69 protein-coding genes, 2 tRNA genes and 1 pseudogene (1 of these 72 only partly in view) are annotated in these 85297 nt (G+C 74.0%); 41 read left to right on the top strand and 31 right to left on the bottom strand.

Annotation, left to right across the window (positions count from 1 at the left end; genetic code table 11):
- The first annotated feature begins 81 nt into the window (after positions 1-81).
- Complete coding sequence (locus ABD160_RS07290) at positions 82-1353, top strand: transglycosylase family protein (protein WP_344019708.1); 1272 nt, start codon at positions 82-84, stop codon at positions 1351-1353.
- A gap of 138 nt (positions 1354-1491) precedes the next feature.
- Complete coding sequence (locus ABD160_RS07285) at positions 1492-3009, top strand: serine/threonine-protein kinase (protein ID WP_344019706.1); 1518 nt, start codon at positions 1492-1494, stop codon at positions 3007-3009.
- Here ABD160_RS07285 and ABD160_RS07280 read toward each other — a convergent pair.
- The 5 genes from ABD160_RS07280 to ABD160_RS07260 all read right to left on the bottom strand — a co-directional run bounded on the left by ABD160_RS07280 (position 2996) and on the right by ABD160_RS07260 (position 10646).
- Positions 2996-4873 carry a prolyl oligopeptidase family serine peptidase gene (locus ABD160_RS07280; protein WP_344019704.1) on the bottom strand — a complete coding sequence of 626 codons (1878 nt, stop codon included), beginning with the start codon at positions 4871-4873 and terminating at the stop codon, positions 2996-2998. The genes ABD160_RS07285 and ABD160_RS07280 overlap by 14 nt on opposite strands.
- Positions 4874-5205: 332 nt before the next feature.
- On the bottom strand, positions 5206-7497 hold the full coding sequence (locus ABD160_RS07275; RefSeq protein ID WP_344019702.1) for a beta-xylosidase/alpha-l-arabinosidase: 2292 nt from the start codon (positions 7495-7497) through the stop codon (positions 5206-5208).
- Between the two features lie 31 nt (positions 7498-7528).
- Entirely contained in the window at positions 7529-8440 is a 912-nt protein-coding gene (locus ABD160_RS07270) for a carbohydrate ABC transporter permease (protein ID WP_344019700.1), read from the bottom strand.
- Positions 8437-9333 carry a carbohydrate ABC transporter permease gene (locus ABD160_RS07265; RefSeq protein WP_344019698.1) on the bottom strand — a complete coding sequence of 299 codons (897 nt, stop codon included), beginning with the start codon at positions 9331-9333 and terminating at the stop codon, positions 8437-8439. Before ABD160_RS07265 ends, ABD160_RS07270 begins: the two co-directional genes overlap by 4 nt.
- The gene (locus ABD160_RS07260; RefSeq protein WP_344019696.1) at positions 9330-10646 is read right to left on the bottom strand and encodes an extracellular solute-binding protein; all 1317 of its coding nucleotides are present in this window, start codon (positions 10644-10646) and stop codon (positions 9330-9332) included. The genes ABD160_RS07265 and ABD160_RS07260 overlap by 4 nt, the downstream gene beginning before the upstream one ends.
- 149 nt (positions 10647-10795) lie before the next feature.
- Here ABD160_RS07260 and ABD160_RS07255 point away from each other — a divergent pair, with 149 nt between their 5' ends.
- Positions 10796-11821 (top strand): LacI family DNA-binding transcriptional regulator, encoded by a 1026-nt coding sequence (locus ABD160_RS07255; RefSeq protein WP_344019694.1) that lies wholly within the window; start codon positions 10796-10798, stop codon positions 11819-11821.
- A gap of 122 nt (positions 11822-11943) precedes the next feature.
- On the opposite strand, the gene ABD160_RS07250 is transcribed toward ABD160_RS07255, so the two are convergent.
- Positions 11944-13176, bottom strand: coding sequence for an ROK family transcriptional regulator (locus tag ABD160_RS07250; protein ID WP_344019692.1), 1233 nt, complete (start codon positions 13174-13176; stop codon positions 11944-11946).
- A gap of 176 nt (positions 13177-13352) precedes the next feature.
- Between ABD160_RS07250 and ABD160_RS07245 the strand changes: the two genes are divergently transcribed.
- Genes ABD160_RS07245 through ABD160_RS07230 form a run of 4 tightly spaced genes read left to right on the top strand, consistent with a single transcriptional unit; the run spans position 13353 to position 18235 of the window.
- A complete protein-coding gene (locus ABD160_RS07245; protein ID WP_344019690.1) occupies positions 13353-14462 on the top strand; it encodes an ABC transporter ATP-binding protein in 1110 nt (369 codons plus the stop codon).
- A complete protein-coding gene (locus tag ABD160_RS07240; protein WP_344019688.1) occupies positions 14459-15907 on the top strand; it encodes a GH1 family beta-glucosidase in 1449 nt (482 codons plus the stop codon). Before ABD160_RS07245 ends, ABD160_RS07240 begins: the two co-directional genes overlap by 4 nt.
- Positions 15904-17076 carry a xylose isomerase gene (gene xylA, locus ABD160_RS07235; RefSeq protein ID WP_344019686.1) on the top strand — a complete coding sequence of 391 codons (1173 nt, stop codon included), beginning with the start codon at positions 15904-15906 and terminating at the stop codon, positions 17074-17076. Before ABD160_RS07240 ends, xylA begins: the two co-directional genes overlap by 4 nt.
- 4 nt (positions 17077-17080) lie before the next feature.
- Complete coding sequence (locus ABD160_RS07230) at positions 17081-18235, top strand: ROK family protein (protein WP_344019684.1); 1155 nt, start codon at positions 17081-17083, stop codon at positions 18233-18235.
- Here ABD160_RS07230 and ABD160_RS07225 read toward each other — a convergent pair.
- Entirely contained in the window at positions 18225-20795 is a 2571-nt protein-coding gene (locus ABD160_RS07225; protein ID WP_344019682.1) for a glutamate--cysteine ligase, read from the bottom strand. The two genes, ABD160_RS07230 and ABD160_RS07225, sit on opposite strands and share 11 nt — an antisense overlap.
- 165 nt (positions 20796-20960) lie before the next feature.
- On the opposite strand from ABD160_RS07225, the gene ABD160_RS07220 reads away from it, so the two are divergent.
- Positions 20961-22214, top strand: coding sequence for an HNH endonuclease (locus ABD160_RS07220; RefSeq protein ID WP_344019680.1), 1254 nt, complete (start codon positions 20961-20963; stop codon positions 22212-22214).
- Here the strand turns inward: ABD160_RS07220 and ABD160_RS07215 are convergent.
- Both ABD160_RS07215 and ABD160_RS07210 read right to left on the bottom strand, forming a co-directional pair.
- Complete coding sequence (locus tag ABD160_RS07215) at positions 22206-22925, bottom strand: MBL fold metallo-hydrolase (protein ID WP_344019678.1); 720 nt, start codon at positions 22923-22925, stop codon at positions 22206-22208. The two genes, ABD160_RS07220 and ABD160_RS07215, sit on opposite strands and share 9 nt — an antisense overlap.
- Before the next feature lie 27 nt (positions 22926-22952).
- Entirely contained in the window at positions 22953-23612 is a 660-nt protein-coding gene (locus tag ABD160_RS07210; RefSeq protein WP_344019676.1) for a DUF429 domain-containing protein, read from the bottom strand.
- 18 nt (positions 23613-23630) lie between these two features.
- On the opposite strand from ABD160_RS07210, the gene ABD160_RS07205 reads away from it, so the two are divergent.
- The 4 genes from ABD160_RS07205 to ABD160_RS07190 are packed head-to-tail and all read left to right on the top strand — an operon-like array spanning position 23631 to position 25903.
- Complete coding sequence (locus ABD160_RS07205; protein ID WP_344019674.1) at positions 23631-24098, top strand: ribose-5-phosphate isomerase; 468 nt, start codon at positions 23631-23633, stop codon at positions 24096-24098.
- A complete protein-coding gene (locus tag ABD160_RS07200; RefSeq protein ID WP_344019672.1) occupies positions 24098-24913 on the top strand; it encodes an Fpg/Nei family DNA glycosylase in 816 nt (271 codons plus the stop codon). Before ABD160_RS07205 ends, ABD160_RS07200 begins: the two co-directional genes overlap by 1 nt.
- Before the next feature lie 49 nt (positions 24914-24962).
- Complete coding sequence (locus ABD160_RS07195) at positions 24963-25703, top strand: HAD-IIA family hydrolase (RefSeq protein ID WP_344019842.1); 741 nt, start codon at positions 24963-24965, stop codon at positions 25701-25703.
- Positions 25704-25753: 50 nt separating this feature from the next.
- Entirely contained in the window at positions 25754-25903 is a 150-nt protein-coding gene (locus ABD160_RS07190; RefSeq protein ID WP_344019670.1) for a hypothetical protein, read from the top strand.
- A gap of 10 nt (positions 25904-25913) precedes the next feature.
- Here ABD160_RS07190 and ABD160_RS07185 read toward each other — a convergent pair whose 3' ends face one another.
- Complete coding sequence (locus ABD160_RS07185) at positions 25914-28022, bottom strand: AMP-binding protein (protein WP_344019668.1); 2109 nt, start codon at positions 28020-28022, stop codon at positions 25914-25916.
- A 268-nt stretch (positions 28023-28290) separates the two neighbouring features.
- Between ABD160_RS07185 and ABD160_RS07180 the strand changes: the two genes are divergently transcribed.
- Genes ABD160_RS07180 through ABD160_RS07170 form a run of 3 tightly spaced genes read left to right on the top strand, consistent with a single transcriptional unit; the run spans position 28291 to position 34827 of the window.
- A complete protein-coding gene (locus tag ABD160_RS07180) occupies positions 28291-30423 on the top strand; it encodes a TerB N-terminal domain-containing protein (protein ID WP_344019666.1) in 2133 nt (710 codons plus the stop codon).
- Positions 30420-31718, top strand: a complete 1299-nt coding sequence (locus tag ABD160_RS07175; RefSeq protein ID WP_344019664.1) for an ATP-binding protein — start codon at positions 30420-30422, stop codon at positions 31716-31718. Before ABD160_RS07180 ends, ABD160_RS07175 begins: the two co-directional genes overlap by 4 nt.
- Positions 31699-34827, top strand: coding sequence for a DEAD/DEAH box helicase (locus ABD160_RS07170; RefSeq protein WP_344019662.1), 3129 nt, complete (start codon positions 31699-31701; stop codon positions 34825-34827). The genes ABD160_RS07175 and ABD160_RS07170 overlap by 20 nt, the downstream gene beginning before the upstream one ends.
- A gap of 27 nt (positions 34828-34854) precedes the next feature.
- On the opposite strand, the gene ABD160_RS07165 is transcribed toward ABD160_RS07170, so the two are convergent.
- Complete coding sequence (locus ABD160_RS07165) at positions 34855-35193, bottom strand: TipAS antibiotic-recognition domain-containing protein (RefSeq protein WP_344019660.1); 339 nt, start codon at positions 35191-35193, stop codon at positions 34855-34857.
- Positions 35194-35281: 88 nt separating this feature from the next.
- A pseudogene (locus ABD160_RS07160) lies at positions 35282-35389 on the bottom strand (MerR family DNA-binding transcriptional regulator); the annotation flags it as partial.
- Between the two features lie 420 nt (positions 35390-35809).
- Here ABD160_RS07160 and ABD160_RS07155 point away from each other — a divergent pair.
- On the top strand, positions 35810-36097 hold the full coding sequence (locus ABD160_RS07155) for a hypothetical protein (protein WP_344019658.1): 288 nt from the start codon (positions 35810-35812) through the stop codon (positions 36095-36097).
- A 155-nt stretch (positions 36098-36252) separates the two neighbouring features.
- Here the strand turns inward: ABD160_RS07155 and ABD160_RS07150 are convergent, their stop codons facing one another.
- Entirely contained in the window at positions 36253-37719 is a 1467-nt protein-coding gene (locus ABD160_RS07150; protein WP_344019656.1) for a flavin-containing monooxygenase, read from the bottom strand.
- 273 nt (positions 37720-37992) lie between these two features.
- Between ABD160_RS07150 and ABD160_RS07145 the strand changes: the two genes are divergently transcribed.
- Positions 37993-38856, top strand: coding sequence for a universal stress protein (locus tag ABD160_RS07145; protein WP_344019654.1), 864 nt, complete (start codon positions 37993-37995; stop codon positions 38854-38856).
- On the opposite strand, the gene ABD160_RS07140 is transcribed toward ABD160_RS07145, so the two are convergent.
- Positions 38846-39403: a DsbA family protein gene (locus ABD160_RS07140; protein WP_344019652.1), complete on the bottom strand. Its 558-nt coding sequence runs from the start codon at positions 39401-39403 to the stop codon at positions 38846-38848. The genes ABD160_RS07145 and ABD160_RS07140 overlap by 11 nt on opposite strands.
- A gap of 22 nt (positions 39404-39425) precedes the next feature.
- Here ABD160_RS07140 and nhaA point away from each other — a divergent pair, with 22 nt between their 5' ends.
- Entirely contained in the window at positions 39426-40766 is a 1341-nt protein-coding gene (gene nhaA, locus ABD160_RS07135) for a Na+/H+ antiporter NhaA (protein WP_344019650.1), read from the top strand.
- Positions 40767-40775: 9 nt separating this feature from the next.
- Here the strand turns inward: nhaA and ABD160_RS07130 are convergent, their stop codons facing one another.
- Positions 40776-41837 carry a winged helix DNA-binding domain-containing protein gene (locus ABD160_RS07130; protein ID WP_344019648.1) on the bottom strand — a complete coding sequence of 354 codons (1062 nt, stop codon included), beginning with the start codon at positions 41835-41837 and terminating at the stop codon, positions 40776-40778.
- The gene (locus ABD160_RS07125; protein WP_344019646.1) at positions 41834-42142 is read right to left on the bottom strand and encodes a DUF4180 domain-containing protein; all 309 of its coding nucleotides are present in this window, start codon (positions 42140-42142) and stop codon (positions 41834-41836) included. The genes ABD160_RS07130 and ABD160_RS07125 overlap by 4 nt, the downstream gene beginning before the upstream one ends.
- A 244-nt stretch (positions 42143-42386) precedes the next feature.
- Between ABD160_RS07125 and ABD160_RS07120 the strand changes: the two genes are divergently transcribed.
- The 6 genes from ABD160_RS07120 to ABD160_RS07095 all read left to right on the top strand — a co-directional run bounded on the left by ABD160_RS07120 (position 42387) and on the right by ABD160_RS07095 (position 46636).
- Positions 42387-42938 (top strand): RNA polymerase sigma factor, encoded by a 552-nt coding sequence (locus tag ABD160_RS07120; protein WP_344019644.1) that lies wholly within the window; start codon positions 42387-42389, stop codon positions 42936-42938.
- Positions 42935-43525 (top strand): Asp23/Gls24 family envelope stress response protein, encoded by a 591-nt coding sequence (locus ABD160_RS07115; protein ID WP_344019642.1) that lies wholly within the window; start codon positions 42935-42937, stop codon positions 43523-43525. The genes ABD160_RS07120 and ABD160_RS07115 overlap by 4 nt, the downstream gene beginning before the upstream one ends.
- Positions 43522-43905, top strand: coding sequence for an STAS domain-containing protein (locus ABD160_RS07110; protein WP_344019640.1), 384 nt, complete (start codon positions 43522-43524; stop codon positions 43903-43905). The genes ABD160_RS07115 and ABD160_RS07110 overlap by 4 nt, the downstream gene beginning before the upstream one ends.
- Positions 43906-43974: 69 nt before the next feature.
- Positions 43975-44577: a phosphatase PAP2 family protein gene (locus tag ABD160_RS07105; protein WP_344019638.1), complete on the top strand. Its 603-nt coding sequence runs from the start codon at positions 43975-43977 to the stop codon at positions 44575-44577.
- A complete protein-coding gene (locus tag ABD160_RS07100; protein WP_344019636.1) occupies positions 44574-45995 on the top strand; it encodes a sensor histidine kinase in 1422 nt (473 codons plus the stop codon). The genes ABD160_RS07105 and ABD160_RS07100 overlap by 4 nt, the downstream gene beginning before the upstream one ends.
- Positions 45992-46636: a response regulator gene (locus tag ABD160_RS07095; RefSeq protein ID WP_344019634.1), complete on the top strand. Its 645-nt coding sequence runs from the start codon at positions 45992-45994 to the stop codon at positions 46634-46636. The genes ABD160_RS07100 and ABD160_RS07095 overlap by 4 nt, the downstream gene beginning before the upstream one ends.
- On the opposite strand, the gene ABD160_RS07090 is transcribed toward ABD160_RS07095, so the two are convergent.
- From ABD160_RS07090 to ABD160_RS07080, 3 genes are read right to left on the bottom strand one after another with little or no spacing between them, the layout of a single operon-like run.
- Entirely contained in the window at positions 46623-48371 is a 1749-nt protein-coding gene (locus tag ABD160_RS07090) for an ABC transporter ATP-binding protein (RefSeq protein WP_344019632.1), read from the bottom strand. The genes ABD160_RS07095 and ABD160_RS07090 overlap by 14 nt on opposite strands.
- The gene (locus ABD160_RS07085; RefSeq protein WP_344019630.1) at positions 48368-50983 is read right to left on the bottom strand and encodes an ABC transporter ATP-binding protein/permease; all 2616 of its coding nucleotides are present in this window, start codon (positions 50981-50983) and stop codon (positions 48368-48370) included. Before ABD160_RS07085 ends, ABD160_RS07090 begins: the two co-directional genes overlap by 4 nt.
- On the bottom strand, positions 50983-51669 hold the full coding sequence (locus tag ABD160_RS07080; protein ID WP_344019628.1) for a TetR/AcrR family transcriptional regulator: 687 nt from the start codon (positions 51667-51669) through the stop codon (positions 50983-50985). The genes ABD160_RS07085 and ABD160_RS07080 overlap by 1 nt, the downstream gene beginning before the upstream one ends.
- Before the next feature lie 108 nt (positions 51670-51777).
- Here ABD160_RS07080 and ABD160_RS07075 point away from each other — a divergent pair, with 108 nt between their 5' ends.
- Positions 51778-52068: an ArsR/SmtB family transcription factor gene (locus ABD160_RS07075; protein ID WP_344019626.1), complete on the top strand. Its 291-nt coding sequence runs from the start codon at positions 51778-51780 to the stop codon at positions 52066-52068.
- On the top strand, positions 52065-52457 hold the full coding sequence (locus ABD160_RS07070; RefSeq protein ID WP_344019624.1) for a VOC family protein: 393 nt from the start codon (positions 52065-52067) through the stop codon (positions 52455-52457). Before ABD160_RS07075 ends, ABD160_RS07070 begins: the two co-directional genes overlap by 4 nt.
- Here ABD160_RS07070 and ABD160_RS07065 read toward each other — a convergent pair.
- The 6 genes from ABD160_RS07065 to ABD160_RS07040 form a co-directional block, all read right to left on the bottom strand.
- Positions 52454-53365, bottom strand: coding sequence for a phosphotransferase (locus ABD160_RS07065; RefSeq protein ID WP_344019622.1), 912 nt, complete (start codon positions 53363-53365; stop codon positions 52454-52456). The genes ABD160_RS07070 and ABD160_RS07065 overlap by 4 nt on opposite strands.
- A 29-nt stretch (positions 53366-53394) precedes the next feature.
- On the bottom strand, positions 53395-55308 hold the full coding sequence (locus tag ABD160_RS07060; RefSeq protein WP_344019620.1) for a S9 family peptidase: 1914 nt from the start codon (positions 55306-55308) through the stop codon (positions 53395-53397).
- Positions 55309-55380: 72 nt separating this feature from the next.
- Positions 55381-55815, bottom strand: a complete 435-nt coding sequence (locus tag ABD160_RS07055; RefSeq protein ID WP_344019618.1) for an SAM-dependent methyltransferase — start codon at positions 55813-55815, stop codon at positions 55381-55383.
- A gap of 68 nt (positions 55816-55883) precedes the next feature.
- Positions 55884-56207, bottom strand: a complete 324-nt coding sequence (locus tag ABD160_RS07050; RefSeq protein WP_344019616.1) for a DMT family transporter — start codon at positions 56205-56207, stop codon at positions 55884-55886.
- A gap of 2 nt (positions 56208-56209) precedes the next feature.
- Entirely contained in the window at positions 56210-58165 is a 1956-nt protein-coding gene (locus ABD160_RS07045) for a S9 family peptidase (protein WP_344019614.1), read from the bottom strand.
- Positions 58166-58233: 68 nt separating this feature from the next.
- Positions 58234-58950: a MerR family transcriptional regulator gene (locus tag ABD160_RS07040; RefSeq protein ID WP_344019612.1), complete on the bottom strand. Its 717-nt coding sequence runs from the start codon at positions 58948-58950 to the stop codon at positions 58234-58236.
- Positions 58951-59089: 139 nt separating this feature from the next.
- Between ABD160_RS07040 and ABD160_RS07035 the strand changes: the two genes are divergently transcribed.
- Both ABD160_RS07035 and ABD160_RS07030 read left to right on the top strand, forming a co-directional pair.
- The gene (locus ABD160_RS07035) at positions 59090-59761 is read left to right on the top strand and encodes an Ltp family lipoprotein (protein WP_344019610.1); all 672 of its coding nucleotides are present in this window, start codon (positions 59090-59092) and stop codon (positions 59759-59761) included.
- 131 nt (positions 59762-59892) lie between these two features.
- Positions 59893-60606 (top strand): VOC family protein, encoded by a 714-nt coding sequence (locus ABD160_RS07030; RefSeq protein ID WP_344019608.1) that lies wholly within the window; start codon positions 59893-59895, stop codon positions 60604-60606.
- A gap of 322 nt (positions 60607-60928) precedes the next feature.
- Here the strand turns inward: ABD160_RS07030 and ABD160_RS07025 are convergent, their stop codons facing one another.
- A complete protein-coding gene (locus ABD160_RS07025) occupies positions 60929-61147 on the bottom strand; it encodes a cold-shock protein (protein WP_344019606.1) in 219 nt (72 codons plus the stop codon).
- Positions 61148-61229: 82 nt separating this feature from the next.
- Positions 61230-61306, bottom strand: a tRNA-Pro gene (locus ABD160_RS07020).
- 146 nt (positions 61307-61452) lie between these two features.
- On the opposite strand from ABD160_RS07020, the gene ABD160_RS07015 reads away from it, so the two are divergent.
- The 6 genes from ABD160_RS07015 (at position 61453) to ABD160_RS06990 (ending at position 72016) form a co-directional block, all read left to right on the top strand.
- Positions 61453-66735 (top strand): glutamate synthase-related protein, encoded by a 5283-nt coding sequence (locus ABD160_RS07015; RefSeq protein WP_344019604.1) that lies wholly within the window; start codon positions 61453-61455, stop codon positions 66733-66735.
- Complete coding sequence (locus ABD160_RS07010) at positions 66732-68471, top strand: sulfite reductase subunit alpha (RefSeq protein WP_344019602.1); 1740 nt, start codon at positions 66732-66734, stop codon at positions 68469-68471. The genes ABD160_RS07015 and ABD160_RS07010 overlap by 4 nt, the downstream gene beginning before the upstream one ends.
- A 23-nt stretch (positions 68472-68494) precedes the next feature.
- Positions 68495-69379, top strand: coding sequence for a ChuX/HutX family heme-like substrate-binding protein (locus tag ABD160_RS07005; RefSeq protein ID WP_344019600.1), 885 nt, complete (start codon positions 68495-68497; stop codon positions 69377-69379).
- Positions 69380-69465: 86 nt separating this feature from the next.
- A complete protein-coding gene (locus ABD160_RS07000; protein ID WP_344019598.1) occupies positions 69466-70164 on the top strand; it encodes a CHRD domain-containing protein in 699 nt (232 codons plus the stop codon).
- Positions 70165-70192: 28 nt separating this feature from the next.
- A complete protein-coding gene (locus ABD160_RS06995) occupies positions 70193-70771 on the top strand; it encodes a class F sortase (protein WP_344019596.1) in 579 nt (192 codons plus the stop codon).
- Positions 70772-70840: 69 nt separating this feature from the next.
- A complete protein-coding gene (locus ABD160_RS06990; protein ID WP_344019594.1) occupies positions 70841-72016 on the top strand; it encodes a peptidoglycan glycosyltransferase FtsW in 1176 nt (391 codons plus the stop codon).
- A gap of 10 nt (positions 72017-72026) precedes the next feature.
- On the opposite strand, the gene ABD160_RS06985 is transcribed toward ABD160_RS06990, so the two are convergent.
- Positions 72027-72689 (bottom strand): anti-sigma factor family protein, encoded by a 663-nt coding sequence (locus ABD160_RS06985; RefSeq protein ID WP_344019592.1) that lies wholly within the window; start codon positions 72687-72689, stop codon positions 72027-72029.
- Positions 72686-73237 (bottom strand): sigma-70 family RNA polymerase sigma factor, encoded by a 552-nt coding sequence (locus ABD160_RS06980; RefSeq protein ID WP_344019590.1) that lies wholly within the window; start codon positions 73235-73237, stop codon positions 72686-72688. The genes ABD160_RS06985 and ABD160_RS06980 overlap by 4 nt, the downstream gene beginning before the upstream one ends.
- 152 nt (positions 73238-73389) lie before the next feature.
- On the opposite strand from ABD160_RS06980, the gene ABD160_RS06975 reads away from it, so the two are divergent.
- The 4 genes from ABD160_RS06975 (at position 73390) to ABD160_RS06960 (ending at position 75395) form a co-directional block, all read left to right on the top strand.
- Positions 73390-73463: transfer RNA gene (locus ABD160_RS06975), tRNA-Gly, on the top strand.
- 91 nt (positions 73464-73554) lie between these two features.
- On the top strand, positions 73555-74199 hold the full coding sequence (locus tag ABD160_RS06970) for a hypothetical protein (RefSeq protein WP_344019588.1): 645 nt from the start codon (positions 73555-73557) through the stop codon (positions 74197-74199).
- Between the two features lie 142 nt (positions 74200-74341).
- Positions 74342-75139 (top strand): transposase family protein, encoded by a 798-nt coding sequence (locus ABD160_RS33300; protein WP_425563590.1) that lies wholly within the window; start codon positions 74342-74344, stop codon positions 75137-75139.
- Complete coding sequence (locus tag ABD160_RS06960; RefSeq protein ID WP_344019584.1) at positions 75105-75395, top strand: hypothetical protein; 291 nt, start codon at positions 75105-75107, stop codon at positions 75393-75395. The genes ABD160_RS33300 and ABD160_RS06960 overlap by 35 nt, the downstream gene beginning before the upstream one ends.
- Here the strand turns inward: ABD160_RS06960 and ABD160_RS06955 are convergent.
- Positions 75376-77493 (bottom strand): 3'-5' exonuclease, encoded by a 2118-nt coding sequence (locus ABD160_RS06955; RefSeq protein ID WP_344019582.1) that lies wholly within the window; start codon positions 77491-77493, stop codon positions 75376-75378. The genes ABD160_RS06960 and ABD160_RS06955 overlap by 20 nt on opposite strands.
- Positions 77493-83651 carry a DEAD/DEAH box helicase gene (locus tag ABD160_RS06950; protein ID WP_344019580.1) on the bottom strand — a complete coding sequence of 2053 codons (6159 nt, stop codon included), beginning with the start codon at positions 83649-83651 and terminating at the stop codon, positions 77493-77495. The genes ABD160_RS06955 and ABD160_RS06950 overlap by 1 nt, the downstream gene beginning before the upstream one ends.
- A gap of 43 nt (positions 83652-83694) precedes the next feature.
- On the opposite strand from ABD160_RS06950, the gene ABD160_RS06945 reads away from it, so the two are divergent.
- The 3 genes from ABD160_RS06945 to ABD160_RS06935 form a co-directional block, all read left to right on the top strand.
- Complete coding sequence (locus tag ABD160_RS06945; RefSeq protein ID WP_344019579.1) at positions 83695-84651, top strand: hypothetical protein; 957 nt, start codon at positions 83695-83697, stop codon at positions 84649-84651.
- On the top strand, positions 84648-85064 hold the full coding sequence (locus ABD160_RS06940; protein ID WP_344019577.1) for a PIN domain-containing protein: 417 nt from the start codon (positions 84648-84650) through the stop codon (positions 85062-85064). The genes ABD160_RS06945 and ABD160_RS06940 overlap by 4 nt, the downstream gene beginning before the upstream one ends.
- A gap of 132 nt (positions 85065-85196) precedes the next feature.
- Positions 85197-85297, top strand: the 5' end (the start) of a protein-coding gene (locus ABD160_RS06935; RefSeq protein WP_344019575.1) for a PASTA domain-containing protein. 760 nt of this gene lie beyond the right edge of the window; the window shows 101 of its 861 coding nt (coding positions 1-101); its start codon is at positions 85197-85199; its stop codon lies beyond the right edge, outside the window.

Here is an 85297-nt window from a genome sequence, read left to right as displayed (position 1 = left end):
CGACGATCATGCGGGTGCGATCGCGAACCGTATGCCCGGATCGGCCGTGGCCGGGGGCGCGGATCGGCAGGGTGCCCGGCCGTGGACACCTGGTGGGAGCAGCACCGGCCGGCGTCGGTGCTCGGGACCGTGTTGCTGGTGGTGGGCGCGCTGGCCGGCGCGCAGGTCGCGGTGGGGGCGGTGCTCGATCCCGTCCCGGCGGACGAGCGGATCCGGGCGGCGCTGAGCCCGTACCGGGACGGGGCGTTCACCGTCCGGGCGGCGTCGGTCGATCACCGTGTCGACATCGCGACCGCGGAGGACGGCTCCTACGTGCTCGGGCACACCCCGGCGGGGAGCGACGTCGTGCTCGACCTGGACCTGCTCGAGGGTGACGCCGCCCGCGCATGGTGGGTCGAGCCGGACACCGGCCGGACGATGGAGCTCGACACCCTGGAGAGCGCGGGGGTGGCCCGGTTCCCGGTTCCGGAGGGCGGCGGCGTCGCCTGGGTGCTGGTCGTCGACGACGCCGCCGCGGGCTACCCGGTGCCCGACGTGGACGCGATCGCCGAGTTCGTCGGGCAGGCCGTCCGCGCCGGGACGGCGCGGGGGGCCGGTCCGGGGTCCGGCGGGGGCGGCGACGGAGCAGCGGCGGCGGACGCGCCGCCGGGGAGCCGGTCCGATCACGACGGCACCCGCCGCGACGCGGAGGCCGGAGCAGGCGAGGCGGACCGGAGCACCGGGGACGGCCCGGCGGACGGGAGCGCGGGCCCCGGGTCTGCGCAGGGCCGGAACGCCGAGGGGCACGCGCACCGCGCCGGGGACGCCCCCGCCTCCGGCAGCGACCCGGACGCCCGGGAGTTCCGCACCGGGGGACCCGCGCCCGGGGAGCAGCGTGACGAGCAGCCCGCGCCCGGGGAGCAGCGTGACGAGCAGCCCGCGCCCGGGGAGCAGCGCGACGAGCAGCCCGCGCCCGGGGAACAGCGTGACGAGCAGCCCGACCGGCCGGCCCCCGGGAGTGGCAGCGCCGACCAGGAGCGCCCCGGCAGCCCGGAGCCACAGGAACCACAGAAGCCACAGGAGCCGCAGGAGCAGCAGCAGCCACAGGAGCAGGAAGCCTCCGACCCGACCTGGGACCGGCTCGCCCAGTGCGAGTCCTCCGGCGACTGGTCGATCTCGACCGGCAACGGCTACTACGGCGGCCTCCAGTTCGACCGGCCGACCTGGACCGAGTTCGGCGGCGCCGCCCACGCCCCGACCGCCGACGGCGCCACCCGGGAGCAGCAGATCGAGATCGCGACGAAGGTCCGGGACGCCCGCGGCGGTTACGGATCGTGGCCGGCCTGCGCCCGGAAGCTCGGACTTCCACGCTGACCGGGGCACGGTGGTGTCGCCCTCGATCCATGGAACCGCGACCGGTCAACGCGTAGGGTCGAGGGTCCTCCGACCGGATGCCCGGGGCGGGTGCCCTGGTGGTCGCCGTCCCGGTCCGATTCCCTACCCTTGGACCCCATGAGCTCGCCCACCCCCGAGGCCCACCGGATCGGGAACCGCTACCGGCTCGACGAGCGGATCGGTGCCGGTGCGATGGGTGCCGTGTGGCGTGGGACCGACGAGCTCCTGAACCGGACGGTGGCGGTCAAGGAGCTCCTCGCCGCCGCGCTGCCCTCGGCCGACCAGCTCGAGGAGTCCCGCCAGCGGATCCTGCGCGAGGGCCGGATCGGTGCCCGGCTGCAGCACGCGCACGTGATCAGCATGTTCGACGTCGTGGTGCACGACGACCGGCCGTGGCTGGTCATGGAGTACCTGCCGTCCCGCTCGCTGGCCGCGGTGCTCGCCGAGAAGGGCCCGATGAGCCCGCGCGAGGCCGCCGCGATCGGCCGCCAGGTCGCCGACGGGCTGGCCGCCGCGCACACCGCGGGCGTCGTGCACCGCGACATCAAGCCGGGCAACGTCCTGATCGCCGAGGACGGCCGGGCGAAGATCACCGACTTCGGCGTCTCCCGGGCCGTCGACGACGTGCAGCTGACCCGCACCGGGGTGATCGCCGGCACCCCGGCGTTCCTCGCGCCGGAGGTCGCCCGCGGCCAGGAGCCGACCGCCGCGTCGGACGTGTTCGCGCTCGGCGCCACGCTCTACGCCTCGGTCGAGGGGGAGCCGCCGTTCGGGCTGGACGACAACGCCTACGCGCTGCTGCACAAGGTCGCGACCGGCGCGATCTCGCCGCCCACCCAGGCCGGGCCGCTGACCGCGCTGCTGATGCGGCTGCTGTCCAACGACCCGGCGGAGCGGCCCAGCGCACCGCAGGCCCGGGACGCGCTGGCCCGGATCGCGGCCGGGCAGTCGATCGCCGGGCTGGCCACGCCCGCGAGCGCGGCCGCGATGATGGACTCCGGCGACGACGTCGCGGCCGAGCAGGCCGGCGGCACCGTGGTCGACGCCCCCGCCGTCCCGGCGCCGCAGGTGATCCCCGGCAGCGGCGCCCGCCGCGGAGCCGCCGCGGGAGGCGCCCGGCGCAAGCGGCTGCCGATCGTCCTCGGCGTGGTGGCGGCGCTGCTCGTCGTCGGCGGCGGGGTGGCGTTCGGGGTGCTCAGCACCCAGCAGCAGGAGCAGCCGCCGCCGGCCGCCGCGCCGACGTCGCAGGCGCCGCCGCCGACCAGCGCACCGCCGACCTCGTCGCCGCCGCCCACCACCAGCGCCTCGCCGACGCCGACCCCCGGCCAGGCGACCGATCCGGTGACCTTCGTGCAGGAGTACTACCGGATGCTGCCCGACGACATCGACGGCGCGTTCGCCCGGCTCAGCCCGGAGGCGCAGTCCCAGTCGCAGGGGATCGAGAGCTACCGGGAGTTCTACAGCGGCATGCGCACCGTCTACGCGGAGAACCTGCGCAACGCCGGGCCGAACACGGTCACCGCGACCGTGGTGTTCCTGCGCACCAACGGCACCGAGTCCCGGGAGAACTACCGCTTCGTGGTGGGCACCGACGAGCAGGGCAACCAGGTCCTGCAGTCGTTCAGCCAGGCCTGACCCCGGTCACCTGCGTCACCCACCGGACGATCCGGCCGTTCGCCGCGGCCCGGGTGTCCCGGTCGAACACGTCGTGCCCCTCGTCGGCCATCCGCAGCAGCTCCACCGGCGCGCCGCGGGCGGACAGCGCGGCGTGGATCGCGAGCGCCTGCCCGACCGGCACGTTCGTGTCGTTGTCGCCGTGCACCACGAGCAGCGGCGCGCGGATCCGGTCCGCCCGGTACAGCGGGGACAGCTCGTCGAGCAGCGCGCCGTCGGTGCGCGGGTCGCCGTACTCGGTGCGGGCCGGCCCGGCGATCCACGGCTCGGTGCGGGCGTAGAACTCGGCCAGGTCGGCGATCCCGCAGACGTCGACCCCGCCCGCGTACAGCTCGGGGAAGCGGACCAGCGCGGCGAGCGTCAGGAACCCGCCGTAGGACCGCCCGGCGACGACGATGCGGGCCGGGTCGACGTCCGGTATCCCGGCGAGCAGCCGGGTCGCCGCCCGCACGTCGGTGATCGACGACGGCCGCAGCGCGCCGTCGTCGAGCCGGGCGAACGTCCGGCCCCGCCCGGACGAGCCGCGCACGTTCGGGGTCAGCACGGTGACCCCGGCGGCGACCAGCTCGTGCAGCAGCGGCGCCCAGCCGGGCCGTTCCTCGGACTCCGGGCCGCCGTGCAGCCACAGCAGGCCCGCCCCGTTCGGCGACGACGGCCGGTGCAGCCAGCCGCCCAGCCGCAGCCCGTCCTCGGCGGGGAACACGACCCGTTCGGGCTGCGGCGTGACCGGCGCGACCGGCGTGCCGCCGAGCAGCGGGGTGGCCGCACCGCCCCGGACCGGGACCCGGACGACGTGCGGCGGGATCCCCGGCGCGTGCCCGGCGACGAGCAGCGAGGTGTCGTCGCGGGCGAAGCTCACGTTCGTCACGACGTCGCAGGGCACCAGCACCCGCTGCGGCCGGCCGCCGCGCAGGTCGGCGATCTCGATCTCGCTGCGGCCGCCGGTGTTCCACACCAGCGCCGCCCGCGCGCCGCCCGGGTCGAGCGCGACCACGTCCAGATCGGCGCCGGGCCGGACGGCGACCGGCCGGGCCGGGGCGATCAGCTCGTCGCCCGCGTGGCCGAGCGCGACGGCGAGCAGCGCCGAGTGCTCCCGGTCGGCGTCGGTGTGCACCCACAGCGTGCCGGGCGCGGCGCCGAACCGGGCGGTCGCGTTCAGCGCCCCGCCGGGGCCGCCGACGATCTGGGTCCGGCAACCGGTGCGCAGGTCCACCAGCTCCAGGCCGCGCTCGCCGCGCCGGCCGGTGCGCAGCACCACCCGCCTGCCGTCGGCGGAGACGGCCTGCACGACGGCCGCCTGCCCGGTCCCGAGCACCACCGACGAGCCGTCGCGCACGTCGACCAGGCAGGCGGTGCCGTCGCCGTAGCGGTCGGAGTCCGGATCGCCCGCGTCGGTGAGCACGGTGACGCCGAGCCGCCGGCCGGTCGGCTCCCAGGCGCCGAGCACCACGGCGGTCGCGGCCGGGGCGATCTCGGTCGGCGGGCCGCCGTCCGGGTCGAGCAGCGCGACCCGGGTGCGGTCACCACCGGACGGTGCGATCTGGACGGCGATCCGGCCGCCGTCCGGCGACCAGGCGAACGACGTGACGTCCGGATGCGGGCCGCCGACGCCGGTGGCGTCGAGCACGGTCGCGGCGTCCGGGTCGATCGGGCCGTGCGCCGGCATCGCCGCGACGTGCAGCCGCGGCCGCCCGGTCCGGTCGGAGATCCAGGCCAGCCGGGTGCCGTCCGGGGAGACGACCGGCGAGTGGTGGCCGACCGCCGCGGAGGCGGTGGGCACAGCCGGGGCGGCAGGCACCGCGGGTGCCGTCCGTGCGACCTCCACCGATCCGACCTCCGTTCTGCCCCTGATCCGGTACGTCCTTCCCGCGGCGGCCCGCCGGGCGCGACCGGGCCCCCGCGGGAGATCACGCAGAGATCATCGCGCTCCGGGTCCGGTCCGGGAAGCCACCGGGCCCGGACGGCCGGCAACGGAAAGTACCTCCCGGCCGTTCCCGGCACGGACGCCGGGACGCACAGCACGGACGCCGCCGGCGCAGCTGCGCCGACGGCGTCGGTGTCGGTGTCGGTGTCGGAGGGGGTACATCGGTCAACCTCACGTCCGTCCTGCGACGGCCGCAAGACCCCGGACGTTTCCGGGGTGTGAACGTCGCCGGGCTACCGGGGGAGCACCTCGACCTCGACGAGCCGCCGATCGGCCGGCCCGATCTCGTGCACCGGCCCGGTGAGCTCCACCGCGGACCGCAGCACCGGATCGGCGCAGGAGGTGCCGACGAACAGCTCGACGGTGCCCGGTTCGACGACGTGCCGCAGGTCCCGGTCGTACAGCCCGATCCGGTGGGTGGGGACGTCGAAGCGCACCTCGGCGCTCGCGCCGGGCGCCAGCTCGACCCGGGCGTAGCCGAGCAGCACGACGACCGGGCGGGTGACCGAGGCGACCACGTCGGTGCCGTAGAGCTGCACGACGTCGGCGCCGGCCCGGTCCCCGTCGTTGCGGACCCGGCAGCTGACGGTGAAGGCGCCGCCGGTGGGCACGCCGTCGTCGGGGACCCGCAGGTCGGAGTGGGTGAACGTGGTGTAGCTCAGGCCGAAGCCGAACGGCCGGACCGGGGCGGTGTCCACCGCGGTCACCGAACTGGCCGCGCCGAGCCGCGGATGCAGGTAGCTGTAGGGCTGGGCGCCGGCCGAGCGGGGCAGGCTCACCGGCAGCCGGCCGGACGGGTTGACCCGGCCGGACAGCACCCCGGCGAGTGCGCCGGCGCCCTCCTGGCCGGGGAAGAACGCCTGCACCACCGCGGCGCAGCGGTCCAGCTCGCGGTCCAGCACGTAGGGCCGTCCGACGAGCAGCACCAGCACCACCGGGGTGCCGGTGCCGAGCACCTCCTCGACGAACCGGCGCTGCACGCCGGGCAGCTCCAGGGTGTCGGTGTCGCAGCCCTCGCCGGAGGTGCCGCGGCCGAACAGTCCGGCCCGGTCGCCGACCACGACGACGGCGACGTCGGCGTCCCGCGCCGCCGCCACCGCGCCGGCGAACCCGGAGACGTCGTCGGTGTCGACGTCGCAGCCGCGGGCGTGGGTGATCCGCGCACCCGGCAGCTCGGCGCGCAGCGCGTCCAGCACGGTCGGCACCTCGATGCCCAGCTCGACGCCCGGATGGTGCGGCAGCACGTGGTTGGCGAAGCTGTAGCAGCCCATCAGCGCGGCCGGGTCGTCGGCGTTCGGGCCGAGCACCGCGATCCGGGCGGTGTCCGGGGCGAGCGGGAGCACGCCGTCGTTGCCGAGCAGGATCACCGACTCCTCGGCGAGCCGGGCGGCCAGCGCCCGGTGCGCGGGCGGGTCGAGATCGACCTCGCCGGTGGGCAGGGTGTCGGCGAACCCGGGCTCGAGCAGGCCGAGCCGCTGCTTCTGCTCCAGCACCCGGCGCACCGCGCGGTCCACGACCTCCTCCGGCACCTCGCCGGACCGGACGCGCTCGGCGAGCGGCTCCAGGTAGCCGGTGCCGGTGGGCAGCTCGACGTCGATGCCGGCGGTGAGCGCCTGCCCGGCGGCCGACCCGAGGCCGTCCGCGACGCCGTGCAGGGTGTGCAGGAACGCCACCGAGAAGTAGTCGGCGACCACCGTCCCGGTGAACCCCCACCGCTCGCGCAGCACGCCGGTCAGCAGCCGCTCGTCGGCGGCGACCGGCAGGCCGTCGATCTCGGCGTAGGAGTTCATCACCGATCCGGCGCCCGCGTCGAGCAGCGCCGTCTCGAACGGCGGCAGCAGCACCTCGGCCAGCTCCCGCGGCCCGGCGTGCACCGGGGCCAGGTTGCGGCCGGCCCGGGAGTTCGAGTACCCGGCGAAGTGCTTGAGCGTGGCGACGACGCCCGCCGACTGCAGCCCCCGCACGTAGGCGCCGCCCACCGTGCCGACCAGGTACGGGTCCTCGCCGATGCACTCCTCCACCCGGCCCCAGCGGACGTCGCGGACCACGTCGAGCACCGGCGCGAGCCCCTGGTGGACGCCCAGCCGGGCCATCGTCGCGCCGATCGCGGCGGCCGTCTCGCGGACCAGCTCCGGATCGAACGACGCACCCCACGACGGCGGCGCCGGGAACGTCGTCGCGCCCCACGCCGCCAGCCCGGTCAGGCACTCCTCGTGCACCAGCGCCGGGATGCCGAGCCGGGTCGACGACGCCAGCCACCGCTGCCGTTCCGCCAGGTGCGCCAGCCCGTCGGCGGACTTCACCGGGGCCGTGCCGAACACCCGGGTGAGCTGGCCGAGCCCGTGCCGGGCGTACTCGCCGAACGCGGCGTGCTCGCCCTGCATGCTGTCCTGCATCGGGGCGACGGCCGTGTCCTCCTCGCTCTCACCGGGGGAGTGGTCCCTCCCCTCCCACAGCCCGACGAGCTGGGCCAGCTTCTCCTCGAGCGTCATCCGCGCGATCAGGGCGGTCACCTCGGTGCTCATGGAGTCCTCTCGTGGTTCGGGGCGGGCCGGATCAGCGGCCGGCGCCCGCGGTCAGCCCGGCCAGCAGCTGGCGGCGGCCGAGCAGGTAGACGACCAGCAGCGGGAGCAGCGACAGCAGCACCGCCGCGGTGATCAGCGGGACGTTGGTGCCGTACTGGCCCTGGTAGTCCCACAGGCCCAGGGTGAGCACCCGGACCGACACGTCCTGGGTCAGGACGAGCGGGAACAGGAAGCCGTTCCACGCCTGCAGGGCGGTGAAGATGCCGATCGTGGCGAGCCCGGGCCGGGCCAGCGGCAGCACCAGCGAGACCAGGGTGCGGGCCGGTCCGGCGCCGTCCAGGACGGCGGCCTCGAACAGCTCGTTCGGTATGTCGCGCAGGCTGGAGGTCAGCACCACCACCGCCAGCGGCAGCGCGAACGCCGCGGTCGGCAGGATGATCGCCAGCAGGGTGTCGTAGAGCCGCAGCTGGGTGACCATCAGGTAGAGCGGGACGATCACCGCCTGCGCCGGCACGGCCAGCCCGAGCAGCATCACCGAGAACGCCCGGGCGACCGACCGGTTGCGGCTGCGCACGATCGCGTACGCCGCGGGCAGCGCCAGCACGAGCACGATCGCGACGCAGGCCGTCGCCACGATCACGTTGTTCAGGAAGTACAGCGGGAAGTTCGAGGTCAGGACGTCGACGTAGTTCTCGAACGTCAGGCCGGACGGCACCGCGAGCGGACCGTCGGACAGGTACTCCGACGACGACCGCAGGCTGGTGACGAACAGGAAGTACAGCGGCACGGCGACCAGCACGAACCAGACGCCCGCGCCGAGCCCGCCCAGCCAGTTGAACCCGCGGCGCAGCCGTCCGCGGCGGGGCGGCGGATCGGGCGTGCCGGTGGTGCGGCCCGGCCCGGCGGGCGCGGTCGGGGTGGTGGCGGTGGACACGGTGGTCACATCCCCTCCCGCTGGCTCGCCATCGTGCGGTAGCCGGTGACCCGCGCGATGAACAGCGACAGCGCCGTCCCGAGCACCAGGAGCACCACCGCCAGCGCGCTCGCGTAGCCCATGTCGAAGCTCCGGAACCCCTCGAGGTACATGTGCAGCGGCAGGATCCGGGTGGACGTGCCGGGCCCGCCGCCGGTGAGGATCAGGACCACCTCGAAGGTGGTCATCGACCCGACGACGATCAGCACCCCGGAGGTGATGATCGTGTCCCGCAGCTGCGGGACGGTGATCGAGCGGAAGGTGCGCCAGCGGCCGGCACCGTCGATCCGGGCCGCCTCGTAGAGCTGCACCGGGATCGCCCGGGCGGCGGCCTGGTAGAGCAGCGTGTGGAACGGCATGTACTGCCAGCCGATCACCAGGATCACCGCGGCGAAGGCGTACCGGCTGTCGCCGATGATGTTGCCGTCGTCGATCCCGACGAGCGGGCCGAGCACCGAGGCGAGCCCGAAGTTCGGGTCGAGCAGGGTGCTCCACAGCACGGCGATGGCGGCGCTGGACATCAGCAGCGGGATGAAGAAGATCGCGGCGAGCAGCGCGCGGGAGCGGCCGCGCCGGGCCAGCCAGACGCCCAGCGGCAGCGCCACCGCGGTCTGCAGCACCCAGGACGCGGCCGTCAGCACGAACGACAGCCGCAGCGTCTCGACGAACAGCGGATCGGTCCCGATCCGGGTCCAGTTCTGCAGGCCGACCCACTGCGGTGGGTTCAGGCCGTCGTAGGCGGTGAAGCTGAGGTACACCACCACGACCATGGGCAGCAGCGCGAACAGCCCGAAGAAGGTCAGAGCGGGGGCGACCCAGACGAATCCGGGCCGCCCCGCCCGTACCGCGGTGGAACTGCTCACCGGCTCGCCGTGTCCATCGCGTCGGCGAACTGCTCCGGGGTGAACTCCTTGGTGAACACCTTCGACAGGTTGGTCAGCATGGTCTGCGCCTCGGCGGCGGGCAGTGCCTGGTCCCAGGACTGCACGAAGGTCGGCGCCGCCTTGGTCTGCTCGTAGGTGTAGGTGTTGAAGTCGGCGAACGGCCCGGTGGCGGCCACCTGGTCCTCGATCCCGGTGAGGCCGGGGACCTGGCCCTTCTCCAGCATGCCCTGGACGTACTCGGGGCTGGTCATCTCGTTCATCAGGAACTCGGTGGCGGCCTCGACGTTCGCCGAGCCGGCGCTGACCGAGTAGTAGTTCGACGGGTTGCCGATCACGTTGCGCGGGTCGCCCGCGCCGCCCTCGATCTCCGGGAACGGCGCCCAGCCCAGCTTGTCCTGCTCCAGGAAGTCCGGGAAGTTGTCGTTCAGGCTGGTGACCTGCCAGGAGCCCATCAGCTCCATGCCGGCCCGGCCGCTGGTGAGCAGCGCCTGGGACGCCTGGTTGTCGTAGTCGACGGCGGTGAAGTTGGTGCCGAACGCCTCCCGGTCGACCAGGTCCTGCACCATCCGCATGGACTCGATGACGGCCGGATCGCGCCAGGCGCCGGGCTCGCCGTCGGCGATGGCCTGGAACTTCTCCGGGCCGCCGATCCGGTCGAGGAAGTACTCCGGGTACATCATCGAGGTCCAGGTCTGCGCGCCGGCGAGCGCGATCGGCTGGATGCCGGCGGCCTTGAGCTGGTCGACGGCCTCCAGGAAGCCGGTCCAGGTGGTCGGGAACTCGGCGATGCCGGCCTCGGCGAACGCGTCCTTGTTGTAGAAGAACGACAGCGGCTGGACGCCCTGCATCGGGATGCCGGTGACCTGGCCGTCGATCGTGCCGGTCTCCAGGACCTGCGGGATGAACGACTCCTTGACCTCCGGGTTCGCGTCGAGCGCCGGGGTGAGGTCGGCGACCTGGCCCGCGTCGACGTAGCCCTTCAGGTTCCCGCCGCCCCAGTTGTAGAAGATGTCGGGGCCGTTCGGCGTCCCGATCGCGGTCTGCAGCGCGGACTTGTAGGGGTCGTTCAGGTAGGTGGTCAGCTCGATCTGCGGGCCACCGGCGGCGTTGAAGCTGTCCACGGCCGCCTGCTGGACGGTGTTGATGCCCTCGTTCTGCAGTGTCCAGAGGCGGAGCTCCTCACCTCCTCCGGCGTCCTGCGGGCCTGCGGTGCCACAGGCCGCGGTGACCGCGAGTCCGGTGGCGAGTGCGGCAGCGACGAGTGTCCTGCGTACGCGTGACGAGGTCGACATGAGCTCTCCTTCGAGCGGGGCCGATCGAAAGTTTCCGAGACTTGCGAAGGCGCTGGACGCAAGTTAGGCCCCACAGAACCCGCCGTCAAGGAGGGGAAGTGCCGCGTTTCACCCGGGACTTCCACTGAAAGTTTCGATACCGTCGCGCTGTGAATCGCAGCCGTGTGACGATCGCCGAGATCGCCGAGCAGGCAGGCGTCTCGGTGCCGACCGTCTCCAAGGTCCTCAACGGGCGGGCCGACGTCGCCGTCGCGACCCGGGAACGGGTGCAGCAGGTGGTGGCCGAGAGCGGCTACCGCAGGCGCGGCGCCTCGGCGCCCCGGCGCCGGACCGGGCTGGTCGACGTGGTGCTGGACCGGCTGGACTCGTTCTGGGCGATGGAGGTGCTGCGCGGGGCCGAGACCGAGGCCCGGCGCACCGACCGCCAGATCGTGCTCAACACCTCCGAGAACGACGAGCCGGGCTCGCGGGCCTGGCTGGACCGGCTGGCCGGGCGGGGCACCGACGGCGTCGTCGTGGTCGTCGGCGACCAGGACCCGGACACCGCGGCCACCCTGGTGGCGCTGGACGTGCCGGTGGTGCTGCTGGACCCGGTCGGCGGGGACGACCCGTCGTTCGCGACGGTCGGCGCGACCAACTGGGCTGGCGGGCTCAGCGCCGTCGAGCACCTGCTCTCGCTCGGGCACCGGCGGATCGGGATCGTCTCCGGCCCGACCCGGCTCTCCAGCAGCCAGCAGCGGGTGGACGGCTACCGGGCGGCGCTGCGCCGGGCCGACATCGCCGTCGACGAGGACCTGATCCGCTACGGCGACTTCCTGGTCGGCGGCGGGCGCCGCGGCGCGGTCGACCTGCTCGATCTGGCCGACCCGCCGACCGCGATCTTCGCCGGATCGGACATGCAGGCGGTCGGCGTCTACCAGGAGGCGGCGCAGCGCGGCCTGCGGATCCCGGAGGACCTGAGCGTCGCCGGGTTCGACGACATCGCGCTCTGCGAGTACCTGCGCCCGACCCTGACCACGGTCCGCCAGCCGCTGGCCCGGATGGCCGCCGAGGCGGTCCGGCTGGCCGTGCAGGAGCCGCGGACCGACCCGGACGGGACCGCCCCGCGCCTGGAGCTCGCCACCGACCTGGTGGTGCGGACGAGCACGGCGGCGCCACCGGCCCGGCCCGCCTGAGCTGCGCGACCCGTCCGGCCGGCTCGACCTGTCCGGCCGGACCGAGTCGCACGGCCGGGCCGGCCCGCCCGACCGGCTCGACCTGTCCGGCCGGGCCGACCGGCCGGGGCGCGGCCGGTCGCTCAGTCGGCGAGCCACCGGCCCGGGTCCGCGACCAGCGCGGCGACCGCCGCGGCACCGGCGCCGCGCATCACCGCGTCCGGGCCGAGTGTGCCGCGCCGCAGCCGGTCCGGGTCGATCCCGTGCCGGGCGAGCTCGGCCGCCACCGCCGCGACGAACGCGTCGTCGGCGGTGCCGAACCGCCCGCCCAGCACCACCCGCGCTGGGTCCAGCGGGGCGGCGAACCCGGCCAGCGCCCGGCCCAGCGCCCGCCCGGCCCGGCGCAGCTCCGGAGCGCCGGCCGCCCCTGCACCTGTACCTGCCTCTGCCCCGGGGCCGCTGCCTGCCCCGGAGCCTGCGCCCGGCCCGGGGCCGCCGCGGGTCCCGGAGCCGCCGGCCGTCCCGGAGCCTGCGCCCGGCCCGGAGCCTGCGCCCGGCCCGGAGCCTGCGCCCGGCCCGGAGCCTGCGCCCGGCCCGGAGCCTGCGCCCGGCCCGGAGCCGCCGCGCGTCCCGGAGCCGCCGGCCGTCCCGGAGCCGCTGCCCACCCCGGCCGGGCGGGTCTCGGCGGTCACGCAGCCCCGCCGCCCGCAGTGGCACCGGGCCCGGCCGCCGCGGACCGGGAGATGGCCGAACCGGGTGGCCGCGTCGCCGTCGCCGGTCCGGCCGTCGTGCAGCAGCACCACGCCGGTCTCCGACCGCCCGCCGACGAACACCGACAGCCCGGGGACGGCAGGCTCCGCACCGGCGGCCAGCGTCACCCCGCACCGGACCGACAGGCCGATCCCGCCGGCCCCCACCGCGTCCGCCTCGGCGGCGAGCAGCGCCGCGAGCCGGTCGTCCGGCTCGCCCGGCAGCCCGGCGACGATCCCGGCCGCCGGGCGGTCCCCGGCCGCCGCGGCGAGCAGCAGCTCGCCCAGCACCGGGCCCGCGACGGCGGCGACCGCCGCCGGACCGGCCCCGTCCAGGTCCGCCCGGCGCCACCGCCGGGCCCCGGCGTGCCCGGACAGGTCCACCAGGCAGCCGCCGACGCCGTCGGTCTCGATCTGCAGGCCGATCCCGACCGGCCCGGCCGGGTCGGGCACCAGCCGCTGGCCCGGGCGTCCGGTGGCGGTCCCCGGCCCGGCCCCTATGTCGCGCACCAGGCCGCCGTCGAGCAGGTCGGCGGTCAGCCCGGACACCGTCGAGCGGGTCAGCCCGGTCTGCGCGGCGACCGTGGCGCGGGTGATCGGCGCGTTCCGCACGATCGTGCCCAGCACCAGCGCCAGATGGTGTCTGCGCAGGTCACCCGAGGCGATCCGGCCGCTCGCGACGATGACGGCCTCCGCGGTGAGTTCGTACGGGCGATGAACAAATGCTAGTGGCGTGGGCCACGGCCCGGCTAGACATCTCCCGCCGGCACCGCAGCCGGCCCGCGACGAGAGGACCGAGAACAATGGCCGAGGTCGCCTACCGGGCCGCGTCCCGCATCTATCCCGGCCCACCGCCGGTACGCGCCGTCGACAAGCTCGACCTGGAGATCGCCGACGGCGAGTTCCTGGTGCTCGTCGGGCCGTCCGGGTCCGGCAAGTCCACCGCCCTGCGGATGCTCGCCGGCCTGGAGGAGGTCGACGAGGGCGGGATCGAGATCGGCGGCCGCGAGGTCAGCGCGCTCGAACCCAAGGACCGCGACATCGCGATGGTCTTCCAGAACTACGCGCTCTACCCGCACATGACCGTCGCCGACAACATGGGCTTCGCGCTCAAGCTGCAGCGGGTCGGCCGCGACGAGATCACCCGGCGGGTGCGCGAGGCCGCCGCGCTGCTCGATCTGGTGCCCTACCTGGACCGCAAGCCCAAGGCGCTGTCCGGCGGGCAGCGCCAGCGGGTCGCCATGGGCCGCGCCATCGTCCGCGAGCCCGCCGTGTTCCTGATGGACGAGCCGCTGTCCAACCTGGACGCCAAGCTGCGGGTGGAGACCCGCGCCGGGGTCGCCGCGCTGCAGCAGCGGCTCGGCGCCACCACCGTCTACGTCACCCACGACCAGGTCGAGGCGATGACGATGGGGCACCGGGTCGCCGTGCTGCGCGACGGGCTGCTCGAACAGTGCGCCACCCCGCGCGAGCTCTACGACCGCCCGGCCACCGCCTTCGTCGCCGGCTTCATCGGCTCGCCCGCGATGAACCTGCGCACCGCACCGCTGGTGCCCGACGGCGCCGACCTGGCCGGGCTCACCGTGCCGCTGCCGCGCGAGGTGCTCGACCGGGCGCACCGGGACGGGCTCTCCGAGATCACCGTCGGGGTGCGCCCGGAGGGGATGCGGGTCGCCGCCGACGACGAGAAGGCCGTCGACCTCACCGTCGAGCTGGCCGAGGAGCTGGGCTCGGACACCTACCTGCACGGCCGGGTCGGCACCGACACCGGAGCCGACACCGGGGCCCGCCGGTTCGTGGTGCGCACCGCCGGCGGCGAGGCCCCGCCGGTCGGCCAGGAGATACGGGTGACGCTGCGCGATCCGGGGGCGGTACACGCCTTCGACCCGACGACCGGGATGCGGCTCGCATGAGCGCGGCCCGCAGCTTCCCGCCCGGCTTCGACTGGGGCGCCGCCACCGCCGCCTACCAGATCGAGGGCGCGGTCGACGAGGACGGCCGCACGCCGTCGATCTGGGACACCTACGCGCACACCCCCGGCCGCACGGCGGGCGGGGACACCGGCGACATCGCCGCCGACCACTACCACCGGGTGGACGCCGACGTCGGGCTGATGCGCGAGCTCGGCCTGCACTCCTACCGGTTCTCGATCAGCTGGAACCGGATCACCCCGCAGGTCGACGCCGAGCGGCTGGGCCCGGTGAACACGGCCGGGCTGGCGTTCTACTCGCGGCTGGTCGACGCGCTGCTCGCCGCGGAGATCACGCCGGTGGTCACGCTCTACCACTGGGACCTGCCGCAGGCCCTCGAGGACGCCGGCGGCTGGACCTCGCGCGCGACCTCCTACCGGTTCGCCGAGTACGCCGCCGTCGTCGCGGCCGAGCTGGGCGACCGGGTCGGGGTGTTCACCACCCTGAACGAGCCGTGGTGCAGCGCGTTCCTCGGGTACGCCGCCGGGGTGCACGCCCCGGGCCGGACCGATCCGGCGGCGGCGCTGGCCGCGGTGCACCATCTCAACCTGGCGCACGGGCTGGCCGCGCGGGCGATCCGGAAGCGGGTGCCGTCCGCCCGGATCGCGGTCAGCCTGAACCTGGCCTGGGTGGTGCCGGAGACGGATTCGGCCGCCGATCTGGACGCCGCCCGCCGGGTCGACGGCCTGCAGAACCGGCTGTTCCTGCAACCGATGCTGACCGGCGGCTACCCGGCCGACGTGGTCGCCGACACCGCGGGCATCACCGACTGGTCGTTCGTCCGCTCCGGCGACGAGGAGCTCGCGCTGGCCCCGCCGGACGTGCTCGGGGTGAACTACTACACCCCCACCCACGTCCGGCACTGGACCCGCGAGCGTCCCCGGGAGACCGCCGACGGGCACGGTGACGGCACCGGAACGCCCTGGATCGCCTGCGACGACGTCGAGTTCCCGCGACCGGTCGGCCCGCTCACCGACATGGGCTGGGGGATCGACGCCCGCGGGCTGGCCGAGGTGGTCCGGCGGATCGCCCGCGAGTTCCCCGGGCTGGAGATGGTGGTGACCGAGAACGGTGCCGCCTTCCCCGACGAACCCGGTTCCGACGGCATCGTCTCCGATCCCGACCGGGTCGACTACCTGCGCGGACACCTCGCCGCGCTGGCCGACGTGATCGCCGAGGGCGCCCCGGTGCGCGGCTACTACGTCTGGTCGCTGCTGGACAACTTCGAATGGGCCTGGGGATACGCGAAACGGTTCGGCGTCGTGCACGTCGACTACGTCACCCAGGTGCGCACCCCCAAGGACAGCGCCCGGTTCTACGCCGGCGTCGTCCGCACCAACACCCTCACCCTCGACCGCACCACCCCCGACACAGGAGATGCCGCATGACCGTGCCCGCCCCCACCCCGGCCGACCGCTTCTCGTTCGGGCTGTGGACCGTCGGCTGGCGCGCGGCCGACCCGTTCGGCGACCCGACCCGCCCGGCCGTGGACGTGGTCGAGGCCGTCGAGCGGCTCGCCGGGCTCGGCGCCTGGGGCCTGACCTTCCACGACGACGACCTGTTCGGCTTCGGCGCCGACGCCGGCACCCGCGACAAGCAGGTCGCCCGGCTCCGGGAGGCCTGCGACGCGACCGGGATGACCGTCCCGATGATCACCACCAACCTGTTCTCGCATCCCGTGTTCAAGGACGGCGGGTTCACCTCCAACGACCGCTCGGTGCGCCGGTTCGCGCTGCGCAAGGTGCTGCACAACGTCGAGCTCGCCGCCGAGCTGGGCGCGCGCACGTTCGTGCTGTGGGGCGGCCGGGAGGGCTCGGAGTACGACTCGGCGAAGGACGTGCGGGCCGCGCTCGACCGCTACCGGGAGGCGATGGACCTGCTCTGCGCGCACGTCCTGGAGCGCGGACACGACATCCGGTTCGCGATCGAGCCGAAGCCCAACGAGCCGCGCGGCGACATCCTGCTGCCGACCGTCGGGCACGCGCTGGCCTTCGTCGAGCGGCTCGCGCATCCCGAGCTGGTCGGGGTGAACCCGGAGGTCGGGCACGAGCAGATGGCCGGGCTGAACATGGCGCACGGGGTGGCCCAGGCGCTGTGGGCCGGCAAGCTGTTCCACATCGACCTGAACGGCCAGCGCGGGATCAAGTACGACCAGGACCTGGTGTTCGGGCACGGCGACCTGCTCAACGCGTTCGCACTGGTCGACCTGCTGGAGTCGGCGGGCTACGACGGCCCGCGGCACTTCGACTACAAGCCCTCCCGCACCGAGGACCTGGCCGGCGTGTGGGCCTCCGCCGAGGCGAACATGCGGACCTACCTGCTGCTGCGCGAGCGGGCGGCGGCGTTCCGGGCCGATCCGGAGGTCGTCGCGGCGCTGGCCGAGGCGGGCGTCCCGGAGCTGTCCGAGCCGACGCTGGCGCCCGGCGAGACGGCGGCGAAGCTGCTCGCCGATCCCTCGGCGGGGGCCGGCTTCGATCCGGAGCCCGCCGGCCGGCGGGGGTACGGCTTCGTCCGGCTGCACCAGCTCGCACTGGAACACCTCACCGGGGCACGATGACCGGGTGCCTCCCCCCTCCGCGTCAGCGCCGGTACGCAGCGCGGAGCTCCGCAGGCACAACCTGGGCCTGCTGCTGGGGGAGCTGCGCCGGGAGCCGTCGTCGCGGGCCGCGCTGGCCGGCACCACCGGGCTGACCAGGGGGACCGTGGCGAGCCTGCTCGATCCGCTGGTCGCCGCCGGTGTGCTGGCCGAGGGGCCGCCGAGCCGCGGCGGGATCGGCCGGCCGGGGCGGCCGCTGCGGTTCGCCCCGGACGGCCCGGTCGCGGTCGGGGTGTCGGTCGAGGTGGACGGGCTGGTGGCGTGCGTGGTGGGGCTGGACGGCGGCGTCGTCCGCCGGCTGCAGCGCCGCCGCGACCATCGGACAATGGACGCCGCCGAGGTGTTCGGCCGGGCCGCCCGGGACGCGCGGGCGCTGTCCGCGCTGGCGGGCCGCCCGGTCGTCGGCGCCGGGGTGGCGGTGCCCGCGCCGGTCCGCGGTACCGGGCCGGACGCCGAGATGCTGCGGGCGCCCAACCTGCCGCTGCTGGCCGGGGCCCGGCCCGGTGAGCTGTTCGGCCGGGTCGCCGGGCGGCCGGTGGTGGTCGGGAACGAGGCGACCCTGGGCGCGCTCGCGCACCTGGGCGTCGCGTCCGACTTCGTCTACGTCTCGGCCGGGATCGGCATCGGCGGCGGGATCGTGGTCGGCGGGCGGGTGCTGGCCGGGGCGGCCGGGCTCGCCGGCGAGATCGGGCACGTCGTCGTCGAGCGGGACGGGCGCCCGTGCGGCTGCGGCGGCACCGGCTGCGTCGAGCGGTACGCCGGGCTGCCCGCGCTGCTGGCCGACGCCGGGGCCGACGGGCTGCCGGGGCTGCGCGCCGCCGTCCGGGCGGGCGAGCCGGCCGCGCTGGCCGCGGTGCAGCGGGCCGGGACCGCGCTCGGGGCGGCGCTCGCCTCGGTGCTCAACGTCGTCGACCTGCCCGCGGTCGTGCTCGGCGGCAGCTACACCGCGCTCGGCGACCGGCTGGCGCCGGTGGTCCGCGCCGAGATCCTGCGCCGCCGCCCGTCGGCCGGCGTCGAGGTCCTGGTGTCCGCGCACGGCCGCCCGGCGGCCGCGCTGGGCACCGCCCGGGCCGTCACCGATCGCGTCCTCGACGACCCGGACCTGCTGCTCAGGCCATGATCCAGGTGTCCTTCGCGCCGCCCCCGCGGGACGAGTTGACGATCATCCCGCCGGGCGGTGCGACCCGGGACAGCGCCGCGGGCAGCACGTCGACCTCGGGCTGCGGGCCGTGCCCGGCCGACTGGACCGCGAACACCCGCAGGTCGACGGCCTGCGGCTGGAGCGTGCCGTCGGTGAAGGTCGGGTGCGTGGAGATCCGCACCATCTCCTGCGCGACCCAGCCGGCCGGCCGCTCCCGGATCGCGGCGGCGGCCCGCTCCAGTTCGCCGGCGTCGGCGTGCGGGCCGATCACGATGCCGGCCCCGCCGTAGCCGTCGACCGGCTTGAGGACGAGCTCGCCGAGCCGGTCCAGCACCTGCTCGCGGGCGGCCGGATCGACGCAGGCCCAGGTCGGCACCGAGGCCAGCACCGGCTCCTCGCCCAGGTAGTAGCGGATCATCTCGGGGACGTAGGCGTAGACGAGCTTGTCGTCGGCGACGCCGTTGCCCGGCGCGTTGCGCAGCGCGACCCGGCCGCGGGCCATCGCGGCCAGCAGGGCCCGCCCGATCGGGCGGTGGTCGGCGCCCCTGGCCAGCGCCAGGTCCTTCTCGTCGATCCGACGGTAGAGCGTGGTGAGACGCCGCCGGCGCCCGCCGCCGACCATGAACACCGCGCCGTCGGTGATCTGCAGCCGGCCCGGGGTGACCAGCGGGATCTCCATCGCCTCGGCCAGCAGCCGGTGCTCGAAGAAGGCCGAGTCGCTCTCGCCCGCGGTGAGCAGGGCGGCCTCGCCGTCCGGGCCGGTGGGATCGCCGTCGGCCAGCACGGCGCGCAGCCGGGCCGGGACGTCGTCGAGGCCCAGCACCTCCGACGGCGACTCCAGATCGGGCAGCACGCTGCGGATCAGCCGGCGGCCCATCAGCGAGAACCCGATCCCGGACGGCACCCGCAGGTTGTCCTCCAGCACCACCCAGCCGTCGTCGGCGTCGCGGACCAGGTCGATCCCGGCGACCGCGATCCGGACCGCGTCCGGCGTGACGAGGGTCCCCGAGCGGGTGCGGCCCGGCGCGTTGTCGACGACGGCGGCCGGGACGATCCGGTCGCGGACGATCTCGCGGCGGCCGTAGACGTCGCGCAGGAACAGTTCGAGGGCCCGGACCCGCTGGGCCAGCCCGGTGGACAGGTGCTCCCAGGAGTCCGGGCCGATGATCCGCGGCACCAGGTCGAGCGGGAACAGCCGCTCGCCGTCCTCACCGGGATCGACGCCCGGCACCGGGAAGGTGACGCCGCGGGCCCGCTGCTCGGTGCGCAGCGCCGACTCGGCGGCGGTCAGCCCGCGCGGGCCGAGCCGTTCCAGCGCCCGGAACAGCCAGCCGTAGGCGGGCCGGAGCTTGCCCTCGTCGTCGACCGCCTCGTCGTAGCGCGGCGGCCGGTAGCCCTCCAGCAGCTCGGGCGCGACCGGCACGGTCAGCGGCGGCGTGGTCCGCGGCTCCTCGCCCTGGGTGCGGGCCACCAGGTCGTCGACGACGTCGACCAGCGAGCCGCGCCGCCCGAACGCGCGCCGCTGGATCGCGGCCCCGGAGCCGCGGGCCAGCACGGCCTCGGCGAGCTCGGTGACCTGCTCGGTGTCACCGGTCTCGGCCAGCCACGGCTCCAGGTCGGCGACCAGTGCGCGCAGCTGCACCGCGGGTGAGGCGAGCACCGGCCCGGAGACGTCGACCAGGTCGCCCTCCAGCCCGGAGCGGGCGGCCCGCCAGGCCGCGGCGCGCAGCAGCTCGTGCCGGACCGGGGGCAGCGGCCTGCCCGCCTCGGTGTCCGCCCGGGCCCGCCCGACCAGCGCCCGGAAGAGCCCGGCGACCAGCACGACGTCGTCGACCTCGGGGCAGGCGTCGCAGAGCCGCAGCTCGACGGTCGGCAGGTGCGCGCTGGGCCGGACGTCGAAGTACAGCATCCCGGCGTCGCTGATCGTCCCGGACGCGATCAGCTCGGCGATCATGGCGTCGTACTCGGCGGCGGTCGTGACGTTGCCGGGCGGGCCGGCGGTGGGCCAGCGCTGCCAGATCATGCTGCGGTAGCTGGCGTAGCCGGTGTCGTGCCCGCGCCAGTACGGCGAGCTGGCGGTGATGGCGAGCAGCGTCGGCAGTGCCGGGGCGACCCGGCGGGACACCTGCACGGCGGTGTCCCGGTCGGGGACGTCGACGTGCACCTGGACCCCGCAGATGTGCTGCTCGCGCACCAGCATCTGGTACTCGTGCTGCATCCGCTCGTAGCGGGCGCCCGCGGAGATGTCGTCGCCGGACAGATCGACCAGCGGCACCGTCCCGGCCGCGACCACGCCCAGCCCGAGCGGCTCGGCGGCCTCCCGCAGCCGGCCGCGCAGCCGCCGCACGTGCGCGCGCAGCTCGTCCAGCGACGGCGTCGCCGGCGAGTTCGTCTCGACCAGCGAGCGCTGCAGCTCGGGGAAGAACTCCTTCCCGTCCAGGTGCTCCAGCAACCGGTCCACCTCGGGAGCCGCCCGCCGGTCGGCCAGACCGACGACGTGGAACTCCTCCTCGACACCTACCAGCGGCACGTCCCCCATCGGCGTGACGCTAGGGCGCCCGTGTTACGACAATGTGTCGCCGCGACTTCCGGGCCGTGGCGTCGCTCGCGGGCGGCCGCCGGGGCGGTGCCCGCGCCGGGGTGCGATGTCCGGACCAGTCATGATCCCCTGGTGTTCGAACATGTGTTCGTCTATGGTGGACGCATGACCACGGTCATCGACGCTCCCGCCGCACCCGATCTGGATGCCGTGCGGGAGTTGTTCACCCGGCTGGCGGCGGTGGTCGACGAGGTGTCGCCGGCGCCGGTGCTGGTGGACCGGATGATCGCGCTGGTCGCGGTGCGCAACAGTGTGGAGGCGGCGCTGGCGGCCACCGAGCTGGCCTTCGCCCGTCGCCGCGCCGCCGACAGTGCCGCCGAGGTCGACCCGGAGCGGCTCGAGCGCAGCATCGGCGCCGAGATCGGGCTGGCCAACCGGGCCTCGCCGACGGTGGGGCGCAACCGGATGCGCACCGCCCGGGACCTGCACGACGGTCTGGGGCATGTGCGCGGCCTGTTCTCGGCGGGGGAGCTCGACGGGTACCGGGTGTCGATCGTGGCCGGCGGGACCGCGCATCTCGATGCCGGGCAGCGGGCGGAGGTCGATCGGCGGCTGGCCGGGCACGACATCGCCCGGCTCGGGCCGGCGCGGTTGCGCAGCCTGGTCGCCGCGCTCGCCGCGGAGGTGGCGCCGGAGAAGTTCCGGCAGCGCTGCCTGGCCGCGCGGGCGGGGCGGCGGGTCACCCTGCGGCAGGCCGCGGACGGGATGGTCGATCTGCGGGCGCACCTGCCGGTGGAGCAGGGGGTGGCCTGCTATGCGGCGCTGCGCCGGGCGTTCGACGCGGTCCAGGTCGATTCCGAGCCGCTGACCCGCAGCCGCGGGCAGGTCATGGCCGACACGTTCGTGGAGCGGGTGACCGGGCGGGTCACCGCCGAGCACGTCGACGTGCAGGTGCAGGTCGTCGTGCCGCTGGAGGCGTTGCTCGACGAGGACAGTCCGTTGCCGGCGGAGGTCGCGGGGTTCGGGCCGATCCCGGTCGGGTTCCTGGCCCGGGCGCGTGGGCGCAGGCTGTTGCGGCGGTTGTTGACGGTGCGGGGCACGGTGGTCGGTGGTGACTCCCGGGCGCGGTGCTTCCCGGCCGGGCTGGCGGATCTGATCCGGGCCCGGGACCGGCACCGGTGCACCGCTCCCTACTGCGACGCTCCGGCCCGGCAGATCGATCACGTGGTGCGGGCCGCGGAGGGTGGCCCGACCGGTTTCGACAACGGTCGTGCGGTGTGCGAGTGGCACAACCAGTTGCGTGAGCAGCCCGGGTGGTGGGTCGAGCCGACCGCCGAGGGCACCCGCACCACCACCCCGACCGGGCACACCTACCTGCACCGGACGGAACCGCTGCACGACCGGGGCCGGTCAGGGTGAGGCCCGCGCGAGCCGGGCCAGGTCCGCCTGCTGGCGGGCCGCCTCGCCCGGCGTCATCGGGTCGCCGTGCCCGGGGACGTACCGCCGCGCGCCGCGGGTGAGCAGCGCGGCCAGGGCGCCGGCCCAGCGGCCCGGGTAGGCGTCCGGGCCGACCGCGGGCGGGTTGCCGTTCTCCAGCAGGTCACCGGCGAACAGCACGGCGGCGTCCGGGACGTGCACGGCCAGATCGTGCCCGGTGTGCGCGGGTCCGGGATGCAGCAGCTCCACCCGGCGCCCGCCCAGGTCGAGGGTGTGCGTGCTGCCCGGGCGCGGGCAGACCGGCCGGTCCGGGAGCACCGGCACGGTGCCGGCCAGCGCGTCGGCGGTGCCGGTGTCCCCGGCCTCGCGGTAGTGCCGGACCCACTGCGCCCGCTGGGCGGCGGCGGTCACCGCGATCGCCGCGGCGCAGCCCGCCTGCGCGTGGACCGGCGAGCCGGGGAACGCCGACGTCCCGAAGCAGTGGTCGAAGTGCGCGTGGGTGATCGCCACCAGTACCGGCAGGGCGGTCAGCTCCCGGACGGCGGCGGCCAGCTCGGCGCCCTGCACGTCGTCGCCCCGGGTGTCGATCACCAGCGCCCGGTCGGTGCCCAGGACGAGCCCGGTGGTCAGGTCCAGCTCGGCGTGCCTGCGGGCGAGGACGCCGTCGGCGAGTTCGGTCCAGCTCCCGTCCACACCGCCCATCCTGCCCCGGTGATCGGGTCAGACCGCGATCGTGTCGTGCGGCGGGGTGCCCAGGTGCTCCGCGGTGCCGCGGACGACCCGTTCGGCGGTCCAGGCGCAGGCCAGCGCATCCAGCACGTCGTCGAGCCGGGCGGCACCGGGCAGGTCGCCGAGCAGCCGGGCCGGATCGACCCACCCGGCGAGCGCGGCGATCCGCTGCCCGGCGCCGCGGGCGGTCTTCTTGGAGCCGAAGCCGGTCTCCGGGGCCATCGTGCGGAAGGAGAGCTCCGGATGCGTCTCCACCACCGATCCCGGCAGCTCCAGCCGCTGGAACTCGCGGATCTTCGGCACGATGTTCCAGGTCTGCACGCTGATCTTCCGGCCGGTGATCCGCTGCGCGGCGGTGCAGGCGTCGGCGTAGGTCCGGGCCGCCAGCACCTGCTCCGGCGGGGTGGGGAACAGCGAGGAGCGGGCGGTCCCCAGCCGGGCGGCCGCCGCGACCTCGGCCGGCCGCCGCTCGCCACCGGCCGGGAGCGCCAGCGGGATGTCGATGCCGACGGCGTCGCAGCCGGCGGTCGTCTCCAGCACCGCGGCCGCGTCCGGCAGCACCGACCAGCTCACCCGCCGTGCCCGGCCGGTGCCGGAGAGCACGCACACCACCCAGCCCCCAGGGACCCCGTCCACCCCGCCGACGCGCATGGGGGAGGATCCTGCCCCGTGCGCGTCTACCTGGGCAGTGACCACGCCGGTTTCGAGGTCAAGGGCAAGCTCGTCGAGCACCTGACCGGACAGGGCCACGAGGCGGTCGACGTCGGGGCCCCGACGTACGACGCCCTCGACGACTACCCCGCCTGGTGCATCGAGACGGCCCGCCGGGTCGTCGGGGACCCGGGATCGCTCGGGATCGTGCTGGGCGGGTCCGGCAACGGCGAGCAGATCGCCGCGAACAAGGTGCAGGGCATCCGGGCCGCGCTGGCCTGGAACGAGGCCACCGCGACGCTGGCCCGGGAGCACAACGACGCCCAGGTGATCGGCGTCGGCGCCCGCCAGCACCCGTTCGCCGAGGTCGTCGCGATCGTCGACGCCTTCCTCGCCACCCCGTTCTCCGGCGACGAGCGGCACCAGCGGCGGATCGACCAGATGCTCGACTACGAGCGCACCGGCGAGATCGAGCTTCCGAGCTAGTGCCGGAGGGGCACACGCTGCACCGCCTCGCGCGGCTGCACCGCAGGCTGTTCGTGAAGCGGCCGGTCGCGGTGTCCAGCCCGCAGGGCCGGTTCGCGGCGTCCGCCGCGCTGCTCGACGGTGAGGTGATGACCGGCGCCGAGGCGCACGGCAAGCACCTGTTCCACCGGTACGGCGCCGGGCGCGTCGTGCACGTCCATCTCGGGCTGTACGGGACGTTCGTCGAGCACGAGCTGCCGGCGCCGGAGCCGGTCGGGCAGCTGCGGATGCGGCTGGTCGGCGAGTCGCACTACGCCGACCTGCGCGGCCCGACCGCCTGCGAGCTGCTCACCGCGGCCGAGGTGCGGGTGCTGCGGGCCCGGCTCGGGCCCGATCCGCTGCGCCGCGACGCCGATCCGGAACGGGTGTGGGAGCGGATCTCGCGCTCGCGCAGCCCGCTGGCCACGCTGCTGATGGACCAGGCCGTGATCGCCGGGGTCGGGAACGTGTACCGGGCCGAGCTGCTGTTCCGGCACGGCCTCGATCCGCTGCTGCCCGGCCGGTCGCTGGACCGGGAGACCTGGGACGCGATGTGGCCGGACCTGGTCGCGCTGATGCGCGACGGCGTGCGGACCGGGCGGATCGACACCGTCGCCCCCGAGCACGACCCGCGCCGCCGGGGCGAGCCCGGCCGGCGCGACCGGCACGGCGGCGAGGTCTACGTCTACCGCCGGGCCGGCCTGCCCTGCCTGGTCTGCGGGACGCCGGTGCGACACGCCGAGCACGCCGCGCGGAACCTGTTCTGGTGCCCGACCTGCCAGCCGGCACACGGTTAGGGTCCGGCCCGTGGTGGAGCAGAAGCCGATCGAGTGCTGGATGACCGACATGGACGGTGTCCTCGTCCGCGAGGGCAGCATCGTCCCGGGCGCGGACACGCTGCTGTCCCGGCTGCGGGAGAAGGGCGTCCCGTTCCTCGTCCTGACCAACAACAGCATCCACACCCCGCGTGACCTGCGGTACCGGTTGCAGGCGACCGGCCTGGACGTGCCCGAGGCGTCGATCTGGACCTCGGCGCTGGCGACGGCGGCGTTCCTGTCCGAGCAGCGCCCGCAGGGCAGTGCCTACGTGATCGGCGAGGCCGGGCTGACCACCGCGCTGCACGACGTCGGCTACGTCATCACCGACCGCAATCCGGACTACGTCGTGCTGGGGGAGACCCGCACCTACAGCTTCTCCTCGATCGCGACGGCGATGCGGCTGGTCGAGAAGGGCTCCCGGTTCGTCGCCACCAACCCGGACGCCACCGGACCGTCGCCGGAGGGCATCCTGCCGGCGACCGGCTCGGTGGCGGCGATGATCTCCAAGGCGACCGGGGTGGATCCCTACTTCGTCGGCAAGCCGAACCCGCTGATGATGCGGGCGGCGCTGAACCGGCTGGGCGCGCACTCCGAGTCCACGGTGATGATCGGGGACCGGATGGACACCGACATCCTGGCCGGGCTGGAGGCCGGGATGCGCACGGTGCTGGTTCTCACCGGGATCACCCGGGAGTCGGAGATCGACCGCTTCCCGTTCCGCCCGTCGCGGGTGGTCCCGTCGGTCGCCGACCTGGTCGACGACGTCTGACCCGGCGCGTGCGCTTGCGAATCACACGGTTGTGGTTCACCCTCGAACGCATGTACGGAAACGAGGTGTCCTGGTGCCGGTGCCCCGGTTGCGGCACCGAGGCCGAACTGCCCGCAGCGGAGACCGCCGGGGTCGCGGTGCCGTGCCCGGACTGCACGGACCCGATGGTGCCGGAGTGGACCTGGGAGTCCGCGGCCTGACCGGGCCCGGTCAGACCCGGAAGCCCAGCGCGCTGTCCTCGCCGCGGCCCAGCGCGGCCACGTGGTCGTCGACGGTGGTCAGCGAGTGCAGGTCGTGGCCGTTGCGCATGGCCGAGACCAGCGCGCGCTCGGCGGCCTCGATGCCCTCCGCGGTGTCGATCACCGCGGCCAGCCGGTCCGGGGCGGCGATGAGCAGCCCGTCGTCGTCGCCGCAGACGATGTCGCCGGGCCCCACCACGATGCCGCCGAACGACACCGGCTCGTCGACCGTGCCCGGATCGCGGGTGCTGCCCGACGCCGGGCAGGTGCCCCGGGCGAACACCGGGAACCCGATCGACCGCAGCCCGCGCAGGTCACGGACCAGGCCGTCGACGACGATCCCGGCCAGCCCGCGGCGCTTCGCCTCGTTCGCGAACAGCTCGCCCGCCACCGCGCGGGTGCCGCCGGACCCGGCGACCACCAGCACCGACCCGGGCGCGGCGGCGCGCAGCGCGGCGAACATCGGCAGGTGGTCGTCGACGCAGGAGACGGTGACGGCGGGGCCGACCATCGTGACGCCGGGAACCAGCGACCGGATGGCCGGATCCACCACCGGGAACGACTTGTCGGCGTCGCACAGCGACGACACCTGCATGTCACGCAGCCGGCCCAGGAGATCGGTCATCGCACGATCCTCTCTCCTGTGCCCGGCCGGGGCGAACGCGGAGCGGCGGACCTTGCCGGCGTCGTCGCGCAGCGGCCGGTCGACGAACTCGTAGCTGCGCGGGAGCTTCGGCGGGCCGAGCAGCGCGGCCATGTGCGTACGCAGCCGGTCGGCGAGACCGGCCGTCCGGTCCGCCTGCACGACGGCGTGCACGATCCGGCCGTAGTCGTCGTCCGGGAGCCCGACGACGACGGCGTCGCGCACCTCCGGATGCGCCAGCAGCGCCGCCTCGACCTCGGCCGGGTACACGTTCGCGCCGCCGACCAGGATCATGTCGGCCCGCCGGTCGGCGAGGTACAGGTAGCCGTCGGCGTCGAAGGAGCCCATGTCGCCGAGCGACTCCCAGCCGTCCCGCTCCCGGGCCGCGGCGCCCAGGTAGTGGTAGGTCGGCGGGCCGTCGGGACGCATCCAGATCTCCCCGGTGCGGCCGGGCGGCAGCTCGCGGAAGTCGTCGTCGCGCACCGTGATCCGGCCCCGGACGACCCGCCCGACCGAGCCGGGACGGGCCAGCCACTCCCGGCCGTCGATCGCGGTGCCCGCCTGTGACTCGGTGCCCGCGTAGATCTCCAGCACCGTCTCCGGCGGGACCCGCTCCAGCCAGCCGCGCTTGACCTGCGGCGGGCACGGCGCGCCGACGTGCAGCACGGTGCGCAGCGAGCGCAGGTCGGCCGCCGCCCAGTCCGCGGCGGGCAGCCGCAGCATCCGTCCCATCATCGTCGGGACGACGTAGAGCCAGGTGACGCCGTGCTCCCCGACCAGGGACAGTGCGCGGGCCGCGTCGAACCGCTGCATCAGCACGACGTGATGGCCCTGCAGCAGCGCCATCAGCGAGAACATGTACGGCGCGTTGTGGTGCAGCGGGGCGGTGCAGAGCAGGACGCCGTCGCGGTCGATGCGCAGCCCGTCGACCCGGGCCAGCACCTGCTCCACACAGGCGGCCTGCCCGGCGACGATCAGCTTGGGCCGCCCGGTGCTGCCGCCGGAGGTGGGCGCCTTCCAGGACGGTCCGACGACGTCGGGCAGCGGGCCGTCGTCGAAGCCGGTGAGGTCGGCAGGCCCGGCGTCGACGACGAGTGCGGGCCGCGCGACCGCGAGCACGGCGTCCCGCTCGGCGGCGGGCAGCCGCGCCGAGAGCGGCTGCGGGACCGCGCCGAGCTTCCACGCCGCGACCGAGCACTCCAGGTGGTGCACGGTGTTCGGGAGCGCGATCGACACCAGGTCGCCGTGGGCCACGCCGCGGTCGGCGAACGCGCGGGCGAGCCGGTTGGTGCGCGCGTCGAACCCGGCCCGGGTGAGCACGGTGTCGCCGTCCGAGACGAGCGGGGCGTCCGGGGCCTGCGCGGCCAGCGACCGCAGCCGGGCCGCGAGCGGGGTCGCGCCGGGGGTGGGCAGGGGTGGCGGGAAGCGCGGCGTCATCGGCGGGTCTCCGGAGGTCGGTTGGTGCCGTCACGATAGGTCGGATCTCAGCGATCCACTGCGGTCCGAGCCCCTGGCCCTCCAACTCCCGCCGGACGAGCAGGCAGCACCCCGAGAACTGCTCCGCGGGATTCCACCAGGGCCGTATGCCGCAATGCGGAGACAGCCGATCAGGCTGACCGTGCGCGCCCTACGGAGTATCTGACACCCTCGTGTAGCCGGGCTCAGGCTCGGTTCAACCTCGGCGAGGGACGGGAGCAGCGGCGCTGTGACGACGGGGAACGTGGACCCGGCCCCGGCCGGGTCGGACTGGTGCCCGCCGGGCCGGGTCGTCACGGTCGCCGGGATCACCATCCGCTGCGGAGCGTTCTGGTTCGGGCCGGGTGACGAGCCCTCCACCGTGGATCCGTATCTTCCGGTCGACCGGGGATTTCCGGACTGGGACGCGGCCACTGTCACGGATCTCCGCTACGACCGGCTCAGTCCCTCGGCCCGCGCCGCGTACCTGGTGTGGCTCGCCTCGGGGCGCCGGGTGCCCGAGGCACCCGCCGTGTGGGCGGAGCTGTACCTGTGGGGACTCGAGCGTCGCATGATCGCCGACGCCGACGACGACCCCATCCTGGCGGCCGAAGCGCGTGCGATCGGTGCCGTCTACGGCCGGTCGCCCGCTGTCGCTGCCCTCGTCGCCGGACTGTCGGTGCCGGTCCGGCCGGCCGGACCACCTGCTCTCGACCTGGTGACGGCAGGCCCGCCGGCGGAGTTGGCGGTGGAGATCGGTCGCCGGGCACTGGCGCGGGAGCCGGTCACGGTCGAGTGGGCTCTGGCGTGGGCCTGGTATCACCCGGACCATCCGCGGCAGGACGCCGCCACCCAGGTTCCCGGGGCGTTCGCCTCCCTGTGGCGCCACCGGTTCACCGAGCGGCACCCACGGGGACTGCTGGTGCCGACCCGCCGCCGTCGTCTGGTGCTCGGCTACGAACCGGCCAACCCCTCGTTGCCGCGCCCGCTCGAGCGGACGATCGCAGACGCCTCCGACGTGCTGTCCCATCCCACCCCGTCCGCGGTGCTGGCCGAGATCACCGACGAGGTCGAGCAGGAGTTGCAGCCCTTCGCGAGATGGGCCACCCGGCACCCGGAGCGCGTCTCCGGCGTCGCGGCCGCCGCTCTGCTGCCCGATCTCCTGCTCGCCGAGAGCCCGGCCGGAGCCGCTGCCGCACCGCTCATCGAGTGGGCGCGGCAGAGCACGTCCGGGGCCGATCCGGTGGTGGCCTCCGGCCGGCAGCTGACGTCGCTGTGGACGGCCGGCGGCGCGGACGGGCGTCTGGACAAGGCCGACTCGGTCGCACTCGCCCAGATCCTGGAGAAGCACGGCGTCGGCATCGAGCCGGACGTCCGGTTCGGTGGCCGCCCGATTCCACCGGACGGCCCGGTGGTGCTCTTCCGGATCGGAGCGGCGGCCGCGGCGGCACCGTCGCCGTCCTATGTGCTCGCTGCGGTCACGGCGGAGCTGTGCCTCGCGGTCGCTGCGGCGGACGGCAGCGTCGATGATGCGGAAGCGGGGCTGCTCGCCGACCGGCTGGACCGGATCGAGGACCTGTCCGTCGCCGAGCGCGCGCGGCTGGTCGCGCACCGTCGCCTCGTCGGGGCGAACGCCATCGACCTGGACGAGGTCGCGTCCCGGGCCCGTGAACTGGACGAACAGGCACGCAGAGAGCTCGCCGTCGCCGTCACCGACATCGCCATGGCGGACGGCCAGGTCGAGGAAGCCGAACGACGCACCGTCCTCGCGGTCCACCGCCTGCTGGGTGTCGATGTCAGCGAGGCCGAGGCGAGGTTGGCCGCTCCGGGCACGACCGACACCACCGAGGACGCCGGGGCGGATGTCGTCCGGGCCGGGCCGGCCGATCCTGGCCGCGAGCAGGACGGGGCCGAGCCGTCCCCCGCCGTCGCACCGGCCGGGCCGCCCCGGCTCGTGGCGCTCGACGAGGAACGGCTCGCGCGCACCCAGGCATCGAACGCCGACGTCCGTGCTCTTCTCGGTGCGATCTTCGCCGACGATGACGACGAGGCAGGCGACGAGGCCGACGACGAGGCCGACGACATCGCCGAGGACGCCGCGGGGGAGCACCACTCCGGGCCCGGCTCCGCGCCGTCCCCGGTGGAGCTGGTCGGCAGCCTGGACCAGCGTCACTCGGCGCTGCTGTTCGAGCTCGCCGAGGCCGGGGCGTGGACCCGGCCCGAGCTCGAGCAGGCGTGCTCGCGGCTCGCGGTGCTGCCGGACGGCGCACTGGACGTGGTGAACGAGGCCGCTTTCGACATCGTCGGCGACCCCGTGATCGAGCTGAAGGACGGCGGGGCCGTCGCCGTCGACCGCGAAGTTCTGGAGGAGATGCGCGCATGAACCGACCCACAAGGATCAAGGCCCGAGAGCGCGACGCACTCATCCAGTCGTTGCGGGCCGGTGTCGTGCCCCGTACCGGGCAGCATCTGATCCAGGTCGGTCGGCACCAGGAGCTGAGCGCGCTGCTGGCGGACATCGCACGTATCTCCGACGGTGGCTCGGCAGTCCGGTTCGTGATCGGCGACTACGGCTCGGGGAAGACCTTCTTCCTGAACCTCGTCCGAGCGGTCGCTGCCCAGAAGAAGCTGGTCACCCTGCACGCGGACCTGAACCCGGGTCGCCGGTTGGCGTCCTCCGGTGGCCAGGCACGCGGGCTCTACACCGAGCTCATGCGCAACACGGGGACCCAGGCCCGGCCGGACGGCGCACTCGCCGCGGTCGTCGAACGTTTCGTGACCCAGGCGATGGACACGGCCCGGGACCAGGGCAGCAGCCCCAGCAAGGTCATCCGTTCGCGGCTGGAGGAACTCACCGAGCTCGTCGGCGGGTACGACTTCGCGCACGTCATCGACGCCTACTGGCGTGGCCACGACACCGATGACGATGCGCTGCAGGCGCACGCGGTCCGCTGGCTCCGCGGCGAGTACTCCACGAAGACCGAAGCGAGGTCCGATCTGGGCGTCCGGACGATCGTCGACGACGGGTCGTTCTACGACCAGCTGAAGCTGCTCGCCCGCTTCGTGCGGCTCGCCGGCTACCAGGGTCTCCTGGTGTGCCTGGACGAGATGGTCAACCTCTACAAGATCGCGCACAAAGGTGCCCGCGAGGCGAACTACGAGCAGATCCTGCGGATCGTCAACGACGTCCTGCAGGGCAATGCCGAAGGCCTGGGCTTCGTCTTCGGGGGGACCCCGGACTTCCTGTCCGATTCGCGACGGGGCCTGTACTCCTACGGCGCGCTCGCCTCCCGGCTCGGTGAGAACCGTTTCGCCACCGACGAGCTCGTCGACTACTCGGGGCCCGTGCTGAGGCTGGAGCAGCTCTCCCAGGAGGACTTCCACGTCCTGCTGGAGAACGTACGCCACGTCCACGCCTCGGGAGACCCGCAGAAATACCTCGTCCCGGACGAGGCGATCGACGCGTTCATGGCCCATTGCCGCCGTCAGATCGGCGAGGCGTACTTCCGCACCCCGCGAAACACGATCAAGGCGTTCTGCGATCTTCTCGCGCTGCTGGAGCAGAATCCGGGACGCGGCTGGCAGGAGGTCCTGGGACAGACGAGCGTTGCGGTGGAGAGCAATCCCGATCTGGAGCCGTTGGACGAGGACGCCGACGATGACCTCGTCAGCTTCTGACACCGCCTACGCCCGGCTCGCGGAACCCGTCCGGCGGTGGATCCACGGGCAGGGCTGGACCGGGCTGCACGACGTGCAGGCGCGGGCTGTCGAGCCGGTGCTGGCGGCGGACCGGGACGTGCTCATCACCGCGGCGACAGCGGCGGGGAAGACCGAGGCAGCCTTCCTCCCGGCGCTGTCGCACCTGGTCGAGCGCAGAGCCTCCGGCCGGACCCCCGGCGGGGTGGAGGTCCTCTACCTGTCCCCGCTGAAGGCGTTGATCAACGACCAGACACGGCGGCTGGAACCGATCGGCGAGGAACTTGGTATCCCGGTCCATCCCTGGCACGGGGACGTGACGGCAGCCCGGCGCGGGCGGGTGTGGCGCGACCGTGCGGGCGTCCTGCTGATCACCCCGGAGTCCGTCGAGGGGATCCTGTGCCATCGGGGCGATCGCGCGAAGGCCCTGTTCAGCGATCTCCGGTTCGTGATCGTCGACGAGCTGCACGCGTTCCCGGGAAGCCCCCGGGGTGCGCAGCTGGCGTCCCTGATGCACCGGCTCGACCTGCTCGCCCGCCGCCGGATCCCACGGATCGGGTTGTCGGCGACCGTCGGGAAGCTCGACGACGCCGCGGAGGCGCTGCGCCCCGGGGGCGGGCCCAAGGTGCATGTCATCGAATCCGCGGTGGACGGCAGGTCCCGGCGCACCCGGGTGTACGCACACCACGTGACCGCTGGAACGGGTGGCTCGTCGGCGATCGCCCGGCGCCTCTACCGCGGCCTGCGTGGCTCGACGAACCTCGTCTTCGCCAACGCCCGCACCGATGTCGAGTACTACGCCGACCGGCTGCGCCAGGAGTGCGAGCGGCAACGCACACCGAACGAGTTCTTCGCGCACCACGGGAGCCTGTCCAAGGCGGAGCGGGAGGATGTCGAGGACCGTCTGCGTGGCTCCGACCTGCCCGGGACGGCCGTGTGTACGTCGACCCTCGAGATGGGGATCGACATCGGCCAGGTGCGGGAGGTCGCGCAGGTCGGGCCGCCGCCGTCGGTGGCGGCCCTGCGGCAGCGCTGGGGGCGCTCCGGTCGCAGACCCGGCGAGCCGTCGATCCTTCGGGTCTACGTCGCCGAGCCGGAGCTCGGTGTGGATCCGGAGCCGGTCGACGAGCTGCGTCCGCAACTCGTCCAGGCCCTCGCGATGCTCCGCCTGGTCCGGGTGCACGACTGGTGCGAACCACCCGAGCACGGTGGTCTCCACCTGTCGACGCTCGTCCAGCAGGTGCTGTCCCTCAGCGCACAGTTCGGCGGGGTCACACCGGAGCAGGCCGAATCGGCGCTGTGCTCCCGGGGACCGTTCCGCCGGGTCGGTGGCGACACCTTCCACCGGCTGCTCGGTGCGATGCACGGCGCAGAGCTCCTGACGACCGCGGGTGACGGGACCCTGCTGCCGGGAACACGCGGCGAACGCGAGATCGAGCACTACGGCTTTCTTGCTGCCTTCGCAACGCCCGCGGCCTACCGGGTGGTGGCCGGCGGCCAGGAGATCGGCTCGGTGAGTGCCGCCTCACCACTGGTGCCGGACCGCGGACTCGTTCTCGCCGGCCGGCGATGGCGGGTGATCGCGGTGCACCAGGCCGACTCACTGGTGGAGGTCGTTCCGGACAATCAGGGCACCGTGGTCGCCTTCCCCGGCGGCGGGGCGGCCCGGGTGCACGACCGTGTCCGCGCCGAGATGCTCGCGATCTACCAGGGTGAGGACGACGGCATCGCGGACCTGGTGGATGACGGCGCCCGCGATCTGCTCACCGCGGCCCGCTCGGCGTTCGAGCGGCTCGGGCTGCACGACCGCGACATCATCGCGACCGGGCGATCCACGCTGGTGCTGCCCTGGCGGGGCGATCGGATGCTCGACACCCTGCTCGTCGCCCTCCACCAGCACGGCCTGCGCGGTGATCGGGAAGGACCGGCGCTACGGGTCACGGCCCCCGTCGCGCTCGTCGAACAGGTCCTGGACACGCTCGCCCAGGCCAGCCCACCGGAGCCCACCCACCTGGCTGCTGCGGTCGCGGCGAAGGCCGAGGAGAAGTGGGACGACGTGCTGTCCCCCGATCTGCTGGACGAGGCTTACGCGGCGCGTGCCCTCGACGTGGACGCCGTGTGGGACTGGGTCCGCCACCGGGCCCCCGGTTCCGCAGCCACGGACCACGCCGCACCGGGCCCGATGACGCCCGCAGCGCAGGAGCCGGTCCGAGGCATCCCGGCAGGTACCGGATTCGCCGTCGTCGATGTCGAGACGACCGGCCTGGCGCCCGGGGGCGGGCACCGGATCGTCGAGATCGCCGTGGTCCGCTGCCTGCCGGACGGCTCGGTGGAGGACAGCTGGCATTCCCTGCTCGATCCGGGGCGTGATCCCGGCCCGGTCCACGTTCACGGACTGCGGCCGGAGGATCTCGCCGGCGCGCCCTCGTTCGCGGATGTGGCGGGGGACGTCGCGGAGCTGCTGTCCGGCCGGATCGTGGTCGCACACAACGCGCGGTTCGACATCTCCTTCCTGCGGGCCGAGTTCGAGCGGACCGGGGTGGTCCCGCCGGCATGGCCCGCGCTGTGCACGATGGAGCTGCTCGACCGGCTCCCGGGAGCGAATGACCGGCCCGGCCGCAGCCTCGCGGACGCCTGCGCGGCGTTCGGTGTGGACGTCGGTCCGGCGCACACCGCACTCGGTGATGCACGTGCCGCAGCGGGACTGCTGGCGGCGCAGATCTCGAGTGCGGGTGCGCCGAACGTCCTGGATCTCGGCGTCACCTCGACGGCGATTCCCGGGCCGTGGAGCCCGGTGCCGCCCTCCGGCCGGTTCCTGCATCGTGGCGGCGGAATGACCGCAGCACGACGGACCCCGGTCGCCCGCCGTGCCGCCACGGCCGAAACGGCCTACGCCGACGCCGTCGTGCTGGCGCTGGACAGCGGCGGGATCTCCAGCGCGGAGACGGACCGGCTGGTGGAGATCGCCCGCTCCTGGAACCTCGATGGCGCCGCCGTGTCACGGATCCACGAGCGCGAGTCCGCGCGCGGCACGGTCTCGGGCGAGAGCCGCCGGCATCTGGAGATCGTGCAGGCGCTGATCCGCTCGTGACGAGGTGCGCGCAGTTGCGCGCACCGCTCAGCCGCGCGGCACCCGTCCGATCCAGTCGATCATCGCCTGGTCCGGAGCGCCCGCCGCGCTCACCTCGGCGGGGTTCTCCGTGCGCATCCGGTCGAGCCGCGCCCGCAGCTCGGGGTCCCCGCGGTGGAACGCCGCCAGCAGCTCCGCCCACCGGTCCGCCAGCGCCCGCACCCGCGGATGGGACGGGTCGGTCCCGGCATCCATCTCGGCCCGCACCGCCGCGATCAGGTCCGGCCACTGCGCGGCCGTCGCCTCGCCCTCGACCCGCCGGGCCTGCAGCCCGGCGACCTGCTCGGGTGTGAAGTACTGCGCGAAGGTCTCGTTCACCCTGCTCACCTCGTCGATCATCCTCAGTACGTCCGACGGGGCCGGGTCCGGCGTGTCCCGCAACCGCTCGACGACACCGGCGAGCGGCGTCGTCGTAGACCCGGTGGCCCGACGGCGTGCGCGCCGACGGCACCACCAGCCCGCGCTCCTCCCAGTGGTGCAGCGTGCGCACCGTCAGCCCGGTCGCGCCGGCGAGCTCACCCACCCTCACCCGTACCCCTCCTGTCGGGCCGTCACGTCGTGACGGCAGGATCGACGATGCGGCCTCACATCGCGTGAGGATCAAGTGCCGACACGCCGGAGCCTGCGACACGCCGTCACGGAATCACTCCGGTGGGTGGTGCGCCGCGGAACGTCCGGCTCGGTGTGTCGTCACCCGGTGCGACGGTGGCCGGTCGCTCGGGAACGGTCCGTGTCCGTCGTCGTGCGGGAACCCGTCCGCGCCGTTTCACACCTCCGTTCCGGCACCGGTCGTCACCGGGTCACCCGTCCGGGTCGTTGCCGTATCCCCGCCGGTGACCGCCTGCCTACCGTCCGCTTGCCGCGACGCACAGAAGTCCCGGCAGTGCGCACGGCACTCGTGCGGCACGTCCGTCCCACCGGACACACGATCGGGGAGAGAGACATGCGCAGGAAGCTCGCGGTCACCGGGATCGCCGTCGTCGCGGCGCTGGTCGCCTTCAGCCCGCTCGCGTCGGCGGCTCCGGCCACCGACGGCGACGGCGACGGCGACTCGTTCGTCCAGGACGTCGGCAACACCCGGGGCGACCAGTTCGGTCTGGTGAACCTCGACGACGTCAACGTCCTCAACAACGTCGACGTCTGCCCCGGCATCAACGCCGCGGTGGGCAACGTGCTCGGGATCCTCGGGGGAGGCGCCGCCCAGAACCGGGACAACCCGACGAGCTGCTGAGACCCGCCGGCTGAACACGCCGGCAAGCCTCCGCCCCGTATCCCGCCGCCACGGGATGCGGGGCGGACGGCGTCGCGGCCGGTTCACACCCCCGCACCGCGGTCCGCACCCGCCGCGACCGGTGCGGACCGCGGCGACGGGGTGTGAACCGTGGATCAGGCCGGTCGCGACGGCGCGTGGAAGACGTAGTCGGTGGGGTCCACGCGGCGGGTGCGGTCGTCGTACTCGCGCATGTAGCCGGGCCAGTTGGTGACGATCCGGCCGGTGTCGTCGCGGTACCAGGAGTCGCAGCGGGTCCAGGCGGTGCCGGTGAACCGGGCCTGCAGCTCCGCGTCGTAGGTCCGCTCGACGTCGGAGCGCACCTCCACCGCGCTGCTCCCGCGCCGCTGCGCCTCCTGCAGGGTCTCCCGGACGTAGCGGACCTGGTGCTCCAGGTAGCGGATGATCGACCCGCCGGAGGTGTTGGTGTTCGGTCCGTAGAGGACGAACATCGACGGGAACCCGGGCACCGTCATCCCCAGGTAGGCGTGCGCGCCGCCGGACCACTCGTCGGCCAGCGAGCGCCCGCCGGGGCCGGTGACCGCCATCGGGAACATGAAGTCGGTGGCCGCGAACCCGGTGCCCCAGATGATCGTGTCCACCTCGTGCGTCCGCCCGTCGGCGGTGCGCACCCCCTCCGGCACGATCGCGGTGACCTTCTCGGTCTCCAGCGACACGTTGTCCCGCTGCAGGGCGGGCAGCCAGTGCGAGCTGAACAGCACCCGCTTGCAGCCGAAGGTGTAGTCCGGCCAGACCTTGCGCCGCAGCTCCGGGTCGCGCAGCTGGGCCCGCATGAACAGGGTCGAGTACAGCCGTCCCACGCGGCCCCAGGTGGCCGGGTGCCGGATCATCAGGGTGATCGACTCGCAGTACTCGGTGATGAACCGGCGGCGCCAGCGTTGCAGGCCGGGGACCCGCCGGATCGCGGCCCGCCACCACGCCGGGAAGGCCCGGTTCCGGCGCGGCAGGAACCAGTTCCCGGTCCGCTGGAAGACGCTCAGCTGCCCGACCTGCGGCGCGATCGCCGGCACGAACTGGACCGCGCTCGCCCCGGTCCCGATCACCGCGACCCGGCGGCCGCGCAGGTCGTGGTCGTGGTCCCAGCGGGCCGAGTGGAAGGTGTGCCCGGCGAACGTGTCGATCCCGGGGATGTCCGGCACGACCGGGCGGTTGAGCTGGCCGGTCGCCACGATCAGGACGTCCGCGGTCCAGGTGCGGCCGTCCTCGGCGGTGGCGGTCCACGGGCCGTCCGCGCGGGGCCGGTCGGCGGAGACGATCCGGACGCCGGTCTCGACCAGGTCGGCGACGCCGAACTCGCGGGCCACGTCCTGCAGGTAGGCCAGGATCTCCGGTTGCGGTGAGCAGAGCCGCGACCAGTCGGTGCGCTGGGCGAACGAGTACGAGTACAGGTGGCTCGGGACGTCGCAGGCGGCACCCGGGTAGGTGTTGTGCAGCCAGGTGCCGCCGATGCCGGGGGCGGCGTCGACGACGGTCACGTCCCGGATGCCGTGGGCGCGCAGCTCGATCGCCGCGGCGATTCCGCCGAAGCCGGCGCCGACGACGAGAACGCTCGGTGCGTGCATGGGACCTCCCTGTCACCAGTGGCGGCCGCCACCGTAGCGATCTTCGGACGGATCGTGGGTGCCGGGCACGGCCCGCGCGGGCCCATCGATACGGCCCGCGCGGGCCCATCGATACCGCCCGCGCGGGCCCATCGATACCGCCCGCGCGGGCCCATCGATACCGCCCGCGCGGACCTGTCGACACCGCCCGCGCGGGCCCGGGATGCGGGGTGCGGTCCGGGGGAGCACTGTGGAGGCCGGAGATCGGAACCGGCCGGGAACGGGGTGGTGGTGATGGGTGCGATCGTCGTCGGGGTGGACGGATCGGACGCGGCGCTCGACGCGGTCCGGTGGGCGGCGGCGGAGGCCGCGCACCGGCGGGCCGGGCTGGAGCTGGTCCACGCGTTCGACGTCGCCGGGCTTTACGCCGACGCCTCCGTCGCACCCCTGCTCGACGACGTCGAGGCCGCCATGCGCGACGAGGCCCGCGCGGTCCTCGACGCGGCCCGGGACGTCGCGGCGCAGGCCGCGCCGGGCGTCGCGGTCGAGACCCGGGAGGACGCGGAGGCGCCGTCGTCGGTGCTGCGCGAGGCGTCCGGGACGGCGTCGCTGGTGGTGCTCGGCTCGTCCGGCCGCGGCCGGATCGGCACCGCGCTCGGCTCGGTCGTCCTGGCGGTCGCCTCGCACGCAGGGTGCCCGGTGGTGGTGGTCCGCGGGTCGGCCCGGGACGGCGCCCCGGTGCTGGTCGGGGTGGACGGCGGCCCGCTGTCCGACGCCGCGCTGGAGCACGCCTTCGCGATGGCGTCGGCGCACGGTGCGGGGCTGGTCGCGCTCTACGCCTGGCACGACGGCCGGTCCCCGGCGCTGCGCGCGGCCGGGGCCTTCGACCGGCTGCGCGACGACGAGGAGCGGGCGCTCGCCGAGCGGCTCGCCGGCTGGTCGGAGCGCTACCCGGACGTCGCCGTCGAGCGGGTGATCGAGCGCTCCGAGCCGAGCCGTGCGCTGGCCGCGCGCAGCGCCGACGCCTCGCTGGTGGTCGTCGCGACCCGGGGGCGCGGCGGGTTCACCGGGCTGCTGCTGGGGTCGACCGGGCTGTCGCTGATCCAGCACGCGCAGTGCCCGGTGCTGCTGGTCGGGCCGGGGGCCGTCACGAGCTGACCGGCTCCTGCTCCAGCGCCGCGGTCAGGGCCTCGAGGGTGACGTCCCCGTGGTACTGGTACCCGTTGACGAACAGGGTCGGCGTGCCGCGCACCCCGCCCCGCACCGCCGCGTTGAACCCGGCCTCCACCCGGTCCTCGACCTTGCGGGTGGCCGGCCAGAGCACCCGCTCCGGCGGCACCCCGGCCGTCTCGGCGTGCCGGGCCAGGTCGTCCTGGCTCAACCGGGGCGGGCCGGGGGCGAACATCGCGTCGTGCATCTCCCAGAACCGGCCCTCCAGCGCGGCCATCTCGGCGGCCAGTGCCGCGGCGAGCGCGTGCGGGTGCAGTTCGTGCAGCGGGAAGTGCCGGAACGCGAACCGGAGCCGGTCGCCCAGCCGTTCCCGGACCTGCCCGATCACCGGCACCGCCGCGCGGCAGTAGGGGCACTCGTAGTCGCCGTACTCGACCAGCGTGAACTCCGCCGTCGACGGTCCCAGGGTGTGGTCGTACGGGCCGACCGGTGGATCGAGCGGGCTGATGGGACACCTCCTGCAGACAGCGTGCACTGCGCAACGGCAGGATCGTCGCATGGCGGTCACCACCCTGGTCGAGCGCGGCGATCTCTCCGACGCCGCCCGGCGCTTCCTCGGCACCGAGTCCGGATCGGCGGTGCTGCTGGTCGTCGCGGCGGTCACCGCGCTGGCCTGGGCGAACGTCGGCGCCGGCTACGAGGACTTCTGGCACACCGAGCTGGCGATCCGGCTCGGCGGCGGTGAGCTGGCACTGGACCTGCGGCACTGGGTGAACGACGGCCTGATGGTGCTGTTCTTCCTGTCGGTGGGCCTGGAGATCGCCCGCGAGACGACGCTCGGCGAGCTGCGGGGGGTGCGGGCGATCGCCGCACCGGCGGCCGCCGCGGTCGGCGGGCTCGTCGTCCCGGCGCTGGTGTTCCTCTCGCTCAACGCCGGTGGGGAGGCGGCCGGGGCGTGGGGCATCGCGATCTCCACCGACACCGCGGTGATGCTGGGGGTGCTGGCGCTGCTCGGCCCGCGCTGCCCGGACCAGCTGCGGGTGTTCCTGCTGGCGCTGGCGATCGTCGACGACATCGGTGCGGTCGCGGCGATCGCGCTGTTCTACACCGACGAGGTCGACCTGGTGGCGCTGCTGATCGCGGTGGTGCTGCTGGCCGGGCTGCTGGGCCTGCGGCACGTCCGGTTCTGGCGGACCCCGTTCTACGCCGTGATCGGCATCCTGACCTGGCTGGCGGTGCTGCGTTCCGGGGTGCACCCGAGCGTCGTCGGGGTGGCGCTCGGCCTGCTGGTGAACGCCTACGCGCCGCGCCGGCAGGACATGGCGGCCGCGATCGGGGCGGGCAAGAACTTCCTGCTCGATCCGACCCCGGAGCGGGCCAGGGCGGCGCAGGTCACCGCGGTCACCGCGGTCTCCCCGAACGAGCGCCTGCAGCAGCGGATCCAGCCGTGGAGCAGCTACGTGATCGTGCCGCTGTTCGTGCTCGCCAATGCCGGCGTGCTGCTGAACGCGCAGACCCTGTCCGCGGCCGCGACCTCCCTGCTGACCTGGGGCATCGTGCTCGGGCTCGTGGTCGGCAAGCCGATCGGCGTCGCGGCGGGCACCTGGATCGTGCTGCGCACCGGCCTGGGCCGGGTGCCGGACACGCTGCGCTGGGGCCAGCTGCTGGGCGGGTCCGCGCTGTCCGGGATCGGGTTCACGGTGGCGCTGTTCGTCACCGAGCTGGCACTCGACGACGAGCTGCTGATCGCCGAGGCGAAGATCGGCATCCTGACCGGGTCGATCCTGGCGGCGCTGTCCGGCTGGCTGGTGTTCCGGCTGGCCGGGGAGCGCGGCGGGCAGTGCTCGCCGAGCGGCATGCCGACGCTGCCGCCGCGGCCCTGGCGCCCGGTGGACTGAACAGCCCGGTCAGCCCCCGCCGGTCAGGAACCCGCGCAGCCGTTCCGCCTCCTCGGCGACGGCACCGGACTCGGCCCGGGTGAACGGCCGCAGCGGGTGCACCGCGAGATCGTCCCCCGACGTCGTCCAGGTGCCGGCGACCCGGCCGTCGACCAGCACGAACCGGGCGCCGGTGACGCTCAGGCCGCGGTGCGCGTCGTCGATGATCCGGCTGCGGTCGTCGAACCCGAGTACGACGTTGTCGAAGGCGGGCAGGAACCGCGGCGGGACCGGGGTGTCCGGATCGGGCAGGGGTGCGTCGTCGACGTCGAGCAGCTCGCGGCCGCGCTCGTCGCGGAAGGTCCGCAATCGCGGCCGCAGCCGTTCGACGACGGCGGGCAGCCCGGTCAGCCCGCACCAGGCGCGCAGGTCGGCGCTCGCCGCCGGGCCGAACGCGCGCAGGTAGCGCAGCACCAGCGGGCCGGCGTCCGGTTCCGGATCGGGGTCGCGGCCCAGCCAGCTGCCGACGGTCGTGAGCCGGGCCGGGCCGGCGCCGTCCCAGGTGCCCCGCGGCGGGACCTGGACCAGTGGGACGACCGAGACCGCGGCGTCGGCCAGCGCGGCCCGGCCCGCTCCCGGGAACCGGTCGGCGACCAGCCGGGCGACCTCGCCGCCGGTGCGCGGGGTCTCGGCGAACAGCGGCCGCACCGCGTCGGCGAGCGCGGCCGGGTCCACCCCGGGCAGCTCGGCGCGGCGGGCGCCCCAGGTCCGCTGGGTGATCATCGGCTGGCACAGGCCGCGGAAGGCGAGGCAGTCGGCGGCCGTCACCAGGTGCACGGTCCGGCGGATCAGCACGGTGCGCACCAGCGTCCGGTCGTGCAGCGCGGCCGAGGCGGGGCGCGGATCGAAGTCCCCGATCCGGGACCACAGGCCGGTGTAGGGCTCGCGGGGCTCCTGGGCCTGCAGGCCGCCGAGGTGCGCGACGGTCCCGGCGACGCCGGAGCCGCCGCCGGGGTCCGGGGCGTGCCGGGCGAGCAGGTGCTGGCGGGCCAGCGTCGCCCGGTTCAGCGCCCGCCGGCCCAGCACCGTCATCCGGTGAACCGCAGCGTGCCCGCGCCCTCGTTGGCCTCGCGGACCCAGTCGGCGACCGGGCCGGGCTCCGCGGTCCACCGGGAGATGTCGCCGACCACGGTGAGCCGGACGCCGTACTGGGCGAACTTCTGGGTGATCGCGCCGGCCAGTCCGCTGCGCAGCCGGAAGAACTCCGGGTCGAGCCGCTGCACCGGGATCTCGACGAGCTCGGCCTGCTGCCCGAACGCGTCGCCGAGGACGTCGATCGCGTCGGCCTCGGAGGCGATCACGGGGCCGTCGGCGGGCAGGGTCAGGACGCGGGTCATGCCGGGCAGCACAGCAGGACGGCGCCCGTCGCGGCAACGGCTTTCACGATCGTGCAGAACTGTGATGCACATCACCGAACCGGGACCGTGAGGATCCGCGAACGCGTGTGTCCCACTGATGCCGAGGAAGGGGACCGACGCCCCGTGAGCCACCCGGGGGGTCTCACGGGCCTCGGACCGGCCGGGCCCACCCGGGGGCGGGCCCGGCCGGGCGTTCGAACGAGGGGGCTCCGAGGTGCCGCGGGTGGGGGAGAACGACCGGCTCGACGCGGCCGCCGACGACTGGCTCATCGGGAAGGTCAGGGGCGGCGACGTCGATGCGTACGAGGAGCTGGTGCGCAGGCACCGGGACCGGATCTACCGGATCGCGCTGCGGATGGTGGGGAACCCGCACGACGCCGAGGACGTCGCGCAGGACGTCGTCGTCTCGCTGTGGACGGCGCTGACCGGCTTCGCCGGGGACAGCCTGTTCACCACCTGGCTGTACCGGGTGGTGGTGAACCGCTGCATCAACCTGATCAACAGACGTCCCCGGTACGAGTCGCTGGACGATCCGGACGTGGGCGTCTCGCCGGGCGCGGACCTGCAGGTGGAGGCGAAGGGGCACGCCCGCGCGGCGCTCGCCGCGGTCACCGCGCTCCCGGCCGAGCTGCGCGCCCCGGTGGTGCTCGTCGACATCGAGCAGATGACGTACCAGGAGGTGGCAGCCATCCTGAACGTGTCCGAGGCGACGGTCCGCGGACGGTTGTACCGGGCGCGACGACGGCTCCTCGACACCCTGCGGGAGTGGGCATGACCAGCCACGACGAGGTCGCCGGGACGGGCGACCGGCTGGCCTGCGGGCGTTCGGTGGACGAGCTGCTCGATCAGGTCGCGGCCGGTCGGGCGGACCGGCGCGACGGGCACCAGCAGGGCTGCGTGCACTGCCAGGCGGCGCTGGGCGAGTACGGGCGGCTGTGGTCGCCGGTGCGCGAGCTCGCCGCCCAGCCGGTCGCCGCCCCGCAGGGCCGGATCGACCGGATCCTGCACCAGATCCGCGGCGTGCTGTCCGAGCCCGATCACGCCGTGCTGGCCGGCCCGGACGGCGTCACCCGGATCGCCGCGCGGGTGATCGTGGTGACCGCCCGCCGGTCCGCGCAGTCGGTGCCCGGGGTCCGGGTCGCGCTGAGCCGGACCCTCGACGCGAACGGCACCGGCGACGGCGTCGTCGCGGGCGTCGCCGGGGCCAGCACGGCGATCGAGATCGTGCTCGCCGCCGACTACGGGCAGGACCTGCACGCGCTCGCCGAGCGGGTCCGGCGGACCGTCGCCGACCGGGTGGGCGCGCTGACCGGGCTGTCCACCACGGAGCTGACCGTCGTGATCGACGACGTGCTGCGATGACCGGCGGGACCGCGCTGGCCGAGGAGCTCGCGATCGATCCGCTGCGGGCGACCGCCGAGTGCCGCGCCGACGGGTCGGTCGTGGTCCGGTGCCGGGGCGGGCTCGACGCGGCCACCGCGCCCCCGTTCGCCGAGTTCCTGATCCGCTGGCTCGACCGGTGCTGCTGCGTCGAGCTCGACCTGTCCGGGGTCGACCACCTGGCGGCCGCCGGCGTCGCGGCCGTGCTCACCGGCTGCCGGCACGCCGACCGGGAAGGGCGGCACCTGCGGCTGGGGCCCGGCCGTCCGCCGGTGGTGGTGCGGGTGCTGGCGGCCGCCCGGGTCGTCGTCGGCGACCGGCCGGGGGCGCCCTGCCCGCGGCACCGGGAGCCGGCCGCCTGACGATCGTCGGGGGTGGACGGTGCCGATCGTCGGATCCGCCGGGGCCCGTCCGGCGGCGAGGGTGCGGCCGTGCCACCGATCCCCGACGTCCCCGACGCGAGTGCCGCCGCACTGGCCCGGATCCTCGCCCTGCTCACCGGTGCGCCGGACCGGACCGGGACGGTGGTCGCGCTGGCCGGTGAGCTGGCGCTGCTGGCCGTCGTGGCCGGGTGGACGTGGCTGTGGTGGCGCGGCCGCCACAGCGGCCCGGCGACGACGGCGACGGTGCTCGCCGTGCCGGTCGCCGCCGTCATCGCCTGGCAGCTGAACGAGCTGCTGAAGGACGCCTTCGCAGTGGACCGGCCGTGCCGGCTGCTCGCCGGCTTCCCGGCCTGGGGGGTGTGCCCGGATCCCGGGAGCTGGTCGTTCCCGAGCAACCACGCGACGGTCGCCGGCGCGCTCGCGGTCGGCGTGCTGCTGGTGGCGCTGCGGCTGGGGGCGCGGACCGTGGGCGCGGTCGCGGTGCTCTGCGGGCTCGCCGCGGCCGGGTCGCGGGTGCTGGCCGGGGCGCACTTCCCGCACGACGTCGTCGTCGGGTTCACGCTGGGTGGCATGGTGGCGTTCGTGACCCTCACGCTCGTCGGGACGCTCGCCGCACGCCTGCGACCCGGCCACCCCGCGGTGCGCCGGTGAGCGAGCGCGGCGCCGCGATCGGCGCCGGGGTGGTGCTCGCGTCGGCCTGCTGGCTGGTGCTGTGGCTGCTCCTCGGTGCCCGGGAGAGCCTGTTCGCGGCGACCGCGCTCGCGCCCCTCGTGCTGGCCGCCGGCGGGATCGCCGGCCGCTTCGGGGACCGGCACTCGGCCTGGTTCCCGGCGCTGGTCCCGCCCGCCGGGGCGGTCGTCGCCCACGCCGCGACCGGCGGCGTCGACACCGCGCTGGCCGCCGCGATCGGGCTCGGCGTGCTGCTGTGGTGCCCCTGGCTGGTGGGCCGCTGGTTCCGGGAGCGGGCGGCGCTGGGCAACGCGGGCTGGCGGTTCGCCGCCCAGTGGGAGGAGCAGGCCCGCACCGCCGAGTACGAGGCCCGGATGCGCGAGCGGGCCCGGCTCGCCGCCGGCATGCACGACCTGGTCGGGCACGACCTGGCGCGGGCCGCGCTGCGGCTCGGCGCGCTGGAGCTGGACCGCGACCTGCCCGCCGAGGCCCGGCGCGGCGTCGGCGAGGCCCGCGAGCAGGTCACCGCGGCCGCCGAGCACCTCGCGCAGGCGGTGTCCGCGCTGGGCGCCGACCGGGCCGCGCCGACCGGCGGCGGTGTCGACGTCCGCGCGGTGGTCGACGGCGTGCGGACGGCGGGCCGCGCCGTCGAGCTGGTCCCGGCCGATCCGGCGCCCGCCCTCGACGGCGCCGACCCGGAGGTGTCCGCGCTGGTCGAGCGGGTGGTCCGGGAGGGACTGACGAACGCCGTCAAGCACGCCGGGGACGCCCCCGCCGAGGTGTCCATCGTCCGCCGCGACGGCGGGATCGGCGTCGTCGTGCGGACCAGGGGGGTGCGCACCGGCCCGGCGGCGCCGGGCTCGGGCAGCGGCCTGTCCGGGCTGGCCGCCGAGACCGCCGCGCTCGGCGGGACGCTGGAGCACGGCCGGTCCGGCGCCGACCACCTGCTCACCGTCCGGCTGCCGGTGCGGCCCCGCACCGGCGACGCCGGCCTGCCCGCGGTGGAGGCGGCCCGGCGGGTCGCGCTCGGCGCGGTGCGCCGCTCCCGCAGCACCGCGGTCCGCGGGATCGCCGCCGCCTTCGCGGTGTCGGTGCTGCTGGTGTCGGCCTACCGGGTCGCCGACGCGACGACGTCGGTGCTGCCCGCCGACACCTTCGACGCGCTCACCGCGGGCACCGAACGGGCCGCCGTCGAGCACGTGCTGCCGATGCGCACCCGCACCGACGGCACCGGCATCCCGCCGCCGCCGGGCGCCTGGTGCGAGTACTACAGCGTGGCCGTCGACCCGTTCGGCACCAGCGCGGCGGACCTGCGCCGGCTCTGCTGGGCCGACGGGGTGCTGGTCGGCAAGGACCTGGTCGTCCGGTCCGGGACCGCTCGGGGCACCATCGGGACATGACCCGGGTGCTGCTGGCCGACGACGAGGCGGTCGTCCGGGTCGGGGTGCGGGCGGTGCTGGCCAGTGATCCCGGCATCGAGGTCGTCGCCGAGGCGGGCGACGGCCGGGAGGCGATCGAGCTGGCCACCGCGCACCGGCCGGACGTCGCGGTGCTGGACGTCCGGATGCCCGGCACCGACGGGCTGGACGCCGCCGCCGAGATCACCCGCCGCGACCTGGGCTGCGCGATCCTGGTGCTCACCACCTTCGCCGACGACGACTACCTGGTCCGGGCGCTCGCCGACGGCGCGGGCGGGTTCGTGCTCAAGACCGGCGACCCGCGGGAGATCGTCGACGGGGTGCGCGCGGTCGCCGCCGGCGGCGCCTACCTGTCCCCGCGGATGGCCCGCCGGGTGCTGGATCTCTACGCCCGCCGCCGCCCCCGGATCGGCCGGGCCGCGGTGGACGCGCTGACCGGCCGGGAGCGGGCGGTGCTCGGCCTGCTCGGCGCCGGCCTGTCGAACGCCGAGATCGGCCGGGAGCTGCACGTCGTCGAGGGCACGGTGAAGGTGCACGTCAGTGCGGTGCTGGACCGGCTCGGCGTGCGGAACCGGGTGCAGGCGGCGATCGTCGCGCACGAGCACGGCCTCATCCCGGAGTGACGGGCTCGCCCCACCGCCAGGCCGAGCGCTGCTCCTGGTGCCGCCAGAACTCGGCGAACCGGCCGCCCGCCGCGCGCAGCCCGGCGACCGTGCCGTCCTCGACGATCCGGCCGTCCTCGACGAACAGCACCCGGTCGGCGTGCCGGATGCTCGCCAGCCGGTGCGCGACGATCACCCGGGTGCGCGGATGCGGGTCCGCGCCGAGCGCCGCGACGACGGCGGTCTCGTTCTCGGTGTCCAGCGCGCTGGTGGCCTCGTCGACCAGCAGCACCGGGGCCGGTTTGAGCAGCGCCCTGGCGATCCCGATCCGCTGGCGCTCGCCGCCGGACAGCGCCGTGCCGGCCTCGCCGACGCGGCTGCGGTCGCCGTCGGGCAGCCGGGCGACGATCTCGTCCACCCGGGCGGCGCCGGTCACCGCGGCCAGCGCCGCCCGGTCCGCACCGGGGGCGCCGACCAGCACGTTGTCGCGCAGCGTCCCGTCGAACAGGTACGGGTCCTGGAAGACCATCGACACCAGTGCCCGGCGGCCGTCGGCGTCGAGCTGGGCGACGTCGGTGCCGCCGACCCGGATGCTGCCGCGGTCGGGACGGTGCAGCCCGGCGAGCAGCGCCAGGATCGTGCTCTTCCCGGAGCCGGACGGGCCGACGATCGCGGTGGTGCTGCCCGGTTCCAGGGTGAGGTCGAGCCCGTCGAGCACCGGTGGGGTGTCCGGCCGGTAGCCGAACCGGACGCCGTCGAACTCGATCCGGGGTGCGCCGGCGGGCAGCGGCCCGCCCGGCCCGGCCGGGTCGGTGGGCGCCGCGAGCACCGCGCGGATGCGGGCCAGGGTGCTGCGGGTGGTGCCGATCCCGCCGGCCAGGCCGGCCAGCGCGTCGAACGGTTCGAGGAAGCGGGCCAGCACCACGATCAGCGCGACCGCCTCGGCGGCGGACAGGGTGCCGCGCACGGCGAGCAGCGTCGCCGTCCCGGCCAGCGCGACCAGCGCGACCTGCGCGGCGATCCCGAACAGCAGCTGCCCGGGCAGGTGGAACAGCAGCAGCCGCAGCGTGGCGCCGTGCTGGGCGGCGAGCGCCCGGCCGACCTCGCTGCGGGCCGGATCGACCCGCCGGGCCGCGCGCAGCGCCTGCTGGGTTCGGGCGAACTCGACCAGCCGCTCGGTGAGCTCGCGATGGGCGGCGGCGGCCTCCTCGTCGGACCGGCGGGTGATCCGGCCGGACGCCCACAGCGCGCCCAGCAGCACCGGCACCGCCGCGGCGGCGGCCAGGCCGAGCGGCCAGGCCACCCAGAACAGGGCGACGGCGATCGCCGCGGGCAGCAGCACCGCCGAGGCCAGCGGCGTCACCAGGTACACGACCAGGCCGACCAGCTCCGGGCCGCCGGAGCCGATCGAGGCGCGCGCGGTCGCGGTGTTGCCGGCGTCGAGCCAGCCGAGCCGGATCCGGGTCAATCGGTCGGCCATCGCGTGCTGGGTGCGGTCGAGCAGCGCGAAGCCGATCCGGAACCCCAGCCGGGCGACGACGACGTCGGTCACCCCCCCGCCGACGGTGACCGCGGTGAGCGCGGCCAGCCAGGGCAGCGCGGCCGCCGGGTCCGGCCCGAACAGGGCGCCGACCAGCGGCACCAGCAGCACCGCGGCGGCGGCCCGGAGCAGCACGGTGAGCAGGGTGAACGCGGCGTGCGCGACGACGGTGCGCCGGCGCTGCGGCGGCAGCAGGGACAGCAGCGCGCGGATCACCGGTGCGCCTCCTCGGTGACGTTCTCGGTCACGGACACGGTGGAACCGGACTCCCAGAGCCGGCGGTAGCGCCCGTCCGCGGCGAGCAGCTCGTCGTGCGTGCCGGTCTCGACGATCCGGCCGCCGTCGAGCACGACGATCCGGTCCACCCCGGTGACGGTGTGCAGCCGGTGCGCGACGACGAGCACGGTGCGGTCCCGGGTGAGCCGGTCGATGGCCTGCTGGACGAGGAACTCGGACTCCGGATCGGCGAACGCGGTGGCCTCGTCGAGCACCAGGACCGGGGTGTCGGCGAGGATCGCCCGGGCGATCGTGATCCGCTGGCGCTCGCCGCCGGAGAGCGCGACGTCGTCGCCGAGCACCGTGTCGTAGCCGCGCGGGAGCTGCTGGATCCGGTGGTGGATCCGGGCGTCGGCCGCGGCCCGCTCGACGGCCTCGTCGGACGCGCCGGGCACCGCGAGTGCGATGTTGTCGCGCACCGTGCCGCGCACCAGCTGGGCGTCCTGCAGGACGAACCCGACCCGGGCGTAGAGCTGGTCGGCGGTGAGCGAGCGGACGTCGTCGCCGCCGACCCGGATCGCGCCGGAACCGACGTCGTGGAAGCGGGCGAGCAGCGCGGCCAGGGTGGACTTGCCGGAGCCGGACGGGCCGACCAGCGCCGTCACCGTCCCGGGTCGCAGGGTGAGCGTGATGTCCTCGAGCACCGGGACGCCGGGCCGGTAGCCGAAGCCGGCCCGGTCGAACTCGACGACGCCGGGCCGGGCGTCCCGGGTGTCGCCGGGCAGCGTGGCGAGCTCCGGCTCGTCCAGCGCGACGGCGATCCGGCGGGCCGCCGCGCGGCCCTCCCGGATCCCGGCCAGGCCGTAGCCGATGCCGAGCAGCCGGGCACCGAACGTCGTGCCGAGCAGCAGGAACGGCAGCAGCGCCAGCGGGTCCAGCGCACCGGCGACGACCATCGGGACGCCGACGGCGAGCACCAGCCACAGGAAGGTACCGGGCCGGGTCGCCACCTCCATCACGGTGCGGGCGCCGATGAACGGCCGCTGCCAGGCGTGCAGGAAGGCGAGGTACTCGTCGAGCCGGTGCCGGAACGGCGACGCGGCGGTGCCGCCGAACACCCGGATCACCGGCTGGCCGGCGAGGAACCCGCCGGCCTCACCCATCATCCGCTCGGCCCAGCGCAGCGCCTGCGGGATCCGGGTGCCGGAGGCGGCCATCATCGACGCGGTCGCGCCGACGTAGACCAGCACCGGCACGAGCAGCACCAGCGCGAGCCGCCAGTCGACGGCGAACAGGTACACCAGCACGGCGACCGGTGCGACGACGGCGGCGACCGCGTCCGGCACCGCGTGCGTCACCAGGTGGTGCAGGGTGAGCGTGTCGCCCTGCACCAGGTTGGACACCGATCCGGAACCGCGGGCGGTGAACCAGCCCAGCGGCAGCCGGGACAGCCGGTCGAGCAGCCGCCCGCGCACGTCCCGGGCGAACCGGGCGTCGACCAGGTGCAGCCACAGCGCGAGCAGCGCGGCCAGCGCGGTGCCGATGCCGAGCAGCACCAGCGCGGCGATCCCGAGCGACCACAGCTCGGCGGCGGCCGCGCCGCCGAGCAGCCGCCGGGCCAGCTCGACCAGCAGCAGGAACGGCGCGAGCTCGACCAGCGTGACGACCGCCTGCAGCACCCCGGCGACGACCAGGGTGCGGCGCAGCGGGGCGAGCAGCCGCCCGGCCGCGGCCGCCCGCCAGCGGCCGCGCGGGGCCGGGGTGTCCGGCGCGATCGGCGGCGCAGCCCGGTCCGGCGGGATCGGCGGCGCAGGCCGATCCGCCGGCGCAGCCCGGTCCGGCCGGCTGTGCGGGGCCGATGTCGGGTCTGCGCGCTGCGAGCCCATCGCCCGGCCCTGCACCCAGTACGCCTGGGCGTGGATCTCGGACTTCGGGAACCCGAAGCCGTCGCGCAGCCGGCCGCGCAGCGCCTTGAGCGACGCCGACTCCGGCGCCACCCAGGCGTACCAGTCCGACCAGTCGCGGTCCTCGATCGCGGCGGCGAGCGACCCGGATCCGGCCCGCGGTACCCGGTGCAGCCGCAACCGCGGGTGCGACCCGAGCGGGACCAGCCGGTCCTCCGGGTGCGCCTCCTCCAGGTACAGCTCGACCGGGACGTCGGCGGGCACCGCGCCGAGGATCCCGTTGATCGCCGGGACCGACGCCGGGTCGCCCACCAGCAGGTAGCCCGCGGGCGGGTCCGGCGGCACGGTGAACGGGGCGGACCCGAGCACGACGGCCGGCACCGTGTCGCCGGCCGCGGCCCGGGACGCCCAGCGCGACGCCGGCCCGGCGGGCTCGTGCAGCAGCACGTCGATCGCGAACGTGCCGGCGGCGGGATCGGCCGCGCTGAGCGTGTAGGCGCGCTGGTGCTCGGCGGTCCCGCCGTCCGGGTCGGGGAACCAGAACCGCAGCCAGGAGGTCGGGCCGGGGGTGAGCTCGTCGAACAGGGTCGGTGAGGTCATCGCGATCCGCACCATGTGCGGTGCCACCCGCTCGGTGCCGGTGACCGTGGCGAGATGGTCGCGCGCGCCGAGTCCGCGCAGCATCGCGCCCTGGAAGCCGCGGGCCATCAGCGTGCCCGGTGCGGGTCGAAGCCGAGGGCGGCCATGGTCTCGGCGACCGGACGGTCCGGGCGGATCTCGGCGAGCAGGCCGCGGATGCAGGCGGTCATGATCATGTGGAAGTAGTCCTCCATGGTGATCTCGGGCAGGCCCGGTGGGGCGGCGGTGAGGCCGTCGTGCAGGGTCCGGCTGCGTTCGGCGAGCCGGGCCAGCCCGGGCGAGTCCCGCAGCCGGGTGGTGTGCAGCTCCTCGACGGCGGCCCGGCCGATCGCGAGCCCGGCGACCGAGCTCGCGAGCACCGAGCCGAGGTGCGGCGGGTAGCCGCGCCGCCCGAGCGCGTCGATCTCGGCGGCCAGCAGGGCCGCGCCGGACTCGCCGCGCGGGAAGAGGGTCTGCAGGTAGGTGGCGGTGCCGGGGTGGGCCAGCACGAACTCGCGCAGGGCCGCGGCGAACCGCAGCAGGTGGCCCGCGGCGTCGTCGGCGGGATCGTCGGGGATGTGCAGCTCGGCCAGCAGGGACTCGCCGACCAGCGTCTCCAGCCCGATCCGGCCGTCGACGTGCCGGTACAGCGCGGCCGGGGTGACGCCGAGTGCCTGCGCGACCCCCTGCACGGTGAGCCCGTCCAGTCCCATCTCCCGCCCGGCCCGTTCGATCTGCCCGATCGTGATCCGGGGCGGGCGTCCGCCCGTCCGCATCGCACCCACTCTGTTAGGCCACCCTTTGTTATGGGCGTAACTTATAGCGCCGACGCGATCGCGGCAAGCCTTGACAGGCAAGCCGTGACTTGCCTATAAAGGTGCACCGTGGAGGCGGACCTGTTCCGGGCGATCGGCGACCCGACCCGCCGGATCATCCTGGACGAGCTGACCGAGCGGGATGGTCAGACGCTGTTCGAGATCTGCGGACGGCTGACCATGAAGCACGGCCTCACGTCGTCCCGGCAGGCGGTCTCGCAGCACCTCGCGGTGCTGGAGCAGGCCGGGCTCGTGCACACCCGCCGGCAGGGCCGGTACAAGTTCCACCACATCGACACCGGCCCGCTGCGCGCGATCGTCGAACGGTGGCCCATCGACCGAGAGGAACCGGATCCATGATCCGCATCATCGTCACCAGCGTCTTCGTCGACGACCAGGCCAAGGCGCTCGCGTTCTACACCGACAAGCTCGGCTTCGTGACGAAGACCGACCTGCCGGCGGGGGAGTACCGCTGGCTCACCGTCGCCTCCCCGGCCGACCCGGGCGGCGTCGAGCTGCTGCTCGAGCCGGACGGGCATCCCGCGGTGCGCCCGTACAAGGAGGCCCTGGTCGCCGACGGGATCCCGGCCACCCAGTTCGCCGTCGACGACGTGTACGCCGAGGTGGAGCGGCTCAAGGGGCTCGGCGTGCAGTTCACCCAGGACGCGACCGATCTCGGGCCGGTGGTCACCGCCGTGCTCGACGACACCTGCGGCAACCTGATCCAGATCGCCACCATGAAGGTCTAACCGGCCGCCCGCCACTGCTCGAGCACCGGGACCAGGTAGTCGGCCAGCACCGGCAGCTGCGGGGTGAGCGCGAGGGCGGCGATCGCCCGCAGCGTCCCGACGGCGTCGACGAACGCCACCACGTCGTCGTCCAGCGGGCGCAGGCTGGCCCGCCGGGCGCCACGCTCGTAGGCCGACCGCAGCTCCGGGCCCAGGGTCGCCAGGTCCCACTCGACCGGGCCCGTCGTGACCAGCTCGAAGTCGGCGAACAGCGGCCCGTCGGTCCCGGCGAAGATGTTCGCGGGCGGCGAGTCGCCGTGCACCGGGCGGACCTCGACGCCCGGGAACGCCCGCTCGAACGCGGCCCGCGAGTGCACCAGCGGCTCCAGCTCCTGCCACTCCCGGCGGGCACGCTGCACGTCGTCGGCGGTGAGCAGGTCGCCGCGCGCGGCGAGCTGGTCGAGGGCGTCCGGTACGTGCCGCGGCTCGTCGGAGGTCAGGAACGGCAGCGGCCCCGGGTACCCGTGCAGCGCGGCGTGCAGGTCGGCGACGCGCTCGGCGTTCGCCGCGTAGTCGGGCTCCGCGGCCCGGTCCTCCTCGGTGAACTGCCAGAACGTCATCGAGAACCCGCCGCGCCGCACCGGCTCGCGCGGCACCAGCGGGCTCGGCGGGATCACCGGCGTGCCGCGCTCCGCGAGCCACCCGGCCACGTCCAGCTCCGCCCGCTGCCGGCCGGCCAGGATCTCCGGCGTCGTCGAGTGCGGGAGGACGACCGGGATCCGGGCCACCACGGGTGCCGGGGCGAGGTGCACGACCACCGAGAACAGGTCGTGCAGCACGGCGGCGTCGGTCACCGCGAGCCCGAGCCCGCGGGCCGCCCCGACGGCGGCGTCGAGGGCGGCCGAGGTGCGTGCCGGGTGATCACTCATGGGGTGATCGTTCCATCCGGCACCGGCGGCTACTCCGCGCGGCGCCCCCCGAGGTGCTCGGCGAGGTGCCGCTCGGTCGCCTGGTGCAGCAGCACCTGGTTCTCCGGGTTCTGGAAGCCGTGCCCCTCGTCGTCGGCGACGATGTACTCGACCGGCACCCCGCGCTCGCGCAGCGGCGCGACGATGTTGTCGGACTCGGCCTGCACCACCCGGACGTCGTTGGCGCCCTGCGCGACCAGCAGCGGCGTGCGGATCCGGTCGACCATGGTGATCGGCGAGCGGCGGCGCATCTCGGCCAGCTGCTCCGGGTCGTCCGGGTCGCCGACGTAGGCGATCCAGTTGTTGGTCATGTTCGCCCGGACGAACGGCGGCAGCGTCGCGAGGAAGTTCGCCAGATCGGAGATGCCGACGTAGTCGACGGCGGCGGCGAACGTGTCCGGGGTGACCGTGACCCCGACGAGTGCGGCGTACCCGCCGTACGAGCCGCCGGCGATCCCGAGCCGGGCCGGGTCGGCGTAGCCCTGCGCGACGGCCCAGTCGACGGCGTCGATCAGGTCGTCGTGCATCGCCCGGGCGAACTCGCCGATCGCCGCCGTGATGTGCCGGCGGCCGTAGCCGGTGGAGCCGCGGAAGTTCACCTGCAGCGCGGCGTAGCCGCGGTTCGCCAGGAACTGCACGGTCCGGTTGAACACCCAGGTGTCGTGCATCCACGGCCCGCCGTGCACGAGCAGCACCAGCGGCAGGTTCGACGGCTCGACGCCGACCGGCAGGGTCAGGAACCCGTGCAGCGGGAGGCCGTCGCGGGCCGGGAAGCTCACCGGGGTGGTCGGCGCGAGATCGGCCGGGTCGACCGGCCGGTACTGGAACAGCAGCCGGGCGTCACCGGTGGTGTGGTCGTAGAACCAGCTCGTCCCCGGCTCCCGGTCGCCGGCGAAGGTGGCGACCCAGCGCAGCCCGTCCAGGTCGGACGACACGGTCTCCAGCACGCCGTCGGACAGCTTCTCCAGCGCGGCCTGGACCTGCGCGAAGTGCGGGTCGAGCGGCACGATCCGCGGCCGGTCGCCGGTGAAGCGGGCGGCGATGACCTCCCCGGTGCGCCGGTCGGCGAACACGGTCGGGGGCATGGTCTCGGAGATCGAGCTGAGGGTGTCCAGGCTGTGCCCGTCGACGGCGGCCACCACGGTCAGCTCGCCGGTGTCCCGGTCGAGCCGCAGCAGCCGCAGGTCGTCGGACCCGTGGTAGTCGGCGAGCAGGGCGCCGGTGCCGTCCGGGAGCGGGGAGAGGAACAGCCCCACCGGGTGCTCGGGGCCGCCGGCCCGGTGCAGGATCCGCCGCTCGCCGGTGTCCGGATCGGCGGCCGAGATCTCGTAGGTGCCGTCGGCCGCCCGCGCGACGTGCCAGGTGGCGCGGCCGGTCCGGTCGACGAAGAACATGTCGGCCGGGTCGGTCCGCTCCACCAGCGGGGTGGTCGCACCGGTGGCCAGCTCGATCCGGAAGACGTCGACGAACAGCGGCCGCGGGTTCATCCAGGCGATCACGGTGCCCGGCACCGTCGTCTCCGGGTCGACGGCGAACACCCGGGAGCCGGGCTCCAGCGGGGTCAGGTCGACGGCCGGCTCGTCCGGCCGGTCCAGGTCGACCCGGTAGAGGTGCCAGTCCTCGTTGCCGTCGGTGTCCTGCAGGTAGAGCAGCCAGCGCGGGTCGTCGGTCCAGTGGTAGGTGGAGATGCCGCGCCGGTCGTCGTGGGTGACGAGGACGGCCTCGGAGTGGTCCTGGTCGACGCCGCGCACCCAGACGTTGCGCCGGCCGAGGGCCGGGGCGAGGTAGGCGACGCGGGTGCCGTCCGGGGAGATCGACGGGGACGAGAACTCCGGGTCAGCGAAGAGCGCCTCGACGTCGATCAGCGCCGGCCGCTGGTCCGTGGGGCGTCCGGTCACGCTCATGCTGTGCTCCGATCGTGGGGTCGTGAGGACCATCGGACAGCATGCCGCTGCGGCACGGTCAAGTCCGGCGGGTCAGCCGATCGGGGGCAGCCGCAGCTCGCGCAGCGGTGCGCCGCCGTCGACGAACAGCCGTCCCCGCGGCGTCAGGACCGCCGCGATCCGGTCCAGCGCGATCCGCCCGGCCGCCGGGTGCCGGCCGTCGAGGGCGCCGACCCGGACGGCGAACGCCAGGTCGAACGGGGCCTCGCCGTCGGCGGGCAGCAGGTCCTCGACGGCGACCTGCCGGACGCTCATCAGCCCGGCGCCAATCTCGGCGGCGGCGTTGCGGCGGGCGAGGGCGACGCTGCGCGCGGAACGGTCGATCATGAGGACGTGGCCGTCGCCGATCCGCCCGGCGACGGCCCGGGCCGCGGCCCCGGGGCCGCCGCCGATCTCGAGCACCCGCATCCCCGGCCGCAGCGGCAGGGCGTCGACGATCGCGGCGAGCCGGGTGGACAGCGGGCTCATGCCGGGCCGGTCGCGGTCGTCGTCACGCCCGCGATCAGAGCAGCACGGCGCCGCGCGGTCCACCCCGGTCAGTGCGCGGCACCCAGCTCCAGCGCCAGCACCCCGGCGATGACCAGTCCGATGCCGCCGAACTGGACGGGGGTGAGCGCGTCACCGAGGAAGACCGCACCGATGATCGCGACCAGCGCGACGCCGGCGGCGGCCCAGATCCCGTAGGCGACGCCGACCGGCACCCCGGCCTTGAGCACCTGGGACAGCAGGCCGAACGCGCCCAGGTAGCCGATCACCACCAGGACCGACGGGACGAGCCGGGTGAAGCCCTCGGACAGCCGCAGGTTGATCGTCGCCATCACCTCCAGCACGATCGCGCCGGCGAGCAGCAGGTAGGCCATGCTCAGACCTCGCCGGCGACGCGTCCGCCCAGGTGACGGGCCAGGAACCGCTCCAGGGTGCGGTACAGCTCGATGTTGCTGTCCGGGTTGACGAACCAGTGGCCCTCGCGCTCGTTGAGCAGGTACTCGACCTCGGCACCGCGGGCCCGCAGCGCCTCGACGACCCGGTCGGAGTTGCTGCGGTGCACCCGCAGGTCGTTCGCGCCGTGCACGAGCAGCACCGGTGCGGTGATGTCGTCGACCCGGGTGATCGGCGACCGGGCGTACATGTCGGCCTCCTGCTCCGGGACGTCCGGGTCGCCCATGTAGCGCAGGAAGCTGTTCACCAGGGAACGCCGGGCGAACGGCACGACCCGCCTGGTGATGTCGACGAGATCGGACATGCCGGTGTAGCTGATCGCGGCGGCGAACCGGTCCGGGGTGAACGCGGCCCCGACCAGCGCGGCGTAGCCGCCGTAGGAGCTGCCGTAGATCGCGACCCGGTCGCGGTCGGTCCAGCCCTGCGCGATCGCCCAGTCCAGGGCGTCGATGACGTCGTCGTGCATGCGGCCGGCGAACTGCCCGATCGCGGCCTGCATGTGCGCCTTGCCGTAGCCGGTGGAGCCGCGGAAGTTGACCTGCAGCACGGCGTAGCCGCGGTTGGCGAGCAGCTGCACCTCCGGGTCGTAGGTCCAGCTGTCCCGGTACCAGGGTCCGCCGTGCAGCAGGACGACCGTCGGCAGGTCACGGTGTCCGGTCCCGGGCGGCAGAGTGAGGTGGCACGGCAGGTCGATGCCGTCGCGGGCGGTGATCGTGACCGGGGTGACCGGGGCGAGCCGCGCCGGGTCCAGGTGCGGGAAGGAACGGAACAGCCGTCGGGCGGTGCCGGTGCTGTGGTCGTAGAACCAGGTCGCGCGGTGGTCGCGGTCGTGCGTGAAGTCGACCACCCAGCGCAGCCCCGCGGTGTCGCAGGTGACCTGGGCCAGGTCACCGTCGGACAGCTCGGCCAGCCGGGGCAGCACCTCGGCGAAGTGCGGGTCGAGCGGGTGGATCTCCTGGCGGGCGCCGAGGTAGCGGGCGCCGAGCAGCTCGCCGGTGCCCGGGTGCACGATCAGCGGGGCCGGGTAGCGCGGATCGGCCGTGGGGCGCAGCACGTCCAGGTCGAACACCGGGTGGCTGTCGACGCCGTGCTGCTCACCGGTGTCGAGATCGATGCGGACCAGCCGCATCCGGTCCGATCCGCGCACCGAGCCGGTCCACAGGCCGGCCCCGTCCGGGGTGGGGACGGTGGGGAGGATGCCGAAGGGCTGGTCGTACCCGGAGATCCGGCTGATCACCCGGGGCTCGCCGGCGTTCCAGTCGGACAGCAGGTGGGTGCCGTCGTCGTCGAGGCCGAAGGCCACGATGCGGCCGGACGGCGTGCGCATCCAGCCGAGGACGTCGCCGGGGTTCTCGGCGACCGTGGTCAGCCGGCCGGTGTCCAGGTCGAGCTCGTGCAGGTCGATCAGCTCGGGGCTGCGGGCGTTGAACTGGACGAGCACGGTCCCGGGATCCGGGGTGTGCTGGGTGCCGACCACCCGGGCCCCGTCGACCGGGGTGAGATCGACGGCGGGCTCGCCCGCCCGGGCCGGGTCGACCCGGTGCAGGTGCGCGTTCTCGTCGCCGTCGGTGTCCTGCAGGAACAGCAGGTACCGGGAGTCGGCGCTCCAGAAGAACGTCTCGATGCTGCGGTGGTCGTCGGCGGTGACGCGGCGCGACGCCGGGTCGTCCACCGCGGGGGTCTCCGGCCAGTCGCCGTCCAGGTCGCGGACGAAGACGTTCAGCCGGTCCCGCCACGGGGCGAGGTAGGCGACCTTCGTGCCGTCCGGGGAGAGCTGGGCGTTGCTGCGGGCGGGTGGGCCGAAGAACTCCTCGACCGTGATCAGCGGGGTGGCGGGTGGCGCGGTCCGTGGTGCTGCGGTCTGTGGTGTCGTGGTCACGCCCACGAGTTCAGACCCGGACGTAGCGTCGGACTCAAGCCCGGCGATGGTGATTCACGCCACAGTGGTCAGCGCGTCAGCCGCTGCTCGACCAGGCGCAGCACGCGGTGCTGCACCGGCCGCAGGTTGTGCCCGCTCAGCTCGTCCAGCAGCGCCGATGCCCGTCCGTCCAGCCCGGACAGGCTGTCGATCCGGGTCGCGATGTCGTCCAGCTGTGCGGCCAGATCGTCGACCAGCGCGGTGACGACGTCCTCGGGGGTGTCGGAGTCGAGCGCGTAGAAGCGCGCGCTGAGCCGGGCGCTCGCCACGCCGCCTGCGCCGAGCAGCGCGACGAGATCGGCGTGCCCGGACTCGTCGAGCAGGTGCCCGAGCAGCAGCAGCTGCTCGTGTTCGTAGCGCACCATGCCGGCCTGCAGCTGCTCCGGCGCGGTCCGCAGCGCCGCCAGCTCCGGCGGGAGATCGGGCGGGGCGCCGGTGCGGCGCAGCACGGCGATGCTGTCGCGCCGGGCCGTCAGACGCTCGATCTCGGCGGTGGCCTCCCGGTCGAGCTCGTCGAGCAGCCGCTGCGCGGCCGCCGGATCGTCCAGCACCGCCGGCACCTGCGAGAGCGGGACGCCGAGCGCGGTCAGCCTGCCGATCCGCAGCAGCCGGACGAGATGGCCGACGTCGTAGTGCCGGTAGCCACCCGACGAGCGCGGCGGCTCGGCCAGCAGGCCGATCTGGTGGTAGTGCCGCAGCGTGCGGACGGTGACGCCGGCGAGCTCGGCGAGTTCACTGCTCTGCAACGGGCCGCTCCTTCGACCCGGCCAGGGTACGCACGAACCGGGTGCCTCCGGTGATCCCGTGCGGCGCAGGGCCTCCACAGTTCTGATGATCGGGTGCGGCGGATTGCAACACCCCGTCTTCTCCTGCGACACAAGCGCTGTGACAACTCCGCAGGCCCCGCAGGGCCCCTCCCGGGACATCCCGTCCGACCAGTACCCGATGCACGGTCAGATCCCGCAGCAGTGGGCCCCGACCTACGCCTACCCGCCGCCGCAGCCGCCGCAGCCCCCGGCTCCGAGACGACGGCGGAAGTGGCCGTTCGTCGTCGGCGGCGCCGCAGCGCTGATCGTCGTCGTCGCCGCCGTGTCGGGCACCGACGACGGTCGCACGGAGCCCACGGCGGCAGCGGCTCCGACCTCCGCGCCCGCCGTCGCCCCGTCCACGCCGGTCGTCGTCCCGCCGGTGGTCGAGGCGCCCGCACCGAGCAGCGTCGTATCCGCCCCGGAGACGTTCGCCGCGGCAGAGCCGGCCGCACCCGCCCTGTCGGTGAGCCGGCAGAACGCGATCCGGTCGGCCGAGAGCTACCTCGACTTCAGCGCCTTCTCCCGCCAGGGGCTGATCGACCAGCTGGAGTTCGAGGACTACTCCACCGCCGACGCCACGTACGCCGTCGACAACGTGACCGTGGACTGGAACGAGCAGGCCGCGAAGTCCGCGAAGAGCTACCTGGACTTCACCTCGTTCTCCCGCGGGGGGCTCATCGACCAGCTGGAGTTCGAGGGCTTCACCCGTGCGCAGGCCGAGCACGGCGCGAACTCCGTCGGGCTCTGAGCTGCTGCGGTCCGCGGTCGTCACCCCTCCGCGGCGTTCGGGCGGGACGGGCCGGGACGTCGTCGGGGGTCGAGGGGCGGAGAGTCCGATTTCTCCACGCCACCGTGCGACACCGGCCCTAACCTGCTGCGATGACGACGAAGGGTATTCACGGCACGGTCGGCTACGCGGCCCTGTGGGTCGCTGATCCGGACCGCGCGGCGACGTTCTTCGCGGCGGCGCTCGGCTGGTCCTACAGCGACGTCGGGCCGCAGCACCGGATGGTCGCGGGGGCGTCGCCGCCGCAGAGCATCGTCTCCCTGGCGGCGCTGCCCGCGGGCGTGTGGGACGACTGGCCGCGGCACAACACGATGTTCCTGAGCCAGGGCGTGGACGATGCCGATGCCGCCGTCGAGCGGATCCGGTCGGCCGGTGGGCGGGCCGAGGACCCTGTCGACACCGACCACGGGCGGTCCGCGAACTGCATGGACGACCAGGGACTGCCGTTCGCCGTTCACGAGGGCGATTCGCGCGGACACGATCGGATCGGCTACCTGACCTTCGAGGTCGCCGACTCCGCCCGCGCCCGTGCCTTCTTCGGCGCCGTCTTCGGTTGGGCGTTCAGCGCCGGCAGCGACGAGGACGGCTGGCAGGTCGACGAGATGTACCCGATGACGGGCCTGCACGGTGGGCACGGGCAGCCGACCGTGGTGCCGATGTACGCGGTGGACGACATCGGGGCGACCGTGAACCGGGTGCGTGCGGCCGGCGGCACCGCGACCGATCCGGAACGCCGGCCCTACGGGCTGCTGTCGAGCTGCGCCGACGACCAGGGCACCCGCTTCCACCTGGGTGAGCTGGTCTGAGCTTCCGGGCGACCAGGCCGGCGCCCACGCACGTCGACCGACGCCACCGAGCTCGTCGGACGCCCCACACACGCCGTGGACGAACTCGTCCACCGATCCTGCTCGGCCGTGGTGGCGTCGTCGATCACCGACCTCCAGCAGGGGCGGCCGCCCACCGGACGGGAGCGCGAGTGTGCCCGTCGGCCGGCCGGCCCGGTGACCGGTCGACGCCCCGATCCCGACCGCGACGGTGACGGGCCGGCATCCGGTCGTACGGCGTGCGGGCAGACCGTCCCCGGCCTGCTGCTGTCGCGCGGCGCTCGGCACGATCGGACGGGAGGGGTCAGAGGCGTCGTGCGCGCGTCACGCGGAACCGGAAGCTGTCCTGCTGAGCGGGCTCGTAGTCGAACTCGACCTGGTCACCCTGCTCGAACGCCTTGTAGCCCTCGGTCTCGATGACGCTGAAGTGGACGAAGGCGTCGAGGCCGTCGGGCAGCTCGGGGCTGCTGATCGCACCCCAGCCCTTCTCGGCCTTGTAGAACTTCACGACCCCGGTTGCCATCGGCCGATCAGATCAGGCCGGCCCGCGTTGTTCCACCCGGTTCCCGGAGCCACTGCTCCGGCCTGTCTCCGCAGGTCGGATGTGGTCGGGGTGGCGGGATTTGAACCCACGGCCCCTCGCTCCCAAAGCGAGTGCGCTACCAAGCTGCGCCACACCCCGTCGGCGGCAGTCTAGCCCCGCCCCGGCGTTGCAGGACGGCGACGTCGGGCCGCGATGTGTCCCGCGCGACAGCCCCCGGGCGTTGATCCTCTCCGCCCACGCTTCCTAAGGTAAGCCTTTCCTAAAACGACAAGGAGGGGTGCCGGTTGCGCGCGCCGTCCCGACCCGCCGGTCTGCACGACCCGGCCGCCGAGCTGAGCAGCTGCGGCGTCGGCCTGATCGTCCGCAAGGACGGTGTGCAGACCCATAATGTCCTCGTCCACGCCCATCGTGCCCTGTGCGCGGTCCCGCACCGCGGTGGCATGTCGGCGGAGGGCATCGGCGACGGCGGCGGCGTCTCGGTGGATCTCTCGGTGCGGTTCTTCTCGGCGCTCGCCGGGCGCGAGCTGACGGCCCGCCGGTTCGGCGTCGGGAACGTGTTCCTCCCGACCGACGCGGACCGCGCCGGCGCCGCGGAGAAGCTGGTCACCGCGACGCTGGAGCGGCACGGCTGCACGGTGCTGGCGGTTCGCGACGTGCCGACCGATCCGTCGGCACTGCGCCCGGCGGCGGTGCAGCAGCAGCTGCCGATCCGGCAGTGGATCTTCACGGTGCCCGACGGCGCCGACAGCGACCGGCTCACCCACCGCTGCCTGCTCGACGTCGAGGCGCTCGCCTACACCGATCCGGAGCTCGCCGGGCTGTACCCGCTGAGCCTGTCCACCCGCACCCAGGTGCTGAAGGGGCGGCTGAACTCCTGGGAGGTGCTGCGCTGGTTCACCGATCTGACCGATCCGGCGCACGAGGTGTCGAGCCTGTACTTCCACACCCGGTTCTCCACCAACACCGACCCGCATCCGACGATGGCGCAGCCGTTCCGGCTGCTGGCGCACAACGGTGAGCTCAACACCGACCGCAAGAACCGGATCGCCGACGACGCGCTGGCCGCGGCCCGCGGGGACCGGATCGTCCGCCCGCCGGGCCAGTCCGACAGCGCCCGGTTCGACCAGACCCTGCACGCGCGGGTCGCCGGCGACGGTGTCGACCTGGTCGCCGCCGTCGTCGCGATGATGCCGCCGGCCTGGGAGAACGACCGGTCGCTGCCGGCGCCGGTGCGGGCGATGCTGGAGTACCACTCGCTGGTCGAGGAGATCAACGACGGCCCGGCCGCCGTCGTGTTCTCCGACGGCGACGTGACCGGCGCCCGGCTGGACCGGCTGGGCCTGCGCCCGCTGCGGACCTGCGAGACCGACGAGTACCTGACGGTGTCGTCCGAGGCCGGGCAGTTCGACCTGCCCGCCGAGCGGGTGCTGCGCCGCGGCCGGATCGAGGCCGGCGGGATGCTGTGGTGGAGCGCGACCGAGCGGCGCAGCTACGACACCGCGCAGACCCTGGAGCTGCTCGCCTCCCGCGCCGACTACCCGGCGCTGCTGGCCGCGGCCCGCACCGGGCTCGGCGAGCTGCCCGCCCCGGACGGGGAGCCGGAAGCGGGCAGCGAACTGACGGTGCACCAGCGCTACGTCGCCTACGGCCTGGACTCCGAGGCGTTCCGGTTCCTGCTCGACCCGATGCTGACCGACGGCGCCGAACGGGTCTCGGCGATGGGCTACGGCAACGCGATCAACGCGCTCACCGATCGCGAGGGCGGTGTCGCCCGGTACTTCACCCAGCGGTTCGCGCAGGTCACGAACCCGCCGCTGGACCCGATCCGGGAGGCCGACGGGATGAGCCTGCGGGTCGCGCTCGGCGCCCGCCCGGTCGCCGACGGCGACCCGTTCCACCGGATCGTGCTCGACTCCCCACTGCTCGACGACGCCGGGCTGGCCCGGCTGCGGTCCGGCACCGTCGTGCCGGTCGCCGGGTTCGACCTGCTGCACACCCCCGGCGACCTGGAGGCGGCGATCGAGTCGCTGCGCGCCGAGGTCGTCGCCTTCGCCCGCGCCGGCGGCGGCATCGCCCTGCTCGACGACGGCGCGCTGAGCCCGCAGCGGGCCGCGATCCCGGTGGTGCTCGGCGTCGCCGCGGTGAACCGGGCGCTGATCGAGGCGGGCCTGCGCCCCGCGGTCTCGCTGGTCGTCGCGACCGGGCAGGTGTGCTCGTCGCACCATCTCGCCGTCGTGCTCGGGTTCGGCGCGTCCGCGGTGCACCCGCACGCGGTCCGGCTGCGCGCCGCCGAGTCCGGCGATCCCGCCGCGTTCGGCCGGTTCCGCCGGGCCGCCGAGAAGGCGCTGCTCAAGACGATGGCCCGGGTCGGGCTGTGCACCGCCGAGAGCTACGTGGCCGGCGAGTTCTTCGAGCCCGGCTACCTCGACACCGACGATCCCGTGCTGCACCGCTGGTTCCCCGACCTGGACGCCCCGGTCGGCGGGGTCGGCTTCGCCGCGATCGAGCGGTCCGCCGCCGACTGGCACCACCGGGCGCTGACCGTCACCGGCCCCGACGACGTCCCGCAGCTCGGGCTGTTCAAGGAGCGCACCGACGGCGCCGGGCACTCCTACGGCGTCACCGCGGTGCGCGCCTTCACCGGGCTCACCGACGAGCGGGCCGCGCTGACCGCCGGCGCCGTCGACCCGTCGCTGCGGCTGCTCCCGCTCGCCGGGCTGGCCGACGCCTTCGGCCTGCACGACGAGGCGTACACGCACACCGGCCTGCGCGCGCTGACCGCCGCCGAGATCGACGACTTCACCATCACCCCCGGCTACCGCGAGTTCGCCGCCGAGCTGGCGCGGGAGCGCGAGCGGCGCCCGTCGGCGCTGCGCGACGTGCTGGTGCTGCCGGTGGACCTGCGCGACGGCGTCGACCGGCTGGACCGGATCGACGCCCGCGGCACCGCGACCGTCGTCGTCCGCGGGCTGCGCCGCGACGGCGACCGGCTGCTCGTCGACGACGGCGACGCCCGCCCGCTGGCCCGCTACCTCGCCGACCGGTTCGGCCCGGAGATCGACGCCGCCGCCGACGGCCCGGCGGTGCACGTCCGGTCCGCGTCCGGCGCGGCAGCCGACTGGCTGGACCGGCTGGTCACCGCGCCGGACCCGGTCCCGCTGGCCGAGGTGCAGCCGGCGTCGGAGATCACCCGCACGCTCGCCTCCGGCGCGATGAGCCACGGCGCGCTCGTCGCGGGCGCGCACGAGGCCGTCGCGCACGGCACCAACATGGTCGGCGCCCTGTCGAACTGCGGCGAGGGCGGCGAGGCCCGCTCCCGGTTCGGGACGATCCGCGGCTCCCGGATCAAGCAGTTCGCCTCCGGCCGGTTCGGGGTGTGGGCCGGCTACCTGGCCGACCCGATGCTGGAGCAGATCGAGATCAAGATCGCGCAGGGGGCGAAGCCGGGGGAGGGCGGGCAGCTGCCCGGCCGCAAGGTCACCGTCGAGATCGCCGCCGCCCGCGGCGCCACCCCCGGCGTCGAGCTGGTCTCGCCGCCGCCGCACCACGACACCTACTCGATCGAGGACCTCGCCCAGCTCATCCACGACGCCACCGCGGCCCGGGTGAAGGTCGTCGTGAAGCTGGTGTCGTCGGAGGGCATCGGGACGATCGCGGTCGGCGTCGCGAAGGCCGGTGCGCACGTCGTGAACGTCGCCGGGAACACCGGCGGGACCGGCGCCGCCGCCGTCACCAGCCTGAAGTTCGCCGGCCGCTCGGCCGAGGTCGGCATCGCCGAGGTGCACCAGGCGCTGTCCGCGCACGGCCTGCGCGACGCCGTCGAACTGCGCTGTTCGGGCGCGCACCAGACCGCCGGTGACGTCGTCGTGTCCGCCCTGCTCGGCGCCGACGGCTTCGAGTTCGGGACGAGCGCGCTGATGATGCTGCGCTGCGTCATGGCGAAGAACTGCAACGTGCGCTGCCCGGCCGGGATCACCACCAACGCCGAGGCGTTCGACGGCGACCCGCGCGCGCTCGCCCAGTACCTGCTCAACGTCGCGCACGAGGTCCGCGAGATCCTGGCCGGGCTCGGCCTGCGGAGCCTGCGCGAGGCCCGCGGCCGCACCGACCTGCTGCACCTCGCCGCGCACCCGGCGATCGTCGCCCGGCTGGACCTGCGCAGGCTGCTGCACCCGGTGCGCCGGGAGCAGATCGCCGATCCGGTGCGGGTCGGCGCCGAGCACGCCCACGACGAGTCGTGGTCGGCGACCGTGCGCGACGCGCTCGCCCGGCACGCCCCCGGCGTCGACATCGACGGCGGCGAGCTGGGGAACCGGCACCGCTCGGTCGGCGGCCGGCTCGCCGTCGACGTCGAACGCATGCTGGAGCACGAACGGATCGAGGCCCCGGCGCTGACCGACGACCGCGGCCGCCGGTTCCTGCCGGACCGCTACGTCCGGATCCGCACCCGCGGCGCCGCCGGGCAGTCGTTCGGGCTGCTGTGCAACGACGGGATGTGGCTGGAGCACACCGGAACCGCCAACGACGGCGTCGGCAAGGCGGCCTGCGGCGGGACGGTCGCCGTGCGGTCCCCGGGCGGCTCGCCCGGCGCCGGCCGCGGCCCGGGGGAGAACGTGCTGATCGGCAACTTCGCGCTCTTCGGCGCGACCGGCGGCCGGCTGTTCGTCGAGGGCGAGGCGGGGGACCGGTTCGCGGTGCGCAACTCGGGCGCGTCCGCCGTCGTCGAGGGGCTCGGCGACTTCGGCTGCGAGTACATGACCGGCGGCGCCGTGCTGAACCTCGGCACCGCGGGCGCCGGGCTGGGCAACGGCATGTCCGGCGGCTTCCTCTACCAGTACGACCCGGGCCGGGTGGCTGCGTTCAGCACCGACTCGGTGGACGTCGCCCCGGTCGGCGGGTTCCACGAGACCGCGGTGCGGCTGCTGCTCGGCTGGCACGTCGAGGCCACCGGTTCGGCGCTCGGCGCGCGGCTGCTGGAGCACTGGGCGACCGAGCGCGCGCACGTGCTGGTCGCGACCCCGCGGGCGCTGCGGCTCTACCAGGACGCCGACGCCGTGCTCGCCGCGAACAGCCGCGCCGAGCTGGTCGACGAGCTGGCCGACGCGCTCGCCGCGCACCAGCTGCGCCGGCACAAGCTGGCCCAGCGCGACGGCGTCCCGGTCGCCGGGGGAGCGGTGCCGACCGACCCGGACGAGCGGATGTACGCGCTGGTCAACGGGCTGACCGTGCAGCGGATCGCGGAGGACGTCGCGCGCCGGCGCGGCGCCGATCCGCGCACCCTGCTGCTCACCGAGGACCACGCCGTCCGCGCCCGGCTGGTCCGCTACGCCCGCGACGCCCTCACCGGCTACGACGACGGCGAGCTCGCCGTGCTCGTCTCCGCGAAGCGGGTGGGCGACCTGAAGGCGGCGCTGGCCCGCCGCGACGTCTACGGCACCGACAGCCCGGGCACGTTCGGCTGGATCATCGCCAGGGACGCCGCGAACACCGCAGCGCTCGGCCGGATCCCCGGGTTCGAGGAGCTGTTCGCCGCCCGCGCCACGCCGGACCTGGTGGCCGCCCCGTGACCGCGCAGCTGCCGGAGGACCTGCAGGCGCTCGGCATCTCCGCGGACGCGCCGTTCACGCCCGAGCAGCGGATCTGGCTGTCCGGGTACCTCGCCGGCGCGCGCACCGCGGTGACCCGCGCCGAGCCGGCCGGGGCGACCGCGCACCCGCCGGTGCACGTGCTCTACGGCACCGAGACCGGCAACGCCGAGCTGGTCGCGGGCACCGTCGCGAGCCGGCTCAGCGCCGCCGGGGCGCCCGCCGAGCCGGTCGAGCTGGACCAGGTCGACGCCGCCGCGCTCGCCGCGATGGACCGGGTGGTGATCGTCTGCTCCACCTACGGCGACGGCGAGATGCCGGACGACGCGGACCTGTTCCGGCAGCTCATCGAGTCCGCCGACGCGCCGCGGCTGGAGTCGACGACGTACGCGGTCTGCGCGCTCGGCGACACCGCCTACGACGACTTCTGCGCCGCCGGGAAGCTGATCGACGCCCGGCTCGCCGAGCTCGGCGCGACCCGCGCGCTGGACCGCGTCGACTGCGACGTGATGTGGGAGGACCAGGCCGAGCAGTGGTACGGCCGGGTCCTCGCGACGTTCGCCGCGGGCGGGACCGCACCCCCGGCACCGGCCCCGGTGGCGGCGGGGCCGCGGTGGGACCGTCGCAACCCGTTCCCGGCGGTGCTCGCGCACAGCGTCCGGCTGTCCGGGCCCGGCTCGGACAAGGACATCCGGCACCACGAGTTCGCGCTCGCCGACAGCGGGATCGGCTACGCCGCGGGGGACGCGCTGGGCGTGCTCCCGTGCAACGACCCGGCGCTGGTCGACGCCCTGCTGGAGCAGCTCGGCGCGGACGGCGACGCCCCCGCCGGGGACCGCCCGCTGCGCGAGGCGCTGACCCACGCGCACGAGATCGTCACGCCGTCCCGCGACCTGCTCGCGGTGCTCGCCGAACGCGGCTCCGACGACGAGCTGCGGGCCGCGCTGGCCCATCCGGACAAGGCCGCCCGGGAGGCGTACCTGTGGGATCGGGATCTGCTCGACCTGCTGCGGACCGCCCGGTTCCGGTGCGATGCCGACGAGCTGCTGGGGCTGCTGCGGCCGCTGCAGCACCGGGCCTACTCGATCTCGTCCAGCCCGCTGGCCGCGCCGGACCGGATCCACCTCACCGTCGCGAGCGTGCGCTACCGGTGCGGTGATCGCGCCGTCGGCGGGGTCTGCTCGACCCACCTGGCCGACCGGCTCGCCGTCGGCGACACGGCGGGGGTGTTCCTGCAGCCCAACTCGACGTTCCGGCCGCCGTCCGACGACGCCGTCGACATGATCATGATCGGGCCCGGTACCGGGGTCGCGCCGTTCCGGGCGTTCCTGCAGGAACGCGCGGCCCGCGGGGCGACCGGCCGGAACTGGCTGCTGTTCGGCGACCGGCACCGTGAACACGACTTCCTCTACGGATCCGAACTGACCGGGTGGGCCGAGTCCGGCCTGCTCACCCACCTCGACCTGGCGTTCTCCCGCGACCAGGCGGCCAAGATCTACGTCCAGGACCGCATGCGCGAGCACGGCGCCCGGCTCTACGCCTGGCTCGCCGACGGCGCGCACCTCTACGTGTGCGGCGACGCGAGCCGGATGGCCCGCGACGTCGACGCGGCGTTGCACGCGGTCGTCGCCGAGCACGGCGGTCTGGACGCCGACGGGGCCGAGGCGTTCGTCGCCGACCTCAAGCGGGCCAAGCGCTACCTGCGTGACGTCTACTGAGCTACCTGATCCGGAGCATCCCCGTGACCCTGCCTCGCACCGAGCTCGACCTGCTGCTCGCGCACCGCGTCGGTACCCGGCTCGATCTCGATCCCGACTCGCTGGCCCGGCACCTGCCGCTGCTGGAGGACGTGGTCGCCACCACCGCCAACGGCAGCGCGCTGATCACCGAGCTGGGCACCTACGCCCCGCCGACGTTCGCCGGGGAGGCGTTCCCCGTCCGGGCCGGGCTGGTGAACCTGCGGCTGTCCCGCAGCGCGGTGTCGGCCCTGATCAGCACCGCCCCCGACGACGACTCCCGGGAGCCGGCCGGACTGTGGATGTTCGACGCCGACGGGACCGCGGTGCACCGGTCGCACCTGGTGTCCGAACCGGCGGCGCTCGTCGTGGACGTGATGGCCCTGGCACCGCGCTCGCCCGGCCCGGCCCCCGAGCCGCCGGTCTTCCCGGACGACCCGGGCGAGCTCGACCATCTCGGCCTGCTCGACCTGGTCACCACCGGCGCCGCGGACCTGCTGGACCGGCTCGCCCGCCCGTCGGTGCCGCCGTCGGGGTTCCTGCCCGTCGTCGAGCTGCTGTGCGGGCTGTGCGAGCACGGCGTCCCGGTCGGGTTCGCGGTGCCGAACCGCGGATGCCTGCAGGCGACGGTCGGGCGGGTGGACCACGTCGAGACCGGCGACGTCGTCGGCGTCGTGTCGGGTCCGGCGCAGTTCGCGTTCGGCCCGGGCGACGTCGCCGAGCTGCGGGTCGTCCGCACGCACAGCGTGCACGGCCCGGTGTCGACGGTGCTGCTCACCGGCGTCGACGGCGAGTGCCTGGGGCTGCTCGGGCAGCTCGGCCTGCCGCCGGCCGACGCGGTCGCGGCGTGGGAGCGGATGGTCGCGGACGTCTTCGGGCGGCCGCGCTGATCACGATCGGGTGACGGCTGAACGCCGGGGGCGGCGGGTCCGTAGAGACCGGCATCAAGGATGAAAAAGTCAGAAAGGACTCCGAGATGCGTCGCACCCTCCCCCGCCTGGCCGCCGTCACGGCCGCGAGTGCCCTCACCTTCGCCGCAACCGCGGGCATCGCCATGGCCCAGGAGACGGAGGTGCCGGAGCCGGACACCTTCACCAGCATGTACACCGTGATGGCCACCCCCGACACCATCATCAACAACGACGGCGAGTCCGTCCCGGGCGAGCCCGGCGCGACCGGTGAGTTCAACTTCCGGATCAACAGCGACGACGAGATCATCTGCTACGACATCACCCTGCGCGGGGTGACCGGGGAGTACCAGAGCCCGGCCAAGACCGCGACGCACATCCACGAGGCGAACGTCGGCGAGCCCGGCCCGCCGCGGCTGGCGTTCCCGGACCCGACCGGTGAGGGCGACACCCGCACCTCGTCCGGCTGCCTGCAGGGCCCGTTCACCACCGGTCTGGAGGGTGACAACGGCGAGGACACCGCGACCGGCTTCACCCTGAGCCAGATCGAGGCGAACCCGGCCGGCTTCACCGCCGACACCCACACCGCGGACTACGCGGCGGGCACCGTCCGCGGCCAGCTGACCGAGGTCCCGATGGGTGGTGTCGAGACCGGTGCCGGTGGCACCTCGAACGACGCCGCGATGTACGCGATCGGTGCGGCCGGGCTGGCCGCCGCCGCCGGGGCCGGCGTCGTGCTGGTCCGCCGGAGCCGTGCGCAGGGCTGAGCACGCGCGTGACCGGCGCCCGGGACCAGTGCTGTCGGCACTGTTCCCGGGCGTCGTCGCGTTGCTCCTGATGCTGACGGCGTGCGGCGCGCCCGCCGCGACCGACGCGCCGGACGCGCCCGAACCGCCCACCGCGCCGATCACCCAGGAACCGGTCGTCGCGGAGCAGGGCGAGGTGCTGCCGACGTCGCTGCGGATCCCGGCGATCGGGGTGGACGAGCCGGAGCTGCTGCGGCTCGGCGTCGCCGACGACAACACCGCGGAGGTCCCGCAGGACTTCTCGCGGGTCGGCTGGTTCGACCGCGGCACCAACCCGGGCCCGACCGTCCTGCTGGGGCACGTCGACTCCCGGGCCGGGCCCGCGGTGTTCTTCGACCTGCGCGATCTCGGGCCGGGCGACGTGATCGAGGTCGGGCGCAGCGACGGCACCGTCGAGGAGTACGTCGTCGAGCGGACCCAGCAGATGCCCAAGGACGAGTTCCCGACGTTCGAGGTGTTCGGCGCCACGTCGAGCGACGTGCTGCGGCTGGTCACCTGCGCCGGCGAGTTCGACCGCGGGGAGCGCAGCTACATCGACAACCTCGTGGTGCACGCCCGGGCCGGGTGACACCGTTGCAGGACGCGCCGTGCCGGCCGGTTACGTCGCCGATGCCCGGATCTGCCGGACACTGATCGAGTGACGTCGCCGAGGTCGAGAACACGGTCCGGGCCGGGGGACCGGCCGGCCGGTCCCGCGGCGTCGCTCCGGGCCCGGCTGGCCCGGCTCGGCCGGGTGCCCCCGCTGCACCTGGTGCTGGGCGTGACCGGGGTGCTGCTCCTGGTCGGCGTGGTGATGGTGCTGTCCGCGTCGGCGGGCGGGCGCACCGTCGCCGACGGGATGGTGCTCACCGTCTTCGTCCGGCACATCATCTTCCTGGTGGTCGGGATCGCCGCGTTCGGCCTGGGGATGGTGGTCCGGCCGTCGTGGCTGCGGGCCTGGACGCCGATCCTGCTGATCGCCTGCGTCGCCGCGCTGATCGCGGTACTCGTCCCGGGGATCGGCGAGGTCCGCGGCGGCGCCCGGCGGTGGATCTCGGTCGGCGGGTTCACCGTGCAGCCCGGCGAGGCGGCCAAGGTGATCGTGCTGCTGTGGGGCGCGCACGTGCTGGCGCTGCGCGGCCGCACGGTGCGGCTGGCGCGCTACGCCGTCCTGCCGCTGGTGCCGGTCGGGCTGCTGATCGCGGCGCTGCTGATGATGCAGCCCGCGCTCAGCACGACGGTCGCGCTCGGCGTGATCGTGCTGGCGCTGCTGTACTTCGCGGGGACCCCGCTCGGCCCGCTGGCCGCGATGTGCGGCGGCGCCGTCGCCGGCGCCGCGGTGCTCGGCCTGACCTCGGGGTACCGCCGGGACCGGATCACCACGTTCCTCGGCGCCGGCGACGAGCTCGGCGCCGGCTACCAGTCCCGGCAGGCGCTGCTGTCGCTGGCCGACGGCGGCGTGTTCGGCACCGGCCTCGGCCAGGGCCGGGCGAAGTGGGACTACCTGCCCAACGCGGCCAACGACTTCATCTTCGCCGTGATCGGCGAGGAGCTCGGGCTGCTCGGCGGGCTGCTGGTGCTGTCGCTGTACGCACTGCTCGGCTGGGTGGGGCTGCGGATCGCGGCGCGCACGAAGGACCCGTTCCTGCGCCTGACTACGGCGGCGACCGCGACCTGGGTGGTCGTGCAGGCGGCGATGAACGTCGGCTACGTCGTCGGCCTGCTCCCGGTGACCGGGCAGCAGCTGCCGCTGGTGTCGGCGGGCGGGACCGCGCTCGTCAGCACCCTGTTCCTGCTCGGGTTGATGGCGAACGCGGCCCGCCGGCTGCGGTGAGCCCGGCCGGTCAGGTGGCCGTCAGGTCACCGCGCAGCACGGTCTCGCCGTAGGCGTCGAGGACCTTGAAGCCGGACGCGTCCGACCGCAGCACCGACGAGTTCAGGTTGCAGATCATCGGGTTGTCGCCGGTCCCGATGAACTCGCCGGCGCCGACCTCCCGGCCGTCGTCCGCCTCGACCACCACCCGGTAGGTGGAGCCGGCCCGGAACCCGTCGGCGTCGAGCACGATCTCGACGCCCCAGGTGTGCGGGATGGCGACCGCGGTGGCCTGCACCGCCGGGTCCATGGCCTGCACCGCGACCGGCTCCCGCGGGATCCCGTCGTAGTCGCCGGCCGCGTAGCCGACGGCCCCGCCGACCAGCACCGCGACCGCCGCGGCGGCCGCCACCGGGAGCCAGCGCGGCCGGCGCCGCGGACGGGCACCCTCCGCGCGGGCGGCGGACACGATCCGGTCGCCCAGGTCCGGCGGCGGGAACGGCGTGTGGTCCAGGCGCGCCGGATCGACCCGGCGCAGCGCGGGCAGCACGGAGGAGATCTCGGCCAGCTCGGCGCGGCAGTCCGCGCAGCCGTCCAGGTGTGCCTGCAGCGCCGCCGCCTCGTCGCGGGGCAGGCGCCCGAGCGCGTAGTCGCCGAGCGCCTCGCGCAGGGCCCGGTGCTCGTCCGGAGTCACGGTTCCACCCCCATCTCGTCCATCGCCAGCCGCAACGCCTTCAGCCCGTAGAACACCCGGCTCCGGATCGTCCCGACCGGCACCCCCGCCTCCGCCGCGATCTCCGCGTGCGGACGCCCGCGCAGGTACGCCTGCACGATCGCCTGCCGGTGCTCGGGCCGGAGCCGCCGCAGCGCCTCCTCGACCAGCCAGGTGTCGACCAGGGTGTCCTCGGCCGGGCCGATCGAGTCCCGTCCGGACTCCGGCTCGTCGGTGAGCTGCCTGCGCCAGGGTCGCACGTTCAGCCGGCGGATCTCGTCGACGACCACGTTGCGCGCGATCGCGAACAGCCACACCCGCAGACTCGCCAGCGACGGGTCGTAGGAGTCGGCCCGCCGCCAGGCCCGCAGGAACACCTCCTGCACCGCTTCCTGGGCGCCGCCGTCGTCGCCCAGCTGGCGCAGCGCGTAACGGTAGATCTCCGGGCCGTGGGCGCTGTACGCGGCCCTGAGCCCGGCCTCGGTGTCGAGCCCCGGGTCCGGCGGCAGAGCCTCCGGAGGGGAGCCCACGGACCGCAGCCCGCGTCTGCGCGCCATCATCATCGGTGTCCGGAACCTCCTGAACGTCCTTACCCGGATGTCGGTACGTACCCGGGGGCGGGGATGTTCAGTGCTTCGGAGTGGGATACGCTCCTGGACGTCCGATCGGCACGATCGGGCATGCGGGCGTAGCTCAATGGTAGAGCCCCAGTCTTCCAAACTGGCTACGCGGGTTCGATTCCCGTCGCCCGCTCCACGCTCTCACCAGCACGAACGCGGTCTGACGCAAGATCGACAGACAGACTCGTGACACGGAGCATGACACGAGCGCCCCTAGCGTTCGTGTCATGGCTCGTCTCCAGCCCAAGCCCGCGGGGCGCCAGAAGGGCAGCATCGATGTCCTCCCGAGCGGCGCGCTGCGCGTGCGCGTCTACGCCGGCCAGGACCCGATCACCAAGCGCCGGCACAACCTCGTCGAGATCGTCCCGGCCCGCCCGGACGCCGAGAAGCAGGCGTACGCGGTCCGGGACCGGATGCTGCGCGACATCGAGGAGCGCCGGAGCCCGCGCACCAGCGCGACCGTCGCGCACCTGCTGGAGAAGCACCTGGAGCAGTTCTCCGGGGCTCCGAACACGCTGCAGCTCTACCGCGGCTACGTGAAGAACCACATCGAGCCGCTCGTCGGCAGGCTCAAGGTCGGTGAGCTGGATGCCGAGATCCTTGATTCGTTCTACGTCGAGCTGCGCCGCTGTCGGATCCATTGCACCGGGTCGGGGCTGATCGACCACCGGACGACGAAACGCCACGAGTGCGACAGCCGGTGCGGGCCGCGCCGGTGCAAGCCGTTGTCGAACACGGTCGTCCGGCACATCCACTTCGTGCTGTCCGGGGCGTACAAGCGGGCCGTGCGGTGGCGGTGGGTCGAGGGGGGCCTGAAGACGCATCAGCAGCGGTGGATAGCGCTCGACGTCGAGACGGTTGCGGTGCTCTAGGAGTTGCGCGACCGGTGCGTCGCGCGGGCGGAGGCACTGGGGATCGAGCTGGTGGAGGAGGCGTACGTGTCCGCCCGCTCAGATCGTGGCCGACACGATCGTGCGCACCGTCGAACTCGGGGTGCGGATCACCGACGCCGCCGTGGCGGGCGAGACCACGGTGTTGTGGTGCGAACTGCTCACCGATGGACCCGGCACCTGCCCGGGGTGCGGGCTGGCCGGTGTCTACCGCGACAGCGTCGAGCGCCGTGTCCGCGACGTCCCGGTGGTCGGGCATCCGCTGCAACTACAGGTGCGGGTGCCTCGCTACCGCTGTGTCGACGACGGCTGCGATCGGCAAATCTTCGTCCACGACAGCAGCCGTCTGGCTCGGCCCGGGGCATCGACCACGCGACGCAGCGGCCGAGCACGTGCTGCGGCGGTTGGCGATCGACAAGGCCACCGTCACCGCCGTCGCCCGCGAACTCGGCCGCTGTTGGGACACCATCAACGGCGTCGCCCTCGTTGCGACCGAGGCACTGTTGCTCGACGCCGGCCCGGCGCGGCTGGACGGGGTCGCGGTGATCGGCGTGGACGAGCACCGCTGGGCGCACGTGTTCGGCGCCGAGGGCGACGGGTTCGTCACGGTGATCACCGACTTGACCGCGGTCGTGGCTGGTCAGGGGCCGGCACGGCTGCTCGACCTGGTCCCCGGACTCCGCGCAGGCGTTGCGGACCTGGCTCGATGCCCGTGACCGGGTCCTTCCGTGACCGTGTCGAGGTGGTCGCGATGGACGGGTTCGGCGGCTACAACAACGCCGCCACCGACTCCGTCCCCGACGCCGTGACCGTGATGGACCTGTTCCCGAGCCCGTACGGCGCGTGTTGCGGAGGGGCTACGTTCTCTTTCGTGATCTGCTTCGGTCGTGGACGTCGAGCGAATTCAGTTGTGCCTTCGTGATCACCTCGCGCAGGTTCGAGCTGCGGCGGCGGACAATGAGTTCGTCGATCTTGAGCTCGCCGAGCAGCTCCACAGCCGGCTCAGGGCGGCCCTCGGCTCCTGGTCGACGTACGACGCCGAGCAGCGCGCAGCCCTGATCGGTGCCGTCAACTACCTCGTGCAGACCGACGACGAGGAGAACGACCTCCGCAGCCCGATCGGGTTCGATGATGATGCGGAGATCGTGATGGCGGCCCTCAAGCGAGTTGAGGGATGAACGGGCTGGGCTTGCCCGACCACGTGACCAGCAACTGCTCCCGAGCTCGGCTGCAGGCGACGTAGAACAGTGAGCGCTCTCGACCGCGGATCGCGCCGTGTTCAGCTTGCGGCTTGCCCTCGAACACGAAGTCGAGGGGGACGACGCCTTCGGTGGCGCCGATCACGATCACACGCTCGTACTCCGTGCCTTTGGCGCGGTGCATCGAGGAGACCTTGACGGCTTCGTCATTGCCGGGGCCGTCTCGCTGTAGGAGCTCGACGGGGATGCCCGCCTCCTTGAGCGCAATGCGTGCGCGTTCCTGCTCGCGCGTTCGTCGAGCCAGCACGGCGATCGTCGGGGCGGAGACATTGGCGGCGAGCCACGCCTTGATCGTCGTGACGACGTGCGTGACCTCGTCGTCCCCGGAGGCGAAGCCCCGCAGCTCGGGGGTCGGGCCGCCGTAGAGGGAGCGGTATCCGGCAAGCGACTCGTCGTCGCCCTCCAGGTCGACCACCGGTTCGTTTCCGATGACGCCGAGGGCGAAAGCCAGGTTCTGGCGAGTGGTGCGGTAGTTGAGGGTGAGCCGTCGGGAACGGCCGCGGGTCTCGATTCCGTAGTGCCCCAGCACGATTCGCTCGCCGTAGATGCGCTGGTGACCGTCCTCCGCGATGAACAGATCATTCGGCCCCGCCGCGACGAGGCCACGCAGCACCCGCCAGTGGCCGGCGTGCAGGTCCTGGCCCTCGTCGACAACGACGTGGTCGAAGGTCGGTGCCTGCTCGCGCGTCGCGGGATCCGCGAGGATCTCCGCAGCGCGGACCGCGAGCCGCTCGAAGGTCGTCCGACCTTGACTCGCCACGCCGCGCTCGAAGGACTCGACGACTCGCCAGACGGCGGCGCGCTGAACCCGGTTCAGACGGATCCCGCGGCCGGTCCGGCGCGCCTTGAAATACGCCTCCCGCGTGTGTGCGGGTAGCGCGAGAACCACGGCCCGGTACTCGCCATCGAGGAAGGTCGGGGTGAGGACCTCCGCGATGTCGGCGGGCACACCGCTACCTGCGACGGACTCCTCCCACAGCGACTCGCGATCGCGCTCTCCGAGAATCTGCCCGGGCGGCCCGTCGACGGCGTGCACGACGGATCGCACGATCTGGTCCACCCCGCCAATTTCGACACGGGACAGTTCGTCCGCGCAGAGCAGCCCGTGGATGTCCGCCTGCAGGTTCGCCGCGAGGTTGCGTGTGAACGTGCACAGCAGCACCCGAACGTTCTGCTGCCGTGCAAGGAACGCGGCGCGGTGCAGGGCGACCACGGTCTTGCCGGTGCCGGCGCCGCCGGCCAGCCGGTAGGGGCCGTTGTAGGTCGGGCGGTAGGCGACGGCCCGCTGGGTCGGGTGGAGGTAGGTCCGCCACGCGGCGAAGTCGCCTTCGAGCATGCGCCGCAGCTCGTCGTCCGTCTGCAGGTAGACGAACTGCATGCGGCTTGTCGGGCGCTGCGCTGCGGCGACGGGGTCGGCGTCCGCGGGACGGTCGAGGTCGTAGATGGTGCGTACCTGGTCGAGCGAGGTGCCGGTGGCCAGATCGAGCAGGACCTGCTGTTGCCACTCGGGGAGATCGCCGGCGAGGACGAGCAGGTCGTCGTCCGTCGCGGCATGTACGGCCTCCTCCGCCACCTCGGCGTTGATCCCGAGCGCGACGAGTTCGGCGGGCTTGAACGGCAGGACCTGGTGCGCGTCCGGCGTGGTCGGCTTGGCGCGAAATTCCTCGACGCGCTTGATGATCGCCTTCGGCCGGAGCACCTCCATCGCGCCGTTGGCTGGGTTGATGTCGAGGACGAGGTTCTGCGCCTCCTCGTAGGCCTCGTCATGGGTGCGGATGGCGGCGAGGACCCACATCGGCTCGGGGTCGTCGGAAACGGCGAACAGCACTGCGCGATAGCTCAAGTCCACGCGCGCCGTGCGGACTCTTTTGTCCGCCGGGTTCTTCGGGATCTTGAGGTCCAGCCCGGTGAGGTCGGCGTTCTGGTTGAGCTTCGTGACGAAGTCCCAGGCCTTGGCCTTGATCGAGCCGTCGACATCGATCGCCTTGTGGAACTCCTTGGACATGATGACGCCCATCAGCGGCCTCCCTCGGCACCCAGCGCGGTGGCGACGGGGTCCCCGTCCGGCTCCGCCTGCGTCCAGTCGTTCTCGTCGAGCCAGGCGGCGAGCTCGTCGTCCTCGTCAAAGTGGACGGCGACCCGGTGATCGGGCCACGCGAGGTCGATGACGAGGTCGCCGCCGTCGACCTCAAAGCCCGCGATGGGCAGCGGCAGACCGCGGACTGCAAGATGCAGGACGAGTTCCTTCGGGCTGCCCTCGAAGGTCTCCGCGATCTCTTGCCACGCGGGCACCACTGCGGAATTCGGGGCCGCGGGCGCCGACTCGACAGTGGAGAGACTGTGGGCCTGGAAGCGTCCGGCCTCGAGGAACTGCAGGACGTTGCTGAGCGCCAGCCAGTCTCGCCAGGCACCGACCTGGCTGTCACTTCCGACTACGCCGTCTCGATCGTCGACACCCAGCCAGGCCCGGATGTCGACCTTGCTCCGCCGCTCGAGGACGAGAGCTGCACCCTGCACGGTTCGCTTGCTCAGGACGCCGAGCCCTCCGGGCGGGGGAGCGGCAGCGGCTTCGGCGACTGCCGCCTGCAGCAGTTCTGGCACGGCGTCCGGCGTCGTCTTGACGAGCCCTTCGCCGCCGAGTGCGTACGTGAGTGCCAGAGCATGGGCGGCAGGCCGCCACTCGGTCAGCGAGGGCCGCAGCACGAACGCCGTCAGCAGGGAGAGCGGGTCGACGAGGAGCTCGCGGATGTGGACGCTGCCCGGTGGGGGCTGCTTCTCGAACGTGCTCAGCGCCCCCTGGCGGTAGCGGGCGTCGATCCAGGCGACGGGTTCGGGGGTGACGCCGTCAAGCACGTCAGTGAAGGCGTCGAGGTCTTGATGGGTCACCGCCCATACGAGGTAGCCCTTGGCGCGGAGGTCGGCGCGCTTCTCGGCGTCGTCGGCGACTCGATTGTGGTCGGTGGAGGAATGAAACTTCTGCCCGTCGCAGAACACAGCGATCTTGGGCACGGTTCTGTCGCCGCATTCCAGGACGAAGTCCGGCTGCACCCCACCGAGCGCGACCTGCGGGGTGGCGCGCCAGACCTGCCCGCCTAGGGACTGCGGGAACCGGAGCTCGGCGGCATCGCCGACGCCCGTAGCGGTGAGGGTCACCGCCGCGCTGCGACTCTTCGCCCATCGCACGAGCAGTTGCCGAAAGCGACGTTCGATGGGGGTGTCGTGGGGCCCGACGACGATGTCTCTGAGCGTCTCGATCGGCTCCGGGCTCCACTGCTGAAAGATCTCCGTGATCAGGCTGATTGCGGACTCCCGGCGGGCATCCGCCGCCATGTGTGGCGGAACGTGGGGGAGCAGGCAGCGGTGGCAGGCCGCCAGCCCCTCTGTGCGGCATTCGCAAGTCTGAAGGACGTCGAGGGCGGCGGCCAGGAGGCCGCGGACCTGATCGGGCTCGGCGAATCGTCCCAGGTAGCCGGTGCCTCCGGGGACGAGATCGTGGAGCACCATGACCCAGCGCTCACCGCTGCCGGGCACGGGATCCGCAGCCTCGACGACGTCGAGGTGCTCAGGCTCGCCGCCCAGCACCTGGCGGAGGCCGAGCAGCAGCGCCGCGCGGAAGGACGTCCGCACGATCGCGTCCGCCACGACGATCGGCGGCACGAGGAGCCGGACCGCCTGGGTCCGGAGGTCGTGGGTGAGCGCAACGGTCACCCAGCCCTGCTCGTCTGGCTCCTTCCTCTGCCTGCACCAACCACGGTGCCGGGCGCGTGCGGCATCGACCCGCTGGGCGGCGGGGACGACACCGCAGTGCCGGCAGGCCTGGAACAGTGGCGCGGCCACCTCGTTGCCGGCGACATGCAACGTGCTGCCGCCGCGTTCGGCCGGGCCCAGGTTGACCCAGCGGATGTCAGCGGTGCGCAGCACCTCGACGCCGAACGGGTAGTCGGTGAGCTGCCAGGCGGCAGCGATGGCATCCGGCTCGGAGTCGACGGTGGCGACGATCTCGAAGCGCGTCTTGCGGCGATCCTCGATGTCATCCTCACGCATCGCGCTCTCACGGGAGGTGTAGGCCGAGGCGCCGCGGAAAGGCAGTGTGGTGAGGACCTGGCCGGCGTCCGCAGCGGCGACCGCGCCGCAGCGCGGGCATGACCCTGCCGGTGTGCCGTCCAACGGACGGGACCACCCGCATGCAGGGCAGAAGCGACGCCGGATCGTGGCGGGGTTGCGGCTCGTGCCGACGTCCAGCCCGTCGATCTGGACGGCTGTCCCGCGGACGTAGAACACCGCGCCTGGGGCGAGCTCGCCGAGCGCGGTCCGGCTGCCACGGACGTACTGCTCCTCCGAGGTCTGGCTCGCGCCGGTCTCCTCGTCGGTCCACCAGAGCCCGACGTCGAGCCGGGTTGTGTCGTCGAGGAGTGCGTAGTTGGGCAACAACCCCTTCGCCTCGAGCGCGGAGATCCAATACATGCGGTCGCGTTCGCGGCCGGTGGCTCGGGCGACCGCGATCTCGCCGTTCAGTCGGCGCAGCTCGCGCTTGCCCGCGTCGTCCAGCGACGGGCGGGCCTCCATCGCCTCGATCTCGGCCTTCAGAAGTGCGACGCGTCCGGCGAGTTCGTCCCCCTCGGCGATCCATGCCTTCACCGCCGCCTCGACTGCCCGCTCCATCGCCGGCGGCTCGCCCTCAGGGCTGCCGTCACCTGCCCATTCCCGCAGGGCTTGGGCGCTGTCTTTCGAGACCTCGTCGCCGAAGCCGCGCAAGAACTCGTCGACATACTCGGCGGCGTGGCTGCGCGCGTCCGCGACGAGGGTGCCGAGCCACGACGTCGGCGCCAGTCCGTCCCGGAACACCTGCTTGGCGAGCCGCGTCGTCGGGTGGCCGGCGCGGGCTCGCCGGTCCACGAGCGACGCGAGGTACTGGCGGCGCAGGATCTCGGTCGCATCGAGATAGCACGCGGGCGGCACGACCTCGCCCGCGATCATCGACAGCGGCTGCGCCAGGCGCTGCAGCTCCAAGGGCCGGGCAGGCAGCAGCGAGACGACGAGTGCGTTGCCGGTCAGTCGGCCGGCGCGACCGACCCGCTGGAGGTAGGACGCCGTGGACCGGGGCAGCGACGTCAGCGCCACCGTGGACAGGTCCCCGATGTCGATGCCCAGCTCGAGGGTCGGCGTGCAGGTGAGCACGTTCGGAGCATCCGGCGAGGCGCCCGCCTTGAACGTGTTCTCGAGTGCCACGCGCTCCTTCGCCTTGAGCAGCGACGTGTGCTCGCGCGCGATGATCCGGCGGACCTCTTCGCCGCGGTAGAGGTCACGGTAGTAGTCGAGATCAGCGTGCTCGCGGCGGTAGGTGCCTGTGCACTGGTCCTGCATGCACGGTGCCCCTACTAGCTCGGCTAGGACGGCATCGGGACCGGGGAGAATCGTCGAACACACGGTGCAGCGCAGGCGGTCCGGCACACCTTCGGTGCGCCCTACCCACACGTTGGTCTGTGGGATCTGCCAGACGGTGGAGCCCCCGACGCCGCTGAGGGTCGCCAAGACTCCCTCCGCCGTGAGCGCTTTGAGGAGCGCGAGGACGTACTTGTGGGCGTCCACGGTCGCGACCTTCAGGACCTTGGCCGTCCACGTCGTGTACCAGCTGCGCGGCCCGAGGATGAGGTCCAGGTTCTTCGACGTGCGTGCGCTCGTTGGGTACGCCGGTGCGGGGCGGCCCGGCCGGTCCCGGCCCTTACCCGGGAACGCCGGCATCCCCTGGCGGTGCGGTCGTCCGCCCCAGATGGGGTAGCGGTCGTCCGTCTCGGCGTACGTGCGGAACCACTCGTGGGCGATGGCCCCCTGCGACCGCATTCGTTCGAGGACGCCACGAGCCCACGCGCGAGTCGCCTCCGGCGGCCGGCCGTCGAGGGTTAGTTGGTTGTCCTGTCTGGCCGCGGCATCGAGCGCGGCGCGCACCGCGGCGTCGAGGTTGGGCACGACCACCTGCGCGGTCGCCGCGCCCGTCCGCTCCAGCGTTCGTGCGGAGGGCGGAGCCAGCCCGAACTCCAGCGTCGCTGCGAAGCCCATCCGCCTGGTGACCGCCTCGCGGACGCGATCGCTCGGCCCATCCATCCAGTACTGGGCGAAGGTCTCGTGCAGGCGGAGATCCGGCGGGAGCATTGCGAAGCGCTCGGCCGGGTTCGCGGCTGCGGCCTCGACTGCGGCGCCAAGGTCATTGAGCGAACTACCCGTCGGTCCGATCGCCCGGTGGAGCAGGGCGCGCAGGTTGAGCGCATACGCGCGGTTCTCGACGAACGTCGCCCGGTGGGAGGCGTCCTGCACGCTGTCGGTGAAGACCAACGTCTTCTTCTCGTCAGGGGCGACGTCCGGGCTCCCGAACAGCTGACCGAGGGTGGCCGACGCGAGCGTGGCCACGCGAGATCCCAGGAACCGGATCGCGTCGTCGTGCCCGCAGGCGGGACACCGCTGTTCCTTCGCCGCCTCGGCGTCAGGAGTAACGAGCACCGGCACCTCGTTGCTGTGTTTGCCCGACGGCCCTGGGACGAAGTCTGCGTTGTCCGGATCGATCCAGCGCACGAGCGGCGAGTCCTGCTGCGCCTCCCCGGGAGCGAAGATCCACGCGCGCTGGGAGCTGCTGTCCGACACGGACTTGCGCCACACCGCGTTCGGCGACGTGGCGTTGCCGCCGCCCGCTGTGGCGACGACTCCCCACCCGGAACGGCCACAGTGGCGGCAGTAGATCGAGGGCAGCGATCGCTCACCGTCCTCGGGCGGCGCGCCTTCGAACCAGTGGAATCGTGGCGACCGGCTGAGCTGACGGAGGAGCCTGCTGACCTCGCGCAACCAGAGCTGGACGTCCACGGTCATGAGCGGCCGTCCGCCCGCGCTCCGAGCCCGCGAGAGCAGCGCGAGATACAGCGCGACGGCGTGGCGGGCCGCTGCCTGCCGCTGCGGGGTCCCGGTGCCCCAGCTCGGTTCCGCGTCCGTCGCGAGTGCCGTCAGCGGCACCGGCAGCGTGCATCGCCTGAGCAACGTCCGGGTGAAGGGATGCGCAGCCAACGCCCGCCCGAGCGCCTCGGCGTCGTTGAGCAGAGAGTCGATCCGTGGATCGTCGCCGTTCTCGGTGTCGACCAGGAAGAGTCGGATCCCCTCGCGGACCTGCTCCCGGTGACGACCTGCGCTCCCGAGCGCTTTCGTCACCCGGTCCAGCAGTGGCACAGTGCCTGTCGTGGGGGAGGCGGCCCACTCGTCGATGGTCAGGCGGTCCTCCCCGACCAGCGAGGACTCGTCGAACTCCGAGCCGAACACGGTGTGGGCGAACTTGCGTAGAGAAGGCCCGGCTTGCGCTCCGCTGCCGAGGGTCGCCGACGTGGCCACCGGGGTGATCGCGCCGAGCGGCTGCTCGTCCGTCGTGACCCCGAGGCTCATTCCGAGCCTGCGCAGCAACATCGCGACGTCTGTGCCCTGTGCGCCGTCGTAGGTGTGGAACTCGTCGAGCACGAGGTACCGCAGGGACTCGGCGGATCCGGCGAACAGCGGCTGGTCCTCGCTGCGGAGCAGCAGCATGTCCAGCATCTTGTAGTTCGTGAGCAGCACGTCCGGCGAGTTCTTCCGCATGTGGTGCTTGTCCTCGATGACCGCCGTCTCGGTCATCACCGTGCCTGTCCCGGAGTCGCCCGTGTAGAGCCCCACTGACACATCGCCGAGCTGCTCGCGGTGGCCGTGGACGAGCTTCGCGATGCGCCGAGCCTGGTCGTTGGCCAGGGCGTTCATCGGATAGAGGACGAGCGCCTTGATCCCGCCGCGCCCCTTCAGACGTTCGCGGCGGCAGTGCTCCAGCAGCGGGATCAGGAAGCTCTCGGTTTTGCCGGAGCCGGTTCCGGTGGTGACGAGCGTCGGCTGCGGCAGCTGCTCCTTCGACGACAGCCGCATCCACGCCTCAGCCTGGTGCTTGTGCGGGTGGAAGCCCGTAGGTGCCCAGTCGAGGAAGCGTCGCCACTCGTCGTCAGCCGGCCGGAACGGTGTGCGCAGACGCACGTACGGGCCGCGGAACACACCGTCGTGAGGGTTCGCGATGAAGCGCTCGAGCTCCGCCCGCACCTCGTCGTCCGCGAGGGCGAACGTGGTGCCCAGGAAGCTCGTCAACGACGCGCGCAGGTCCTCGGCGACCAATGACGGCAGCACTCAAGTCCCCCCTCGACGTGCAGAGTGACTCACGGTAGTAGCAGTGATCGCGAGCACTTCACCGGGGAACCCGATCGTGTGCGGCAACGAATTGTCGTGGTTCGGCGATATCCTCGTCGTCCGTCTTCGAGTTCGCCATGGGGAGGTGCCGGTCGTGGACGAGTGGGAAGTACGGCTGATCGGCACCGGCCTGGCTGACGGCGAGATCACGTTCGCCGGTTTGGCGGACCTGGCTGAGGCACTTCAGGTGCTCGCAACGCGGGTCGGGCGCCACCTGACCGGAGTCATCGGGCCCGGCCGGTCCCCGTCGGCTGTCGAGCGAGCGACAACGCTGAAGTTTCGGGGAATCGCGCAGGGGAGCACGATCCTGCAGGCGACGATCGGTGAAGACGGCGTACTGGGCGAGGGGCTCGAGCATCGGAGCCTCAGCGCCATGATGGAGATCTTCGGCGGCGCCGCTCGTGACGAGGCGCCAGGGTGGGTGACTCCGCAGTTGGGGCATGCGACCCTCTCCGTCCTTGATGCCCTACAGGCGATCTCGTCGACCTGCGCCTTCTCGCTGCCCCGTCAGGAGGAGCCGCCGATCCAGTTCGCCGCGGCGTCGGCGTCCCGTGACGTCTGGGCGGATCTCCGTGCTCCGGCACCGGACCGCCAAGCCGACGTGTCGGTGTCGGGAGACTTGGATCTCGTCGATCTCCGCCGTGGGCGGCTTCGCATCAGGGACGCGTTCGGCAATGACGTTCAGCTGGAGACGGTGCTGAACGTCGATGAGGCCGCTCGACTCGTCGGTGGCCAGGTCACGGCGACCGGCGAGGCAGTGCTCGGCGCCCGCGGGCAGGTACTCAGTCTGGTCGACGCCACGGTGGAGCGCCTGGAGCTGCCGAGCTGGACGGCGCCGTCGCTCGAAGGCGTGGACTTCTCGCGCACGCCCCTGATCGGCGGCGTCGAGGGTGTGGACGAGGACGAGGTCGCGGCCTTCCTGGAGCTGATCGGCAGGTGACCTCAGAGGTCCCGCAGACGGCGGTGGTCATCGACACCGACGCCTTCAGTCACTTGTACGTCGTGAACCGCACGCCCCGTGACCTCGGCGACCGGTTGATCGGCCGGGTTCCGATGATCGCGACCCAAACCCGTGCTGAGCTGCTCGCGTGGCCGGGCCTTCGCAGCTGGGGCGAGGCGCGAACAGAACGCCTTCATCGCATTGTCGACTCCATCCCGACGGTGCCGGTGACCGACGACGTGGTCAACGCCTACGTCGAGCTGCGGGTCGAATGCACCGCTCGAGGTCACGCACTCGGGCAGAAGGTGCACGGCGCAGACCGATGGGTTGCGGCGACGGCTGTCGCATTGGACAGGCCATTGCTCACCCTTGACGGCATCTACGCCGGAGCTCCGCGCCTGACTCTGCTCTGACGCCCATCGACTTTTCGGCGTAACAGGGAATGAGCTGAACGGTCAGCAGGACTGATGATTCGGCGTAACGAAGTGCGCCTCATCAGGCGACTGTGGGGTGAACGACCCTGCTGAGCGCCCCTCGAAGACGTCATGAGGCTCGACCCGGACATGAAGCTGGCCCGCGTAGCGGCGCTGATCGCGCTGGTGATCGCTCTGTCGGCGTGCGCCGCCACCCCGGTGAAGCCGACAGG

Source organism: Pseudonocardia kongjuensis (assembly GCF_039526905.1).
GTDB lineage: Bacteria > Actinomycetota > Actinomycetes > Mycobacteriales > Pseudonocardiaceae > Pseudonocardia > Pseudonocardia kongjuensis.
The sequence above is the reverse complement of the archived record's forward strand: the minus strand, read 5'-3'. Positions and strand labels throughout refer to the sequence as shown.

Bases quoted from the DNA above. Each gene is read 5' to 3' on its own strand.
- ABD160_RS07285 (WP_344019706.1), top strand. From the start codon at position 1,492: ATGAGCTCGCCCACCCCCGAGGCCCACCGGATCGGGAACCGCTACCGG.
- ABD160_RS07275 (WP_344019702.1), bottom strand. From the start codon at position 7,497: ATGAGCACCGAGGTGACCGCCCTGATCGCGCGGATGACGCTCGAGGAG.
- ABD160_RS07260 (WP_344019696.1), bottom strand. From the start codon at position 10,646: ATGTCGACCTCGTCACGCGTACGCAGGACACTCGTCGCTGCCGCACTC.
- ABD160_RS07245 (WP_344019690.1), top strand. From the start codon at position 13,353: ATGGCCGAGGTCGCCTACCGGGCCGCGTCCCGCATCTATCCCGGCCCA.
- ABD160_RS07240 (WP_344019688.1), top strand. From the start codon at position 14,459: ATGAGCGCGGCCCGCAGCTTCCCGCCCGGCTTCGACTGGGGCGCCGCC.
- xylA (WP_344019686.1), top strand. From the start codon at position 15,904: ATGACCGTGCCCGCCCCCACCCCGGCCGACCGCTTCTCGTTCGGGCTG.
- ABD160_RS07225 (WP_344019682.1), bottom strand. From the start codon at position 20,795: ATGGGGGACGTGCCGCTGGTAGGTGTCGAGGAGGAGTTCCACGTCGTC.
- ABD160_RS07220 (WP_344019680.1), top strand. From the start codon at position 20,961: ATGACCACGGTCATCGACGCTCCCGCCGCACCCGATCTGGATGCCGTG.
- ABD160_RS07210 (WP_344019676.1), bottom strand. From the start codon at position 23,612: ATGCGCGTCGGCGGGGTGGACGGGGTCCCTGGGGGCTGGGTGGTGTGC.
- ABD160_RS07195 (WP_344019842.1), top strand. From the start codon at position 24,963: ATGGACGGTGTCCTCGTCCGCGAGGGCAGCATCGTCCCGGGCGCGGAC.
- ABD160_RS07190 (WP_344019670.1), top strand. From the start codon at position 25,754: ATGTACGGAAACGAGGTGTCCTGGTGCCGGTGCCCCGGTTGCGGCACC.
- ABD160_RS07185 (WP_344019668.1), bottom strand. From the start codon at position 28,022: ATGACGCCGCGCTTCCCGCCACCCCTGCCCACCCCCGGCGCGACCCCG.
- ABD160_RS07175 (WP_344019664.1), top strand. From the start codon at position 30,420: ATGAACCGACCCACAAGGATCAAGGCCCGAGAGCGCGACGCACTCATC.
- ABD160_RS07170 (WP_344019662.1), top strand. From the start codon at position 31,699: ATGACCTCGTCAGCTTCTGACACCGCCTACGCCCGGCTCGCGGAACCC.
- ABD160_RS07155 (WP_344019658.1), top strand. From the start codon at position 35,810: ATGCGCAGGAAGCTCGCGGTCACCGGGATCGCCGTCGTCGCGGCGCTG.
- ABD160_RS07150 (WP_344019656.1), bottom strand. From the start codon at position 37,719: ATGCACGCACCGAGCGTTCTCGTCGTCGGCGCCGGCTTCGGCGGAATC.
- ABD160_RS07145 (WP_344019654.1), top strand. From the start codon at position 37,993: ATGGGTGCGATCGTCGTCGGGGTGGACGGATCGGACGCGGCGCTCGAC.
- nhaA (WP_344019650.1), top strand. From the start codon at position 39,426: ATGGCGGTCACCACCCTGGTCGAGCGCGGCGATCTCTCCGACGCCGCC.
- ABD160_RS07130 (WP_344019648.1), bottom strand. From the start codon at position 41,837: ATGACGGTGCTGGGCCGGCGGGCGCTGAACCGGGCGACGCTGGCCCGC.
- ABD160_RS07125 (WP_344019646.1), bottom strand. From the start codon at position 42,142: ATGACCCGCGTCCTGACCCTGCCCGCCGACGGCCCCGTGATCGCCTCC.
- ABD160_RS07115 (WP_344019642.1), top strand. From the start codon at position 42,935: ATGACCAGCCACGACGAGGTCGCCGGGACGGGCGACCGGCTGGCCTGC.
- ABD160_RS07110 (WP_344019640.1), top strand. From the start codon at position 43,522: ATGACCGGCGGGACCGCGCTGGCCGAGGAGCTCGCGATCGATCCGCTG.
- ABD160_RS07095 (WP_344019634.1), top strand. From the start codon at position 45,992: ATGACCCGGGTGCTGCTGGCCGACGACGAGGCGGTCGTCCGGGTCGGG.
- ABD160_RS07085 (WP_344019630.1), bottom strand. From the start codon at position 50,983: ATGGCCCGCGGCTTCCAGGGCGCGATGCTGCGCGGACTCGGCGCGCGC.
- ABD160_RS07080 (WP_344019628.1), bottom strand. From the start codon at position 51,669: ATGCGGACGGGCGGACGCCCGCCCCGGATCACGATCGGGCAGATCGAA.
- ABD160_RS07070 (WP_344019624.1), top strand. From the start codon at position 52,065: ATGATCCGCATCATCGTCACCAGCGTCTTCGTCGACGACCAGGCCAAG.
- ABD160_RS07065 (WP_344019622.1), bottom strand. From the start codon at position 53,365: ATGAGTGATCACCCGGCACGCACCTCGGCCGCCCTCGACGCCGCCGTC.
- ABD160_RS07060 (WP_344019620.1), bottom strand. From the start codon at position 55,308: ATGAGCGTGACCGGACGCCCCACGGACCAGCGGCCGGCGCTGATCGAC.
- ABD160_RS07055 (WP_344019618.1), bottom strand. From the start codon at position 55,815: ATGAGCCCGCTGTCCACCCGGCTCGCCGCGATCGTCGACGCCCTGCCG.
- ABD160_RS07050 (WP_344019616.1), bottom strand. From the start codon at position 56,207: ATGGCCTACCTGCTGCTCGCCGGCGCGATCGTGCTGGAGGTGATGGCG.
- ABD160_RS07030 (WP_344019608.1), top strand. From the start codon at position 59,893: ATGACGACGAAGGGTATTCACGGCACGGTCGGCTACGCGGCCCTGTGG.
- ABD160_RS07025 (WP_344019606.1), bottom strand. From the start codon at position 61,147: ATGGCAACCGGGGTCGTGAAGTTCTACAAGGCCGAGAAGGGCTGGGGT.
- ABD160_RS07000 (WP_344019598.1), top strand. From the start codon at position 69,466: ATGCGTCGCACCCTCCCCCGCCTGGCCGCCGTCACGGCCGCGAGTGCC.
- ABD160_RS06970 (WP_344019588.1), top strand. From the start codon at position 73,555: ATGGCTCGTCTCCAGCCCAAGCCCGCGGGGCGCCAGAAGGGCAGCATC.
- ABD160_RS06955 (WP_344019582.1), bottom strand. From the start codon at position 77,493: ATGGGCGTCATCATGTCCAAGGAGTTCCACAAGGCGATCGATGTCGAC.